Here is a 90,887-nt window from a genome sequence, read left to right as displayed (position 1 = left end):
GGATCGGTCATCTCTGCTCGCGCCCTCGGAAGCAGGTGGACATGTAGTCGAATGTCCGGTTTGTCCTGCTTAAAATCCTGCGCCCGTACCTTCACGACGCCGTCCGTCGACTGTCACAGGCGTGTGACAGGGTCCGCCTCCAGTGCGGCGCCGAGCATGGCGCGGAGGTGGTCGGTCTCCGGGAGCAGCGTGGCCTCGATCTGGTCGTCGGTGCGGCCGGCCAGGGTGAGCTCCTGGATGCGCCGGAACAGCAGGCGGTCCGCTGCGGCGATCAGCGCGGCGGCGGCCCGGGGTGCGATGGCCGGGGCGTGGTCCGGGGCTGCGGCGGCCAGGGCCGCGGCGAGGGCTTCCTCCCGCTGGTCGTGCAGTTCGCGCAGCCGGGCGGTGAGGGTGGGGCTGTCGGCGACCATGCGGGCGAAGGCGGGGCCGGTGAAGCCGACGACGGGGCTGTGTTCCAGCAGGGCGGCGCGGAACGTCCGGCCCAGGGCGGTGAGCGGCTCTTCGCCCGGCCCGCGTTCGGCGACGGTCCGGGCCAGGCCCTCGGTGAACGCCTCGTGCCGGTCGAGGGCCAGGTCTTCCTTGCGGGCGAAGTAGTTGGTCACCGTCTTCTTGGCCACGCGTGCCGCGGCGGCGATCTCGGCGATGGTGGTCTGTTCGAAGCCCTGCTCGATGAAGAGCCTGGTCGCGCAGTCGGAGATCCGCTGTCTGGTCTCCTGCTTCTTGGACTCGCGGAGCCCCATCTCGGTACCCATGGAGCAATCTTACATCCAGGGCAAAATTATGCTTGACCGACGGAAGTGGCTCGGCGTAAAGTTACCTCCATCGCAAAATTATCCCGAGTGAACGGAACTGGATGCGCAAGCTCACCTACTTCGTCGGCACCTCCATCGACGGCTACATCGCCGCCCCTGACGGCAGCTTCGACTTCCTCATGGCGCACGTCACCGAGGACTACGTCCCGCACCTGGCCGCCGAGTACCCGGACACCCTCCCGACCGCGGGCCGCGCCGCCCTCGGTGTCGCCGAGGACGTGCCCAACACCCGCTTCGACACCGTGCTCATGGGCCGAGGCACCTATGCCCCGGGCCTGCCCGCCGGCGTCTCCAGCCCGTACGCCCACCTGCGGCAGATCGTGCTCTCCCGCTCGCTCACCACCAGCCCGGACCCGGCCGTCGAGGTGACCGCCGAGGACCCGGTCGCCCTGGTCCGCAAGCTCAAGCAGGAGGACGGGCTCGGGATCTGGCTCTGCGGCGGCGCCGACCTGGCCGGCCAGCTGCTCCCCGAGATCGACGAGCTGATCGTCAAGCAGTACCCGGTCGTGGCCGGCGCCGGCATCCCGCTCTTCCGCGCCGGCTTCTCGCCGCGCACCTTCCGCCTCACGGACAGCCACGTGTTCGAGAGCGGAAACCTCATCCTCACCTACACCAGGGCCGCCGACGAGAGCAGCGCCGGCTGAGCACCCGTGCACATGATGCAGCGCCCGGACCCGACGCGGCCGACCCGGCAGGAGACACCTTGAACGTGACCGCCTCCACCCTGTCCCTCACCGTCGCCGACGTGGCCGCCTCCCGCGACTTCTTCTGCACGCACCTCGGCTATGCGGTCGCCATGGCCGCCGACGGCTTCGCGTCCCTGACCCGTGGCGAGGATGCCGCCGCCGACATCGTGCTGCTGCGCCGCGGCAGCGAAGTGCTCCCGGCCGAACAGCGTGACCGGCAGGCCACCGGCCTGATCTTCGCGCTCACCGTCACCGGCATCGAAGCCGAGGAGCGGCGCCTGCGCGAGGCCGGAGCCCCGGTCACCATGCCGCTGCGCGAAGAACCCTGGGGCGAGCGGCTGTTCCAGCTGACCGACCCGAACGGAATCGTCGTCCAGCTCGTCGAATGGGCCACCCCCGACGAGCCTGCACAGACCGAGGAGTACCCCGCCATGCTCGTGATCACCCCCACCGCCGAGAACGTCACCGAGTCCCCGAACGCCCGCATGACCGGCCTGGCCGCTCCCAGCCGCGGCAGTACGGAACTCAGTACCTGGACCGTCGCGATGGAGGCCGGCCGGAGCGGCCCCGAGCACTCCGTCAGCCGCGAGCAGGTCTGGACGGTGACCGCCGGCGTCCTCGAGGTCACCTGCGGCGGCCGCACCGAGAAGGTCGCCGCCGGCCAGACCCTCGTCCTGCCGCCGGAAGTGCTCCGGCAGGTCCACGCCCCGCAGGCGGCCGAGGCCCACGTCGCGATGCGCGCAGACGGCGTGGTCTGCGTGCCCGGCACCGAGGGCACCCGCGGGCTGCCCTGGGCCCGGTGACAGCCCCGCGCCGGACCGGTCCCTCGAGCACTCCCACCGCCGGCGGGAGTGCTTGAGGAGTTTTTGAAGGATGCTCGATCCGAGCCTCAAAGACTGTCCGTACCGAGTACGGACTCCCTGGAGGCTTGGATCATGACCGTCGAGATGGTGGCCACCGCCGGACGTACGCTCCAGGGCCAGGAGTTCGCCGCCCTGTACGCGGAGGCGCAGCAGTTCTACGCCCTCCAGATGCAGATCCTGGACGCGCACGACACCGGGCTGTGGGCGGGAACGTTCACCGAGGACGCCGTCCTCGAACTGCCCTCCCTGCCCGAGCCGGTGCCGGCCCGCGCCGGGCTCGCCCGCTACGAGCGCACCGGCGCGGCCGCGCAGCGGCGGGCCGGCAGCCCCCTCAGCCACTGGGTCGGCATGCTCGACGTACAGCCCCGGGCGGACGGCTCGCTGCACACCCGCTGCTCGGCCCTGGTGTACGCCACGCCGGACGGAGGCAGCTCCAAGGTCCTGTACGTGTGCGTCATGGAGGACGTCCTGGTCCGCAGCCGCGGCGGGTGGCTCATCGCGCACCGCCGGGTGATCCGTGACGACCTGGCCTGAGCCGCTGCCGTGACACGGCGTCATACGCGTGGAGGGGCCACCGCCGAACCGGCGGTGGCCCCATCCTACGGCGTTAACGCCGTTAACGGTCCCGGCCGGAGCTCAGGACAGGCTGGTGAACGCGGCGAAGACGTCGTCGAGTTCGTGCGTGTGCACGGTGAGCGACTCGGAGGTGATCGCCGCCGCGTCGAGGACCGCGAGCACGGCCCGCAGGGTCTCGATACCGGCGTCGGCGGGGATCCGGAGGGTGAGCGTCTCCGGGTCGCTCCACGCTTCGCCGAGGCCCGGGCCCGATCCGGCGCCGAAGGCGGCGCCGGCCCGTTCGAGCGTGACCGCATCGGCGAACCGCAGGCGGACGAGACCGTCGGGCGGCCCGCTCCGGGGCGGACCTGAGGGGGGCGGGACCACTGTGAGCTCCCCGGGTGTGCGTGTCACGGGCACTGCCCTCGCCTTCGCTCGATCGCTCACCGCAGGATCTCCGCCTCGTCCGGGTCCGGCACGATCACCGTGCCGACCCCCTCGTCGGTGAACATCTGGAGGAGGACCGAGTGCGGGACCCGTCCGTCGATCACCCGGGCCGCGCCCACCCCGCCCCGCACGGCGTTCAGGCAACCGGTCATCTTGGGCACCATGCCGTCGCTCAGCTCCGGCAGGAGCTTCTCCAGCTCGCCGGCCGTGAGCCGCTCGATGACCTCGTCACTGTGCGGCCAGCCCGCGTACAGACCCGCGACGTCCGTCAGCATGACGAGCGCCTCGGCGCGCAGCGCGGTCGCGAGCGCCGCCGCCGCGGTGTCGGCGTTGACGTTGTAGACCAGGCCGTCCTCCGCGCTGCGCGCGAGCGGCGAGACCACGGGGATCCGGCCGTCCGCCAGCAGGCTCTCCAGAGCACCGGTGTCCACGCGGGTGACGTCGCCCACCCTGCCGACGTCCACAGGTTCCCCGTCGATCCACGGCACGTGCCGCACCGCGGTGATGGTGTCCGCGTCCTCGCCGGTCATGCCGACGGCGAGCGGGCCGAAGCGGTTGATCAGCCCGACCAGCTCGCGCTGCACCTGGCCGGCAAGGACCATCCGTACCACGTCCATCGCGGCCGGCGAGGTGACGCGCAGTCCGGCTCTGAACTCGCGTTCCAGGCCCCGCCGTGCGAGCTCGGCATCGATCTGGGGGCCTCCTCCGTGCACCACCACGGGCCGCAGCCCGGCGTAGCGCAGGAAGACGATGTCGCGGGCGAAGGCCGCCGTCAGGTCCTCGTTGACCATGGCGTGTCCGCCCAGCTTGATGACGACCGTACGGCCCTGGTGGCGGGCCAGCCAGGGCAGGGCGTCGCCGATGGACTGGGCCTTGGCCATGGCCGGGTGCATGCTGGCGGTCATACACGACTCCTTCTGTGGAAGACCCCGGCCACGGGGCCGGGCCCCGATGGGCCGGTGGACGTGCGCTCGAGAACGGCACGAAAACACTTGGCTGCGCTGCGGGCTTTTGGGAAGGTGAATACATTTCGGCCCGAGCCCTGTTCGTCCGCAATCATCGCGCGGGGACGCGGGCCAACGGAAGCGGATTCCCGTCGACTCGCTCGAAAGGCGACCGATTCTGCCACACGGATGTGTCCGCTTTCGGGACACGTCCTGTCAACAGGACAGTGGACGGCAGATATCGGGTAATGGGTCCCGCAGACCTCCACGGGGTTCCCGAACGGTGCATGATCTGGCTTGGCGGTCTCGCCAACTCCATCCCACCGATGGATGATGATTCATTTTCTGCTCGAAAATGAATCGTGGACGGCTTGAATTGGAGTGGATTGATGAGCAGCAACCCGTTCGACGACGCCGACGGCCGGTTCTACGTTCTCGTGAACGACGAGCAGCAGCATTCGCTGTGGCCCTCGTTCACCGCGGTTCCCGCCGGCTGGCGCATCGTGTTCGGCGAGGAGAGCCGCGACAAGTGCCTCACGTACGTGGAGGACAAGTGGACCGACCTGCGGCCGCAGAGCCTGCGGGACGCGATGGTCGCCGACGCCGCGTGAGCTGACCGGGCACGGCCCGGAACCGCCGTGGGGTGTGCCCCGGTGCTGCAGTCACAGCACCGGGGCACACCCCACGGTGTGCCGCCTCAGGCGGCCGAGGACGCCTCCGCCACGGGGTGGTTGAGGTCCAGCTCCCGCTCGGTGCGCCGCAGCACGATCGAATCGGCGATCTCGCCGCTGCGTACCGCGATGTTCGACAACAGGGACGACGACATGCCGTGGGTGTGCTCGGTGCCGCCCTGGAGATAGACGCCGCAGGTCAGTCCCGATGCGGTGACCAGGCGGTAGTCGCGCTCCACCCGGTGCCTGCCCGCCGCGTCGCGCTGGAAGTGCTGGTCGAAGTCACCGAGCAGGCGGGCCGGGTCCAGGCCGTCGTAGCCGGTGGCGAACACGATCGCGTCGACCCCCAGCTCCTCCGTCCGGTCGTCGAGCAGCGAGTGCAGGACCACCCGCGCCCCGCTTCCGACGCGTTCGACCTCGGCGACCCGGGTGAGGTTGCGGAAGTGCAGCCGCTGGTCGCCGCCGCGCACCTGCTCCTCGTACGAGCGCTGGTACAGGGCCCGGATGACGTCGGCGTCGACCACCGAGTAGTTGGTGTTGCGGTGGTAGCGCCAGAACGCGTCCCTTGCCCGCTCGGTGCCGAAGTAGTACTCGTCGACCGCGTCGGGGTCGAACACCTGGTTGGCGAACGGGGTGTCATCGGCGACGGAGTAGCCGTACGACGGGATGACCGCGGAGACCTGGGCGTGCGGCAGCGAGTCGTAGAGGAACCGGGTGATCTCGGCCGCGCTCTGGCCGGCGCCGACCACCGCCACGCTCTTGAGGTCGCCCGGGGCCCGGGTGTTGAACTTGCTCAGGAACTCCGAGCTGTGCCACACCCGCTCGTCGGACGTCACGCCCTCCGGCAGGCGCGGCACCAGACCCGTCGAGATGGTCACGTTGCGTGCGGTGACCACGCTGGTGGTTCCGTCGCCGCTGCGCACCTCGATCTCGAGCAGGTTGGGCGTCGACGACCCGGCTTCGGTGACGGGCCGGATCGAAGTGACCTCGGCGCCGTAGGTGACCTTGTCGCGGAGGCCGGCGGCCGCCCACTCCAGGTACTGGTGGAATTCGTGCCGGGTCGGGAAGAAGTCCTGGTTGTTCACGAACTGCACCAGCCGGTTGGAGGCGTGCAGATACGAGACGAAGCTGAACCGGGACATCGGATTCCTGAAGGTCGCGAGGTCCTTGAGGAATGAAATCTGCATGGTCGTCGACGGCAGCAGCATGTTCCGGTGCCAGCCGAACGAGGGCTGTCGCTCGAAGAAATGGGACTTGACCGGATGCTGCGGAGCGCTCGCCCCGTGCTCCTCCAAGGCGATCGCGAGCGACATGTTGGACGGGCCGAACCCGATACCGACCACGTCGTAGATCTCTTGGTTGCGCCTGCCAGTTATGCCCATAGAAATTTCTCCCGCTTGCGTCTGGAAAACTCGGCCGGTGGCCCGAGAGACCGTTCTGCAGTGTTGCTCCCGAGGGTATCTCAAGGCAACTTGAAGACGGCCTGAAGACTGTTTTGAGGGCTTCTCGAGGTGCTCGATAATCCGAAGGCTTTGTCCTGTCGACGGGACGGCGATATGGTCGGCGCGGATTATCAAGATCTCCGCGCGGCGCGGCCGGTGGCCGATGGCCCATGTGTCCTGTGTCCGGAGTAATGCGATCAGTCATGCCCTGAGCCAGGGTCATGCCCTGAGCCAATTGTTGAAAGGGTGTATCCGAATGTTCGTGCCCAGCTCTTACCGCGAACCGGACAGTTCGTGGATGGTGGACCTGATCCGTGGTAATCCATTGGCGCTCGCGGTGGCCAATGGCAGCCCCGAGAACGGTCCGTTCGCCACGCACCTCCCCGTCATCTTCGACCCGGAGACCTCCGGCGACTGGTTCGGCGAGCTGCCGGGGGCCACGCTGCTCGGACACATGAACCGGGCGAACCCGCACTGGTCGGCGCTGGAGACGGGCGGCGTGCTGCTGCTGACGTTCACCGGTCCGCACTCCTACGTGTCGCCCACGGTGTACCAGAAGACGCCGGCGGCCCCGACCTGGAACTTCACCGCGGTGCACGTCCGGGGCGTGGTGGAGAAGATCGACTCGATGGACGAGACGCTGAGTGTGGTGGAGTCAACGGTGCGCGCCTTCGAGGGGCGGTTCGGCAACGGCTGGGACATGACCGAGTCGCTCGGCTACTTCCGCAAGATCGCGCCCGCCGTGGGGGCCTTCCGGTTCACGGTGACCGGGGCCGAGGGCATGTTCAAGCTCAGCCAGGAACAGCCGGCCGAGGTGCGCGACCGCGTGCAGGAGTCGTTCGCGCAGAGCGGGTGCACGTACAAGCGCGAGACCGCCGGCCTCATGAGCCAGCTGTCCTGACGCGCCGAAGGCCTCGGCGCCGGGGACTCAGGCGCTGACGGCCACGGGCCGGGTCTGCTCGGCGAGGTCGTCCAGGGCGCTCGCGGCCGCGCTGTCCAGCGTGGTCATCACCCACTGCTCGAAGTCGACGCCGAGCTGCTCGGCGGCCTTGTGCCACCACTGGACACGGCTGCCGGGAACCTCCAGGCGGCGGCTCGGCTCGGTGGGGGTGCGGGGCAGCTGCCCGCCCTGGCGCTCGGCGCGGATGGCGCCGCGCAACTGCTTGGTGGTCCACTGCCCCTGCTCGGCGCGGTCGAGCCAGCGGTCCTGGTCCTCGACCGGCATGGAGGCCAGCTCGGCGTGGTGCTGGAAGCTCAGGGTGGGCCGGCGCCGGGTGAAGTCGAAGCGCCGTGCGACCCACGCGTAGTTGCGCAGGGTCTGGTACGAGAGGCCGACGGCCTGGATCCCGCGCTGGTACCGGTCGGTGTAGTGGTCCTTGCCGTACCTCAGCCAGTCGCCCAGCCACCAGGAGGACGAGTCGAGGACGCCGGCGAGCTGGCGCCCGGCCCGCTCCCACTCGTCGTAGGCCATCCCGGTCGGCATCTGCAGGCCCACCTTGGTCGTCAGCACCTGGCCCCGGCGCGGCGCGGTGCCCGCAGTGCGCGGCTGTCTTGCCGGGGGTTGCGGGGGAGGGGCTGCCGGGCCGCCATGCGACCCTGCGGTCAGACCGGCCTGACGTGCCATCATGCCTCCATCAGAAGGGTGTACATAACCGGCGAGAAGTTTCCCGGCGCGGGCTGGAGCGGTACCGGAGCGGCGTTCGAACCGCCGCCCGGCTGTCCCGTCGACAGGACGGCGCGACAGCACGTCCGATCCCGACCGGAATTCATTGCCGAACACGGCTCAAATTCCCGCCCGACTCTGCGACTTCGAGCCATTCCTGAGCTTGTTGCAGGCATGCGCGTAAATCGGCCGTCCGAATGTCGAAAAAGAACCAGTGGGCAGGTATTTTCATGCCGTGGTTCGACTTCGCCGACGGACCGCACCAGTACGGCATCAGCGAAATTCAGACGACCTTCAGGACGGGGAATCACGATGACGATACGGAAGAGACCAGGGGCCGGCGTGGTCGGTATCGCGGCACTCGCGATCATGGCCACCGCTTTCACGGGTCCCGCCCAGGCGACGGAGGACACGGCCCCCAAGGCGGCCGGCCACGAGGCGACGCAGCGTGCGATCGACGCGGCCGTCGCGGCCGGCATCCCCGGCATCACGGTCGAAGCGCGGGACGCCAACGGGGTCTGGAAGTCGGCGTCGGGCGTGGGCAACCTGAAGACGGGTGCACTGCGCGGCAAGAACGACCGGTTCCGTGTCGGACACGTCACCGCCACCTTCGTGGCGACGGTCCTCCTCCAGATGGAGGCGGAGAAGAAGCTCAGCCTCGACGACGCCGTGGAGCTCCATCTGCCGGGCGTGGTGACGGGCAACGGCAACGACGGCCGCGCGATCACCGTACGGCAGCTCCTCAACCACACCAGCGGCCTGCCCGACTACTTCGCCGACGCCGACTACGTCTCGACGTACGTCCTGGGCGACGGCTACCTCCAGCACCGCTACGAGACCATGCCGCACAAGAAGCGCGTGGAGGTGGCCCTCTCGCACGCGCCGGCGTTCCAGCCCGGCGCCCGGCACGGGTTCTCCAACACCAACGACATCCTGTCCGCGATGATCGTCGAGAAGGTCGGCGGCAAGCGGTACGAGGACGAGGTGCGCAAGCGCATCATCGAGCCCCTGGGGCTCACGGCGACGTCCAACCCCGGCAACGGCGTCAACCTGCCCCAGCCGAGCGGCCGCGCCTACTCCAAGCTCTTCTTCCAGACGCAGCCGGACAAGATCGACGACGTCACCGAGGTCAACGGGTCGCAGACCTGGGGCAACCTCGACATCATCTCCAGTGCGGCCGATCTGAACCGGTTCTACAGCGCCCTGATGCGCGGGAAGCTGCTGCCGGCGAAGCAGCTGGCGGAGATGAAGACGACCGTCGTCAACCCCGACTTCCCGCTCTCGTCCTACGGCCTCGGCCTCGAGCGGCTGACGCTGGGCTGCGGCACCACCATCTGGTACCGCGACGGAGGCACGGTGGGCTGGCTCTCGCTGGTCGCCACCACCGAGGACGCCGGCCACCAGCTCACGTTCAACTACAACAGTGACTGGCGGCCGGACGACATCCTCGCCATCCTCAACGCCGAGTACTGCACCGCGCCTTAGCGCTTACGCCGAGGCAGGTCACGAGAGCGCCCTCCCCGACCGCGACACCCGGCGACACCGGCACGCCGGCCCGCACCGCGAGCCGTTGGCGTGGTGCGGGCCCGGCAGCTGTGAGCCGTGCCTTCGAGCCGCATTCGATCCCGAGGCTGTCGTATGTACGGCGAATGCGATGGGTGACGGAGCCCGGATCGCGTGCGAAGGACATGTGTGTCACATCGGGAGGGTTCATGACAGTGCGTGCAGCCGTGGCGGGGGCAAGTGGATATGCGGGGGGCGAGCTCCTACGCCTGCTCCTGGCCCACCCTGAAGTGGAGATCGGTGCCCTGACCGGGCATTCCAGCGCGGGACAGCGCCTCGGCGCGCTGCAGCCGCACCTGGCTCCGCTGGCCGATCGGGAGGTCCGGCCCACCACGGCCGACGTCCTCAAGGGACACGACGTGGTGTTCCTCGCCCTTCCGCACGGCCAGTCCGCCGCCGTCGCGGAGCAGCTGGGCGACGACACGCTCGTCATCGACTGCGGCGCTGACTTCCGCCTCGCGGACGCGGCCGACTGGGAGACGTTCTACGGCACGCCGCACGCGGGCACCTGGCCCTACGGCCTGCCCGAACTCCCCGGCGCCCGCGCCGCGCTGGCCGGCACCCGGCGCATCGCGGTGCCGGGCTGCTACCCGACCTCGGTCCTGCTGGCCCTCTTCCCCGCGTACGCGGCGGGACTGGCCGAACCCGAGGCCGTGGTCGTCGCCGCGTCCGGCACGTCCGGCGCCGGCAAGGCGCCCAAGGCGGACCTGCTCGGCAGTGAGGTCATGGGCTCCATGCGGCCGTACGGCGTGGGCGGCGGCCACCGGCACACGCCCGAGATGGTGCAGTACCTCAGTGCCGCGGCGGGTCACCGGGTCGCCGTCTCCTTCACCCCGACCCTGGCCCCCATGCCGCGCGGCATCCTCGCCACCTGCTCCGCCGCGGCGCGGCCCGGCGTCGGCGCCCAGGACGTACGGGCCGCGTACGAGAAGGCGCTGGCCGACGAACCGTTCGTACGGCTGTTGCCCGAGGGGCAGTGGCCCAGCACCGCAGCCGTGTACGGGTCGAACGCCGCACAGATCCAGGTGGCCCTCGACCCGGCCGTCGGCCGGATTATTGCGATCAGCGCCATCGACAACCTCACCAAGGGCACCGCGGGCGGTGCCGTCCAGAGCATGAACGCAGCCTTCGGCCTGCCCGAGGGCCTGGGGCTTTCCACGATCGGAGTCGCACCGTGAGCGTCACCGCAGCACGAGGCTTCACGGCGGCGGGCATCGCCGCAGGAATCAAGCAGAACGGCAACCGGGACCTGGCTCTCGTCGTCAACACCGGGCCGCGCTGCGCCGCGGCCGGCGTCTTCACGTCCAACCGGGTGCAGGCCGCCCCCGTCCAGTGGTCCCGGCAGATCCTCGCGGACGGCAGGATCCGCGCGGTCGTCCTCAACTCCGGCGGCGCCAACGCCTGCACCGGGCCGCAGGGCTTCCAGGACACGTGCGCCACCGCCGAGAAGGCCGCCGAGCGGCTGGGCCTGGACGCGGCGGACGTGGCGGTCTGTTCCACCGGGCTCATCGGCGTGCCGCTGCCCATGGACCGGATCCTGGCCGGCGTCGAGAGCGCCGTCACCCGGCTCTCCGAGTCCGGCGGCGAGGACGCGGCAGTCGCCGTCATGACCACCGACACGGTGCACAAGACGGCCGCCGTCACCCGGGGCGCGTGGACCGTCGGCGGCATGGCCAAGGGTGCGGGAATGCTCGCACCCGGGCTCGCCACCATGCTCGTCGTCCTCACCACGGACGCCGACCTGGACAGCGCAGCCCTGGACCGGGCGCTGCGGGACGCCACCCGTTCCACCTTCGACCGGGTCGACTCCGACGGCTGCATGTCCACCAACGACACCGTGCTGCTTCTGTCCTCGGGGTCTTCCGAAGTCACCCCGGACCACGCCGAGTTCGCCGAGGCCGTCCACACGGTCTGCGCCGACCTGGCCCGGCAGCTCATCGGGGACGCCGAGGGCGCCAGCAAGGAGATCCGCATCGAGGTCGTGGGCGCCGCGAGCGAGGACGACGCCGTCGAGGTGGGCCGCTCCGTCGCCCGCAACAACCTCCTCAAGTGCGCCATCCACGGCGAGGACCCCAACTGGGGCCGCGTCCTGTCCGCCATCGGCACCACCTCCGCCGCCTTCGAGCCCGACCGGCTGGGCGTCGCCATCAACGGCGTGTGGGTCTGCAAGAACGGATCGGTGGGCGAGGACCGCACGCTGGTGGACATGACCGGCCGCGAGGTCGGCATCACGGTGGACCTCGCCGCGGGCGCGGACTCCGCCGTCATCTGGGCCAACGACCTCACCGCCGAGTACGTCCACGAGAACAGCGAGTACGCCTCATGAGCGCTTCCGCGCCTCATGAGGGCTGCCTGTACGCAGTGAACAACGACGTGAGCTTCGAGGGAGCGACGGCATGAGCAACGGCGCGGACACGGCGGACCTGACCGGGACGGGCAACGCGGCGCTGACCCGCCGCTGGCAGGGCGTCATGATGGACAACTTCGGCACCCCCCTGCTGCCCCTGGTCCGGGGCGAGGGCACGCGGGTCTGGGACGCGGAGGGCAACGAGTACCTCGACTTCGTCGGCGGTATCGCGGTCAACTCGCTCGGCCACGCGCACCCCGCGGTCGTACGGGCCGTGTCCGAGCAGGTCGCCTCACTCGGGCACGTCTCGAACCTGTTCATGGCCGAACCGACCGTGCGCCTCGCCGAGCGCCTGCTGCAGCTCGCCGGACGCCAGGGCCGGGTCTACTTCTCCAACTCCGGCGCCGAGGCGAACGAGGCGGCCTTCAAGATCGGCAGGCTCACCGGCCGCACGCACATGGTGTCGGCCGTCGGCGGCTTCCACGGCCGCACCATGGGGGCCCTGGCCCTCACCGGCCAGCCCGCCAAGCAGCTGCCCTTCCATCCGCTGCCGGGCGACGTCAGCCACGTGCCGTACGGGGACGTGGAGGCCTTGCGCGCCGCCGTCACCCCGCACACGGCCATGCTGATGCTGGAACCCCTGCAGGGGGAGAACGGCGTGGTCGTGCCTCCGTCCGGCTACCTGCGGGCCGCCCGCGAGATCACCGCGGCCACCGGCACCCTCCTCGTCCTGGACGAGATCCAGACCGGCATCGGGCGCACGGGCCGCTGGTTCGCGGCCGAGGCCGAAGACGTCGAGGCGGACGTCGTCACCCTCGCCAAGGGCCTGGGCGGCGGTCTGCCCATCGGCGCGACGCTCGCCTTCGGCGCGGCCGCGGAGCTGCTCACGCCCGGCGCGCACGGCTCCACCTTCAGCGGGAACCCCGTGGTGTGTGCGGGCGCCCTCGCGGTACTGGACACCATCGGGCGGACGGGCCTCCTCGACCACGTGACCTGGACGGGGGAGCGGCTGCGGCGCGGCCTGGAGACCCTGGGTCACCCGCTCGTGCGCGAGGTCCGCGGCGCCGGCCTGCTGCTGGGCGTCGTGCTCGACGGAGCGTTCGCGGCTCAGGTGCAGCAGGCGGCCCAGGACAAGGGCCTCCTGGTGAACGCCGTGATGCCGGACGTCATCCGGCTCGCCCCGCCGCTGAACGTGTCGGACCGTGAGGTGGACACGTTCCTCGACAGCTTCCGGGAGGCCCTGTCCGAAGCCCTCGGCGAGGTGCTGACGGCGGCCTGACCCCGCCCTGACCGGGCTGATCGACAAGACACCCCCTACGCGAGCCCCGCGCCGGCGGTCACCCGCTGCGCGGTGCTCGCCGTCAGCTCGTTGAAGCGGCACAGCAGCTGGTTCTGCTCCTGCTGCAGCCGCTCGATGCGGCGGTGCAGACGGGCTATCTCCTCGCAGAGGGGGAGCACCGCGTCGTCGGCCGTCACGTCCGGCTCCACGGCCACCGGCTCCGCGGGAAGCGGGCCGGCCGGGCGGGGTCCCGCCGCCGCGGCGAGGGCCGGGTCGTGGTGGAGGATCGCCTCCATCAGACCGCGCAGAGCGGGGCCCGGCTCGACCCCGAGTTCGCGCACCAGGCGGTTGCGCGCCCGTTCGTACACGCGGAGGGCCTCCGCCTGCCGGCCGCACCGGTACAGGGCGACCATCAGCAGGTCGTAGAACCGCTCCCGCACGGGGTGGTCGGTGGTGAGCTCCACCAGCTCGCCGGTGATCTCGCCGTGGCGCCCGGTGCGCAGGTACGCGTCGTACATCATCTCCAGCGCGGTCAGCCGGTGTTCCTCGAGCTGGGCCGCCTTGCCCGCGCAGATGTCGCCGAGCACGCTGCCCTCCAGAGCCGGGCCGCGCCACAGCGACAGCGCCCGGCGCAGCAGCTCACCGGCCTGCTCCGGGTCGCCGGGCAGGATCCGCCGCGCCTCGTCGGTCAGGTGCTGGAAGCGCGCGGCGTCCGTCTCGACGGGCGCGAGCTGCAGGGTGTAGCCGCGCGAGGTGGTCACGATCCACGGGTGCTGTGCGTGCTGTTCGACGCTGCGGCTCTCCACCCCGGACAGCAGCCGGCGCAGCCGGGCCACATGGAGCTGCAGCGCGTTCTCCGCGTTGGCGGGCGGGTGCTCGCCCCACAGCTCGTCGATGAGCCGTTGTACGGAGACGTTGTGCCCGGCCTTCACCACCAGTGCCCCCAGCAGCGCACGCTGCTTGGCACCTGTGGGAACGATCCGCAGACCGGTCCGTTCGTCCTGGACTTCCACGAGACCGAGCAGGCGGAACTCCATCTCATCCCCTCACACACGCTGGCATCTCAGTCAGTTGCAGGAGTCGGGCTGGCCACGCGGCGGCGGTTCACCGAAGGGTTCAGGAGGAGCGCATCGCGCCCGCCGCGATGAGCGCAGTGGTCGCGTCCCGTTCGATCTGCCGCAGCAGCGGCCCGGGATCGTCCTGGAAGTAGAAGTGACCGCCGTCGAAGACGCGCAGGCCCAGGAAGTGTTCGGTGTGCTCTTCCCAGCCGGTCATCCGCGCCGGCGAAGCGGAGTGGTCCTCGCCGCCCGCGTACGCGGACAGCGCCACGGGCAGCGGCCCGGCGCCGGGAGCGGGGCTCCAGGTCTCCACCAGGCGCAGGTCGGCCCGGATGACCGGTTCGAACAGGGCCCAGAGGTCGGGGTCGTCGAACACCGCGTCGGGCGTGCCGCCGAGCAGCTTCAGACGCGTGCGCAGCTCGGCGTCGGGCAGCTGGTGGTACCGGTTCTTCGGGCCCGCGATCTGGGGTGCGGTGCGTGCGGAGACACCGATCCACACCGGCAGCGGCAGGCCCCGGTCGACGGCCCGCCGGGTGATCTCGTACGTGAGGAGGGCGCCCATGCTGTGCCCGAAGAGGGCGTAGGGGCTCCCCGTCAGCCCGGGCTCGATGAGGCGCAGCAGGTGGTCGGCGAGGAGGCCGGCGTCCGCGATCTGCGGCTGGTCGAGGAGGAGGCCGTGGCCCGGGGCGTCGAGCAGCGTCACGTCCCACGTGTCCGGCAGCTCGGCGGGCCAGTGGCGGTACAGCAGGTGCGAGCCCCCCGCATGGTGCAGGACGAACAGGCGCAAGGCAGGTCGTGTGCCGTCCATCTCTCTCCCTCCGATCGGCCGCGCGTCCTCGGACCATAGAGCGCCGCAAGACCGGCAGGGCGCGGGCACCAGCGGGGCTCCGCCGCCGGTGCGGCGCCTCTTGAGCGATCCTCCGGTGGCGCGGCGCGGACCCGGGGCGCCAGGCATCGGGGAGGGAGCGGGCGCCCGTCGGGGATTGGCCTGAAACCCCGCCCGGGACTGCGGCGGGGTCCGTGCGGATCTCGAGTGGTCCGCCACCGTGAGCGGCGAAGACCGGCCCGGACGTACGCGCAGACCTCCGTCGCCCGGCCGCTCGAGCGGACCTTGACCGGGTCTCAAAAGGGCCGTGGATACAGTGGCGGCAAGTCGGCTACCGGCAACGCGGGCAGCCAAGCCCGTACGACGACCGCGGCCCGACGGGCCGGGGTCCCGCGCCACCGCTCGAACCGGAGCGGCCGGCGGACGGGCCGATCGGCTGCCGTACGTTCTCATCCCAGGACGTGAGGCAGCCGGTCTCCCATGAATCCGGTGGGGCGCAGAGGGCGACCGGGAGGTCGGCCCGCCTGCCGCCCTGGTACCGCTGACGGTCGAGTCCTCACGGTGACGCGGCAACGCCGGGGTCGCCACCGATGCCGGGTGTCCTGCCGACCGGACAACGCCGACCGGCGGTCCGGCGCCTGGGCCATCTCCAACTCAGAGTCACCCATGACAGTTAAGGACGGTGCCAGTTGAGCACGAACCCCTTCGACGACGAGAACGGCCGCTTCCACGTCGTCGTCAACGACGAGGAGCAGCACTCCCTGTGGCCCGCGTTCGCCGAGGTGCCCGCCGGCTGGCGGGTGGTCTTCGGTGAGGCCGCCCGGTCCGAGTGCCTGCAGTACGTCGAGCAGAACTGGACCGACCTGCGCCCCAAGAGCCTGCGCGAGGCCATGGCAGCGGGCTGATCGCCGCTCTGATGTTCGTGCGCCGGCGCAGTGGAACGACAGTTACCGCCGCCCGGGTGCTCGGTAGGGCGACCCGGTGTACGCCCAGGCAAACACTCTGAGTGGGGAGATGAAGGTTGTGAGCGGCGCTGTGAGGACCGCCAGCAGATACAAGGCGGGGCCGGGGGGCAACAGCGGTGAGCCCGCGCAACGGGACGCGGTCCTGTCGTTCGTGGGGTCGCAGGCCAAGGTGCAGAAGTCGGGGATGGTCTTCCCGGAGAACCTGTCGGAGCGGTCCTGGGAGCAGATCGGGACCAACCTGCGCGAGCTCGTGAACTCCTCCGCGTGGTGGCTCGCCGACTGGATGAGCTACGGGGAGGCCACCTACGGGTGGCGGCGGTACAAGGAGGCGATCGAGCGCACGGGCCTCGACTACCAGACCTTGCGCAACTACGCCTGGGTGGGCCGGCGGTTCGAGCACCACCGCAGGCGGGACAGCCTCAGCTTCGCCCACCACGCCGAGGTGGCCCGCTTGTCGCCGCCGGAGCAGGACTACTGGCTGCGCAAGGCCGAGCAGCAGAAGTGGTCGCGCAACGAACTCCGCAGGTCGGTCCGCGCCAGCCTGGCCGTGCAGAGCGACACGGCCGAGGCCCCCGCGGGCAGCGGCGACGAGAAGCAAGAGGTACCCCGGCTGGCCGACTCGGCGGCCGCCGAACGGCGCCAGCAGAAGCGCACCACGCTCACCATCGAGCTGTCCGCAGGCCAGCTGGAGTACTACGCGAAGACGGCTGCCGCGCACGGTCTGCCCGTCGACAAGTGGGTGGCCCAGTTGCTCGAAACCGCCGATCGCCGGACCGCCTAGTGCTGTGACCGGCAAAGCTTGCCGGTCACAGCACTAGAGGCGCATCGCCCCACTGTGCCGGCCACCGCCCCCGTTCCCGGCGGCGTGCCGGCGGCTCGTCCGACCGGACACCTCTCACATCGGAGTCAGTTGATGATCCTTCAGGGAAAGCGGGTCGCCCTGCCCGCGGCGCCCGTCGTCCACAGGCAGTTCGAGGCGAACGTGGCGGCGGCGCCCGACGCCGTCGCCGTCTTCTGGGCCGGCCAGGAGCTGACGTACGCAGAGCTGGACGTGAAGGCGAATCGTTTCGCTCATTTCCTCGCCGAGCGTGGACACGGCCGCGGTGCGAAGGTCGGCGTCTGTCTCGACTACTCGATCGACATGCTCGTGGCCATCCTCGGCACGCTGAAGGCGGGCGCGGCCTACGTGCCGTTCGACCCGGCCTACCCGGCGGCGCGGCTCCAGCTGCTGCTGGGCCAGGTGCCCGACCTCGCCCTGATCGTCGCCTCGCCGGCCACGGCCGACATGGTCGAGTCGGCGCACGTCGACGTCATCGACCTCGAGCAGCTCGCCGACGGCCTGGCGGCCCTCCCGGCGACCGCCCCCGAGGTCACCGTCACGGGCGACGACATCTGCTACGCGGTCTTCACGTCCGGCTCGACCGGTACGCCGAAGCTGACCGCGGTGCGGCACGAGGGCTGGTTCAACCTGATGAACTGGCTGAAGCTCGATTACGGCCTGCACAGCGGGTCGAACCACCTGGTCGTCAGCGCCTTCGGGTTCGACCTCTCCCAGCGCAGCCTGATGACGCCGCTGTTCGTCGGCGCCACCCAGAACCTGATGGCGACCCGCAACTTCGACGCCATGATGGCCTACCGCCTGCTCCGTGAGCGCGACGTCCGCGTGGTGCACTGCGCCTCCAGCACGCTCTACCTGCTGGTGGACTGGGAGACCGCACGCGGCGGCGACGTCCTCAGCCGGCTCGACTACGTGCTCTTCGGCGGCGAGGCCCTGAAGGCGGAGCGGCTCACGGACTGGGCGCGGCGCGAGGGCAACACCTGCACCCTCCTGCACCAGTACGGCGTCGCCGAGTGCACGGACGTCGCGACCTCGTACGACCTGGCCGCCTACCGGCCCGGCGAGCACGACGTCCCGCCGGTCGGCAAGCCGGCCTACAACACCGACATCCACCTCGTCGACGAGGACCTGCGCGGTGTCGCGCCGGGGCAGCAGGGCGAGATCTGCATCGCCGGGGCCAGCGTCGGCGCGGGCTACCTCAACAACGGCCCCGAGAACGCCAAGTTCACGACGATCGAGGTCGACGGCGAGCCGCTGCGGGTCTACCGCACGGGCGACCGCGGCCACGTGAACGAGGCCGGCGAGCTCATCGTCCTCGGCCGGATCGACGCCCAGGTGAAGGTGCGCGGCATGCGCATCGACCCCACCGACATCGAGCGCGCGCTCGCCCGGCTGGCCGGGGTCCGCGAGGCCGCCGTGGCCATCACGTACACCGGCGCCGGCGAGGCCGAGCTGATCGCGTTCATCGTCCCGGCGGCGGACGCCCCCGCCGACGACGACCTGCGCACCGGCCTCCTGGAGACGCTGCCGCGGAACATGGTGCCGGCCAAATTCGTGAACGTCCCGCTGCTTCCGCTCAGCCCGCACGGGAAAGTCGACCGCGTTGCGCTGGTCGATGCATACCGGAAGCAGTCCGCCGACAGCGGCATTGCCGCATAGTCGGCGGACTTTTGATGACAACCGAGAGGGCTGTGATGATCGCCGACAGCGTGCGCGCCATTTGGTGCCGGGAACTCCAGCAGGACGACATATCAGTCGACGACGATTTCTTCGCCCTGGGCGGCCAGTCTTTGATCATGGTCAAGATTCAGGGCGCTTTCATGGACGAGCTGGGCGTCGAGGTCCCGATGGACCAGATGTTCCTCAACTCGACGGTGGCGTCGATCTCTGCGTACATCGAATCCCTGGGTGCACCGACCCGGTAACTCCTGGCGTGGTTGATGCCCTGCCGTGTCTCGCCGGCGAGACATGGCACGGCATCGGCATGTATTCCCCGCGCTGGTTCTATTATCCCGCTAGTTCATATCGGCTAGCATCGCATTCATGCTCGGCAGCGGTTATTCGGTCCGCTGCGCCGATAGCGCGCTCAATCACAAGGAATTTCCGGTTGCTGCCGCGTTGGGCCAAAAACTACCTGGTAAGAGAGGCGGAGGCGCCATGTACGACGTGATTGTCATCGGTGCCCGTTGTGCGGGCTCGCCGACGGCCATGCTATTCGCGCAGCAGGGTTATCGAGTGCTGCTCCTCGAGAAAGCGCGATTCCCTCAGGACACGCTGTCCTCGCACTACCTGCACATGCAGGGCGTGGCACTGATGAACCGGTGGGGACTGCTCGACAAGCTCCGTGACGCGGGCTGCCGGCCGATCACCAAGCAGGTCTACGAGGGCCCCGGTGTCCGCATCGAGGGCTTCTCCCTGCCGATGGACGGCCTGACGGAGACGTACGCCCCGCGGCGCTTCGTGCTCGACCCGATCCTCGCGGAGGGCGCCGTCGAGGCCGGCGTCGAGTTCCAGGAGGGCTGCGCCGTCAACGACCTGCTGTTCGAGGACGGCCGGGTCGTCGGCGTGCGGTACACCACGCCGGGCGGCGCGGAGGCGACGGAGCGGGCCCGCCTGGTCGTCGGCGCGGACGGCATGCGCTCGCTGGTGGCCCGCAAGGTCGGCGCGGAGAACGTCATCGAGCACCCGCGGCTGACCTGCACCTACTACAGCTACTGGGCCGGGGTTCCCTCGGACTTCGAGCTGTACGAGCAGCCGGGCCGCTGGATCGGCGTGCTGCCGACCAACAACGACCTCACGCTCCTCATGGCCTACTTCCCGCAGGCTGACTTCGGCGCGGTCCGCAAGGCGGTCGAACCCGCCTACCTCGATGCCTTCCGCACGACGGCGCCCGAGCTGTGGGAGCGCATGCAGTCGGGCGAGCGCGTGGAGCAGCTGTACGGCACGGGCCACCAGGACAACTACTTCCGCAAGGCCTACGGGCCCGGGTGGGCGCTGGTCGGCGACGCGGTGAACCACAAGGACTCCATCACCGCCCGCGGCATCACCGAGGCCTTCGTCCAGGCCCAGAACCTCACCGACTTCATCGGGGACGGCCTGCACGACGACGGCAAGCTCAAGTCGGCGCTGCGGCGCTACGAGAACGAGCTGAGCAACGAGGCCCTCAACCACTACCAGGGCGCGCTCAACGTCGCCGAGCTCAAGCCCGAGGGCCGGGTCGACATGCTGCGGAAGCTGGTCGGCCACCAGGAGCACATCGACCGGTACTTCTCGACGCTGTCGGGGGCGTGCTCCATCGACGACTTCTACAACGACGAACTTCTGACCCTGCTCGACCAGAGCTGAGTGACGACTTGCTCCCTGGTTCCGCCGATTTGGAGAAACAATGATCCCGTTGTCGTTCGCGCAGCGTCGGCTGTGGTTCGTGGACCGGTTCGAAGGCCCTTCGCCGACCTACAACGGCGCTTTCGCCCTGCGGCTGACCGGTGAGCTGAACGTGGGTGCGCTGGAGACGGCGCTCCGCGACGTCATCGACCGGCACGAAGTCCTCCGCACGGTCATCGTCGAGGGCGACGACGGCATCCCGCACCAGGAGGTGCTGGCGTCCGGCCACAAGCCGTTCGAACTGCCGCTCGTCGAGGTCGCGGAGGAGGAGCGGGCGGCTGCCGTCGGCGCGGCCGCCGTCGAGACCTTCGACCTGGCCACCGACGTGCCGATCCGCGCCACGCTGGTGCGGACCGGCACGCTCGACCACACCCTGGTCCTCGTGGTGCACCACATCGCCCTGGACGGGGAGTCCCTCGGGCCGCTGCTCCGCGACCTCACCACGGCGTACTCGGCCCGCAAGGAGGGCGACGCCCCCGTGTGGGAGCCGCTCCCGGTGCAGTACGCGGACTACACGCTGTGGCAGCAGGACATGCTCGGCGACGAGTCCGACCCGGACAGCCTGGCGGCCCGGCAGCTGGAGTACTGGCGCGAGGCCCTGGCCGACATGGCGCAGCCGCTGGCCCTGCCGACGGACCGCCCGCGCCCCAAGATGACGAGCCCCCGCGGCGACCTGGTCACGTTCCCGATCGAGCCCGACCTGCTCCGCGCCGTGGAGAAGGTGGCCGCGGAACAGGACACCACGGTGTCCATGGTCATGCAGTCGGCGCTGGCGGTGCTCCTGCACCACCTCGGCTGCGGTGACGACGTGCCGCTCGGTGCGCCGATCGCCGGCCGCACCGACGAGGAGCTGCGCGACCTCGTCGGGTTCTTCGTCAACACCTGGGTGCTGCGCGTCGACCTCTCCGGCAACCCGACCTTCCTCGAGCTGCTCCAGCGGGTGCGCGACCGCGCGCTGGCCGCGTACGACAACCAGGACATGCCGTTCGAGCGCCTGGTGGAGCTGCTCAACCCGGACCGGTCCACCGCCTACCACCCGTTCTTCCAGGTGATGCTCGCCTGGCAGGAGCCCCTGGGGGACCTGGAGTTCGCCGGCCTCGGTGTCGAGTCCGAGACGCTCGAGACCGGAACGGCCAAGTTCGACCTGTTCTTCAACATGATTCCGGACGGTGCCGGCGGGGCCGGAGTCCGTCTGGAGTACGCCACCGACCTGTTCGAGCGGGCGACGGTCGAGCTCCTCGGGGACCGTTTCGTGCGCGTGCTGGGCCGGCTCGTGGCCGACTCGGAGCGCGCCATCGGCGGCATCGACGTGCTCGACGCGGCCGAGCGGGACCTCCTGCTCGTCGAGTTCAACGACAACGACGACGCCACGGCGGCGTCCGAGCTGACGGTCCCGGAGCTCTTCGAGAGCCAGGCGGCCAGGACGCCGGACGCCCCGGCGATCGTGTGCGACGGCCGGACGCTGACCTACCGGGAGCTCGACGAGCGGGCGAACGCCGTCGCGTGGGAGCTCGTCCGGCGCGGTGCCGGGCCGGAGGACCTGGTGGTCCTGGCGCTGCCGCGTACCGAAGACCTGGTCGTCGGCCTGCTCGGCATCCTCAAGTCCGGTGCCGGCTACGTGCCGATGGACCCGCAGTACCTCGCCGGACGCGCCGAGACCGTGCTGTCCGAGGCCCGCCCGCGCTTCGTGGTCACCGACACCGCGACGGGGCGGGAACTGCCGCAGAACGACATGTCGAGCATCAACCTCGACCTCCGCGCCGAATGGGACGCGCCCCGAGGGGCCTTGGACAACACCGGCCGCATCGCACCGCTGAGCCCCGACAACCTGGCGTACGTGATGTACACCTCCGGCTCCACGGGCAAGCCGAAGGGCGCGGCGATCACCCACCGCAGCGTCGTCAACGGCGTGCAGGAGCTGGTGCGCGTCATCGACGCGCCGACCGGCTGGAAGATGCTCGCCGGCACCTCGGTGAACTTCGACGTCTCGGTCTTCGAGCTGCTGACCACCCTGTCCACCGGCGGCACCGCCGAGGTCGTGCCGAACGCGCTGGCGCTCGCCGAGCGCGACGGCTGGGACGGCCACGTCATCAGCGGTGTCCCCTCGGTGCTCGGCGAACTCGTGGGTCACCTGGACAAGGCGACCGACGTGCGCACGGTCGTCTTCGCGGGCGACGTGCTCCCGGCCCGCCTGGTGCGCCAGGTCCGCGAGGCCCTGCCCGACGTGCAGATCGTGAACTCCTACGGGCAGAGCGAGAGCTTCTACGCCACCACCTTCTCCCTCGCGGCGAGCGAGGAGTGGGCGGAGAGCGACGTCGCCCCCATCGGCACCCCGCTGGGGAACATGCGCGCCTATGTGCTGGGCCCGGGCCTCGCCCCGGTGCCGCAGGGCGTCATCGGCGAGCTGTACGTGGTCGGCACCTGCCTCGGCCGCGGCTACCACGACCGCCCGGGCCTGACCGCCGAGCGCTACGTGGCGAACCCGTTCGCCGCCGGCGAGCGGATGTACCGTACGGGCGACCTCGCCCGCTGGAACGCCCGCGGCCAGCTGGAATGCGTCGGCCGCGGTGACGGCCAGGTCAAGGTGCGCGGCTTCCGCATCGAGACCGCCGAGGTCGAAGCGGCGATCACGCAGCACCCCGGTATCAGCGAGGCCGTGGTGATCGGCCGCGAGGTGGGCTCGGCCGGGCGCCGGCTCGTCGCCTACGTGGTGCACACCGGCGAGGGGGCCGTCGGCGACGACGGCGCCGGCGGCATCGGCGACGTGGACGTGCAGGCCGGAGCCTCGGCCGCCGAGCTGCGCAAGTTCGTCGCGGCACGGCTGCCCGACTACATGGTGCCGTCGGCCTTCGTGGCCGTCAGCCAGCTCCCCCTCGGCCCGACCGGCAAGCTGGACCGCTCGGCGCTGCCCGAGCCGGAGTTCCTGGGCGAGGCCTACCGGGAGCCGCGCACCGAGGCCGAGAAGATCATCACCGCGGCGTACGCGGACGTGCTCGGCGTGGACCGGGTCGGCATCGACGACGACTTCTTCGCCGTGGGCGGCGACAGCCTGCGCTCGATCCAGGTCGTGGCCCGTGCCCGGGCCCGGGGCCTGGAGCTGACCACGCGGGAGATCTTCGAGTGCCGCACCGCGGAGCGGCTGGCCGAGGTGGCCTCCGACCGCAAGGAGCGGGTGCCGGTGCTCGCGGAGCTCGACGGCGGCGGCGTCGGCGAGCTGGCGCTGCAGCCGGTGGCGCAGCACGTGTTCGAGCACGGCGGCGGGATCAACCGTTTCGCCATGTCGATCGTGCTCGAGCTGCCCACGGGCATCGACGAGAGCGGACTGGCCGCGACGCTGGACGCCGTGCTCGACCGGCACGACCTCCTGCGCGCGCAGCTGGTGCGCGGCGGCGAGCCCTCCCTCGTCGTCCGTCCGCAGGGCGCCGTGCGCGCGGCGGACCTGATCCGCCGCGTGCCCGTCGCCGGCGGGTGGGACGACCCCGCCGCCCTGGAGGCGGCGAAGGCGGAGGTGGACGCCGCGGCCGGCCGGCTCGACCCGGAGGCCGGCACCATGGCCGACTTCGTCTGGTTCACCGCGGACTCGGGTGCGGGCAGGCTGCTCGTGGTACTGCACCACCTGGTGGTGGACGGCGTCTCCTGGCGCATCCTCATGTCGGACTTCGCCGAGGCCTGGCAGCAGGTCAAGTCCGGCAAGGCGCCCGAACTTCCCGAGGTCGGCACTTCGGCCCGCCGCTGGGCTGCGGCGCTGGAGTCCGAGGCCCTCTCCCCGGAGCGGGAAGAGGAGCTGGACTACTGGCGCGACATGCTCGAGTCGCCCAACCTTCCGCTGGGCGAGCGGGCGTTCGACCCCGCCGTGGACGTCATGTCCACCCTCGACACCGTGCGCGTGCAGCTGCCCGCCGAGGTCACCGAGGCGGTGCTGACCAAGCTTCCCGCCGCGTTCAAGGGCACCGGCACCGACGTGCTGCTCGCTGCGCTCGCCCTCGCGGTGAACCGCTGGCGCGGTGACGAGCGTTCGACCCTGGTCCGCCTGGAAGGGCACGGGCGCGAGGAAGAGGTCGTCCCCGGAGCGGACCTCTCCCGGACCGTCGGATGGTTCACCAGCATGTACCCGGCCCGGGTCGACGTGCAGGGCGTGGACCTGGCCGACGTGCTCGCGGGCGGCTCCGCCGCCGGCAAGGCGATCAAGCTGGTCAAGGAGCAGCTGCGCGGTGTCCCGGACAAGGGACTGGGCTACGGCCTCCTGCGCTGGCTGAACCCGGAGACCGCCCCGCAGCTCGAGGACTACGCGGCGCCGCAGATCGGCTTCAACTACCTCGGCCGGATCTCCGACGCCGACGTACCCGAGCACCTGCGCGCCGAGGGATGGGTGCCGGCGGACTGGTCCGCCCAGCTGATCCCGATGCCCGACCCGGACCTGCCCGCGCTGTCCGCGCTCGAGGTCAACTCGGTCGTCACGGACACCGCCGACGGTGCCCGGCTCCAGGCCGTCTTCATGTTCCCCACCGGGGTGCTGTCCCGCGAGCGGACCGCCGAACTGGCCGAGCTGTGGGTCGAGGTGCTGCACGGCATGGCCGCGCACGCAGCCCGCCCGCGGATCGGCGGGCTCACGCCCTCGGACGCCCCGCTGGTCTCGGTGAAGCAGCACGAGATCGACGAGTGGGAGGAGCGCTACGGCCGGCTCGTCCAGGTGTGGCCGCAGGGCCCGGGCCAGTCCGGCATCCAGTTCCAGGCGGCGCTCGCCGACGGCACCTTCGACGTCTACCACATGCAGTTCCTGCTGCACCTGACCGGGCACGTGGACCCCGCGCGCATGCGGGCGGCCGGGCAGGCGCTCCTCGAGCGGTACCCGAACCTGCGCTCCGCGTTCGTGTCCGGAGCCGACGGCGATCCGGTCCAGGTCGTGGCCGAGCACGTCGCCATCCCCTGGCAGCACATCGACCTGACCGGCCTCGACGAGGCCGCGCAGGAAGCGGCGGTCGACAAGGCCCTCGCCGACGACCGGGCCGACCAGCTCGACCCCACCCGCCCGCCGCTGATCCGGCTGGCCCTGCTCACCTGCGGGCCGCAGAAGGCGAAGCTCATCATCACGGCGCACCACACCCTGTTCGACGGGTGGTCGTCGCCGCTGGTGATCAAGGACCTCGTCCGGCTGTACGGCGGCACCGAGGAGCTCGCCCCGGTCCGCAGCTACGGCGACTACCTGGGCTGGCTGTCCAGGCAGGACCGGGACGCATCGGCCGCCCGGTGGAAGGACGAGCTCGCCGAGTTCGACCAGCCGACCCTCCTGGCCGCGGACCTTCCCGAGAAGGGCGAGGCCTCCCGCCTCGGCCGCGTCGAGGTCCCGCTGTCCATCGACAAGGGCCGGGAACTCGCCCGGCGTGCCGCGGAACTCGGCGTCACGCTGAACACGCTGCTCCAGGGCGCGTGGGCGGTCCTGCTCTCGAAGCTGACCGGCCAGGACGACGTCGTGTTCGGCGCGGCCGTCAACGGCCGCCCGGCGGACCTGGTCGGTTCGGACGAGATGGTCGGCCTGTTCATCAACACCCTGCCGACCAGGGTGCGCTGCCGGCCGGGCCAGACCGTCGGCGAGGTCATCGCCGACCTGCAGGACCGGCAGATCTCACTGCTCGACCACCACTACTACGGCCTGGCCGACATCCAGCGCGGCGTCGGACTGCCCGCCCTGTTCGACACGATCGTGGTGTTCGAGAACTACCCGATCGACCGCGAGGGCATCGTCGAGGCGAACGACTCGGCAGGCTTCACGATCGACGCGATCCGGCCGTTCGCCGGCTCGCACTACCCGCTCACCCTCAACTCCTCCGACCCGTACCTGCGGCTCTCCCTCGACTACCAGACCAACCTCTTCGAGCGCGACGCGGCCGAGGAGATCGCCGCCCGGCTCGTCCGGGTGCTGGAACAGGTGCTCGAGGACCCGAAGAAGCCGGTCGGTGCCATGGAGGTGCTGTCGGCACAGGAGCGGGACTGGCTGGTCAAGGGGATCAATGACACGGCACATCCGGTGGCGGCGGACACTCTGCCGGGCGCGTTCGAGGCTCAGGTGGAGCGCACCCCTGACCGTGTGGCGCTGATCGGCGAGCAGGAGACGCTGACCTACGGCGAGTTCAACCGGCGCGCGAACCGGCTGGCGCACTGGCTGGTCGAGCAGGGTGCCGGCGCAGAGCGGCTGGTCGCCGTGAAGATCCCCCGCTCGGTGGACCTGATGGTGGCGATCTACGCGGTGGGGAAGGCCGGTGCGGCCTACCTGCCGATCGACACCGAGCTGCCCGAGGACCGGGTGCGGCGCGTGCTGGACAGCGCGAAGCCGCTGCTGGTGCTCGACGCGGACCTTCCGGACGTCTCCGCGTACCCGGAGACCGACCCGGAGCGCGCACTGTCGCCGGACAACGCGGCGTACGTCATCTTCACCTCCGGCTCCACCGGCCGTCCCAAGGGCGTGCAGGTGGCGCACCGGGCGATCCTGAACCGGCTCAAGTGGGGTCTGGCGCACTTCGACGTCGGCGTCGAGGACCGGGTGCTGCTCAGCACGACGGCCAGCTTCGACGTCTCGGTGCCGGAGATCTTCGCGCCGCTCCAGGTCGGTGCCGCGGTCGTGATCGCGCGTCCCGACGGGCGCCGGGACCCGGCCTACCTCGCCGACCTGATCCAGCGGGAGCGGGTCACCGGAGCGGACTTCGTGCCCTCCCTGCTGGAGGCGTTCGTCAACGAGCCCGCGGCCAAGGAGTGCACCAGCCTGCGCTGGATCGAGGTCGCCGGCGAGGCGTTCCCGCCCGCGCTGGCCAACCGGGTCGTCGACGTGCTGCCCGGCTGCGGCGTGCACAACCTCTACGGGCCCACCGAGGCGTCCGTCGAGGTCACGGCGTACCAGCACGTGCCGGGTGCCGACCGGGTGCCGATCGGCGCCCCCGTCTGGAACACCCAGGTGTACGTGCTGGACGAGGCGCTGCGCCCGGTCGCGCCGGGCGTCACCGGCGAGCTGTACCTGGCCGGCACCGGGCTCGCCCGCGGCTACCTGGGCCAGACGGAACTGACCGCGAACCGGTTCGTCGCCTGCCCCTTCGGCGAGCCCGGAACCCGGATGTACCGCACCGGCGATGTCGTGCGGTGGAACCAGGACGGCCAGGTCGAGTACATCGGCCGGTCCGACTTCCAGGTCAAGCTCCGCGGCTTCCGCATCGAGCTCGGCGAGATCGAGACGGCGCTGGCCAAGCACCCGGACGTCGACGGCGCGGTGGCCCTGGTCCGCGAGGACCGCCCCGGCGACCAGCGGCTCGTCGCGTACGTGGTGACGGGCAAGGGCGAGGCCCAGCCGGACCTCACGGCCCTGACGGACCTGGCCCGGGAGAACCTGCCGGAGTACATGGTCCCCTCGGCGATCGTGCCGCTCGCGGCCTTCCCCACCACGCCGAGCGGGAAGCTCGACCGCAAGGCGCTCCCCGCACCGGACCACACGGAAGCCGCGGTGACCGGACGAGGGCCCCGCAACCACAACGAGGAAGTCCTCTGCCGGCTGTTCGCCGAACTGCTGGGTCTCGAGGAGATCGGCATCGACGCCGACTTCTTCGACCACGGCGGGCACTCGCTGCTCGCCACCCGGCTGACCGGACGCATCCGCAACGAGCTCAAGGTCGACGTGAAGGTCACCACCGTCTTCCGCAGTCCGACCGTCGCCCAGCTGGCGGCCCGGCTCGAGAAGACGGGCACGTCGAACCGCCCCCAGCTTCGCCCGATGAACGTGTAGGAGTACGTCGATGATCCCGTTGTCCTTCGCACAGCGTCGGCTGTGGTTCCTCCACCGTCTGGAAGGCCCGTCCGCGACCTACAACATCCCGTTCGTGCTGCGCCTGGACGGGCCGCTGGACACGGCGGCCCTGGCCGCGGCGGTGACGGACGTCGTCACCCGGCACGAGAGTCTGCGCACCCTGATCGCCGAGAACGCCGACGGCACCCCGGAGCAGCGGATCGTGCCCGCGCAGGAGGCCCCCCTCCAGTTCCGGGTGGCCGACGTGGCCGCGGACGCGGTGGAGGCGGCGGCCGCCGAGGCCGCGTGCGAAGGCTTCGACCTCGACACGGAACTCCCGCTGCGGACGACCGTGCTGCGGATCTCCCCGCAGGAGCACGTGGTGGTCTTCGTGATCCACCACATCGCCGCGGACGGGGCGTCGATGGCGCCCTTCATGCGGGACCTGCTGTCGGCGTACTCCGCCCGCCGGCAGGGCGGTGCGCCGCAGTGGACTCCTCTTCCGATCCAGTACAAGGACTACACGCTGTGGCAGCGCGAGGTCCTCGGTGACGAGGAGGACCCGGACAGCGTCGCCGCGGCGCAGCTGGACTACTGGCGCACCGAACTGGCCGGGGTCCCGCAGCCGGTCCAGCTCCCGCTGGACCGGCCGCGGCCGACGGCGGCCGACCACCGCGGCGGCCACGTCGACTTCGAGCTGGAACCGGAGCTCCTCGCCGGAGTCGCGAAGCTCGCCGGGGCGCACGGCGCCACCGCGCCCATGGTCGCCCAGACCGTGCTCGCGGTGCTCCTGCACCACCTCGGCGCCGGCAACGACCTGACCATCGGCAGCCCGATCGAGGGGCGCGCCGACGAACAGCTCGACGACCTGATCGGCTTCTTCGCCAACACCTGGGTGCTGCGCGTCGACCTGTCACACAACCCCTCGTTCGGCGACCTGCTGGACCAGGTCCGCGACCGGGCCCTCGCCGCGTACGACAACCAGGACGTGCCGTTCGAGCGCCTGGTCGAGCTGCTGAGCCCGGACCGCACCACCGCCTACCAGCCGCTGTTCCAGGTCATGCTGGCCTGGCAGTTCGAGTGGTCGCAGATCGAGATGCCGGGACTGCGCATCACCCCCGTCCCGGCGGGCACCGGCACCGCCAAGTTCGAACTGTTCTTCAACATCGTCCCGGCCCCGGCCGGGGGCGCCTACGGGCGCCTGGAGTACGCGACCGAGCTGTTCGACCACGCCACGGCCCAGAGCCTCGTCGACCGCTACGTGCGCGTGCTGCGCCAGGTGGTCGCCGACCCGGGGACGCGGCTCGGCGGGGTCGACGTGCTCACCGACGCCGAACGCAACTGGCTGACCAAGCTGAACGAGACGACGGCAGCGGTGCGCGGCACCACGGTGCCCGAGCTCGTCGCCGCCCAGGCGGCGCAGACGCCGGACGCGACCGCGGTGGTGTCCGCAGCGACCACGCTGTCGTACCGGGACCTCGACGCCCGCGCCAACCGGCTGGCCGCGGTCCTGCGGGACCGCGGGGTCGGGCCGGACGTCCTGGTCGCCGTGGCACTGCCGCGGACCGCGGAACTCGTGGTCGCGCTCCTCGCCGTGCTCAAGGCCGGCGGCGCCTACCTGCCGATCGACCCCAACTACCCGGCCGCGCGGATCGACCTGCTGCTCGACACGGCCGACCCCGCCCTGGTGCTGACCGACTACCAGACGGCGCCGGCCGTGGCCAAGTGCCGCCAGCCGGTGCTCCACCTCAACGACCTGAGCCTCGAGGGCCGGGCCGTGGAGGCCCCGGACGTCCGGATCGGGCCGGACAACCTGGCCTACGTGATGTTCACGTCCGGGTCGACCGGCACGCCCAAGGGCGTCGCCATCACCCACGGCAGCGTGGTCAACGGTGTGCAGGACCTGCGCCGGACCGTGCAGGTCGAGGCGGGCTCCCGGATGCTCGCCGCGACCTCGGTGAACTTCGACGTCTCCGTGTTCGAGATCTTCACCGCGCTGACCGCCGGTGCGAGCGTCGAGGTCGTCCGCGACGTACTCGAACTCGGCGAGCGCGGCAGCTGGTCGGGCACCACCATCAGCGCCGTGCCCGCGGTGTTCTCCGCGCTGCTCGACCAGATCACCGACGCCCCCGGCAGCCTCGAACTCGACGTGAAAACCGTCGTCTTCGCCGGCGAGGCCCTCTCGGCCGACCTGGTCCGCAAGGTGCGCCGCGCCCTGCCCGACGTCCGAGTCGTCAACGCCTACGGCCAGACGGAAAGCTTCTACGCCGCCACGCACACGCTCCCGCAGGAGTCGGACGAGACCGGTGCGGTACCGGTCGGTGTGCCCCTGGCCAACATGCACACCTATGTGCTCGGGCCGGAGCTCACCCCGGTCGCGCCCGGTGTGATCGGCGAACTGTACGTCGGCGGTCTGATCGCCCGCGGCTACCACGGCAACGGCGCCATCACCGCGGAGCGGTTCGTCGCGTCCCCCTTCGGTCCCGCCGGCGCGCGCATGTACCGCACCGGTGACCTGGCCCAGTGGGACGAGAACGGCAGGCTGAAGTACGCGGGCCGCGCCGACAACCAGGTGAAGGTCAACGGCATCCGTGTCGAGCCGACCGAGATCGAGGCGGCCCTCGGCCGGCACCCCGCGGTCGGCCAGGCCGTGGTCACCGTCCGCGAGGACCACACCGGCACCGCGCGGCTGGTCGGCTATGTGGCTCCGGCGGGCGCCGCCGACGGCGAAGCCGCCCCGGACGCCGCTCTCTCCTCCGCGGACCTGCAGCGGTTCGTGGCCAAGAGGCTGCCGGACTACATGGTGCCCGCGCTGATCATGGTGCTGGACCGGCTGCCCCTGAACGCGAACGGAAAGCTGGACCGGGCCGCCCTGCCCGAGCCGGAGTTCGCCCGCACCGAGTACCGGGCCCCGCGGAGCGAGGCCGAGCGGGTCCTGGCCGAGGTGTACGCGGACGTGCTCGGCACCGAGCAGGTCGGCATCGACGACGACTTCTTCACCAGCGGCGGCGACAGCATCCGCTCGATCCAGGTCGTGGCGCGCGCCAAGACGCGCGGCGTCGTGGTCAGCACCCGGGAGATCTTCGAGCAGCGCACGGTCGCCCGCCTCGCGGAACTGGTCGAGGGCCGGAAGGAAGAGGAGCGGGTCGTCCTGGCCGAGCTGCCGGGCGGCGGCGTGGGCTGGGCCCCGCTGCCCCCGACGGGCGCGCACGTGCTGGGCCTCGGCGGCGGAACCGGCCGGTTCTGCATGTCCGCGCTGCTCACCCTGCCCGAGGACATCGACCGTACGGGTCTCCTCGCCACGCTCCAGGCCGTGCTGGACCGGCACGACGTGCTGCGCTCCCGCCTCGACCGGGCGGAGCCGGGCCTGCGCATGGAGCCCGTCGGCAGCGTGGACGCCGGCGCGCTGGTGCACGAGGTCCGCTACGCCGGCACCGACGTGCAGGCCGAGCTGGACGCGGCCGCGGACCGGCTCGACCCGGACGCGGGCGTCATGGCCCAGTTCGTGTGGCTCACCTCCGCCGACGAGGCGGACCGCCTGCTGATCGTGCTGCACCACCTGGTCGTCGACGGCGTGTCCTGGCGCATCCTGGTGCCGGACCTGGCCGCCGCGTGGAAGCGGGTCCGCGAGGGCCTCGCCCCGGAAGCGGCCCCGGAGAGCACCTCGCTGCGCCGGTGGATGCACGCCCTGGCCGACGAGGCGGCCACCCCGGAGCGGGTGGCGGAACTGCCCGTGTGGCAGGAGATGCTCAGCGGCGACGAGCCCGTGCTCGGCGCCCGGGACGTGGACCCGGCGCGCGATGTCACGGCCACCGTGGACACGGTACGCATCCAGGTGCCGGCCGACGTCACCGCGACCCTGCTCGACACGGTGCCCGCGGTGTTCCGCGGCGGCGTCGACGACGGGCTGCTGACCGGCCTGGCGCTGGCGCTCGCGCAGTGGCGCCGGACGCGCGGCGTGTCCGGGGCCTCGACGCTGGTCCGGCTCGAAGGCCACGGCCGCGAGGACCACCTCGTGCCCGGCGCCGACCTGTCCGGCACGATCGGCTGGTTCACCGCGATGTACCCGGTGAAGCTGGACCTGGCGGGCATCGACGTCGCGGACGCGTTCGCCGGCGGCCCCGCCGCCGGCCGGGCGGTCAAGGCCGTCAAGGAACAGCTGCGCGCCGTGCCGGACAACGGCGTGGGCTACGGCCTGCTGCGCCACCTCAACACGGAGACCGCCGCCGCGCTCGCGGGCCGGCGGGAGCCGCGGATCGGCTTCAACTACCTCGGCCGGGCATCCAGCGCGGACATCCCCGAGGAGCTGCGGGGCCTCGGCTGGGCGCCGGACACCACGCACCGGGACCTGATCGCCGCGCCCGACGCGGACATGCCGGTGCTGTCGGCGCTGGAGATCAACGCCGTGGCCGCAGGCGACGAGCTGACCGCCTACTTCGGCTTCCCGACCGGCGTGCTCACCCGCGACGAGGTCACCGAGCTGGCCGGCCTGTGGGTCGAGGCGCTGACCGCCCTGGCGCGGCACGCCGCGACCCCCGAGGCCGGCGGCCTGACCCCGAGCGACGCGCCCCTGGTCGAGGTGGGCCAGCAGGAGATCGACACCTGGGAGGCGCAGTTCGGCAAGCTGTGCCGGATCTGGCCGACGACCCCGGTGCAGTCCGGGATGCTCTTCCACACGATGCTGGCCGGCGCCGAGTTCGACGCCTACCACATGCAGCTGGTGTTCCACCTGTCCGGCGACGTCGACCCGGAGCGGATGCACCGGGCCGCGCAGGCCCTGCTGGCGCGACACCCCAGCCTCCGCGCGGCGTTCGTCAACCGGGCGGACGGCGACGTGGTGCAGGTCGTGCCGGAGACGGTGTCGCTGCCGTGGCAGCACCTCGACCTGACCGCCCTCGACGAGGCCGAGCGGACCGAGCAGTTCGAGGCGTTCCTCGCCGAGGACCGCGGCGCCCACTTCGACGTGGCCACCCCGCCGCTCATCCGCGTGGCGCTCGCCGTCCTCGAGCACGGCCGCGCCGAGCTCGTGATGACCGCCCACCACGTGCTCATCGACGGCTGGTCCATGCCCCTGCTCATGCAGGACCTGCTGCTGCTCTACGCGTCCCACGGCGACCCGTCCGGGCTGCCCGCGACCCGGGACTTCGGCGAGTTCCTGTCCTGGCGCGCCCGCCAGGACCAGGAGGAGACCGCCCGGGTGTGGGCGGCCGAGCTGGAAGGCGTCGAGGAGCCGACCCTGCTCGCCCCCGGGTCCGAAGGCAAGGGCGAGGGTGTCGGCCAGGTCGACATCACGCTCCCCGAGGACGAGGCCCGCGCCCTGGGCCGGCGCGCCACCGAGCTGGGCGTCACCGTCAACACCCTGGTCCAGGGTGCCTGGGCGCTGCTGCTCGGCCAGCTCACCGGCCGCCAGGACGTGGTGCTCGGCGCCACCGTCTCCGGGCGCCCGCCCGAGGTGACGGACGTCGACTCGATCGTCGGGATGTTCATCAACACCCTTCCCGTACGCGTCGAGTACGGGCCCGGCGACACCCTCGCCGAGGTCCTCACCCGGCTGCAGGGCCGGCAGGCCCGTCTCCTGGACCACCACTACCACGGGCTCACGGAGATCCAGCAGTCCGTCGGCCTGAAGTCCCTCTTCGACACGCTGGTCGTCTTCGAGTCGTACCCGGTCGACGAGGAGGCCATCGGCGCCGCCTCCGACGCCGCGGACGGGATCGCCTTCACGGGCCTGCGCGCGGCCACGGGCACCAACTACCCGCTCACCCTGATGGCGGCGGTCGACCCGCACCTCCACTTCATCCTCCAGTACACGCAGGGCGTCTTCGAGCAGGACGCCGTGGAGGTGCTCGCGGCCCGCCTCGTGCGGATCCTGCGTCAGCTGGCGGCCCGCCCCGACCTGAAGGTCGCGGAGGTCGACATCCTGGATCCGGCCGAACGCGACCGGCTGCTCACCGGGTTCAACGACACGGCCGTCCCCACTCCGGACGTCACGGTCGGCGAGCTCGTCGAGGCACAGGCGGCGCGGACCCCGGACGAGGTCGCCGTGGTCGCCGAGGGCGAGTCGCTCACGTACCGCGAGCTGGACGCCCGGGCCAACCGCCTGGCGCGCGAACTGGCCGGACGCGGGGTGGGCCCGGAGTCGGTGGTCGCGGTGTCGCTGCCGCGGTCGGCCGACCTGGTGGTCGCGCTGCTCGCGGTCCTGAAGGCGGGCGGCGCGTACCTGCCGGTCGACCCCAAGTACCCCAGCCACCGCCTCGAGGCCATCCTCGGGGAGGCCCGGCCGCGCCTGGTCCTGACGGACTCCACGACGGTCGGGGTGCTGCCGGAGCACGACGCCCCGGACGTGTTCCTCGACAGGCTCGACCTGTCCGCAGACGGCACCGGCCTCGGTCTGCCGCTCCACGCGGACCAGCTGGCGTACGTCATGTACACCTCCGGCTCCACGGGCAAGCCCAAGGGCGTCGCCATCACCCACGCGGGCGTGGTCAACGGTGTGCTGCGGCTGGCCTCCCGCGTGGGCATGGAGCCGGGCAAGCGGCTCCTCGCGGGCACCTCGGTCAACTTCGACGTCTCGGCGTTCGAGATCTTCACGACCCTCGCCTGCGGCGGCGTCGTCGAAGTGGTCCGCGACGTCCTGGTCCTGGGCGAGCGGGAGGGCTGGAGCGGCAGCGTCATCTCCACCGTGCCGTCCGCCTTCGCCGAACTCGTCGACGAGATCTCCGGCCGCACCAGCGTGGAGACGGTCGTCTTCGCCGGCGAGGCCCTGCCCTCCTCGCTCGTCGAGAAGACGCGGAAGGCCTTCCCCGGCGTACGGGTCGTCAACGCCTACGGGCAGAGCGAGTCGTTCTACGCCACCACCTTCACCGTCGACGGCGACATGCAGGCAGGGACGGGCAGCACTCCCGTCGGCACCCCGCTCGGCAACATGCGGGCCTACGTCCTCGGCCCCGGCCTGACCCCGCTGCCGCCCGGCGCGGTCGGCGAGCTGTACGTCGGCGGCAGCGTGGGCCGCGGTTACCACGGCCGTCCCGACCTGACCGCCGAGCGCTTCGTCGCCGACCCGTTCGGCCCGTCCGGCGCGCGCATGTACCGCACCGGCGACCTGGCCCGCTGGAACGCCGACGGCGCCCTGGAGTACGCGGGCCGCGGAGACGCGCAGGTCAAGGTGCGCGGCTTCCGCGTCGAGCCCGGCGAGGTCGAGGCCGCGGTCACGGCGCACCCCGGGGTCGCGCAGGCCGTCGTCATCGCCTGCGAGGGGCGCGCCGGCAGCTCAAGCAAGCAGCTGGTCGCGTACGTCGTGCCAGTCGTCACCGGCGAGGACACGAAGGCCGGCGAAGGCTCCGGCCCGTCGAGGAAGGAGCTGCACGGCTTCGTCTCGGAGCGGCTGCCGGACTTCATGGTGCCGGCCGCCTTCATGTTCCTCGACCGGCTGCCGCTCGCCCCGAACGGAAAGCTGGACCGCGCCGCGCTGCCGGAGCCGGAGTACAACGGCGCCTCCTACAGGGCGCCTCGAACCCCGCGCGAGGAGACTCTGGCCAAGCTGTTCGCCGAGGTGCTTGGCGTGGAGCGGATCGGCATCGACGACGGCTTCTTCGAGCTCGGCGGGCACTCGCTGCTCGCCACTCGCCTGATCAGCCGGGCACGCGCCGAGATGGGGATCGAGATACCGATCCGGAAGATCTTCGACCTGCCGACGGTGGCCGCGCTCGCCGCCTGGTCGCAGGAGTCGGCCGCTCCCCGTCGCCCCAGCCTGCGCCAGATGATCGCCAAGTAAGGATGTGAAGTAATGATTCCGCTGTCATTCGCACAACGTCGTATGTGGCTGCTGCACCAGCTGGAGCGGGGGGCGGCGACCTACAACATCTCGGCGGCGTTCCGGCTGACCGGATCCCTCGACCAGGACGCCCTCGTCGCGGCGATCCGCGACGTGGTCGACCGGCACGAGATCCTGCGCACCACGTACGCGACGGACGACGACGGCGAACCCTACTCGCGGATCCTGACGCCGGCGGAGGCGTCGCCGCAGGTGCAGATGGCCGAGGTGGCGTCCGAGGACATGTCCCGCGCCATCGGCGAGGCCGTCTCGCACGGGTTCGACCTGGAGGGCGAACTCCCCTTCCGGGCGCACCTGCTGCGCTGCTCCCCCCAGGAGCACGTCCTGGTCATGGTCGTCCACCACATCGCCTCGGACGGCAGCTCGAGCGCGCCGATGATGCGGGACCTGATCGCCGCCTACGCCGCCCGCCAGGACGGCCAGGCGCCGCAGTGGGAGCCGCTGCCCGTGCAGTACAAGGAGTACGCGCAGTGGCAGCGCGAGGTGCTCGGCGAGGTGTCCGACCCCGAAAGCCTCGCCGCGCAGCAGGTCGAGTACTGGCGCAAGCAGCTCGACGGTGTGCCGCAGCCGCTGAGCCTGCCGACGGACCGCCCGCGGCCCGCGGAGGCGAACTCGCACGGCGAGACGATCGCCCTCTCCGTGCCGGCGGAGGTGGCGGCCGGCCTGCAGAAGCTGGCCGACGAGCGCGGCGCGTCCATGTCGATGGTCCTGCAGGGCGCGCTGGCGGTACTGCTGCGCAAGCTCGGCGGCGGTGACGACCTGACGATCGGCTCCCCGATCGCCGGCCGGACCGACGAGGCGCTGGCCGATCTGATCGGCTTCTTCGTCAACACCCAGGTGCTGCGGGCCGACCTCTCCGGCAACCCGGCGTTCACCGAGCTGCTCGCCCAGGTGCGCGACAAGGCGCTGACCGCCTACGAGTACCAGGACGTCCCGTTCGACCTGCTCGTCGAGGCCATCAACCCCGAGCGCTCCGCCTCCTACCAGCCGCTGTTCCAGGTGATGTTCGCCTGGCAGAGCTACCAGAAGCCCGACCTCGGGATCCCCGGGCTCGACGTGAAGTTCGAGCAGGCCATCCCGTCGACCGCCATGGTCGACCTGTTCTTCAGCCTGACCGCGGACGAGTCGGGCGCGCTCCAGGGCGACCTCCAGTACGCGACCCAGCTGTTCGACCGCGAGTCGGCCGAGGTCATCGCCGCCCGGCTCGTCCGGGTGCTGGAGCAGCTGGCCGCCGATCCGAGCGTGCGCATCGGGGACGTCGACGTCCTGAGCGGGGCGGAGCGCGAGCGGCTGGTGCGGGACGTGAACCCCGCCGGCAACGTCATTCCCGACGTCACGCTGGTCGAGCTGTTCGAGCGCCAGGCCGCGCAGCGGGCGGACGTGGTCGCGGTGTCCCACGAGGGTGACGCGCTCACGTACGGCGAGGTCAACGCCCGGGCCAACCGGCTCGCGCGGCACCTCGTGGCCCAGGGTGTCGGCCCCGAGTCCCTGGTCGGGGTCTGCCTGGAGCGCTCGGCCGAGCTGGTCGTCGCGCTGCTCGCGGTGCTCAAGGCGGGCGGCGCCTATCTGCCGATCGACCCCGACTCCCCGGCCGACCGCATCGCGTACATGGTCCAGGACGCCCAGCCGGTCCTGCTGGTCACCACCAGCTCGAACGCCGCCGCGCAGGGGCTGGACCAGGACCTCCCGCTGATCCACCTGGACCGGGCCGGTGCCTTCGCCGAGGAGTCGGCCGCCGACCTGACCGACGCCGAGCGCCGCACGGCCCTGCGCCCCGAGCACCCGGCGTACGTGATCTACACCTCCGGGTCGACCGGCCGCCCCAAGGGCGTGCTGATCCCGCACAGCAACGTGGTCGGGCTCTTCAGCGCCGCCGAGGACTTCGCCTTCGGCGCGGACGACGTGTGGACCCTCTTCCACTCCTACGCCTTCGACTTCTCGGTGTGGGAGCTGTGGGGGCCGCTGCTGCACGGCGGACGCCTGGTCGTGGTCCCCTACGACGTCTCCCGCTCCCCGGGGGACTTCCTCCGGCTGCTCGCCCGCGAGCGGGTCACCGTCCTCAACCAGACGCCCTCGGCCTTCTACCAGCTGGTGCAGGCCGACGCTGATGCCCCCGGCCAGGACCTGGCACTGCGGTACGTGGTGTTCGGCGGCGAGGCCCTCGACCTGAACCGCCTTGCGGACTGGTACCAGCGCCACGCCGACGACGCGCCGGTGCTGGTGAACATGTACGGCATCACCGAGACGACCGTGCACGTCACCCGCATCGACCTGGACGAGAACTCCGCCGCCCGCTTCCGCGCCAGCGTGATCGGCCCGGCCATCCCGGGCCTGCGCGCCTACGTCCTGGACTCGAACCTCCTGCCGGCGCCCACCGGCGTGACCGGCGAGCTGTACGTGGCCGGCTACGGCCTGGCCCGCGGGTACCACGGCCGGCCGGACCTGACCGCGGGACGGTTCGTCGCGTGCCCCTTCGGCGTGCCGGGCGAGCGGATGTACCGCTCCGGCGACCTGGTCCGCTGGAGCCGCAACGGCCAGCTGGAGTACGTCGGGCGGGCGGACACCCAGGTGAAGATCCGTGGTTTCCGGATCGAGCTGGGCGAGATCGAGAACGTGCTGGCCGGGCATCCGGATGTGGCGCAGGCGGTGATCGTGGTGCGCGAGAACCACGAGGACGACAAGCGCATCGTGGGCTACGTCGTGCCCGAGTCCGAAGACGAGCCGGCCGGTGCGCTCATCGCCGAGCTGTCCGAGTACATGCGCGAGCGCCTCCCGGACTACATGGTGCCCTCCGTGGTGATTCCGCTTTCGGAGATCCCGCTGACCTCGAACGGCAAGCTCGACCGGCGGGCACTGCCCTCGGAGGACACGAACACCGTGTCCAGCCGGGAGCCGCGCAACGCCTTCGAGCAGAAGCTGTGCGCCCTCTACAGCGAGCTGCTCGGCCTGGAGAAGGTCGGCATCGACGACGGCTTCTTCGCGCTCGGCGGGCACTCGCTGCTGGCGACCCGGCTCAGCGTCCGCATCCGCAACGAGTTCGACATCGACATTCCCATCAGGACGGTCATCAAGTACCCGACGGTGGCCGAGCTGGCCGCGCTGATGCTCGCCGGCGGTGTCCCCGCGGACGACGCCGACTCGTTCGCGGTCGTGCTGCCCCTCAACAGCGACCCCGGCACGGGCAAGGCGCCGGTGTGGTTCTTCCACGGCGGCGGCGGGCTGGGCTGGGCGTACTACAGCTTCGTCACGCACCTGCAGGACCGGCCGGCCTACGCCCTGCAGTCCCGCGGCTCCGACGGCGCCGACACGCTGGCGGGCTCCGTGCAGGAGATGATCGACGACTACGTCGCCGAGATGCTGAAGATCCAGTCGGAAGGTCCCTTCAACCTCATCGGCTGGTCCTACGGCGGCACCATCGTGCAGGCCGTCGCGGACGCGCTGGACCGGCTCGGGCACGAGGTCGCCTTCGTGGCGATCCTGGACGCCCAGCCGGGCGGGCACGGGTTCACGGAGGTACACGCCGGCAAGGAGTCGTCGGACTACCGGGTGGAGCTCGAGGACGACTTCAGCCAGTACATCCGCATGGGCAACCGGCAGGGCTTCCTCGACACCATGGCGAGGGTCATGGCCAACAACACGAAGCGCATGATGGATTTCGAATCCCCGGTCTACCGCGGCGACGTGCTGTATTTCCACGCGGCGCTCGAGGACAAGTCGTACGCGCACCTGTGGCGCCAGTACGTCGGCGGTTCCTTCGAGGTGCACGAGGTGCACGCCACGCACCACGAAATGCACATGCCCGCACCCGTGGCCGAATTCTTCGAGGTCGTCGGCAGCAAGCTGGCGTAGCGAGCGGACATCCGTGTCCCGGAACTGTTTCAACAAACGATCGAATGGATGATTGGGGTTGGTCGGGGTGACAGAGCCCGGCATGTCCGCGGAACACGGGGACCAGGCAACGCTGCTGTGCGTGCCGTTCGCAGGAGCAGGTCCTTCGTTCTTCCACCCGTGGCGGGAGCTGTCCGCCGACCGGTGGCGCATCACCTCGGTCGAGCTGCCCGGCCGGGAGCGGAAGATCCTGGAGGAGCCGTACCGGAACGTCACCGAGGCGGCCAAGGGATCGATCGACGACATCATCGCCGACCTCGGCGAAGGCGCCCGGGTCGTGCTGTTCGGGCACAGCCTGGGCGCGGTGCTCGCGTACGAGCTGGTGCACCTGCTGACCGCGCGCGGGGTGCAGGTCGAGCGGCTGGTCGTCAGCGGTTCGCCGGGTCCGTGGACCCAGCGCGAGCGGCGGGCCACCGGGCTCCAGGACGATGAGTTCCTCGCCAGGGTCGAGGAGTTCGCGGGCTTCCGGCACGAGGCCCTCGACCACCCGGAAATGCGGGAACTGATCCTGCCCGTGCTGCAGGCCGACTGCGAGATGCACGAGAACTACGTCCCGAGCACCGACGAAATCGTGTCGGTCCCGATCTGCTCGCTGCGGGGCGACTCCGACGGACTCGTCACCGCGGAAGAGGCCCGGCAGTGGCAGGCGGCGACCACGGCCGAATTCAGCTATGTGGAGTTTCCGGGCGATCACATGTATCTGGTCGATCTCGGCCGTGAGGTGCTGGACGTGATCGAGGCGGAGTCCGCCCGCGGTCGTTAGGGCGGGCGGTTTGCGAGTGAAATGAGCGGTCCTCTGGCCCGGGCGACCTTGTCGAACGCCGTGTCAGGGAGGTGACAGGTGCGTGACAGGCCCGGAGAGGAAAGTGGAGGAATGAGAAGTTCAGCGATTGCAGTTTCAGGGCTGCGCAAGGCATATGGCGACAAGGTCGTCCTCGACGGCATCGATTTCGATGTCGCCGCAGGATCGATCTTCTCCCTGCTCGGCCCGAACGGGGCCGGCAAGACGACGACGGTCAACGTCCTCACGACGCTGATGAAGGCCGACGCCGGCACGGTGCGGGTCGCCGGGCACGACGTGGCGACCGCGACCAAGCAGGCACGCGCGGCCATCGGCGTGACCGGCCAGTTCGCCGCGGTGGACGATCTGCTGTCGGGCCGCGAGAACCTGCAGCTGATGACGGACCTGAAGCGGGTGCGGGGCGGCGACAAGGTGGTCACGCAGCTGCTGGAGCGCTTCGACCTGGTGGAGTCGGCGGACAAGATGTCGTCGACCTACTCCGGCGGTATGCGCCGCAAGCTCGACCTGGCGATGACCCTGGTCGGCAACCCGGAGATCATCTTCCTCGACGAGCCGACGACGGGTCTCGACCCGCGCAGCCGGCGCACGATGTGGGGGATCGTCCGCGAGCTCGTCGCCGAGGGCACCACCATCTTCCTCACCACCCAGTACCTCGAGGAAGCCGACCAGCTCGCCGACCAGATCGCGGTGCTCAACGGGGGCCGCCTGGTCGCCCAGGGCACCCCCGAGGAGCTCAAGCGCCAGATCCCCGGCACCCACATCCGGTTCCGGTTCTCCGACCTCTACGAACTCGACGCGGCGGCGCGCCTCCTGACCGGGTCCACCCGGGACGACGAGGAGCTGACCCTGCGGGTGGCCAGCGACGGTGAGACGAGGTCGCTGCGGATCCTGCTGGACCGGCTGGACGCGCACTCGCTCGACGCCCAGGAGTTCTCGGTGCAGCGACCGGACCTCGACGACGTCTTCCTCGCCCTGACCGACCCCACGCACGCCGAGCACCTGAGCAAGGAGGCGATCGCGCAGTGAGCACTGCCTCGACGCCGTTGGCCGATTCGTCGATCATGTTGCGCCGCAACATCAAGCACAACGTGCGCAACCCCATCACGATGTTCAACGCGGTCCTGTTCCCCATCGTGATCATGCTGATGTTCGTCAAGGTGTTCGGCGGCGCGTTCAGCGTCGGCGACGACTACATCGACTACGCGACGCCGGGTCTGCTCGTGATGGCCATCAGCTACGGGCTGGGAGCCACCGCGACGGCCGTGAACTCCGACATGACCAAGGGCATCATCAACCGGTTCAAGGTCATGGACGTCTCCCGCGGCGCCATGCTGACCGGGCACGTCGTCATCACTGCCGTGCGCGCCCTGGTGGGCTGCGCGGCCATCGTCGGCGTGGCCTTCCTGATGGGCTTCGACCCCAAGGCGAGCGCCGTCGACTGGCTCGGTGTGGTCGGCATCATCGTGCTGCTCAGCATCGCGGCCGGCTGGCTCACGGTCGCCATGGGGCTGGCCGCCAAGACCGCGGAGTCGGCGGGCCTGGGCGCCGTGCCGCTCATCATGCTGCCGTTCCTCAGCAGCGCGTTCGTGCCGGCGGAAACGATGGGCGTCGGCATCCGGCAGTTCGCCGAGTACCAGCCCTTCACCCCGATCATCGAGACGCTGCGCGGCCTCCTCGCGGGCAACCCCTCCAGCGGCGACGCCATCGCGGCCGTCGCCTGGTGCGTCGGGATCGCCGTCCTCGGCTACGTGTGGGCGGTCTCCACGTTCAAGAAGAGAGCGTGACCCGGACCAGTTCGTACGGACTGGTCAGAGTCCTCTTCCGAGCCGCCTCGGCTGACCGCGCGTCGCCGGGGCGGCTCCATGTTTGGCACCATGCGGGCATTCTCCGCTCCCCACCCGACTGATCGGCTGCGCCATCGCCGAGCCGGGGAGCTCGAAACCCGCACGTTCTTCGACCTGCCACAGGTGGCTGCGTGGGCGGAGGAATCGGCTGCTCCGCGTCCCCTGGGCCTGAGCCAGACGATCCTCAAGGAGTGAAGCAATGATTCCGCTGTCATTCTCGCAACGCCGCTACTGGTACATGCACCAACTGGAGGGCGGCGAGACCTGGAACATGCCCTCGGCGCTGCGGCTGACCGGCCCCCTGGACCAGGGCGCCCTCGCCGCGGCGATCGGCGACGTGGTCGACCGGCACGAGATCCTGCGCACCGTGTACGTCACCGACGACGGGGGCGAGCCCCACCAGAGGATCCTGCCGGTGGCCGAGGCGTCGGAGCAGACGGGGCTCCCGGTGGTCGAGGTGGCGCCCGAAGACGTGCCCGGCGCGATCGACGGGGCCGTCGCCCACGGGTTCGACCTGGCGACCGAGATCCCGTTCCGGGCGACCCTGTTGCGCTGCTCGCCCGAGGAACACGTCCTGGTCCTGGTCGTCCACCACATCGCGACGGACGGCAGCTCGGGCGCCCCGCTGGCACGGGACCTGGCCGCCGCCTACGCCGCCCGCCGGGACGGCGGGGCGCCGCAGTGGGAGCCGCTGCCCGTGCAGTACCAGCACTACACGATGTGGCAGCGCGAGGTGCTCGGCGACCTGGCCGACCCGGACAGCATCGGCGCGGCGCAGATCGAGTACTGGCGCGAGGAACTGGACGGGGTGCCGCAGCCGCTGGACCTCCCGCTGGACCGCCCGCGCTCCGTCGAGGCGACGACGCACGGCGACACGGTCGCCTTCGGCGTGGAGCCGCAGACCGCGGCCGGGCTGGAGAAGCTGGCCGCCGAGCGCGGAACGACCATGTCGATGGTCATGTACAGCGCGCTGGCGGTGCTGCTGAGCAAGCTCGGCGGCGGCAACGACATACCACTCGGCACCCCGATCGCCGGGCGGACCGACGAAGCGCTGGCCGACCTGGTCGGGTGCTTCGTCAACAACCTGGTCCTGCGCGTGGACCTCTCCGGGAACCCGTCGTTCGCCGACGTGCTCGGCCAGGTACGGAACAAGGCGCTGGCGGCCTACGAGCACCAGGACGTGCCGTTCGACGTGCTGGTCGAGGCGATCAACCCGGACCGCTCCACGGCCTACCGGCCGCTGTTCCAGGTCATGTGCGGCTGGCAGAACTTCGAGAAGCCGGTCCTCGAGTTCCCCGGGCTCGAGGTGGAGTTCGTCCAGGCCCTCACCTCGAAGGCCATGGTCGACCTGTTCTTCAGCATGGCCCTGGACGGGTCGGGGGCGCTGCGGGGCGACATCCAGTACGTCACCCAGCTGTTCGACCGGGACACCGTCGAGGCCATGGCCGCCCGGTTCGCGCGTGTGCTGGAGCAGCTGGCCGCCGATCCGGGGGTGTGCGTCGGGGACGTCGACGTGCTGATCGCGGGGGAGCGGGAGCAGCTGCTGGGGGCGGTCAACGACACCGTCGAGCCGATCCCGGAGCAGGGCCTGATGGACGCCCTGCGAAGACAGTGCGCGGACAGACCCGAGGCACTCGCCGTCATCGGCGAGGACGAGTCGCTCACTTACCGGGAGCTGGACACGCGGTCCAACAGGCTGGCGCACTGGCTGGCCGACCGCGGTGTACGGGCCGAATCGCTGGTCGCCGTCTGTCTGCCCCGGACCGTGAACCTGATGGTGGCGCTGCTGGCGGTGCTCAAGGCCGGCGGAGCCTACGTTCCCCTCGACCCGGACCACCCGCGCTCCCGGATCGACTTCATCCTCGAGCAGGTCGACCCGGTCCTCGTGCTCGACGCCGAGACGCTGGCCGGCGCGGACTGTTCGCCGTATCCGGACGAGGCACCCGAGGTGCTCGTCCGCCCCGGGAACACCCAGTACGTGATCTACACCTCCGGGTCGACGGGCATTCCGAAGGGGGTCGCGGTACCGCGCGGCGCGCTCGCGAACTTCATCGCCTCGACGCAGCGCCGGTTCCCGCTGTCGCCCGCCGACCGGATGCTCTTCAGCACGACGGTCTCGTTCGACATGGCGAACACCGAGCTGTACCTCCCATTCGTTGCGGGCGCGACCATGGTCATGGCGACGAAGGACACCGTCACCGATCCGTCGGCCGTACTGGCGCTGATCCGCCGCCACGGGGTCACCGTCGTACAGGCCACGCCCGCGTTCTGGCAGATGCTGCTCACGCACGAGCCCGACGCCGCGCGGGGCCTGCGGATCATCACCGGCGCGGAGGCCGTGCCGGCCCGGCTGGCCGAGACGCTCGCGGAGCAGGCCGCCGAAGTGGGCAACTGGTACGGCCCGACCGAGACGACGACGTGGTCGACCATGGCGCCCGTGAAGGCGGGTGCGGGTGCGCCGCCGATCGGGACGCCGATCGGGAACACCCAGGTGTACGTGCTCGACGCGCGGATGCGACCGGTTCCGCGCGGGGTGCAGGGCGATCTGTACATCGCCGGTGACGGGGTGGCCCGCGGGTACCAGGGCCGGCCGGAGCTGACCGCGGAGCGGTTCGTGGCGTGTCCGTTCGGCCCTGCCGGTGCGCGGATGTACCGCACCGGGGACCTGGTGCGGTGGGACGGGGAAGGCCGGCTGCAGTACATCGCCCGGACCGACCACCAGGTGAAGGTCCGGGGCTTCCGGATCGAGCTGGGCGAGATCGAGAACGCGCTGGCCGGGCATCCCGGAGTGGCGCAGGCGGTGGTCGTCGTACGCGAGGACCGCGAGGGCGACAAGCGCATCGTGGGATACGTGGTGCCGACGGCCGGTACCGGCGTCCGGGCCGACGAGTCGGCCGGTCCGCTGCTCGCCGAGCTGACCGCGCACCTGCGCGGGCGGCTGCCGGACTACATGGTGCCTTCCGCGGTGATCCCGCTGCCGGAGATTCCGCTCACCCCGAACGGAAAGCTCGACCGGCGCGCGCTGCCCGCGGAGCACGCGCCCCCCGTGGCCGGCCAGGAGCCGCGCGACGCCCACGAAGAGAAGCTGTGCGCCCTCTTCGCCGAGCTGCTCGGCCGGGAGAAGGTCGGCATCCACGACAACTTCTTCACGCACGGCGGGCACTCGCTGCTGGCCACCCGGCTCAGCGTCCGCATCCGCAAGGAGTTCGACGTCGAGATCCCCATCAGGACGATCATCAAGTTCCCCACGGTGGCCGAGCTGGCCTCGCTGGTGCTCATCGGCACCCCCATGGACAACGACGACCCGTTCGCGGTCGTGCTGCCGCTGAACGGCGATCCCGGCACGGGCAAGGAGCCCATGTGGTTCTTCCACGGGGGAGGAGGGCTGGGCTGGGCGTACTTCAGCTTCGTGACGCACGTGCAGGACCGGAAGGCGTACGCCCTGCAGTCCCGCGGATCCGACGGCGTGGACTCGCTGGTGGGATCCGTGGCGGAGATGGTCGACGACTACGTCGCCGAGATGCTGAAGATCCAGCCGGAGGGGCCCTTCCACCTGGTCGGCTGGTCCTACGGCGGCACCGTCGTGCAGGCCGTCGCGCATGCGCTGGACCGGCTAGGGCACGAGATCGCGCTCGTGGCCATCCTGGACTCCCAGCCGGGTGGGCACGGGTGGACGGAGATCCACGCCAACAAGACCCTGGCGGAGTACCGGTCCGAGCTCGAGGACTTCTTCGGCCAGTACATCGGCACCGACAACCGGCAGGAGTTCCTGGACACCATGTCCAGGGTGCTGGCCAACAACTCGAACCTCATGATGGATTTCGAGTCGCCGGTCTACCGGGGTGACGTGCTGTTCTTCAGCGCGACGCTGCAGGACGAGCAGTACGCGCACCTGTGGCGGCCGTACGTCACCGGTTCCATCGAGGTGCACGACGTACACGCCACGCACCACGAGATGAACATGCCCGCATCCGTGGCGGAGGTGTTCGAGGTCATCAACCGCAAGCTGGCGGGGTGACCGGCGCACGATGACGGACGGCGGCCGCCGGGACCCGAACGGGTCCCGGCGGCCGCCGTCGCGGTAGGTCAGCCCTGCCGGGCCGGACCGAACCAGGTGGTGAGGGCGGTCCGCAGCGCGGAGGTGTCGGGCGCGCCGCCGTCGGTCGCCCAGGCGACATGGCCGTCGGGGCGGATGAGGACCGCGGCGGGAGCGGGGACCTCGTCGATGGCCGGGACGGACCAGCTGCCGTCCTCGCTCCGAGCCTCGACGAAGTCGACGCGATCGGCCCAGCCCCCGGCGACCGCCGCCAGCGCGGCGCTGCCGGACAGGTCGAGCAGTACGGGGCGGCCGGCGTGCAGCAGGTCGTAGACGCCGATGGTGCCTTCGGGCGTCTTGAGGTCGGCGTCCGGGACCCGGCGGCCCGCCAGCGGGTGGTCGACGTCGACCGGGTAGCGGATGTCCAGTGCGGTGAGCATCAGGCGCAGGTGCCGGTTGACGTCGTCGAACACCATGAGCGAGCCGAACACCTCGCGCAGTGCGTCCGTCTGCGCGCCCGGGCGGGCCAGGGCCGACTGCGCCCGGGTGTTGTGCAGCACGCGCTCCCCGACGGGGTGGCGCTCGGCGTGGTAGCTGTCCAGCAGGCTCTCGGGCGCCTGGCCGCGCACCACCGAGGCGAGCTTCCAGCCGAGGTTGACCGCGTCCTGCACGCCCATGTTCAGCCCCTGCCCGCCGGCCGGGAAGTGGATGTGCGCCGCGTCGCCCGCGAGCAGCACCCGGCCCACCCGGTACTCGGCGGCCTGGCGCGCGGCGTCGTTGAACCGCGAGACCCACCGCGGGCTGTTCATGCCGAAGTCGGTGCCCGCGACCCTGATCAGGGACTCCCGGAGCTGTTCGAACGTCGGTGTCTCGTCGCGGTCCGCGACGCGGTCGTACTCGGACGTGATCACCCGGTACCAGCCCGGCTCGAAGGCGATCGCCGAGTAGTCGCCGCCCGCACAGCGCCGCACCCAGACGTAGTCCTCGGGCAGATCGGGGAGCTCCACGTCGCCGATCAGTGCGGTCATCGTCGCCTCGGTGCCGGGAAAGTCGATGCCCGCCAGCTTGCGCACCGTGCTGCGCCCGCCGTCGCAGCCCACGAGGTAGCGGGCGCGCAGCGTCGCCGCCGCTGGCTGCTCCGTGCCCAGTTCGACCGTCACGCCGTCCCCGTCCTGGCGGATCCCGCTGACCTCGGACGAGCGGCGGACCTGCACGCCGAGCTCCGCGGCCCACTCCTCGAGCAGCCGCTCGATGTCGGACTGAAGGATCATCAGCGGGTAGGGGTGCCTCGACTCCGACTCGTCGAAGTCCAGATAAAGGCCGGAGAAATGGCCCACCGGCTGCAGTTCGCCGACCGCGAGGAAGCGGTCCAGGATCCCGCGCTGGTCCAGCACCTCCAGGGTGCGGGAGTGGATCCCACCGGCGCGCGACTCGCCCGTCCGCTCCGCGAGCCGCTCGACCACCACCACGTCGACGCCCGCCAGCCGCAGCTCGCAGGCGAGCATCAGGCCCGTCGGCCCGGCGCCCGCGATCACCACATCCGTGTCGAAGCCGGTGTGTCCCACGTCGTTGCCCCCTCTGTTCCAGTGCGCCTCTAACGTCGTTAAATCTCGTCCACGTTCACTGAACGCGGATCAGCCGGTCAAGGAACGCCGGTGCCGGGGCGGCACGGGCCGCTGGCGAACTTGCCCTGTCCCGCCGGCGGGACGGGGAGCGTCGCGTGCGGGCTCGCCGGTCCACGCTCAACCCCAGCGGCCGGCGAGCGCCGGAGACCACCAACACGGTGTGAGCGGTCGCGCATTCACGCGACACTCGATTCGGCCATTCGAAGAATTTGTCTCGCCGGCGGGACAACGCAAAGGGCCCCAGTGGTCGTGATGGCGGTGACGGTCCGCAGACCGGGCCGAAAATGACGCGGGCGGGCACTCCCGGTCGGCGGAGGAAGGAAAGAGTGGCAATGGAATCGACGCTGGCGCAGGAAATCGCCGAGCTGTGGAGGGAACTCCTCGACTGCCCCGAGGTCGGGGTGGAAGACGACTTCTTCACGCTCGGCGGCAATTCGCTGACCGGAATCAAGATCATCGACCAGGTGTCGCAGACCTACGGCATCCAGCTGTCCGTGCGCGACTTCTACCTGGCACAGACCCCGGCCCGCGTCGCCGAGCTGATCGAGCAGGGGAGGGCGGCGGCGTGAGGTTGACGCCTGGTCCCGGGCGCGACATCGACCTCGACAGCGTCGACCTGTTCGACCTGGACCTCTACACGTCGGGCGATCCGCACCCGATCTGGGACGTGATGCGGGCCGAGAGGCCCCTGCACCACCAGGTCCTGCCGGACGGCCGCGAGTTCTGGTCGGTGACCCGCTACGAGGACGTCCGCCGCGTGCTCAGCGACCACCGGGAGTTCACCTCCGAGCGCGGCACCGTGCCCACCCACCTCGGGACGGACGACGTCGCGGCCGGCGTGCTGATGACGTCCACCGACCCGCCGCGGCACACCGAGGTCCGCCGCCCGCTCGGCTCCAAGCTCACGGCGCGCGCAGTGAAGTCCTGGGAGGACTCGATCCGGCGCACGGTCGTGGGCTTCCTCGAGCCGGCGCTCGACGGGGAGACCTTCGACCTGGCCGAGAAGGCGCTGCTCCTGCCGGCGATGGTCACGGGCCCGCTCCTGGGCATCCCGGAGAAGGACTGGGCCGAGCTCGTCCAGCTGACCGCGATGGTGACGGCTCCCTCGGACCCGCACTTCCAGATGGGCAGCGAGGCCGCGACCCTGGCCATCTCCCACCACGAGCTCGTCACCTACGTCAAGGAGTGGGTCAAGACCCGCCGGGAGACCGGCGAGGAGGGCGAGAGCCTGCTCCACCACCTCATGAGCGTCGCTCCGGGAGGCACTCCGCTCTCCGACGAGGAGATCGCCCTCGACGGCTACAGCATCCTCCTGGGCGCCAACGTGACGACGCCGCACACCGTCTCGGGCACCGTGCAGGCGCTCATCGAGCGGCCCGTGCAGTACGACAAGGCGGCGGCCGACCTTTCGCTGGTCCCGAACCTGGTCGAGGAAGGGCTGCGCTGGACGTCGGCCGCGTGCAACTTCATGCGCTACGCGGTGGACGACGTCGAGATCGGCGGGGGCGTGATCCCGGCCGGCGGCGCGGTCGTCGCGTGGATCGGCTCGGCCAACCGGGACGAGTCCCTGTTCCCCGACCCGCACACGTTCGACATCACGCGCGAAGGCGCCAAGCGCCAGGCCGCGTTCGGGTTCGGGACGCACTTCTGCATCGGGGCGCCGCTCGCCCGGATGACGCTGCGCATCTTCTTCGAGGAGCTGCTCCAGCGCTTCGAATCGATCGAGCTCGCCGGTGAACCGCAGCACCTGCGGTCGTACTTCATCGCCGGGATGACCCACCTCCCCATCGTCGGCAAGAAACGGCAGACGCCATGACCACCGGCACCACCACCGCCACCTCGCCGTGGTTCGTCCGGCCGCCCTCCGCCGACCACCCCGCCCGGATCTTCTGCTTCCCCTTCTCCGGGTCCGGGGCTTCGGCGTTCAGCGCCTGGCCGGCCGTGATCGACGACGCCGAGATCTGCCCCGTGCAGTTCCCCGGCCGCGAGAACCGGCTGGGCCACCCGCACTTCGGCACGTACGAGAACCTGGCAGCGAGCCTGGTCGAACCGCTGGAGCCGCTGCTCGACCGCCCGTACGCGTTCTTCGCGCACTGCGCCGGTGCGATGCCGGCGTACGAGACCGTCCTCCTGCTCGCCGAGCGCGGCCTGCGCGGCCCGGACTGCCTCGTCGTGTCGGGCCAGCCGGCCCCGCACGACGCCTCGCGCGACCGGATGCTCACGATGACCGAGCCGGAGCTGCGCGCCGAGCTGGAGTCGTTCGTCCGCAGCCGCGGGATCGAGCCGCGGCCGGACATGATCGACATGGGCATGTTCGTGCTGCTCCGCGACCACGCGGCCGCGGGCGCGTACCGGCGGCCCGAGCCGGTCAAGGTGGACTGCCCCATCGTCGTCCTGCACTGGCAGGACGACCCCGACGTGAGCCTCGACGAGCTCCAGGGATGGCGCCGGTACTCGGATTCGGTCGAATTCCGGGTCGTCGACGGCGGCCACTACGACTTCATGGACGCGCCGGAAGAGCTGCAGAAAATTCTGACCGGCCGGCGATGAAAGCAGTGCAGCCCGCAAGAGCATTCCGAGGGAACCGGAAGGAATTCGTATGAGTGGCGCAGCCGCCGATATTGCCGTCATCGGGATGTCGTGCCGCTTCCCCGGTGTGAACAGCCTGGGTGAGTTCTGGCGCCTGCTGCTCGACGGGGAGTCGACCGTCGGAAAGTTCCCCGAGCAGCGGGCGGCCGATTCGAAGTACAAGTCCCACCCGGACGCCGCCACCCTGGAATCCGGTTCGTTCCTCGACGCCATCGACGGTTTCGACGCGGAGTTCTTTGGGGCGGGCGCTGCGGAGGCGGCCGCCATGGACCCCGTGCAGCGGCTGGGCCTGGAGCTCGCTTGGGAAGCGGTCGAAGACGCCCGGATCCCGGCGGACGCGCTCGCGGGCCGCGAGATCGACGTCGTGGTCGGCAGCGGGCCCTCCGGGTACGAGCTGCTGCGCAAGCTGTCCGGCAGCGACCAGGACGACCACTACGCCGCTCTGGGCTCGAGCGGTGCGCTGATCGCGAACCGGATCTCGAGCCTCTTCGACGTCCGCGGCATGAGCTTCTGCGCGGACTCGGGCCAGTCCTCCTCGCTCGTGTCGCTGGCGCTGACGTGCGACCGGATCCGCGGCGGCGCGGTCGACATGGCCATCGCCGGCGGCGTGGAGCTGGTAGTCGACCCGGAAGCGGGACTCGGCCTGGCGAACCTGGGCGCCCTGTCGCCCGACGGCACCTGCTTCCCCTTCGACGAACGGGCCAACGGCTTCGTCCGGGGAGAGGGCGGGGCGTTCGTCGTGCTGAAGCGGCTCGACCTCGCCGTGGCCGACGGCGACCACATCTACGCGGTGGTGCGCGGCTGGGGCGTCGCCAGCGGTGGCGCGTCCAGCCGGATGCCGGACCCCAGCCCCACCGGGCAGGCCTCGGCCGTGCTGTCGGCCCTCGCCCGCGCAGGTGTCGCGTTCGACGACGTCGACTACGTCGAGGCCCACGGCACCGGCACACGGATGGGCGATCCCGCCGAAGTCTCCGGTCTGCGCGAGGTGTTCCGGGAGAGCGGCCGCAGCCGTCCCCTGGCGATCGGATCGGTGAAGGCGAACGTCGGGCACCTGGAGCCGGCCGCCGGACTCGTCGGCTTCGTGAAGTCGGCGCTCTGCGTGGACCGCGGCCACCTCGTCCCGAGCGTGAACTTCCGCGCCCCGAACCCCGACATCCAGAACTTCCACGAGGACTTCGAGGTCGTCCGGGCCGCGCGGCCCTGGCCGGGCACGGCCGAGCGGCCGCGCCGCGCCGGCGTGTCGTCGTTCGGCCTGGGCGGCACCACCGCTCACGTGATCCTGGAACAGGCCCCTGAGGCGCAGGCGCAGGCAGAAGCCGGCGCCGCAGCCGGCGACCCGGGCTGGGCGGACGCCTCCGGCGTGCAGCCGTGGGTGCTCTCGGCCCGCTCGGAGCCGGCCCTGCGCGAGCAGGCGGCCCGCCTGCGCGACCTCGTCGCCGCGGACGACTCGCTGTCGGCAGCAGACGTCGGCCACTCGCTGGTGTCCACGCGGCAGCTGTTCGACCACCGTGCGGTGGTGCTCGGCGGTGACCGTGAGGAGTCGCTGGCCGGTCTCGACCTGGTCGCTGCGGGCGGTGACTCGGCGCGGGCGGTCCGCGGGGTGGCCGGGGGGCCGACCGGCCCGGTCGTCTTCGTGTTCCCCGGCCAGGGGTCGCAGTGGCTGGGCATGGGCAGGCAGCTGTACGCGGAGTCGGAGGTGTTCGCTCGCTCGGTCGACGCGTGCGCGCAGGCCCTGGCCCCGTACGTGGACTGGTCGCTGGTGGACGTGCTGACCGGAGCCGAGTCGGCCGCCTCGCTGGAGCGGGTGGACGTGGTCCAGCCGGCGCTGTTCGCGATGATGGTGTCGCTGGCGCAGGTGTGGCGCTCCCTCGGCGTGGTCCCCGACGCCGTGGTCGGCCACTCGCAGGGCGAGATCGCCGCGGCGTGCGTGTCGGGCGCCCTGACGCTCGAAGACGCGGCCAGGATCGTCGCCCTGCGCAGCCGGGCACTGATCGGCCTGGCCGGCCTGGGCGGCGGGATGAGCGCGGTGGCCGCGCCCTCCGCATGGGTCCGCGACCGGCTGGAGCAGTGGTCCGGAAGGCTCTCCGTGGCCGCCGTCAACGGGCCGGCCTCGGTGGTGATCGCCGGAGACGGCGCGGCACTCGACGAGTTCGCCGCGATGGCCGCCGCCGAGGACGTCCGGGTGCGCCGGGTCAGGGTGGACTACGCCTCGCACTCCCACCACGTCGAAGCCATCCGGGACCGGCTGCTCGAGGACACCGCGGGTCTTTCGCCGCGGGAGTCGGCGGTGAAGTTCCACTCCACCGTCACCGGCGGACTGCTCGACACCCGCGTGCTCGACGGCTCGTACTGGTACGACAACCTGCGCTCGAAAGTGCGCTTCGGCGACGTCGTCGAAGGCCTCATGCAGGATCACGGCGGTGTGTTCGTGGAGGTCAGCCCGCACCCCGTGCTCCAGGTGGCGATGGAGGAGGCCGCCTACGCGCTGGCGGCCCCGCCGGTCGTGGTGAGCACCCTGCACAAGCGCGACGGGAGCGCGGGCCAGGTCCTGGCATCGCTGGCCGAACTGCACGTACGCGGTGTGCCGGTGAGCTGGAAGGCGGTGTTCGCCGCGGCCCGGCCGCGCCGGATCGGCCTGCCGACCTACGCGTTCCAGCGGCAGCGGTACTGGCTGACGGCGTCCGACGACACCGGCACCACGAACGGCCACGCAGCGCAGGCGAGCGGACCGGACGCCAGCACCCGGGCGGCGTACCTGGGCTCGGAGTCCTCGGTCCTCACCCTCGTGTGCGCCGAAACGGCGGCGCTGCTGAGTGCGGGTGACGCGGACCGGACGTTCGCCTATCTCGAGGCGAGGTCGACGGAGACCTTCAAGGTGCTGGGTTTCGACTCCTCGATGGCCGTGGCGCTCCGCAACCGGCTCACCGCGGTGGCCGGAGTGCGGCTCCCGGCCACGGTCGCGTTCACCTACCCCACTCCGGAGAAGCTCGCCCACCACATCTACTCCCTCCTCGAGCCACAGGCGCCCGAGGCTCCGGAAACGGGGGAGGCTGCGCAGCCGGACAGCCCGAGTCTGGAAAGCCGCAGTGATGACGATTTGTACGAAATGATCGAACGCGGATACGCGTAGCCACACCTGTTCTTCTGAGTCACTGGTTGGGGGAGGCCCTGGTGGAGGATGTCGACAAGCTCCGGTCCTACTTGCGACGCGCCGTCGGCGATGCGCAGGACCTGCGCGAGCGGGTGCGCGAGCTGGAGGAGTCCGCACGCGAGCCCATCGCGGTCGTGGGTATGGGGTGTCGTTTCCCGGGTGGGGTGACGTCCCCCGAAGGGCTGTGGGGAGTCGTGTCCGACGGTGTGGACGCGATCACCGAGTTCCCGGCGGACCGCGGATGGGACCTGGAGGCCCTGTACTCCGAGGATCCCGGGACGCCCGGGACGACGAACACGCGCTCGGGCGGATTCCTGCACGACCTCGCGGAGTTCGACGCGCCGTTCTTCGGCATCAGCCCGCGCGAGGCGCTCGCGATGGACCCGCAGCAGCGGCTGCTGCTGGAGACGACGTGGGAGGCGCTGGAGCGGGCGGGCATCGACCCGGCCGCGCTGCGCGGCTCGGCGACCGGCGTGTTCACCGGCATCTACACCACCGACTACGGCCCGCGGATGGGCGGCGCGGCAGCCGGCGAGGTCGAGGGCTTCCAGCTCACCGGCACGCTCCCGAGCGTCGCCTCGGGCCGCGTGTCGTACACGCTGGGCCTGGAGGGCCCGGCGGTGTCCACCGACACCGCGTGCTCCTCGTCGCTCGTCGCCGTCCACCAGGCCGTCCGCTCCCTGCGGTCCGGGGAGTGCACCCTGGCGCTGGCCGGCGGAGCGTCGGCCATGCCGACCCCGGGCCTGCTCGTGGAGATGGGCCGCCAGCGCGGCCTGTCGGACGACGCACGGTGCAAGGCGTTCGCGGACGCGGCCGACGGCACCGGCTTCTCCGAGGGCGCCGGCGTGCTCGTCCTCGAGCGCCTCTCGGACGCCCGGCGCAACGGGCGCCGCATCCTGGCCGTGATCCGCGGCTCGGCGACCAACCAGGACGGGGCCTCCAACGGCCTCAGCGCGCCGAACGAACTGGCCCAGCGCCGCGTCATCCGGGCAGCCCTGGCCGATGCCGGGCTGCAGGCGAGCGACGTGGACGCGGTGGAGGCGCACGGCACCGGCACCAGGCTGGGCGACCCCATGGAGGCCGAAGCGCTGCTCGCCACCTACGGGCAGGACCGCGAGCAGGACAGCCCGCTGTGGCTGGGCTCGCTGAAGTCCAACATCGGCCACACGCAGGCCGCCGCAGGCGTCGGCGCCGTCATCAAGATGACGATGGCGCTGCGCCACGGCGTGCTGCCCAAGACCCTCCACGTGGACCGTCCGTCGACGCACGTGGACTGGACGTCCGGTGCGGTCGAGCTGCTGACCGAGGCCCGGGAGTGGACCAGCGCACCGGGACGCCCCCGGCGGGCCGGCGTCTCCGCCTTCGGCATCAGCGGCACCAACGCGCACCTGATCCTCGAGCAGGCACCCGAGGCCGTCGAGCAGGCACCCGAGGAGCAGCCCACCGCCGCTCCGGCTCCCGCCGCGGTGCCGTGGGTGCTGTCCGCCCGGTCCGCGGAGGCGCTGCGCGAGCAGGCGCTGCGGCTGCGCGACAGCGTGGCGGCGGACGCGGACCTCCCGCTCGCGGGCGTGGGACATGCGCTGGTGAAGACGCGATCGCTGTTCGAGCACCGCCAGGTGGTCATCGGCGCCGACCGCGACGAACTGCTCGCCGCCCTGACCGCCGCTGCCGCGGGTGACGAGAGCGGCGCCGCCGGTGTGGTGTCCGGAGTCGCGAAGCCGGTGGGCAAGACGGTGTTCGTCTTCCCCGGCCAGGGGTCGCAGTGGATCGGAATGGGACGCGAGCTGTGGGAGTCCTCCCCGGTGTTCGCGGCCCGCATGCAGGAGTGCGCGGACGCGCTGTCGCCGCACGTCGACTGGTCCCTCCACGACGTGCTCGGCGACGCCGACGCCCTGGAGCGCGTGGACGTCGTACAGCCGGTGCTGTGGGCCGTGATGGTGTCCCTGGCCGAGGTGTGGCACTCGTTCGGGGTGCAGCCCGCGGCCGTCGTGGGCCACTCCCAGGGCGAGATCGCCGCCGCGTGCGTCGCCGGCGCCCTGTCGATCGAGGACGCCGCGAAGGTGGTGGCGCTCCGCTCGAAGGCGATCCTGGCCCTGTCCGGGCGCGGCGGCATGGTGTCGGTCGCGCTCCCGGTCCAGGACGTGCGCGCACGCCTGACGGACGGGCTGTCCGTCGCGGCCGTCAACGGGCCCTCGTCCGTCGTGGTGTCGGGCGACGTGGCCGAGCTCGATGCACTGCTCGCCGCCTGCGAGGCGGACGAGGTGCGGGCCCGCCGGGTTCCGGTGGACTACGCCTCGCACTCGCGGCACGTGGAGGGCATCGAAGGCGAACTGCGCCGGGTGCTGGCGGGGCTCCGGCCGCGTACCGCCGAGGTGCCGTTCTTCTCGACCGTGACGGCCGACTGGCTGGACACGACCTGCATGGACGCCGAGTACTGGTACACCAACCTGCGGCAGACGGTCCGCTTCGAGGAGGCGACCCGGGCCCTGGCCGAACAGGGCTTCCGCTTCTTCGTCGAGGCGTCCGCCCACCCCGTACTGACGATCGGTGTCGAACAGACCCTGGACGGCGCGGGCGTCGAGGCCGCCGTCGTGGGCACCCTGCGCCGCGGCGAGGGCGGCCTCGCGCGCTTCCACCGGTCGGCGGCCGAGGCCTTCGTGGCCGGCGCCGACGTGCCGTGGGAGAAGGCGTTCCAGGGCTGGGACGGCCCGTGGGTCGAGCTGCCCACGTACGCCTTCCAGCGACAGCGCTACTGGCTGAACGCCCCCGACGAGACCACCACCGCCGGGAGCACGTCGGACCACCCGCTGCTCGACGCCGTGATCGACCTGCCCGACGACGGAGAGAACGGCGGCGTGGTGGGCAGCGGGCGCCTGTCCCTGGAGCGCCACCCCTGGCTCGCCGACCACGTGGTCCACGGCGCCGTCCTGGTGCCGGCGACGGCGCTGCTGGAGACGGCGGTCTGGGCCGCGCACAAGGCGGGGGCCGACGTCGTCGAAGAACTCACCCTGGAGACGCCGCTGGTGCTCTCCCGAACGGCCGAGCGCGAGATCCGCGTCGTGGTCGACGCCAAGAGCGTGATCAGCGTGCACTCCCGCGGCGAGGGCGAGACCGAGTGGACGCGCAACGCCGTCGGCGTCGTCGGGTCCGCCACCGGCCGGACCCCCGCGGAGGAGAGCCTCCTCGCGTGGCCTCCCGCGGGCGCGGTCGCCGTGCCCTTCGAGGACGAGTACGCCCGGCTGTCGGCCCTCGGGTTCGGCTACGGGCCCCTGTTCCGCGGTCTGCAGAAGGTCTGGCGCCACGGCGACGCCCTGTTCGCGGAGGTGGAGCTGCCCGCCGCCGAAGGCGCGGACCGGAGCCGGTACCGGATCCACCCGGCGCTGCTCCACGCCGCGCTGCTGCCGGTCGGGCTGGGGCAGTTCGTGGACGGCTCCCGGCCCGAGGGCTGGCTGCCGTTCCGCTGCACGGGGCTGCGCGTGAACTCCGCCGCCCCGGCCGTGCTGCGCGTCCGTATGGCGCCCGCAGGGGAGAACGCGCTGTCCGTGACCCTCGCGGACGCGAACGGAGCGCCCGTCGGCGGCATCGAATCGCTGACCCTGCGGCCCGCGGACGTCCAGAAGCTGACCGCGCTGAGCTTCGACCACCAGGACGCGCTGTTCCGGGTGGACTGGGCCCCCCTCCCGGTCCCCTCCGGTCGCGCCACGGTCCGGTACGCGGTACTGGGCGCACCCGCCGCGGAACCGGCACCGGGCGCAGAGGTCTTCGCCGACCTCGGGCAACTCGCCGCCTCCGACGGCGGGATACCCCCGCTCGTCATCGCCGCCGTCGACCCGGCGGGCGCGGACGGCGAGGACACGCCCGCCGCCGTCGAGCGGAACCTCCACCGTGTGCTGCGGTGGACGCAGGAGTGGCTCGCCGACGACCGGTTCGCCGATTCGCGCCTGGTCGTCGTGACGCAGGACGCGATCCACGACGAGCACGTGCCCCGCCCCGACCCCGCGGCCACCGCGGTCTGGGGGTTCGTACGCACCGCACAGACCGAGAACCCGGGCCGGTTCACGCTCGTGGACACGGACGGCCGGCCCGCCTCGTGGGCCTGCGTCCCGGCGGCGGCGGACACCGGGGAACTCCAGCTCAAGATCCGGGGCGGCGAGGTGACCACCCCGGAACTGGCCCGCGCCCACGCTGCGTCCGCCGGTCACGGATCCGTCGGCGGGGCGGAAGAGATGCCCGCCCTCGGGGCCGGGACGGTACTGATCACCGGTGGCACCAGCGGCCTGGGCGCGATGCTGGCCCGGCACCTCGTCCGGCAGCACGGCGTGCGCCGGCTGGTGCTGACCAGCAGGCGGGGCCTGGCGGCCCCTTCGGCGGCAGGGCTGCAGGAGGAGCTGACGGGGGCGGGAGCCCAGGTCGAGATCGTGGCCTGCGACGTGGCGAGCCGTGATGCCGTCGCCGAGCTCATCGCCGCGGTGCCGTCCGAGCACCCGCTGACCGCGGTGATCCACTGCGCGGGCGTGCTGGCCGACGGCGTCGTCGAGGCGCTGACCGAGGACCGCGTGAACACGGTCCTCGCGCCCAAGGTGCACGGTGCCTGGCACCTGCACGAGCTGACCCGCCGGCTGGACCTGTCCGCGTTCGTGCTGTTCTCCTCGATCGCGAGCGTGCTCGGGACGGCAGGACAGGCCAACTACGCGGCGGCCAACGCCTTCCTCAACGGCCTCGCGGAGGCCCGCCGGGCCGAGGGCCTGCCGGCCACCTCGCTGTGCTGGGGCTTCTGGGCCGAACGCAGCGAGATGGTCGCCGACATCGGCGACACGGACGTCGTACGCCTCCAGCGCCAGGGCGTGCTGCCGATGGCCTCGCAGGAGGGCCTCGCGCTCTTCGACGCGGCGATCTCGCTCGCCGAGCCGGTCCTGGTGCCGGCGCGGCTGGACCTCGCGGCGCCGGGCGCGGCTTCACCGCTCCTTCGCGCGCTGGCCGGGACGCCTGGCGGACCCGGCGGACCGGGGAACCGGGAGTCCACCGACAACGGGCTCGCGCAGCAGCTGGCGTCGCTGGCGCCGGCCGAGGCGGAGGCGGTGCTGCTCGATGCCGTCCGGACGCAGACGGCGATCGTCCTCGGCCACCCGGACGCCCGGCGGATCACCCCCGCCGCGACGTTCAGGAAACTGGGGATCGACTCGCTCACCGCGCTGGAGCTGCGCAACAAGCTGTCGGCCGTGACCGGCCTGAAGCTGCCCTCCACGCTGGTGTTCGACCACCCGAACCCCACCGCCCTCGCGCAGTTCCTGAACGCGCGCATCACCCCCGACTCCGCTGCCGCCCCGCAGTCTCCGGCCGATCACCTGGCCAAGGAGATCAACGGACTGGGCGCCCGGCTGGAGGAGGCGTTCCTCGTGCTCGCGGACGAGGACAAGAACACCATTTCCACTCTGCTCGCCGAGCTGCAGGGCCGGGTCCGTTCGCTGGTGAGCGCCGGAGCACCGGTCGGCATCGTGGACCAGATCAGTTCGGCCTCGGCGGGAGACCTTCTCGCGCTACTGGACAAAGAGCTCGGCTAGGGGAGAGCGATGACAAACGACAACAACGCCGAAGTTCTCGAGTACCTCAAGCGGACGTCGATCGAGCTGATCGAAACGCGCAAGCGCCTGAAGGAGCTGACCGAGGCCGCCGCCGAGCCCATCGCGGTGGTGGGTGTGGCCTGCCGCTTCCCGGGCGGGGCGGCGTCCCCGGAAGCACTGTGGGACCTGGTGCAGGCGGGCGCGGACGTCGTGTCGGAGTTCCCCGAGGACCGTTTCTGGGACCTGGAGGACCTCTACGACCCGCAGCGCGAGCGGCCGGGCACCTGCTACACGCGGGAAGGAGGCTTCCTCCACGACGCGGGCGACTTCGACGCCGACTTCTTCGAGATCAACCCGCGCGAGGCGCTGGCCTCGGACCCGCAGCAGCGGCTCCTGCTGGAGACCTCGTGGGAGTCCCTGGAGCGGGCCGGCATCGACCCGCACTCCCTGCGCGGCACCAGCACCGGCGTCTTCGCCGGCCTCGCCTACTTCGGGTACGGCAACCACTACTTCACCCCCGAGAACATCTCGGGCTACGCGCAGACCGGCTCCCTGCTGAGCGTCGCGTCCGGCCGCGTGTCGTACGCGCTGGGCCTGGAGGGGCCGGCGGTGTCCACCGACACCGCGTGCTCCTCCTCGCTGGTGACGGTCCACCAGGCGGTGCAGTCGCTGCGCCAGGGCGAGTGCGGCCTGGCGCTGGCCGGCGGCGTCACCGTCATGGCGATGCCGCAGGTGCTCCGCGAGTTCGCGCGCCAGGGCGGCCTGGCGGCCGACGGCCGGTGCAAGGCGTTCGCCGACGCGGCGGACGGCACCGGCTTCTCCGAGGGCGTCGGCATGCTGGTCCTGGAGCGGCTCTCCGACGCGCAGCGCAACGGCCGCAAGATCTGGGCGGTCATCCGCGGCTCCGCCGTCAACCAGGACGGCGCCTCCAACGGCCTGACCGCACCGAGCGGCCCGGCGCAGCAGCGGGTCATCCGCGCCGCGCTGGCCAACGCCCGCGTCCAGGCCGGCGACGTCGACGTGGTCGAGGCGCACGGCACCGGCACCACGCTCGGCGACCCCATCGAGGCGCAGGCGCTGCTGGCCACCTACGGGCAGGAGCGCGAGCCGGGCAACCCGCTGTGGCTGGGCTCCCTGAAGTCGAACATCGGCCACACCCAGGCGGCGGGCGGCGTCGGCGGCATCATCAAGATGATCATGGCGATGCAGCGCGGCGTGATGCCCAAGACGCTGCACGTGGACCAGCCCTCGACGCACGTCGACTGGACGGCCGGAGCGGTCGAGCTGCTGACCGAGGCCCGCGAGTGGACCACCGCCCCGGGCCGGCCCCGCCGGGCCGGCGTGTCCTCGTTCGGCGCCAGCGGCACCAACGCGCACCTCATCCTCGAGGAGGCCCCCGAGCCGCAGCCGGCCCCCGACGCCGCCGACCGCGTGCCGGCCGGCGCTGCGGGCCTCGTGCCGTGGGCCCTGTCGGCGCGGTCCGAGCAGGCGCTGCGGGCGCAGGCCGAAAAGCTGCGCGCGTTCGTCACCGCCGACCCGGCGGCGGACCTCGCCGCCATCGGCGCCTCGCTGATCTCCGGCCGGGCGAAGTTCGAGCACCGCGCCGTGGTGCTGGGCAGCGGCCGGGACGACCTGCTGGACGGCCTCGCGAAGCTGGCCGAGGGCGCCGAGTCCCCCGCCGTGGTGCGCGGCGCGGCCGGCGAGCCGGGCGGCCTCGCCTTCATGTTCCCGGGCCAGGGCTCGAAGTGGACCGGTGTGGCCCGCGAGCTGTACGACACCTTCCCCGTCTTCGCCGAGGCCCTCGACGAGGTCTGCGCGCGCTTCGACGCGCACCTCCCCTTCGAGCTGAAGCCCCTCCTGCTCGCCGACGAGCCCGAGGGCCGCGAGCGCACGGACGTCATGCAGCCCGCGCTGTTCGCCCTGCAGGTCGCCCTCTACCGGCTCCTGCGCCGGTACGGCCCCGAGCCGACCCACCTGATCGGCCACTCCGTCGGCGAGATCGCCGCCGCCCACGTGTCCGGAGCCTTCGACCTGGACACCGCGACCCGCATCGTGGCCGCCCGCGGCCGCACCATGCAGGCCGTCACCGAGCCCGGCGCCATGCTGGCGGTCCGCGCCCCGGAAGCCGAAGTCGCCGCGCTGCTGAGCCCGTACACCCGTACCGGCATCGCCGCCGTCAACGGCCCGGAGTCGGTGGTCGTCTCGGGCCTGCGCGACGAGGTGCACGACCTGCGCGACCGGCTCGTCGCCGACGGCCGGTCGGCGAAGCTGCTCCCCGTCGACCACGCGTTCCACTCCCCGCTGATGGGCCCGGTCCTGGAAGAGTTCGAACGGGCGCTGCGCGCCCTGCCCATGGGCGGCGAGCTGTCGGTCCCGATCGTCTCGACGCTGCTGGGCCGCGAGGCGACCCTCCAGGAGCTGACGTCCGTCACCCACTGGGTCGACCACGTCCGTGAGCCCGTGCGCTTCCACGACGCCGTGGAGCGCGCCCGCGCGGCCGGCGCGAACGTCTTCGTCGAGGTCGGCCCGGGCTCCACGCTCGCCGGCCTCACCAAGGACGCGTTCGCCGCGCAGGGCGTGCACGACGCCGCCGTCGTGGCCTCGTCGCGCCGCGACCGCGGTGTCGCGCAGGGCCTGGCGGGCGCGCTCGCCGAGCTGCACGTCCTGGGCGCCGCCGCGGACTGGGCCGCCCTGTTCGGCACGCAGGAGCGCGTCGACCTCCCGACGTACGCGTTCCAGCACCAGCGCTACTGGATGGACTTCCTGTCGGGCCTCGCGTCCGCGGACGTGACCTCCGCCGGCCTGTCCGCCGCGGAGCACCCGCTGCTCGGCGCCGTGGTGGAGCACCCCGGCACCGACGAGGTGGTCTTCACCGACCTGTGGTCCCTGCGGACCCACGAGTGGATCGCCGACCACGCCGTCTTCGACTCCGTCGTCGTCCCGGCGACCGCCTACATGGACCTGGCGCTGTCGGTGGGCGAACACGTCGGCTGCGCCTCGGTCGAGGAGCTCTCCCTCGAAGTCCCGCTGATCCTCCCCGACACGGGCGACGTTCAGGTGCGCGTCGTCGCCGGCGCCGCGGACGAGAGCGGCCGCCGCTCCCTGGACGTGTACTCGCGTCCCGCCGAGGACGCCGCCGGTGCCGGCGGCTGGACCCGGCACGCCATGGGCACCCTGGTGCCCGGCGCCCCGCAGGACGCCGACCGGGCCGAGGACGCCCGCGCGCTCGCCGCGTGGCCGCCGGCCGGGGCCGAGCAGATCGGCTTCGACGGCCTCTACGACTCCCTCGCGGACGGCGGCTTCGACTACGGCCCGCTGTTCCGCGGCCTGCGCGAGGTCTGGCGCAAGGGCGACGACCTGTTCGCCCTCGCCACCCTTCCGGAAGGCGCCGACGGCGGGTTCGCCCTGCACCCGGCACTGATCGACACCGTGCTGCACGCCGTCGTCGCCGGCGGCGTCATCACCGTGACGGGCGACCAGGGCTGGATGCCCTTCGCCTGGTCCGGCGTGCACCTCGCCGGGGAATGCGGCCCGACCGTGCGCGTCAAGCTCACCCCGGCCGCCGAAGGCGTCGTGTCCCTCGTGATCGCCGACGAGCACGGCCGCGAGATCGCCCACGTCGACGCGCTGACGTTCCGGCCGGCCGGCGCCGAGCAGGTCCGCTCGGCACGCGGCGGACGCGAGCAGTCCCTGTACGCACTGGACTGGCGCCCGGCCCCGGAGGCCGCGCCGGACGCCGGCCGCGCGCAGTGGGGCGTCATCGGCGCGGAGACCGGCCGGGCCGCCCGGCTCGTTGCCGCGGGCGACGGCAGCGTCTCGCTGTACGCCTCCCTCGGCGAGGTCCTCACCGCCGACGCCCCCCGCCACCTCGTCCTGTGCCTCGACGACGCCGTCGCCCCCGGCGGCGACGACCTGCTCACCACGGTCGGCGACGCCGGCAAGCACGTGCTGGAGACCGTCCAGAAGTTCCTCGCCGAGGACCGGCTCGCCGCGTCCACGCTGGTCGTGCTCACCCGCCTGGCGCAGGCCACCGGCGCGGGCGACGACGTCGAGAGCCTGCCCGGCGCGTCCGTGTGGGGCCTGATCCGCTCCGCCCAGACCGAGCACCCCGGCCGGTTCCGGCTCGTCGACATCGACGACGAGGACAGCTCGTGGGCGGCCTTCGCGGACGCCCTCGCCCTCGGTGAGGACCAGCTGGCGCTGCGCGGCGGTACGTCCCTCGTGCCGCGGATGGTGCAGGCCGCGCCCGCCGACCACCGGCTCGAGCCGCCGGCCGACGGCGCGTACCGGCTGGGCATCACGAAGGCGGGCACGCTGGAGAACCTGACCTGGGTCCCGTGCCCCGAGGTGGAGGCGCCCCTGGAGGCCGGGCAGGTCCGCATCGCCGTCCAGGCCGCCGGCCTCAACTTCCGCGACGTCACGATCGCCCTCGGCCTCATCGACCGGACGGACTTCGACTCCGGGCTCGGCAGCGAGGGCGCGGGCATCGTGCTGGAGGTCGCGGACGACGTGGCCGGCCTCGCCCCCGGCGACCGGGTCACCGGCATCTTCAACGGCTCCTTCGGCCGCGTGGCCGTGGCCGACCACCGCCTGCTGGCCCCCGTCCCCGACGGCTGGAGCCACGCCGAGGCGGCCTCCATGCCGAGCACCTTCCTCACCGCGTACTACGCGCTCTTCCACGTGATGAAGCTGCAGAAGGGGCAGCGCATCCTCATCCACGCCGCTGCCGGCGGCGTCGGAACGGCCGCCGTCCAGCTGGCCCGGCACGTGGGCGCCGAGGTCTACGCCACGGCCGGCCCGGCCAAGTGGCCCGCGCTGCGCGCCATGGGCCTCGACGACGCGCACCTGGCGTCCTCGCGCGACCTGGAGTTCGTGGAGAAGTTCCTCGACGCCACGGACGGCCGCGGTGTCGAGGTCGTACTCAACTCCCTCGCGCACACCTTCGTCGACGCCTCGCTGAAGCTGCTGCCGGGCGGCGGCAACTTCATCGAGATGGGCAAGACGGACATCCGCGACGCCCGGCAGGTCGCGGCCGACCACCCCGGCGTCGCATACCGGGCCTTCGACCTCTACGGCACGGCGGGCCCGGACACCATCCACGAGATGTTCCGCGACGTGATGGAGCTGTTCGCCGACGGACGGGTGCAGCTCAGCCCGATCTCCGTCCGCAGCATCCGCGACGCCCGCAAGACGTTCCGCGACATGAGCCAGGGCCGCCACGTCGGCAAGCTCGTCTTCGACCTGAGCAGCGGCTTCGGCGGCGGCACCGTGCTCGTCACCGGCGGCACCGGCGGCGTCGGCTCGCTGGTGGCGCGGCACCTCGTCGCCGAACACGGCGTACGGAGCCTGGTCCTGGCCAGCCGTCGGGGCACGGCGGCCGACGGGGTTCCCGAGCTGGTCTCGGACCTCGAGGAGGCGGGTGCCTGCGTCCGGGTCGTGGCCTGCGACATCGCGGACCGGGCCGCCGTGGCGGACCTGCTCGCGGACATGCCCCCGCAGTACCCCCTGACGGCGGTCGTGCACGCGGCGGGCGTCCTCGCGGACGGCACCGTCGAGTCGCTGACCGCGGAGAGCATCGACCACGTGCTGCGCGCCAAGGCCGGCGGTGCGGTCAACCTGCACGAGCTGACCCGGGAGCACAGCCTCTCGGCGTTCGTCCAGTTCTCCGCCCTCGCCGGCACGCTCGGCACCGCAGGACAGGCGAACTACGCCGCGGCGAACGGCTTCCTGGACGGTCTGGCGGCGCAGCGCAGCGCATCCGGCCTGGTCGGCACCTCGCTGTGCTGGGGCTGGTGGGAGCAGAGCAGCGGCATGACCGGGGACCTGGACCAGGCCGATCTCTCCCGGCTCCGCCGGATGGGCATCGCACCGATGCCGACGGCCGAGGCACTGGCCCTGTTCGACTCGGCGTGCGCGAGCGGCCAGCCGGTCCTCGTCCCGGCCCGGGTGGACCTCGCCGGGCTGCGCGGCAAGGCCGCCGACGAGCTGCCGCTGCTGCTGCGCGGCCTCGCCGACTCCGGCCGTCCGCGCCGGAGCAGGACGGGCACGCCCAAGGACGGCGGCTCCGTGGACCTGGCCGCCAGGCTGGTCACCCTGCCCGCGGACGAGGCGGAGGCAGCGGCCCTGGACTGGATCCGCGACCAGGTCGCCGTCGTGCTCGGACACCCGTCCGGCGCGGCCGTCGACGCCGACCAGGCCTTCACCCAGCTCGGATTCGACTCGCTGACCGCGGTCGAACTGTGCAACCGCTTGGCCGCCGCGACCGGACTGCGCCTGGCGTCCACCCTCGTCTTCAGCTACCCCACGCCGCGCGAGCTGGGCCTGCACCTCCTGGGCCTGCTGCGTCCCGAGGCGGACGCGAGCGAGGACGAGGACGCTGTGATCCGCGAGGTGCTGCGGAACGTCTCGATCGACAGCCTGCGCAGCGCGGGCCTCCTGGAGCTGGTCCTGGCATGCGCCAACCCGCCCCGGGCGAACGGCGAGGCCGTCGCGGCGGACGCGGACACCGGTGCGGACGAACTGTCGGACATGGACCTGGACGCGCTGCTCGACCTGGCTCTTGATGAGAAGAGGTAAGTGACATGACCAACTCCGCGGATCAGACGGCGGAGGGCGGGGACCGGGTCCAGCGGGCGCTCCGTGCGCTGCTGGAGGAGCGCGACCGCCTGCGTCAGGAGAACGACGCCCTGAAGGCCGGCCGCGGCGAGCCGATCGCCGTGGTGGCCATGGCCTGCCGCTACCCGGGAGGCGTCTCGTCGCCCGAGGAGCTGTGGGACGTGATCCGCAGCGGCCGGGACGTGGTGGACGCGTTCCCGGCGGACCGCGGCTGGCGGGACGTGTACGACCCGGACCCCGACACCGTCGGCAGTGCCTACGTGCGCCAGGGAGGGTTCCTGGCCGACGTCGCCGGCTTCGACGCGGACTTCTTCGGCATCAGCCCGCGCGAGGCGCTGGCCACCGACCCGCAGCAGCGCCTGCTGCTGGAGACCTCGTGGGAGGCCTTCGAGCGGGCCGGCATCGTCCCCGCCGACGTACGCGGGTCGGAGGTCGGCGTCTTCTCCGGAGTCAGCTCGACCGAGTACGGCTGGCGTTTCCTGGAGGCGGGCCAGAGCGAGCTCGAGGGCTACCTGCTGTACGGCAGCTCGCTGAGCGTCGCGTCCGGCCGGGTGGCGTACGAGCTGGGCCTGACCGGCCCGGCGGTGTCCCTGGACACGGCATGCTCCTCGTCGCTGGTGGCCCTGCACATGGCGGTGCAGTCCCTGCGTGCGGGGGAGTGCTCGCTCGCGCTGGCCGGCGGGGCGCTGGTGATGTCGACGCCCGCCGCCTTCGTGGAGTTCGCCCGGCAGGGCGCCCTGTCGGCGGACGGCCGGTGCAAGGCCTTCGCGGACGGGGCCGACGGGACCGGCTGGGCCGAGGGCGTGGGCGTCCTGCTCCTGGAGCGGCTGTCCGACGCCCGCCGCAACGGCCACCCGGTGCTCGCCGTCGTCCGCGGTTCCGCGGTGAACCAGGACGGGGCCAGCAACGGGCTGACCGCCCCCAACGGCCGCGCCCAGGAGAAGGTGATCCGGCGGGCCCTGGCGAACGCGGGGGTCAAGGCCTCCGAGGTGGACCTGGTCGAAGCGCACGGCACCGGGACCAAGCTGGGCGATCCCATCGAGGCGGAGGCCCTGCTGGCGACCTACGGGAAGGACCGGGCCGAGGGCAGGCCGCTCTACCTGGGATCCCTGAAGTCGAACATGGGTCATGCCCAGGCCGCCGCCGGCGTCGGCGGGGTCATCAAGGCCGTGATGGCCATGCGCCACGGGTACCTGCCGAAGACCCTGCACGTGGACGCGCCCTCGCGGCACGTCGACTGGTCCTCAGGCGGGGTCGAACTGCTGGCACAGGGCCGTGAGTGGACCCGGGCGGACGGTCCGCGCCGGGCCGGCGTGTCCTCGTTCGGCGTCAGCGGCACCAACGCGCACGTGATCCTGGAAGAGGCTCCGCAGCAGGAGCAGGCGCAGGAGCGCGTTCCGGGCCCGGACGTCGTCGGCGGGCTCGTGCCGTGGGTGGTGTCGGCCAAGAGCGCGGCCGCCCTGCGGGGGCAGGCGGGCAAGCTGCGCGACTTCCTCGCCGCCGACCCGCAGGCGGACGTCGCCGGCATCGGTGCGTCGCTGCTGTCGAGCCGGTCGCGGTTCGAGCACCGTGCGGTCGTGCTGGGCCGGGGCCGCGACGAGCTCCTGGGCGCTCTCGCGGCGCTCGGCGAGGGCGCGGAGTCCCCCGCGGTGGTGCGCGGCTCGGCCGGGAAACTCGGCGGTGTCGCCTTCGTGTTCCCCGGACAGGGGTCGCAGTGGGTGGGCATGGGCCGGCAGCTGTACGACACCTTCCCGGTCTTCGCGCAGAGCCTCGACGCGTGCGCGGCCGCCCTGTCCGAGTGGGTCGACTGGTCGCTGCTCGACGTGGTGCGCGGGGTGGAGGGGGCGCCGTCCCTGGACCGGGTGGACGTGGTCCAGCCGGCGCTGTTCTCGGTGATGGTGTCCCTGGCGAGCCTGTGGCGCTCCTGGGGTGTGGAACCGGCCGCGGTGGTCGGACACAGCCAGGGCGAGATCGCCGCCGCCCACGTCTGCGGTGCGCTGTCGCTGAGGGACGCCACCAAGATCGTGGCGCTGCGCAGCCTGGCTCTGCTGGACCTGATCGGTCACGGCGGGATGGCGTCGGTCGCGGAGTCCGCGGACGTCGTAGCGGAACGTCTCGTTCCGTGGGGGGACCAGCTGAGCATCGCCGTCGTCAACGGCCCCCGCTCCGTGGTGGTGTCCGGGGAGCCGGACGCCCTCGACGAGTTCGTCGAAAAGATGAAGGCCGACGGCGCCCAGGCCCGCAGGATCTCGGTCGACTACGCCTCGCACTCCCACCATGTGACCCGGGTCCGCGAGCAGGTGCTCGGCCCGCTGTCCGACGTGAGCCCGAAGACGTCGCAGCTGCCCTTCTACTCGACCCTGTACGGCAAGGTCATCGACACCGCACGGCTCAACGGCGACTACTGGTACGACAACCTGCGCGAGAAGGTCCTCTTCGAAACCTCCGTCCAGCGGTTGGCCGAGGACGGCTTCCGGGTGTTCGTCGAGATGAGCCCGCACCCCGTACTGACCGTCCCGGTGCAGGAGATCGTCGAGGACGTGGACGACGCGCTGGTCCTGTCCTCGTCGCGGCGGGACCGGGACGAGGCCGAGGCCGTGGTCGGCTCGCTGGCCCAGCTCCACGTCCGGGGCGGGTCGGTGGACTGGGACGCCCTGTTCGGGACGCGCGAGCGGGTGGACCTTCCGACGTACGCGTTCCAGCGGCAGCGGTACTGGCTGAACTCCTCACAGACGGCGGTGGCGGCCGAGGTGCCCTCGGCCGAGCCGCCGGCAGGAGACGACCACCTCGTCCCCCTGCCGGAACGGATCTCCGCCCTCTCCGGCGACGACGCGAAGGCACTCGTGCTCGAGCACGTCCTCGAGAAGGTCGCCGTCGTGCTCGGACACCCCTCCAGTGCGTCCGTCGACCCCGATCAGGAGTTCAAGGAGATCGGATTCGACTCGCTGCTCTCCGTGGAGCTGAGCAAGCGCCTGACCGCATCGACCGGCCTCAGGCTGAGGGCGAACCTGGTCCTGAAGTTCCCCTCGCCGAGGCGGATCGCCGAGCACGTCACCTCCTCGATGGCCGCGTAGGAACTGTCCCGCCGGCGGGACACCGCAAGCTCCACAGCGGCTTGTCCCGCCCGGCGCCAAGTTGTCTTGAACGGCCGACCCCCTTCCCCGAAGGTGGGGGTGATCTGTGAAGTTCTCCGATTCCCGGGCCTGTTTGCTGAGGGGTTGATCTGTGTGCGTTCGTTCGGTGCGTCGTCTGCGCATAAAGGCATGTGGCGGGCGCAGGAAATGGCTCCCGACACGCCGAACCATGCGCTGACCATGTGGGATGTGGACGGTGAGCTGGACACGGCCGTCATCGAATCCGCATTCCTGCACGTGATGGGCGAGGCGGAGGTGCTGCGCGTCAACTTCGTCGACGACGGCAGCGGACTGCGCCTGGTACCCCGGGAACTGGGGGACTGGCGGCCCTTCTTCCTGGACCTCAGTGCCGAGGCCGACCCCGAGCAGGCGGCGCGCGAAGCGCTGGCCGACATGGTGCGGCAGCCGTTCGACCTGTCGCGGGACCTGCTGTTCCGACTGGGCGTGGTCAAGCTCGCGGAGGCCCGCTCCCTCCTCGTGATCGCCTACCACCACCTGATCTCGGACGGGTTCGGCGCGGGCGGCCTGCTCTCGAAGCGCCTCGCCGAGGTCTACACGGCGCTGGTGCGGGGCGAGGACGTCCCGCAGATGCCGCACCCGTGGGACGCCGAGTCGTTCGCGGCCGAGGCGACGGACTACCTCGCCTCCCCGAAGTTCACCGAGGACATGGACTTCTGGCGCGGCTACCTGAAGGATGCGCCGGCGCCCGCGCAGGTTCCGCGCGTCGCCCTGTCCGACTCGATGCGGGCCGCCCTCTCCGAGCCGATGAGCAGCGCCGACCGCTGGTCGGAGGTGGCCGAGACCATCGGCATGGTGAGCCGGACGCTGACCGTTCCGCGCGCCGAGGCCGACGTGTGGACCGAGACCGCGACGTCCATGGGCGTGTGGATGTCGCAGATGATGACCGCGGCCGCGGCGGTGTTCTTCCGGCACCGCTGCGACCGTCCGGAGTTCCTCCTCTCCCTGGCCGTCGGCAACCGCGTCGGCGTGGCGAGCAGGACGCCCGGCCTGGCCGTGAACGTGGTGCCGGTGCGGGTCTCGGTTCCGCTCAGCGCGACCTTCGCCGAGATAGCCGACGCCATGGTCGACGAGACGTACGAGCTCTTCGGCCACACCGCCTGCCACTACTCGGACATCCAGCGCGCGAGCGGAACCGTCCTGAGCGGCCGCGGCAGTTTCGGCGCCGTCATGAACGTCGTCGAGTTCGTGGAGCAGCTCCACTTCGCCGACAGCCCGGCGCGCTACTCCGGCGCCACGACCGGCACCTTCGAGGAACTGTCGATCGGCGTCTACACCGACGGGAGCGCCGACAGCGACCTCTACATCCGGCTCGACGCCCCTGCCAGCCTGTACCACCGCGCGGAGCTGCGCTTCCTCGGCGAGGAGCTGATCGCGCACATCCGTGCCGTGGTGGCCGCCGGTACGCAGCCGGTCGGTGCGCTGGACGTGGTCGGCGGTGTCGAGCGCGACGGCGTCCTGACGGCGCCGAACGACACGGACGTGCCGCTGCCGGGGCTGACGGTTCCCGAGCTGTTCGCCCGGCAGGTGGAGCGGGACCCGTACGCCATCGCCATGGTGTCCGGCGACTCGGAGGTCTCGTACCGGGAGCTGGACGAGCGCTCGAGCCGTCTCGCCGAGGCGCTGCGAGGGCAGCACGTGGGACCCGAGACGGTCGTCGCCGTGGCGCTGCCCCGGTCGGTGGACCTCGCCGTCGCCCTGCTGGGCGTGGTGAAGGCGGGCGGGGCCTACCTGCCGATCGACCCGACGCTCCCGGCGGAGCAGATCAACGCGCAGATCGGCGCCGCCCCGGCGCGCGCCCTGCTCACCGATGCGGCGACGGCCGGCGCTCTCTCCTCCCACCTGGACGTTCCGGCGATCGTGTTCGACGACGTCCGCCCGGACACCGCCGACCACGCGAACAACGGCGCGCCGGAAGCTGCGCTCACGGCGCACCAGGACAGCCTGCTGGCCGTCATGCACGGCTCCGCAACGACCGGTGCGGCCACCGGAGTCGCCGTGACGCACCGGAACATGGAGCGGTTCGTCAAGGACCGCCACTGCAAGGAGGCCGGCCAGAGCACGGTGCTGTGGCACGCGCCGCACACCGCCGACGCGCTCGCCCTCGAACTGTGGGTCCCCCTGCTGAACGGCGGCCGCGTGGTCGTGGCGCCGGCGGGCGAGCTCGACATCGACGCGCTGACCGCTCTGCGGGCGGTCCACGAGATCTCCACGCTGTGGCTGCCCGCGGGCCGGTTCTCGGTGATCGCCGCAGAACGCCCCGACTGCCTCGCCGGGCTGCGCGAGGTGTGGACCGGTGGCGACCGCGTGTCGACGGCCGCGCTGCGCCGGGTCCGCGAGGCCTGCCCCGAGCTGACGATCGTCACCGGCCATGGCCTGACGGAGACCACCGTCTTCGCCGCGTGCCAGCGCCTGGCCGCGGACGAACCCGTGCGCCTCGCGTCCGCGGTCGGCCGCCCGATGGACAACACCGCCCTCTACGTGCTGGGTCCGGGACTGGCGCCCGTCCCCGTCGGCGTGACCGGAGAGCTGTACGTGGCCGGGCCCGGCGTGGCCCGTGGGTACGCCGGGCAGCCCGGGCCGACCGCGGAGCGGTTCGTCCCCTGCCCCTTCGGTCCGGCCGGCGCGCTCATGTACCGGACCGGGGACCGGGTGCGCTGGGGTACCGGCGGCCGGCTCGAGTACGTGGCCCGGGCCGACGCCCAGGTCGATGTACGTGGCGTTCGAGTCGAGTTGGCCGAGGTCGAAGAGGTGCTGTCCGAGCACAGCGGCCTTGCACAGTCGGTCGTGGTCGTCAAGGCCGATGGTTCCGGGCAGCAGCGCCTGGTGGCCTACGTGGTCCCGGTCCGCGGCCAGAGCGTCTCGGGCGAAGAGCTGCGCCGGTTCGCCGCGGGGTGGCTGCCGGAGTCCATGGTGCCGTCGGTGTTCACGGTGCTGGAACGCCTGCCGGTGACGGTCAACGGGACGGTGGACCGGGCGGCGCTGCCGGAGCCCGAGTTCGACGCCGGGAAGTACCGGGCACCGCGCAACGAGACCGAGCGGGTGCTGGCCGCGGCGTTCGCCGACGTGCTCGAGCTGGACCGGGTCGGCATCGACGAGGACTTCTTCGACCTCGGCGGAAACTCGCTGCGAGCGATCCGGCTGGTCGGCCTGATCCGGGCGGAGCTGAACCAGGAGGTGTCGATCCGCAGGCTGTTCGCGGCGCGCACCATCACCGGTCTCTCGGACATGTGGAAGGACCTCGCCCAGTCGAGCAGGCCGACCCTGCGCAGGAGGACGAGGGAAGGCGCCGTTCTCTGACCGGTCCGTCACACCGGAGCGCCCGCGGCACCCTGACGAGGGGGCCGCGGGCGTTCGTGTGGCCTGCCCGCCCGTATGCCTGCCCGCCGGCTTGAGCAGGGCTCAAGTGCGCCACCACCGGGCTCCGGTGAACTTCCGACGGGGTTCGAGCCCGCGCTGGATCGACCCGTGTGCCTGGTCGCGTACGGCGTTCGTGGCCGAAGCCGGCGGGATGGCGCGAATCCGACGCCCACAAGAAAACCGCACGAGCGGTTTGTTATTGTCCACGTGTCCTGCCTCTTTGCTCTGCCGATCCGATGGGAGTCCACTCGCCGTGGCCACCTTCCTTTACAAACTCGGCCGCCTGGCGTTCCGGCGCCGATGGCTGCTGGTCGTCCTGTGGGTGCTGATCTTCGGCGGCGTCGGAGTCGCGGCGTCCTCCGCACCCCCGCCCCCCGCCGACACCTTCTCCATGCCGGGCACCGAATCGCAGAAGGCGTTCGACCTGCTCAAGGAGAAGTTCCCCACGGCCAGCGCCACCGGCGCCAGCGCCCGCGTCGTCGTCCGCGCCCCCCAGGGCGCCAAGATCTCCGACGCAGGCCCGAAGGCCGCCGTCACCGAGCTGCTCGGAAACCTGTCCAAGGCCCCCGAGGTGACCGGCGCGACCGACCCCTACCAGGCCAACACCATCAGCCAGGACGGCACCACCGCCTACGCGGTGGTCACCTACAAGGTGCCCGGCCCCGAGGTGAGCGACGAGGCCCACGACGCCTTCGACGAGATCACCGAGAAGGCCCGGGCCGGCGGACTGACCGTCGAGGCCGGCGGTGACGCCGTCAAGATCAAGGCCGAGATGGGCGGTTCGGGCGAAGGCATCGGCATCCTGGTCTCCGCCATAGTCCTGCTGCTGACCTTCGGCTCGATGATCGCGGCCGGCATGCCGCTCCTGACCGCCACCATCGGCGTCTCCATCGGCATCTCCGGCATCACCGCGCTCGGCAGCACGTTCGGGCTCTCCGCCACCACCTCGACGCTGGCGATGATGCTCGGCCTCGCCGTCGGCATCGACTACGCGCTGTTCATCGTCTCCCGCTACCGCTCGGAGATGGCGGAGGGCCGTGACCGCGAGGAGGCCGCCGGACGCGCAGTCGGCACGGCCGGCTCGGCCGTCGTCTTCGCCGGCCTCACGGTCATCATCGCGCTGGCCGGCCTGTCCGTCGTGAACGTCCCGCTGCTCACCAAGATGGGCCTGGCCGCCTCCGGTACGGTCGCCGTCGCCGTCCTCATCGCGCTGACGCTGGTTCCCGCGCTGCTCGGCTTCGCCCCGTTCAAGGTGCTGCCCCGCCGCGAGCGCCACCTGTTCTGGAGCGGGCCGCTGTCGGCCCGCAAGCAGCGCGTGTCCGCCAAGCGGGCCGCCAAGGCCGCCGCGCGCGCCGCGAAGAAGGACCCCAACAAGCCGAACCTCGGCTCCCGCTGGGCCGGCTACGTGCTCCGCAACCCGATCGCCGTCCTGCTCGTCGGCGTCGTGAGCCTGGGTGCGCTCGCGGTCCCCGCCGCCAGCCTGGAGCTCGGCCTGCCGGGCGAGGGCACCATGTCGACGGAGACCACCCAGCGCAAGGCGTACGACATGCTGTCCGAGTCCTTCGGCGCCGGCTTCAACGGCCCGCTGATGGTCACGGTCAGCGCCAAGGACGCCAAGGCCGCCGGTGACACGGTCGGCAAGGCCCTCGCCAAGGTGGACGGCGTCGCCTCGGTCTCCCCGGCCACCGCCAACGAGGCCGGCGACACCGCCATCCTCAACGTCGTCCCGACCACCGGTCCGGCCGACAAGAAGACCGAGGACCTCGTCCACGACCTCCGCGCCCTCGCGGGCGGCCTGGAGGAGCAGACCTCCGGCGAGGTGCTGATCACCGGCCAGACCGCGATGCTCATCGACTTCTCGAAGACGCTGGACGACGCGTTCGTGCCCTACCTCGGCCTGGTCGTCGGCCTGGCCTTCGTCCTGCTGGTCCTGGTCTTCCGCTCGCTGCTCGTCCCGCTGAAGGCGGCCCTCGGCTTCCTCCTGTCGGTCAGCGCGGCCCTCGGCGCCGTCGTCGCGGTCTTCCAGTGGGGCTGGCTGAAGGACGTCCTCGGCATCGACCAGACCGGTCCGATCATGAGCACCATGCCGATCTTCATGATCGGCATCGTCTTCGGCCTGGCCATGGACTACGAGGTCTTCCTGGTCTCCCGGATGCGCGAGGCCTACGTCCACGGCGCAGGCCCGGACGAGGCCGTGACCACCGGCTTCCGCTACAGCGGCCGCGTCGTCACCGCCGCGGCGGCCATCATGATCAGCGTGTTCTCCGGCTTCATCCTGGACGCCAACGACATGATCCAGATGATCGGCTTCGGGCTGGCGACGGCCATCCTCTTCGATGCCTTCGTCGTCCGCATGGCGATCGTGCCGGCCCTGTTCGCCCTGCTCGGCAAGGCCGCCTGGTGGCTGCCCCGCTGGCTGGACGCACTCCTGCCGAACATCGACGTGGAGGGCGAGAAGCTCAACCGCATCGTGGCCCGCTCGGTCCCGGTCCCTGAGCGCGAGCTCGCGGACCGCGTCTCCTAGCGGATCCCCGTTCCCCGCAAGGGACACACACCGCGGACTCCCGCCGCGGACCGGCCCCCGTCCGACCGTCAGGGAGCCGCACACATGGCCGGCCCGGTGGCATCAGCCACCGGGCCGGCCGTCGTCTTCCGCGCGGCCCGCGGCCCTCACTGATGCGGGATGTCGACGCCCGCCGCACGGAGGTTCGCCTCCAGCAGCTCGGTCAGCCGGGCGGCCGCCGGCGCCTGGTCCTCCCGGTGGTGGTTGATGAGCCCGTAACGGGTGGCGGCGTCGGGCCGGGCCTGGAACTCGGCCGGCATCGACAGCAGTTCGCGGTGGGCCAGCATCTTGGCGGCCAGGGCGGACGCGAGCTCGTCCAGCCGTGCGTCGTCCGGATCCCACGACTCGGCCTCCTGGCAGAGCTTCATCAGCTCGACGTACTGGGGGTCGCCGAGCTGGCGCTCGAGCTGCGTCAGGAAGCTGTCGAAGAACTCCGGTACCAGGGCACGGGCCAGGATCAGGGCCTCCTGCTGGATGGCCACGTATTCGGCACCGAAGCCGAGCTCCGCGAACCGGTCCAGGGCCGCGCAGGCGCGCTCGGGCAGCAGCAGCCGGTCGCCGGCGGCGAGCCGGTGCAGCACCGCGCGCCGCGCGATCAGCTCCTCGATCCGATCCGTGAGCCGCCGCTCGACGTCGTCCAGGGCGGAGGCGAACTGCTCGGGATCGGCGTCGAGCAGATCCCCGACCTCGGCCAGCGGCACGCCCGCGTCGGCGAGCGTCCGGGCCTGGACCAGCCGCAGCATGTCGGAGGACCCGTAGCGGCGATAGCCGGAGCTGTCGCGTTCCGGTTCGTCGACCAGGCCGAGCCGGTGGTAGTGGCGCACGGTCTTCACCGTGACGCCGGCGAACGCGGCCGCCTGACCGATCGTGAGTCCGTACACCATCGGCTCAGCGGGCCCTCTGGTCGTGCGCTGCCGCGGTCTCGCGGACGGCCGCGGCGATCGCCCGGAAGTCCTTGGCCAGGATCTTGGAGTGGTTGCTCGCGACCTTCGCGCTCACTTTGACGTTCGGGTTCCGGGCGAGCACGGGATCGAGTGCGGTCCGCATCTTCTCCATCTCCTCCTGGCCCCCGCCGAGGCTGGCCCCGGTGGCGAGGACGTACCGCACCGGGCAGGTCAGGCGGTCGAGGACCGGCTCGATGGCGGCGTTGATCTCGTTGGCCTCGATGTTGATGTCGGCATGCTGGTCGGCGGTCATCCGCGCGGCCAGGCCCAGCGGGCGCACCAGCGGGAGCAGCCACCGCATCCGGCGGAACAGGCGCCGGATCCGCTCACGGCCCTCCTCGCCGGTCAGACCGTACGGAATGCCGCCGTCCACCGGCACGATCCCCACGACCCGGCCCGGATTCCGGTCGGCCCAGTGCGCCGCGAGCGCCGCACCGTACGACCACCCGACGAGCAGCGGCCGCTCCACCCCGGTCGCGTCGAGGACGGCATCGAGGTCGCGGACGCATGCCTCGAAGGAGTAGTCCGCCGACCGCTTCGACCGGCCGCGGGCCCGCTCGTCGTACGTGATGTGCCGCCAGCCGGAGTCGAGTTCGGCGATCACGGGCCGCCAGGGCCGGGAGTCGGCATAGGAGCCGTTCAGGTAGACGATGGGACGGCCGGGGCCACGGGTATCGGTGACGGCCAGGGCCGTGTCGTCGACGGGGACCATGCCGGTCCAGGGCGAGGAAGTGGAATGGGTCATGCCATCAGCGTCCACCCTGACCCAGGGTCAAGGTCAACCAGCGACATCAAGCCGGACCTCACACGAGCTTCATCGCCGAACCGATCGCGGCCACGAACCCGTCGACGTCCTCGGGCGTGGCCCACGGCGCCCACCGGGCCGTCACTCCGTGTTCGGCCAGTGCCTCGACCAGCCCGGCGCCGTCACCGTCATGTCGAGGCCGACGGGGATCGAGGCGGCCGCGGTGTTGCCCAGCATCCCCGGTGACGATCACCCGCTCGGGCACGAAGCCCGCGCCGTGCCCGAACAGGGGATAGGTGCGCCGGTCGGAGGGATCGAGGGCACATGAGTACGTGCGCCGGCCACGACGAGGTTCCCGTGAGCCCGCGCGTGGCGCTGGATACCCTCATCGCGCAACGCAGCGCAGAACTGCTGGAGCAGCAGCAAGCCCTTGAGATGGGCCGGATGGCGGCCTCAGAGCTGGCTGCGACCGTGACGGGCAGCAGGGGCACGTCCGTTGCGGCTGGCGTGGAGCACCTGTCGGGAGTTCTCCGGAACTCCGCGGACCCGTGGGGAACCGATCTCATGACACGGCTCGAAGCCGGGAGCCGATTCGAAGCCGGAGTGAACGCAGCCCGCCGAGGGCTGGCTCTGGCTCCGGCTGAACACCTTCTGATCGACTCCCGGCCGGGAAGGCGCGGTCAGACAGCGGCGGTGGAGGCGAGCAGTCCCTCGGTGACGGCCGCCGCGACCTCCTCGACCTGGTCGACGAGGTAGAAGTGGCCGCCGGGGTAGACCTTCAGATCGAACTCACCGGTGGTCTGCTCGCGCCACGTCCCGGCCTCCTGGACCGTCACCATCGGGTCGCTGTCCCCGATGAGGGTGGTGATCGGAGCGGCGAGCGGCTCTCCCCCGCGCCAGTCGTACGCGGCGAGGGCCCGGTAGTCGGCTCGCAGCGCCGGCAGCACCAGCTCCAGGACCTCGGGGTTGTCGAGCATCGACTGATCGGTGCCGCCCAGCCTGCGCAGCTCGGCCAGCACGTCGGCGTCCTCGTAGAAGTCGTACTGGGAGCTGGTGCCGGGCTGCGGCGCGCCCCGGCCGGAGAGGAACAGCCGCTGGGGCCCGGGAAGATCGCCCCGGGCGACGAGCAGCCGGGCCGTCTCGAACGCGACGAGCGCGCCCATGCTGTGGCCGAACAGGGCGTACGGCCGTCCGGGGTCCGAGGCCAGCTCGTGGGCCAGCTCCTCGGCCACCGCCGCCACGAGCGGGGCCACGGCCGTGAACGGCTCCTCGTGGTACCGGTCCTGGCGGCCCGGGTACTGCACGGACACCACGTCGAAGTCCGCAGGCAGCGTACGCGCCAGCTGCACGTACGCCGTCGCGGAGCCTCCCGCGTGCGGGAAGCAGAAGAGGCGTGGCCCGTTTCCCGCGGTCGTGGTCGTGGTGAAGCGCCGGAACCACGTGTTGTTCATGGTCGGTGTGTCCCTTCGTCTGTGCCGGCAACACGGCCCCCGCTGATCACACCGACCGAACCGGCGGCGGACAGAGCGAAAGCCCGCCGGTGCCCTCGGGGGATGGGGCGCCGGCGGGCGGTTCGATGCCCCGGGAGGGCTCGCGCCCGTCCGTATCGGAGCTCATGTCCCGAGCATCACGCCCCGTCCTCGACGACCGCTCGCAGTCCGCTGGAGAACCCGTACAGCCGGCGCCGGTGGTTGAAGGATGCGGTGGACCAGCCAGCGGTAGCCGAGTGCGATGAGGGCGATGGACCAGCCGAGGGCGAGCCAGCCGTTGCCATGAGGGACTCTCCCTTTTGTCTGCTGCGGGTCAGAGGCTGCGGGCGGTGATGTCGCCGTAGTTGGTGCTGGCGTGGATGTTCAGGCCGGCGACGCCTTCGCTGTTCTGGAGCGAGTTGAGGATCCGGCCGTAGGTGGTGCCGGCGTCCAGGGAGGCGGAGACGCCGCGGGCGGCACCGACCGTGATCTCACCCTGTTCCGTGCGCAGCGTGACCGTGCCGCGGACGGCCTCGGCGATGTGGAGGTCGCCCTTCTGGGTGCTGATCTGCGCGTCCCCGCCCAGGCGGCCGACCGAGACGTCGCCCGACATGAGGGCCATACGGGCGCTCGCCGCTTCGTCGATCTTGACCGTGGCCTGCGCGCCCTCGAAGGAGACGGCGCCGCGGTCGTCTCCTCGGCGGCCTTCACGTCGCGGCTCTTGGAGGCGTCGGCGGGCAGGATCTCGACGGTGGTGTTGTCCCGGTCGGCGGCGATGAACCGGACGCGTCCTGCGGGGATGTCGACGACGGTGGAGCTGGCGGCGGGGGTGTCGAACTTCTGCATGGTGCTCTCCTTCTTCTGCAGCGTGCGCTCCGTCGGCCCGCTGTTTCTGATGATGGAAAAGCTACGTTGCATTCATGGATTCGGCAACAAGCTCGTTGCGTAAAATCTGAATCATTGCAGGTGGAGGCCAAGAAATCGTTGCAATGCTGCTGAACCTAACGCAACAAGAAGCCCTTGATCGTTGCAATGGATTGAGTGTGAACGCGATACTTGGAGACACCACAGACCCGCCACGAACGCGGCCGCGGAGCCGACAGCGGAGGCCCCCGGTAATCCCGGCAATTCCCGTCCCCGCCCGGCGCTTAGGGTGATGTGGATCAACTCATCGGTTGGTCAGGGGATCGGGGGGAACCGATGAACAGTGCGACCGAGGTGTTCCAGCCGCTGCAGGAGGACGATCCGCAGTCGGTGGCCGGCTACCGCCTCGTGGCCCGGCTCGGTGCGGGTGGCATGGGCCGGGTGTACCTCTCGTACACCCGGGGCGGCCGCCCCGTCGCGATCAAGGTGGTACGGCCGGAGCTGGCCGAGGATCCGGCGTTCCGGCGGCGGTTCCGCCGCGAGGTGGAAGCGGCCAGGCGCGTCCGGGGGGCGTACACAGCCGAGTTGATCGATGCCGAGGCGGACGGGGTGCCGCCCTGGCTCGCCACCCTGTACGTGCCCGGGCCCTCGCTCACGGAGGCCGTCGCCCGGCGCGGACCGCTGCCGGTGCCCGCGGTGCTGTGGCTGGTGGCGGGGGTGGCCGAAGCCCTCCAGGCCATTCACGGTGCGGGCATCGTGCACCGGGACCTGAAGCCTTCGAACGTACTCCTGGCCGCCGACGGGCCCCGTGTCATCGACTTCGGCATTTCGCTGGCGTCCGGCACCACCGCGCACACCGCCACGGGCACCGCCATCGGCACGCCCCAGTACATGGCCCCCGAGCAGGCGTCGGCGGGGGAGGTCACGACAGCCACCGACGTCTTCGCGCTGGGCCAGACGGCGGCGTTCGCCGCGCTGGGCGAGCCGCTGTACGGAGACGGCCCCGCCGTGAGCGTGCTGTTCCGGATCGTGCACTCCGACCCCGATCTCTCCCGGCTGCCGGAGCCGCTGCGCCCGCTGATCGCCCGGTGTCTGGCCGCCGATCCGGAGGAGCGGGCCACCCCGGCGGAGATCGTCGCGTGGTGCCGGCAGCGGCTGGGCGAGGACGCCGACGGGGGCGGCGGCCCGGCCGTCTGGCGGGAGGTGACGGGGCCGGAGGTGATGATTCCGGGGCCTGCCCCGGATCCCACCCCGGTGCACACCCTGCCGCTGGTCGGCCGGCCGGCGCCGGCCGAGCCGCAGGAACGGAACCCGCGCAGGCGGCGTACCGCGCTGATCGCGGCCGCGGCGGTGACAGCGGGAGTGCTCGTGCTGACAGGGCTGGCCTGGACGGTCATGGACGCGACGGACAGACAGCGCGACCGGGACGCGGCCGCGGCAGCCTCGGCCGCGACAGCCCACACAACACCGTCAGGCACGGCCGGCTCAGCGGCCGCCGACGGGAAGCCGGCCTCTTCCGGGTCCGGGGCCGCCTCCGGATCCGGAGGCGCAAGCACGCCCCAGCCACCGAAGCCCGTTCCCCACACCATGCTGATGCTGGAGGAGAAGAACTCCATCAGCCTTCAGGAGCCGGTCCGGCACGAGGACCGCACGGGCGACATCCGCCTGACGTGCACGGAGCGAGAATGCGCGCTGGAGAGCGACTCGAGCCTGATGACCCTGCTGTTCGGAGAGCCGAGCGGCTCCTACGAGGAGTGCCGGGCGCTCACGGCGAACGGCTCCCGGAGAGTCCCGCTGGCCGCGGTGGCGCTCGGCAGCGAGATCTGCGTCAGGAACCCGTCGGGGGACATCGCGCTGCTCGTGATCCAGATCAAGTCGACCGTACCCGTGAAGGGCGTGCCCAAGTTCGTGTCGACGGACATGACGGTCTGGCGGACCCCGGCAGCCTGACGCCTGCCGGACGAGTTCCCGCGAGCGGTCCCGGCCGATCCGCTTCCCCGCCGAGCCGGTGCTCGGCGGGGAAGCGGCGCCCCGTACCGCAGGCTGCTCAGGCGAAGTAGCCGAAGACGTCGACGATCACATGGGTGTTGCCCCAACTGAGGTTGGCGAGCTCCACCTTGCCGTCGGCGCCCACCGGCACCGTCACCAGGTTGGCCACGGTCGTGCCGGCCGTCCAGTTGAGGTTGGACGAGTCCGGCCGGGCGGTGCCCGACGGCCAGGCGGTGAGGTGGCCGTCGGACTTCGGGTCGGTCACCGTCACGTTCAGCACGACCGCCTTGGCACGGCCGAGTTCACGGCTGCCGGAGAGGTCGAGCACGGCGCTCCCCTCCGGGAACACCATGCCGGTGGTCCGGGTGTCGAGCATGCGCTGGGGACCGGCGGTGTGGAAGGTGGCACCGGCCGGGTCGTCCGAGTAGTAGCCGAACACGTCGGCGATCAGGTGGGCGGTGCCCCAGCTCGCGTTGAACAGCTTCACCGTCCCGTCCGCGCCGACCGGGACCACCACGTGGTTGGGCACGGTCTGGCCCGCCGTCCAGTTGAGGCTGGAGGAGTTCGGCCGCTCGCTGCCCGACGGCCACACCGTCAGGTGCCCGGCGTCCTTCGCGTCCGTCACCGTCACGTTCAGCACGACGGCCCGGACGCCACTTCGCGGGACCCCCCCACGCCCCGCGACCTGCAGCGACACCTCGCTGCGCGCCGGCACCGGCGTCGTGCCCGGACGGCCCACCGCCGCCCGCGAGTCCAGCAGCCGCGCCGGGCCCGCCGAGGAGAAGGTGCTGCCGCCGGCATCCGCGGAGTAGTAGCCGAAGACGTCGGCGATCAGGTGCGCCGTGCCCCAGCCCGCGTTGCGCAGGTTCACCTTGCCGTCCGCACCCACCGGTACCACGACCTGGTTCGGTACGGTCCGCCCGGCCGTCCAGTTGAGGTTGGACGAGTCCGGCCGCGTGGTGCCCGACGCCCAGGCGGTGAGGTGGCCGTCGGACTTCGGGTCGGTCACCGTCACGTTCAGCACGACCGCCTTCACCCCGGACTGCGGCACCCCCGCCCGGCCCGCGATCTGCAACGACACCTCGCCGCCGGCCGCCACCGGGTCGGTCCCCGGACGGCCGAGCGCCTCCCGGGTGTCCAGCAGCCGCGCCGGGGAGAGCGTCGTGAAGCGGTCGCCGGCCTGGGGGACCGGGATGCCGTTGTGGGCGACGTGGATGCGCTGCCCGTCGGCGTCGGTCCAGACGATGTTCGCGCCGGTCCGGTCGACGGCCCAGGACCGGTTGGGCTGGCGGAAGGACTTCCAGTCCTGGCCCTGGGCCAGCGTACGGATCTGCACGGTGTTCTCGCCGCCGGAGGCCTTGATGCCGTCGTGGAAGTCGAGCAGCAGCAGCCGGCCGGTGGCCAGGTCCTGGCGCACCAGGTAGCCGTCGCCGAGCAGAGACTCCCGGCCCCAGGTCGCGTTGGACCCGCCGGCGCTCTGCACCGGCACCGAGAGGGTCTGCCGGGTCACGGTGTCGTACACCCCGCTGGTGCGCAGGGTGCCCTGGCTGTCCTGGCAGCCCCAGCTGACGAAGGTTCCCACGGCCTCCAGCAGGGTGGCCGGGCACGGCGTGGTGAAGGTGCCGCGGTCCATCTCGCCCCGTATGTCGCTGGCGTAGACGGTGGTGCTGTTCTCCCGCGAGGTCCACAGCGTGTCGCCCTGTACGGCGACGCCGGTCGCCTGCGTCCGCAACACCTGGGCACGGGCGTCGAGATCACCCACGATCACCTGGTGGTCGGACGTCCAGTTGCCGTTCGCGGTCTGCGCGAGCACCGCGTACCGGCCCGAGGCGTCCGCGGTCTGCAGGCCGGCCACGTCGCCGGTGGGTATGCTGCCGGCCCAGTCCCGGTTGCCGGCCTGCCGGATGGCGGCCGCCTTCCATTTCACCGGCTCGTGCTCCAGATAGCGGCCGTCCCCGGTGGACCGGACCCCGACGCAGCCGGCGTTGTGGCTGAAGCAGTTGCTCACAGTGTGCGTGCCGTCGAGGTACTCGAAGGTCTTGACCGGGGTCGCGTCGTTCGAGACCCGGTAGCTGCGGAACGCGCCGGTGATGTCGCCCGGCTGGAAGTGGACGGTGTCCGAGGCGGCGGTGAGCACGCCGCCGCCGATCGACAGGCCGAAGACGGTGGCGGGCGCCGCAGGGACGTCGGCCAGCCGCGCGGCCAGCGGCTTGGCGGCGCCGTCCGCGGTGATCCGCTGGACGGCGACCTCCGGCTGGGTTCCGTAGGCGGGAGCCTTCGGGCTGCCGACCGCAACCAGCGAGCCGTCCGGCGCGGGCAGCAGCTGGGTGTCGGCGAGCTCCAGCAGGTTCTCGACGATGCCGGAGGCCGAACCGATGGCCGCGAAGCGCAGCGGACGGCCCCGGTTGTCCCCGGAGGTTCCCGCACCGGACTCGGTGCTGAGCAGCCAGTCACCGAGCAGCCGCAGCTCGCCCGCCACCGGGTTGAAGTACGTGGAACTCAGCACGGTCTGCGGCTGCGCCCGGTCGAGCACGTCCACCATGTTCCGGTCGCCGGTGCGCAGCACCTTGCCCTTGGCCAGCCGGAAGCCGTGCGAGAACGCGAACTCCCCCTCGTCCGGCAGCGCGGTGGTCTGGCCCGTCACGACGTCCACGAGGACGGAGTGGCTCAGGTTGCCCAGGCGGTGACGCAGGATCAGCGAGGTCTGGTCGCCGTCGTGTACCGAGGCCTCGAGGGCCGCCTCGGCCGGCAGCGCCACCCTGGTACGGACCGTCGAGCCGCCGTCCAGCCTGTTCAGGAACCAGCCGGTGACGGCGGAGTCGCTGCCCTCGAAGGTCACCACGGTGCGCCCGTACGTCCCGTAGTAGGTCTGCCCGGCCGGGACCGTGACGGTGCCCAGCGCGACCGGCCGGCCGGTGGCCAGGTCGTACAGGTCGACCTTGGCGTCCGTGGGGACCGCCACGGTGTCGGAGGACGTTCCGTACCGGTGGTCGGGAGCCCCCCGGTAGCCGCCCGAGGGCTTGCCCTGGTCCAGGTCCGCGCTGACGGGGGCGGGCAGCCGCAGCCCGGTGTCGGTGCTGGCGCCGGTGTCGTACCGGGTCCACAGCAACCGGTCGCTGCCCTCACGGGCGTGCAGCAGGCCGGATTCGCCGGCCACGTAGAGCTGGTCCCTGGCCGGGAGGCCCCGCGGGGCGGCGGGCAGCACCAGCTCCCCGGCGGTAGGTGCGCCTCCGGCGACCGGGGCGGCGACCGCCTCGGGCAGGGCCACGTCCAGTAAGGCGGCGCCGGTGACCAGAGCCAGGGTGGCGGCTCCCAGTCCCCGGCGCAGTCGCGATGATCTTCGTACGGTCGGGTCCACAACCACCCTCTCAGCGAGCACGGGAGGAAGGGGACACCACGGAACCGGCCCCGGGCAGCCGCTCGCGCGGGCCGGTCGGCCTGACTCCAAGTGATCGGTCCCCCTCCGATCGTGTCGGAGCATAACAACGGCGATCACCCGCCCGCAGGATCTTCCGCCCGACCCCTCTGATCACCAGCGAGCGGCTGCCCGGCGGCTACACCCTGAACACCACCGTCAAGCCCGGCATCACCGCATCGAGTACTTCGCCAACGACCTGGTCCGTCGCCAGACCACCGGCAACAAGCGCCAGACCTGGGAAAATCGACCCCCAGCTGCGCTTCCGGTCCTGGACGGTGGACGCCCAGAACGGCGGCACGTGGTCCCGGACGGAGTCCAAGAGTTCAGGAAGCCGTAGCTTGCCGGGGGCCCCTCGCCTGCTGGTAGCGTCCCCCGTCCGGCCGAAGATCACGTAAGGACGCCAGCCGTGCAGGACGAAACACGCCACGAGTGCAGCAGCGAGCGCATGGCCCACGCGCTCGAGGACATCGGCCGGCGGACCCGGCGGCGGTGGTACGACATGCGCTACGACCACGCATCCCCGGCGAAGCTCCGGGAGATGCACGACGAACTCCTCGACCACGTCGCTGCCCGCACCGTGGCGGACCCGGCGCTCGACGAGCCGACGCGCTCGGCACTGCGGACCGCTGCCGAGTGCTCCCTGGGGGTGCTGAGCCTCGGCTGCTCCCCCCACGGCGACCAGGAGATCCTCTTCCCGCTCATCGGCGAGACGCTCAGCAGCGAGGACATCGAGTTCGGCGACGTCGTCGAACTCGACCCTGAAGGGCAGGCCCCCAACGCCAGGACGTGGCTCGACACGTTCGAAACCTGCATGGTCAGCGGCCTGGTGTGGGAACGGCAGAAGGTGATCGGCCTGCTGTTGCGCAACGACTATGCGCCCGCGATCCACGACGGGGTGCCGTACTCGAAGCTGAACTCGACGTCGGCCCCGGCCGACCTCGCGGCGATGGACGCACTCTGCGGCTACCTGGCCAGGGCAAACGGGCACCTGCCACGCCACTGGCCGGCCGTGACCCTGTGCAAGCCGGACGCCGACGAGCGCTCCCGGGCCGCCCGAAGGCTCGACGCAGCCGGCCCCCTGACACAGGACCGGCGTCTGCTTCGGGTGCTCCTCGACGACGACCAGCCCGCCTTCGAGCAGGCACTCGCGACCCGGCTCATCGAGCACCGGGAGAGCGTGGGCCCCGATCCCGCCCCCCGGACTCTGCTGCCACTCGGCGCTCTCGCCCTGGCCGCCCTCGCCGTCCAGGTGCACGGCTGGGAGCTCGGCGTCCGGTCCGGCTATCTGCCGCACGCCATGCTGGGCTCCCCTGATGCGCTGCAGCGAGCAGCGGACGGATCAGCCGTCCGGATCGGCGCTCTCGTACCGCTGACCCGGCCCGGCTGGGTCGAGGCAGGCCGGCACCTGCTCGCCGGACTCGAGCTGGCCGTCCGCGAAGTCAACGACGCCGGCGGGATCCTCGGGCGACCGCTCGAGCTGGTGGTCCGGGACACCGCGGCCGACCCACAGAGGGCGGCGGCGGCCGTGGACGAACTGGCCGGCCTGGGCGTGGCCGCGTTGGCGGGGGAGTACCACAGCGTCGTCGCCCGCGCCGCTGCCGCCAGGGCCGACGCCCTCGGCCTGCCGTTCCTCTGCTCGTCAGCCGTGCTCGACGAGCTCACCGAACAGCCGACGCAATGGGTCGCACGCCTCGCCCCGGCGCAGTCCCACGGCTGGCGGACCTACGCAGACTTCCTCCTCGGCGCGGGCCACAGCCGCATCGCCGTGGCAGCACAGCCGAGTGTCTACTGGGCATCCGGGACCCGCATCCTGCGGGACCACCTCGCTCCACGCGGCGGCACCGTCATCGAACTCGACATGAGCGCGCTCACCCCCGCCGCGCTGTGCGAGGAACTCGTCGACCACCGCGCGACAGCGCTCCTCCTCCTGGTAGGGCACCCGGAGCCGGCCGTACCGATCGTCAAGTCCGTCCGCCAGGACCCGCGCCTCGCCGAGATCCTGATCGGTGCCCCGGCCGGACAGCCGGAGTTCGCCGAATGGGCGGCGCTGCTGGGCGCCGACGGCGCCGCGATCCCGTTCCTGCGCTACCTGCCCGAACAGCTCAGTCCCCTCGGTGCACGCGTCGGGGCGGCCCTCCGCGAGCGGCTGGGCGAGGCGCCCTCCTTCGTCGCCTTCGAGGGCTACGACACGGTCGCCGTCCTCGCCGACGTGCTGCGTTCCAGCGGCGCGGACCGGGCGCGCACCGCCGAATCCTGGCCGCGCGTTGCAGTAGAAGGCACCCGCGGCCGGATCCGGTTCTCCCGCACACCGGACATCAGCGTCTGGCAATGGACTTGGACGCCGGTCCAAGTCGCCGACCGGGATCCGGCGGAACCCGACCGCTTCCGAATCCTCCACACCGGCTGAGGGCGCCGCTCTCCCCCTCGTTCCAGAGCACGACGAGCAGACGCGTGCCGCGTCCCCTCTGGTGCGCGTGCCGGTGGTACGCCACGCTGGCCGCGGGCGGGAAAGGGGGGAGGGCGTGATGAGGGCTCTGACTCCGCGCGGTGTCATGCGCTGGCCACTGGTTCTGCATGTCGTCACGGCACTGCTGCTGGCCGGTGCTGCATCCATAACGATCTTGGGGCTGCTGTGGCTGACGCTGGGAACACCTCGAGTACAGGTGGCCGGACCCCTCAAGCCCGGCGACACGTACGACGCCATCAAGATCGCCCTGGCTGTCGTGGCCGGAGCCGGCGGCGTAGTGGCCCTCGTAGTCGCCTATCGACGCCAGCATCTCAATGAGACCACCGACGCCCGGGAATACGACAAGGCGCTGATCGAACGGTTCGGCGCCGCCGCCGGGCAACTCGGAGCCGACCAGCCGGCTGTACGCATGGCGGGCGCCTACGCGATGGCACGGCTCGCCGATGAATGGCCTCAGGAACGGCAGATGTGCATCGACGTGCTGTGCGGCTACCTGCGCATGCCACACGCACCCGATCCACCCACGGACGACCAGGTGCTCACGGCCTGGCGACGCGAACGGAAGGTTCGTGAGACCGTCCTGCAACTCATCGGTGCCCACTTGCGCGATGAGGCCCCTGAATCCTGGCAGGGCCACGACCTCAACTTCGCCGGCGCCGTCATCGACGTGGCGGACCTCCGTGGTGCCCGTTTCACCGGCGGCGACATCGTCTTCGTGGAGACGCTCTTCGTGGCTCACGGCCGAGACCAGGTCATCTTCGACGAGGTCGACTTCGCCGAAGGCAGCTGCGTCTACTTCCGGCTGGCCGAATTCCGCAGCGGATCCGTCCGCTTCAACCGGGCCACCTTCAGCGGCGGCTGGGTCACCTTCGACAGTGCCCGCTTCACAGGTGCACAGGTCAGCTTTCGGGACGCTGCCTTCACGGCGGGCGAGGTCCTCTTCGAGGACACCGAGTTCTCCGAAGGGTGCGTCGACTTCGAAGGCGCCACGTTCACCGGCAGCACGGTGAATTTCCGTGAGCACCATCTTCCTTCCGTGTACGTCACGGTGCCGCCAGCCCGCTTCGGTGGGGCCACCGTCGACTTCTCGCAAGCAGCCGACTTCACCCACCCTCCCCGGTTCGGCCTGCAGGCGCTGCCTCCTGGTCTCCGGCTTCCCCCGGGCACCAGCGTCTCCGACCTGCCTTGACGACGCGGGCCTGAGTATGACCGGACGGTCACAGGATCCGGTTCCGGGAACGGACGGGGTGCGGCGTACATCTAGCCGGTCGGCGAGGCTCCTGCGGGGGCCTCGCCCGACAGAATCGGCAAGAACCGGGCGGTGGCCGACCGGTGGTGAGTGGCAAGGCGGGGCAGGAATGAAGGCGGTAGCGGTGACGGGCGGTTCCCCGGACACCCCGGAGACTCCGGCGACGGAAGGGACCGAGGTCCCGGTAACGGATCCCGGTACGCAGGACACGTCCCCCGGCACCGGCGGCTCGGAGACCCCGGAGCGCGCAGAGGCCGAAACCCCTGCCGAGGCCGACAGCGCCGCGGAGACCGGGTCCGCCACGGACGCCCCGGCCGAACCCGAGGCGAACGCAGAAGCCGAGCCGGAGGCTGACGCGGAGCCCGAGCCCGAGCCCGAGCCGGAGCCGGAGCCGGAGGCTGACGCCGACCCCGGGCCGGGGCCGGACGCGGAGCCCGAGGCGGCAGCTGAGCCCGAGGCTGACGCGGAGCCCGAGCCGGAGGCTGACGTCGAGCCGGAGCCGGAGGCTGACGTCGAGCCGGAGGCGGAGCCGGACGCGGAGCCCGAGGCGGCAGCTGAGCCGGAGGCTTACGCGGAGCCCCAGCCGGAGCCCCAGCCGGAGGCTGACGCGGAGCCCGAGCCGGAAGCCGAGGCCGGGCAGGCATCCGAGGCGGAGGCCGAAGGCAGCTCCGAGGCAGGGCCAGAGGCCGGCGAGACCGCGCCCGAGGCCGAAGCACAGCCCGACACGGAGGGGGAGCCCGACGCGAAGGCCACCGGCGGGCCCGCGCCCGAGGCGGAGGCCGACGGCCGAGAGGTACCCGAGCCCGAGACCGAGGCCACCGACGAGGGTGATGGCGGCGGCGGTGCGGCCCAGGACGAGGACGCGCCTGACGAGGCGGCCGAGGAAGCCGAAGAGCCCGAGGCGGCCGAGGCGGTCGAGGCCGAAGAGCCCGCAGAGGACGGTCCGGCGGACGACGCGGGCCGGAAGCCCCGGCAGACGCCGTCCTGGGCTCGGGGCGACGCGGCCGAGGCCGACCCGGAGCGGACCAGCCAGTTCGTGGCCCTGAAGGAGCTGGACGCCCCGGCGGAGAAGGCCCCTTGGCCGGCAGCCGTACCGCAGAACCGGCGCCCGGCTCCGGCCGCGGCCGCGGCCTCGGCTCCGGCCGCGGCCCCCGCTCCGGCCACGGCCGCGGCTCCAGCGGAGGTCGTCGAGCCCACCCGCAAGGTCCCGCTCCCCCCGCAGCCCCCGCTGGACCTGCTGGCCGAGCTCACCAACACCGCTCCCCCGCCGGAGACCCCGCGCCGCACCGCCGTCCGGCGCGTGAAGATCTGGACCCCGATCCTGCTGCTCCTGGCCGGCGCGGTCACCGGCGCGCAGCTGCTGCGCCCGCTGCCCGCCCCGCAGATCGTCGCGGCCGAGCAGGCGCACACCCTCGACGGGCAGTTCTCCGTACCGTGGCCCGCCAAGGGCCAGGGCGCCGTACGCGTCCCCGGCTCCGGCGACATCGGCACCTTCGGCGAGCAGAAGCCCGTGCCCACCGCGAGTGTCGCCAAGGTGATGACGGCCTATGTGGTCCTCAAGGGCCACCCGCTCCGCAAGGGAGAGGCCGGCCCCCAGATCGAGATCGACGCGAAGGCCGTGGCGGACGGCACCTCCGATGACGAGTCCCGCATCGAGGGCCTCGTCGCAGGTACGAAGTTCAGCCAGCAGGACATGCTGAAGATGCTCATGATCCCGTCGGCCAACAACGTGGCCCGGCTGCTGGCGCGCTGGGACACCGGTACCGACTCCGAGGCTGCCTTCGTCGAGAAGATGAACGCCGCGGCCAGGGAACTCGGCATGCATGGCACGACGTACACGGATCCCAGCGGTCTGGACGCCGGAACGGTCAGCACGGCCGCCGACCAGCTGAAGCTGGCCGACGCCGTGATGAAGGAGGAGGCGTTCCGTGCGGTGGTCGCGCTGCCGAGCGCCGAGATCAAGGGACTGTCCACGACGCTCATCAACAACAACGACCTGCTCACCGTCAACGGCCTGAGCATCCGCGGCATCAAGACCGGCTCCAGCACGCCCGCGGGCGGCACCCTGATGTGGGCGGCGTACAAGTCGGTCGGGGACGAGACCCCGCTGATCCTCGGCACGCTCATGGACCAGCACGTGGACGGGCCGGACCACAACGGGGAGAACAGCCTGAAGCTCGTGAAGACCAACAGCAAGAAGATCATCGAGGCGGTGCGGCAGGCGCTCGCCTCGGCTCCGGTGATCCGCAAGGGCCAGACCGTCGGCCACGTGGACGACGGCCTCGGCGGCCGTACCCCGCTGGTGGCCACGAAGGACCTGAACGTGATCGGCGTACCGGGCCAGCAGCTGAAGCTCACCCTGCGGCCGGGGGCCTCCGGGACCCCGCACGCCGCGAAGGCGGGAACCGAGGTCGGCGTCCTCACGGCCGGCGACGGGGAGGGCGCGAAGAGCGTCCCGGTGGCGGTCGGAACCGACCTGGCCGAACCCTCCTTCGGTGCCCGCGTCACCCGCCTCCGCTAGTGCTGTGACCGGCAAGGTTCACCGGGTCGCGACGCCCGGCACGGCACCTCGCCGCGTTGTCGGACCGCGCAAGTACGTCCAGTACGAGCCGCG

The 90,887-nt window shown here is 71.7% G+C and carries 46 protein-coding genes and 3 pseudogenes; 36 read left to right on the top strand and 13 right to left on the bottom strand.

The window, feature by feature from the left end; all coding sequences use genetic code 11:
* Positions 1-113 precede the first annotated feature (113 nt).
* Positions 114-740, bottom strand: coding sequence for a TetR/AcrR family transcriptional regulator (locus IF09_RS0130980; protein WP_030301379.1), 627 nt, complete (start codon positions 738-740; stop codon positions 114-116).
* Positions 741-853: 113 nt separating this feature from the next.
* On the opposite strand from IF09_RS0130980, the gene IF09_RS0130975 reads away from it, so the two are divergent.
* From IF09_RS0130975 to IF09_RS0130965, 3 genes are all read left to right on the top strand, one after another.
* Positions 854-1,456 carry a dihydrofolate reductase family protein gene (locus IF09_RS0130975; protein ID WP_030301378.1) on the top strand — a complete coding sequence of 201 codons (603 nt, stop codon included), beginning with the start codon at positions 854-856 and terminating at the stop codon, positions 1,454-1,456.
* Between the two features lie 65 nt (positions 1,457-1,521).
* Positions 1,522-2,301: a VOC family protein gene (locus IF09_RS0130970; RefSeq protein WP_234321209.1), complete on the top strand. Its 780-nt coding sequence runs from the start codon at positions 1,522-1,524 to the stop codon at positions 2,299-2,301.
* Between the two features lie 132 nt (positions 2,302-2,433).
* Positions 2,434-2,895 (top strand): nuclear transport factor 2 family protein, encoded by a 462-nt coding sequence (locus tag IF09_RS0130965; protein ID WP_199920508.1) that lies wholly within the window; start codon positions 2,434-2,436, stop codon positions 2,893-2,895.
* Positions 2,896-2,997: 102 nt separating this feature from the next.
* On the opposite strand, the gene IF09_RS46470 is transcribed toward IF09_RS0130965, so the two are convergent.
* Both IF09_RS46470 and argB read right to left on the bottom strand, forming a co-directional pair.
* A complete protein-coding gene (locus tag IF09_RS46470; protein WP_199920507.1) occupies positions 2,998-3,330 on the bottom strand; it encodes a hypothetical protein in 333 nt (110 codons plus the stop codon).
* A gap of 29 nt (positions 3,331-3,359) precedes the next feature.
* Entirely contained in the window at positions 3,360-4,268 is a 909-nt protein-coding gene (gene argB / locus IF09_RS0130955; protein WP_030301371.1) for an acetylglutamate kinase, read from the bottom strand.
* Positions 4,269-4,696: 428 nt separating this feature from the next.
* On the opposite strand from argB, the gene IF09_RS0130950 reads away from it, so the two are divergent.
* Positions 4,697-4,918, top strand: a complete 222-nt coding sequence (locus IF09_RS0130950; protein ID WP_030301369.1) for an MbtH family protein — start codon at positions 4,697-4,699, stop codon at positions 4,916-4,918.
* 86 nt (positions 4,919-5,004) lie between these two features.
* Here IF09_RS0130950 and IF09_RS0130945 read toward each other — a convergent pair whose 3' ends face one another.
* Positions 5,005-6,360, bottom strand: a complete 1,356-nt coding sequence (locus IF09_RS0130945) for a lysine N(6)-hydroxylase/L-ornithine N(5)-oxygenase family protein (protein ID WP_030301366.1) — start codon at positions 6,358-6,360, stop codon at positions 5,005-5,007.
* Between the two features lie 316 nt (positions 6,361-6,676).
* On the opposite strand from IF09_RS0130945, the gene IF09_RS0130940 reads away from it, so the two are divergent.
* On the top strand, positions 6,677-7,321 hold the full coding sequence (locus IF09_RS0130940) for an FMN-binding negative transcriptional regulator (RefSeq protein ID WP_030301364.1): 645 nt from the start codon (positions 6,677-6,679) through the stop codon (positions 7,319-7,321).
* Between the two features lie 27 nt (positions 7,322-7,348).
* On the opposite strand, the gene IF09_RS40860 is transcribed toward IF09_RS0130940, so the two are convergent.
* The gene (locus tag IF09_RS40860; RefSeq protein WP_168724365.1) at positions 7,349-8,044 is read right to left on the bottom strand and encodes an LmbU family transcriptional regulator; all 696 of its coding nucleotides are present in this window, start codon (positions 8,042-8,044) and stop codon (positions 7,349-7,351) included.
* Between the two features lie 351 nt (positions 8,045-8,395).
* Between IF09_RS40860 and IF09_RS0130930 the strand changes: the two genes are divergently transcribed.
* The 4 genes from IF09_RS0130930 (at position 8,396) to IF09_RS0130915 (ending at position 13,272) form a co-directional block, all read left to right on the top strand.
* Positions 8,396-9,568, top strand: coding sequence for a serine hydrolase domain-containing protein (locus IF09_RS0130930; RefSeq protein WP_037636438.1), 1,173 nt, complete (start codon positions 8,396-8,398; stop codon positions 9,566-9,568).
* Positions 9,569-9,795: 227 nt separating this feature from the next.
* Positions 9,796-10,824, top strand: coding sequence for an N-acetyl-gamma-glutamyl-phosphate reductase (gene argC, locus IF09_RS0130925; protein ID WP_030301357.1), 1,029 nt, complete (start codon positions 9,796-9,798; stop codon positions 10,822-10,824).
* A complete protein-coding gene (gene argJ, locus IF09_RS0130920) occupies positions 10,821-11,972 on the top strand; it encodes a bifunctional glutamate N-acetyltransferase/amino-acid acetyltransferase ArgJ (RefSeq protein WP_030301355.1) in 1,152 nt (383 codons plus the stop codon). The genes argC and argJ overlap by 4 nt, the downstream gene beginning before the upstream one ends.
* A gap of 70 nt (positions 11,973-12,042) precedes the next feature.
* Positions 12,043-13,272: an acetylornithine transaminase gene (locus tag IF09_RS0130915; RefSeq protein WP_030301353.1), complete on the top strand. Its 1,230-nt coding sequence runs from the start codon at positions 12,043-12,045 to the stop codon at positions 13,270-13,272.
* Between the two features lie 35 nt (positions 13,273-13,307).
* Here the strand turns inward: IF09_RS0130915 and IF09_RS0130910 are convergent, their stop codons facing one another.
* Positions 13,308-14,309, bottom strand: coding sequence for an AfsR/SARP family transcriptional regulator (locus IF09_RS0130910; protein ID WP_030301352.1), 1,002 nt, complete (start codon positions 14,307-14,309; stop codon positions 13,308-13,310).
* A 79-nt stretch (positions 14,310-14,388) separates the two neighbouring features.
* Positions 14,389-15,138 (bottom strand): thioesterase II family protein, encoded by a 750-nt coding sequence (locus tag IF09_RS0130905; RefSeq protein ID WP_030301350.1) that lies wholly within the window; start codon positions 15,136-15,138, stop codon positions 14,389-14,391.
* A 707-nt stretch (positions 15,139-15,845) separates the two neighbouring features.
* On the opposite strand from IF09_RS0130905, the gene IF09_RS0130900 reads away from it, so the two are divergent.
* From IF09_RS0130900 to IF09_RS0130845, 12 genes are all read left to right on the top strand, one after another.
* On the top strand, positions 15,846-16,061 hold the full coding sequence (locus IF09_RS0130900; RefSeq protein ID WP_030301348.1) for an MbtH family protein: 216 nt from the start codon (positions 15,846-15,848) through the stop codon (positions 16,059-16,061).
* A gap of 118 nt (positions 16,062-16,179) precedes the next feature.
* On the top strand, positions 16,180-16,902 hold the full coding sequence (locus tag IF09_RS0130895) for an LmbU family transcriptional regulator (RefSeq protein WP_234321207.1): 723 nt from the start codon (positions 16,180-16,182) through the stop codon (positions 16,900-16,902).
* A 132-nt stretch (positions 16,903-17,034) separates the two neighbouring features.
* Complete coding sequence (locus IF09_RS0130890) at positions 17,035-18,618, top strand: amino acid adenylation domain-containing protein (protein ID WP_030301343.1); 1,584 nt, start codon at positions 17,035-17,037, stop codon at positions 18,616-18,618.
* 35 nt (positions 18,619-18,653) lie between these two features.
* Complete coding sequence (locus IF09_RS0130885; RefSeq protein ID WP_030301341.1) at positions 18,654-18,884, top strand: acyl carrier protein; 231 nt, start codon at positions 18,654-18,656, stop codon at positions 18,882-18,884.
* Between the two features lie 232 nt (positions 18,885-19,116).
* Positions 19,117-20,304 carry an NAD(P)/FAD-dependent oxidoreductase gene (locus IF09_RS0130880; RefSeq protein ID WP_030301340.1) on the top strand — a complete coding sequence of 396 codons (1,188 nt, stop codon included), beginning with the start codon at positions 19,117-19,119 and terminating at the stop codon, positions 20,302-20,304.
* A gap of 40 nt (positions 20,305-20,344) precedes the next feature.
* Positions 20,345-28,108: a non-ribosomal peptide synthetase gene (locus tag IF09_RS0130875; protein WP_030301338.1), complete on the top strand. Its 7,764-nt coding sequence runs from the start codon at positions 20,345-20,347 to the stop codon at positions 28,106-28,108.
* Positions 28,109-28,118: 10 nt separating this feature from the next.
* On the top strand, positions 28,119-35,882 hold the full coding sequence (locus tag IF09_RS0130870) for a non-ribosomal peptide synthetase (RefSeq protein ID WP_030301336.1): 7,764 nt from the start codon (positions 28,119-28,121) through the stop codon (positions 35,880-35,882).
* A gap of 12 nt (positions 35,883-35,894) precedes the next feature.
* Positions 35,895-39,791: a non-ribosomal peptide synthetase gene (locus IF09_RS0130865; RefSeq protein WP_030301335.1), complete on the top strand. Its 3,897-nt coding sequence runs from the start codon at positions 35,895-35,897 to the stop codon at positions 39,789-39,791.
* An 82-nt stretch (positions 39,792-39,873) separates the two neighbouring features.
* Positions 39,874-40,593: a thioesterase II family protein gene (locus tag IF09_RS0130860; RefSeq protein WP_030301332.1), complete on the top strand. Its 720-nt coding sequence runs from the start codon at positions 39,874-39,876 to the stop codon at positions 40,591-40,593.
* A gap of 111 nt (positions 40,594-40,704) precedes the next feature.
* Positions 40,705-41,658, top strand: coding sequence for an ATP-binding cassette domain-containing protein (locus IF09_RS0130855; protein WP_030301330.1), 954 nt, complete (start codon positions 40,705-40,707; stop codon positions 41,656-41,658).
* Complete coding sequence (locus IF09_RS0130850; RefSeq protein ID WP_030301328.1) at positions 41,655-42,416, top strand: ABC transporter permease; 762 nt, start codon at positions 41,655-41,657, stop codon at positions 42,414-42,416. The genes IF09_RS0130855 and IF09_RS0130850 overlap by 4 nt, the downstream gene beginning before the upstream one ends.
* A gap of 259 nt (positions 42,417-42,675) precedes the next feature.
* Positions 42,676-46,494, top strand: coding sequence for a non-ribosomal peptide synthetase (locus IF09_RS0130845; RefSeq protein WP_030301325.1), 3,819 nt, complete (start codon positions 42,676-42,678; stop codon positions 46,492-46,494).
* A 68-nt stretch (positions 46,495-46,562) separates the two neighbouring features.
* On the opposite strand, the gene IF09_RS0130840 is transcribed toward IF09_RS0130845, so the two are convergent.
* On the bottom strand, positions 46,563-48,077 hold the full coding sequence (locus tag IF09_RS0130840) for an FAD-dependent monooxygenase (protein ID WP_037636432.1): 1,515 nt from the start codon (positions 48,075-48,077) through the stop codon (positions 46,563-46,565).
* Between the two features lie 392 nt (positions 48,078-48,469).
* Between IF09_RS0130840 and IF09_RS0130835 the strand changes: the two genes are divergently transcribed.
* From IF09_RS0130835 to IF09_RS0130795, 9 genes and pseudogenes are all read left to right on the top strand, one after another.
* Positions 48,470-48,706, top strand: a complete 237-nt coding sequence (locus IF09_RS0130835) for a phosphopantetheine-binding protein (protein ID WP_234321206.1) — start codon at positions 48,470-48,472, stop codon at positions 48,704-48,706.
* Positions 48,703-49,953 (top strand): cytochrome P450, encoded by a 1,251-nt coding sequence (locus tag IF09_RS0130830; RefSeq protein WP_030301312.1) that lies wholly within the window; start codon positions 48,703-48,705, stop codon positions 49,951-49,953. Before IF09_RS0130835 ends, IF09_RS0130830 begins: the two co-directional genes overlap by 4 nt.
* Positions 49,950-50,687 carry a thioesterase II family protein gene (locus IF09_RS0130825; protein WP_030301310.1) on the top strand — a complete coding sequence of 246 codons (738 nt, stop codon included), beginning with the start codon at positions 49,950-49,952 and terminating at the stop codon, positions 50,685-50,687. Before IF09_RS0130830 ends, IF09_RS0130825 begins: the two co-directional genes overlap by 4 nt.
* A gap of 49 nt (positions 50,688-50,736) precedes the next feature.
* Positions 50,737-53,856 carry a type I polyketide synthase gene (locus tag IF09_RS0130820; RefSeq protein ID WP_078613552.1) on the top strand — a complete coding sequence of 1,040 codons (3,120 nt, stop codon included), beginning with the start codon at positions 50,737-50,739 and terminating at the stop codon, positions 53,854-53,856.
* Positions 53,857-53,897: 41 nt separating this feature from the next.
* Positions 53,898-59,438: pseudogene (locus IF09_RS0130815) on the top strand (SDR family NAD(P)-dependent oxidoreductase); the annotation flags it as partial.
* Positions 59,439-59,447: 9 nt separating this feature from the next.
* The gene (locus IF09_RS0130810) at positions 59,448-66,014 is read left to right on the top strand and encodes a type I polyketide synthase (protein ID WP_030301302.1); all 6,567 of its coding nucleotides are present in this window, start codon (positions 59,448-59,450) and stop codon (positions 66,012-66,014) included.
* A 5-nt stretch (positions 66,015-66,019) separates the two neighbouring features.
* Positions 66,020-69,127 (top strand): type I polyketide synthase, encoded by a 3,108-nt coding sequence (locus tag IF09_RS0130805; RefSeq protein ID WP_030301300.1) that lies wholly within the window; start codon positions 66,020-66,022, stop codon positions 69,125-69,127.
* A 93-nt stretch (positions 69,128-69,220) separates the two neighbouring features.
* On the top strand, positions 69,221-72,505 hold the full coding sequence (locus tag IF09_RS0130800) for an amino acid adenylation domain-containing protein (RefSeq protein WP_324606878.1): 3,285 nt from the start codon (positions 69,221-69,223) through the stop codon (positions 72,503-72,505).
* Positions 72,506-72,818: 313 nt separating this feature from the next.
* Positions 72,819-75,089 carry an MMPL family transporter gene (locus tag IF09_RS0130795; RefSeq protein ID WP_037636430.1) on the top strand — a complete coding sequence of 757 codons (2,271 nt, stop codon included), beginning with the start codon at positions 72,819-72,821 and terminating at the stop codon, positions 75,087-75,089.
* 146 nt (positions 75,090-75,235) lie between these two features.
* Here the strand turns inward: IF09_RS0130795 and IF09_RS0130790 are convergent, their stop codons facing one another.
* From IF09_RS0130790 to IF09_RS40855, 4 genes and pseudogenes are all read right to left on the bottom strand, one after another.
* The gene (locus tag IF09_RS0130790) at positions 75,236-76,012 is read right to left on the bottom strand and encodes a MerR family transcriptional regulator (protein WP_030301297.1); all 777 of its coding nucleotides are present in this window, start codon (positions 76,010-76,012) and stop codon (positions 75,236-75,238) included.
* A gap of 4 nt (positions 76,013-76,016) precedes the next feature.
* Complete coding sequence (locus IF09_RS0130785) at positions 76,017-76,817, bottom strand: alpha/beta fold hydrolase (RefSeq protein WP_030301296.1); 801 nt, start codon at positions 76,815-76,817, stop codon at positions 76,017-76,019.
* A 680-nt stretch (positions 76,818-77,497) separates the two neighbouring features.
* Positions 77,498-78,268 (bottom strand): thioesterase II family protein, encoded by a 771-nt coding sequence (locus tag IF09_RS0130770; protein ID WP_030301295.1) that lies wholly within the window; start codon positions 78,266-78,268, stop codon positions 77,498-77,500.
* A 352-nt stretch (positions 78,269-78,620) separates the two neighbouring features.
* Positions 78,621-79,132, bottom strand: a pseudogene (locus IF09_RS40855) (DUF4097 family beta strand repeat-containing protein).
* On the opposite strand from IF09_RS40855, the gene IF09_RS46465 reads away from it, so the two are divergent.
* The gene (locus IF09_RS46465; RefSeq protein WP_199920510.1) at positions 79,038-79,235 is read left to right on the top strand and encodes a hypothetical protein; all 198 of its coding nucleotides are present in this window, start codon (positions 79,038-79,040) and stop codon (positions 79,233-79,235) included. The pseudogene IF09_RS40855 and the gene IF09_RS46465 overlap by 95 nt on opposite strands.
* Before the next feature lie 251 nt (positions 79,236-79,486).
* Positions 79,487-81,100 carry a serine/threonine-protein kinase gene (locus tag IF09_RS0130755; RefSeq protein WP_030301294.1) on the top strand — a complete coding sequence of 538 codons (1,614 nt, stop codon included), beginning with the start codon at positions 79,487-79,489 and terminating at the stop codon, positions 81,098-81,100.
* 97 nt (positions 81,101-81,197) lie between these two features.
* Here the strand turns inward: IF09_RS0130755 and IF09_RS47420 are convergent, their stop codons facing one another.
* Complete coding sequence (locus IF09_RS47420) at positions 81,198-84,518, bottom strand: hypothetical protein (protein ID WP_158710090.1); 3,321 nt, start codon at positions 84,516-84,518, stop codon at positions 81,198-81,200.
* Between the two features lie 445 nt (positions 84,519-84,963).
* Here IF09_RS47420 and IF09_RS46455 point away from each other — a divergent pair.
* The 4 genes and pseudogenes from IF09_RS46455 to IF09_RS47415 form a co-directional block, all read left to right on the top strand.
* Positions 84,964-85,914 (top strand): annotated as a pseudogene (locus tag IF09_RS46455) (immunity 49 family protein); the annotation flags it as partial.
* A complete protein-coding gene (locus IF09_RS45045) occupies positions 85,909-86,964 on the top strand; it encodes an ABC transporter substrate-binding protein (RefSeq protein ID WP_234321210.1) in 1,056 nt (351 codons plus the stop codon). The pseudogene IF09_RS46455 and the gene IF09_RS45045, both read left to right, overlap by 6 nt.
* A 67-nt stretch (positions 86,965-87,031) precedes the next feature.
* Entirely contained in the window at positions 87,032-88,213 is a 1,182-nt protein-coding gene (locus IF09_RS40850; protein WP_158710089.1) for a pentapeptide repeat-containing protein, read from the top strand.
* A 169-nt stretch (positions 88,214-88,382) separates the two neighbouring features.
* Complete coding sequence (locus tag IF09_RS47415) at positions 88,383-90,794, top strand: D-alanyl-D-alanine carboxypeptidase family protein (RefSeq protein ID WP_234321203.1); 2,412 nt, start codon at positions 88,383-88,385, stop codon at positions 90,792-90,794.
* Positions 90,795-90,887 lie beyond the last annotated feature (93 nt).

Origin of the sequence: Streptomyces katrae (assembly GCF_000717655.1) — a bacterium.
Lineage (GTDB): Bacteria > Actinomycetota > Actinomycetes > Streptomycetales > Streptomycetaceae > Streptomyces > Streptomyces katrae_B.
The sequence above is the reverse complement of the archived record's forward strand: the minus strand, read 5'-3'. Positions and strand labels throughout refer to the sequence as shown.

Bases quoted from the DNA above. Each gene is read 5' to 3' on its own strand.
- IF09_RS0130980 (WP_030301379.1), bottom strand. From the start codon at position 740: ATGGGGCTCCGCGAGTCCAAGAAGCAGGAGACCAGACAGCGGATCTCC.
- IF09_RS0130975 (WP_030301378.1), top strand. From the start codon at position 854: ATGCGCAAGCTCACCTACTTCGTCGGCACCTCCATCGACGGCTACATC.
- IF09_RS0130965 (WP_199920508.1), top strand. From the start codon at position 2,434: ATGACCGTCGAGATGGTGGCCACCGCCGGACGTACGCTCCAGGGCCAG.
- argB (WP_030301371.1), bottom strand. From the start codon at position 4,268: ATGACCGCCAGCATGCACCCGGCCATGGCCAAGGCCCAGTCCATCGGC.
- IF09_RS0130950 (WP_030301369.1), top strand. From the start codon at position 4,697: ATGAGCAGCAACCCGTTCGACGACGCCGACGGCCGGTTCTACGTTCTC.
- IF09_RS0130945 (WP_030301366.1), bottom strand. From the start codon at position 6,360: ATGGGCATAACTGGCAGGCGCAACCAAGAGATCTACGACGTGGTCGGT.
- IF09_RS0130940 (WP_030301364.1), top strand. From the start codon at position 6,677: ATGTTCGTGCCCAGCTCTTACCGCGAACCGGACAGTTCGTGGATGGTG.
- IF09_RS40860 (WP_168724365.1), bottom strand. From the start codon at position 8,044: ATGGCACGTCAGGCCGGTCTGACCGCAGGGTCGCATGGCGGCCCGGCA.
- IF09_RS0130930 (WP_037636438.1), top strand. From the start codon at position 8,396: ATGACGATACGGAAGAGACCAGGGGCCGGCGTGGTCGGTATCGCGGCA.
- argC (WP_030301357.1), top strand. From the start codon at position 9,796: ATGACAGTGCGTGCAGCCGTGGCGGGGGCAAGTGGATATGCGGGGGGC.
- IF09_RS0130915 (WP_030301353.1), top strand. From the start codon at position 12,043: ATGAGCAACGGCGCGGACACGGCGGACCTGACCGGGACGGGCAACGCG.
- IF09_RS0130910 (WP_030301352.1), bottom strand. From the start codon at position 14,309: ATGGAGTTCCGCCTGCTCGGTCTCGTGGAAGTCCAGGACGAACGGACC.
- IF09_RS0130905 (WP_030301350.1), bottom strand. From the start codon at position 15,138: ATGGACGGCACACGACCTGCCTTGCGCCTGTTCGTCCTGCACCATGCG.
- IF09_RS0130890 (WP_030301343.1), top strand. From the start codon at position 17,035: ATGATCCTTCAGGGAAAGCGGGTCGCCCTGCCCGCGGCGCCCGTCGTC.
- IF09_RS0130885 (WP_030301341.1), top strand. From the start codon at position 18,654: ATGATCGCCGACAGCGTGCGCGCCATTTGGTGCCGGGAACTCCAGCAG.
- IF09_RS0130880 (WP_030301340.1), top strand. From the start codon at position 19,117: ATGTACGACGTGATTGTCATCGGTGCCCGTTGTGCGGGCTCGCCGACG.
- IF09_RS0130875 (WP_030301338.1), top strand. From the start codon at position 20,345: ATGATCCCGTTGTCGTTCGCGCAGCGTCGGCTGTGGTTCGTGGACCGG.
- IF09_RS0130870 (WP_030301336.1), top strand. From the start codon at position 28,119: ATGATCCCGTTGTCCTTCGCACAGCGTCGGCTGTGGTTCCTCCACCGT.
- IF09_RS0130865 (WP_030301335.1), top strand. From the start codon at position 35,895: ATGATTCCGCTGTCATTCGCACAACGTCGTATGTGGCTGCTGCACCAG.
- IF09_RS0130860 (WP_030301332.1), top strand. From the start codon at position 39,874: ATGTCCGCGGAACACGGGGACCAGGCAACGCTGCTGTGCGTGCCGTTC.
- IF09_RS0130855 (WP_030301330.1), top strand. From the start codon at position 40,705: ATGAGAAGTTCAGCGATTGCAGTTTCAGGGCTGCGCAAGGCATATGGC.
- IF09_RS0130845 (WP_030301325.1), top strand. From the start codon at position 42,676: ATGATTCCGCTGTCATTCTCGCAACGCCGCTACTGGTACATGCACCAA.
- IF09_RS0130835 (WP_234321206.1), top strand. From the start codon at position 48,470: ATGGAATCGACGCTGGCGCAGGAAATCGCCGAGCTGTGGAGGGAACTC.
- IF09_RS0130825 (WP_030301310.1), top strand. From the start codon at position 49,950: ATGACCACCGGCACCACCACCGCCACCTCGCCGTGGTTCGTCCGGCCG.
- IF09_RS0130820 (WP_078613552.1), top strand. From the start codon at position 50,737: ATGAGTGGCGCAGCCGCCGATATTGCCGTCATCGGGATGTCGTGCCGC.
- IF09_RS0130810 (WP_030301302.1), top strand. From the start codon at position 59,448: ATGACAAACGACAACAACGCCGAAGTTCTCGAGTACCTCAAGCGGACG.
- IF09_RS0130805 (WP_030301300.1), top strand. From the start codon at position 66,020: ATGACCAACTCCGCGGATCAGACGGCGGAGGGCGGGGACCGGGTCCAG.
- IF09_RS0130790 (WP_030301297.1), bottom strand. From the start codon at position 76,012: ATGGTGTACGGACTCACGATCGGTCAGGCGGCCGCGTTCGCCGGCGTC.
- IF09_RS0130785 (WP_030301296.1), bottom strand. From the start codon at position 76,817: ATGACCCATTCCACTTCCTCGCCCTGGACCGGCATGGTCCCCGTCGAC.
- IF09_RS0130770 (WP_030301295.1), bottom strand. From the start codon at position 78,268: ATGAACAACACGTGGTTCCGGCGCTTCACCACGACCACGACCGCGGGA.
- IF09_RS0130755 (WP_030301294.1), top strand. From the start codon at position 79,487: ATGAACAGTGCGACCGAGGTGTTCCAGCCGCTGCAGGAGGACGATCCG.
- IF09_RS47415 (WP_234321203.1), top strand. From the start codon at position 88,383: ATGAAGGCGGTAGCGGTGACGGGCGGTTCCCCGGACACCCCGGAGACT.